At 57.7% G+C, this 113963-nt stretch carries 99 protein-coding genes, 3 tRNA genes, 4 pseudogenes and 2 riboswitches (1 of these 108 running past the window's edge); of the genes and pseudogenes, 47 read left to right on the forward strand and 59 right to left on the reverse strand.

The window, feature by feature from the left end; genetic code table 11:
- Window positions 1-106, forward strand: a pseudogene (locus HNR55_RS06830) (IS5/IS1182 family transposase); the annotation flags it as partial.
- 420 nt (window positions 107-526) lie between these two features.
- Here the strand turns inward: HNR55_RS06830 and HNR55_RS06835 are convergent.
- Window positions 527-760 (reverse strand): hypothetical protein, encoded by a 234-nt coding sequence (locus HNR55_RS06835; protein ID WP_166113249.1) that lies wholly within the window; start codon window positions 758-760, stop codon window positions 527-529.
- Window positions 761-1051: 291 nt separating this feature from the next.
- Here HNR55_RS06835 and HNR55_RS06840 point away from each other — a divergent pair, with 291 nt between their 5' ends.
- The gene (locus HNR55_RS06840) at window positions 1052-1486 is read left to right on the forward strand and encodes an acyl-CoA thioesterase (protein WP_306309677.1); all 435 of its coding nucleotides are present in this window, start codon (window positions 1052-1054) and stop codon (window positions 1484-1486) included.
- Between the two features lie 24 nt (window positions 1487-1510).
- Here the strand turns inward: HNR55_RS06840 and HNR55_RS06845 are convergent, their stop codons facing one another.
- Window positions 1511-3148, reverse strand: coding sequence for a carbohydrate porin (locus tag HNR55_RS06845; RefSeq protein WP_242005477.1), 1638 nt, complete (start codon window positions 3146-3148; stop codon window positions 1511-1513).
- A gap of 289 nt (window positions 3149-3437) precedes the next feature.
- Window positions 3438-5114, reverse strand: coding sequence for an alpha-keto acid decarboxylase family protein (locus tag HNR55_RS06850; protein ID WP_166113243.1), 1677 nt, complete (start codon window positions 5112-5114; stop codon window positions 3438-3440).
- A gap of 508 nt (window positions 5115-5622) precedes the next feature.
- Between HNR55_RS06850 and HNR55_RS06855 the strand changes: the two genes are divergently transcribed.
- Window positions 5623-8067 carry a membrane-bound PQQ-dependent dehydrogenase, glucose/quinate/shikimate family gene (locus HNR55_RS06855; RefSeq protein ID WP_166113240.1) on the forward strand — a complete coding sequence of 815 codons (2445 nt, stop codon included), beginning with the start codon at window positions 5623-5625 and terminating at the stop codon, window positions 8065-8067.
- Window positions 8068-8160: 93 nt separating this feature from the next.
- Here HNR55_RS06855 and arsC read toward each other — a convergent pair whose 3' ends face one another.
- On the reverse strand, window positions 8161-8511 hold the full coding sequence (arsC, locus tag HNR55_RS06860; RefSeq protein ID WP_166113237.1) for an arsenate reductase (glutaredoxin): 351 nt from the start codon (window positions 8509-8511) through the stop codon (window positions 8161-8163).
- A 35-nt stretch (window positions 8512-8546) separates the two neighbouring features.
- Between arsC and HNR55_RS06865 the strand changes: the two genes are divergently transcribed.
- Complete coding sequence (locus tag HNR55_RS06865; protein ID WP_166113234.1) at window positions 8547-10310, forward strand: SulP family inorganic anion transporter; 1764 nt, start codon at window positions 8547-8549, stop codon at window positions 10308-10310.
- Between the two features lie 96 nt (window positions 10311-10406).
- Here the strand turns inward: HNR55_RS06865 and HNR55_RS06870 are convergent, their stop codons facing one another.
- Window positions 10407-11174: a sulfite exporter TauE/SafE family protein gene (locus HNR55_RS06870; protein ID WP_166113325.1), complete on the reverse strand. Its 768-nt coding sequence runs from the start codon at window positions 11172-11174 to the stop codon at window positions 10407-10409.
- 57 nt (window positions 11175-11231) lie between these two features.
- Window positions 11232-12158, reverse strand: a complete 927-nt coding sequence (locus HNR55_RS06875; RefSeq protein WP_166113231.1) for an MBL fold metallo-hydrolase — start codon at window positions 12156-12158, stop codon at window positions 11232-11234.
- A 106-nt stretch (window positions 12159-12264) separates the two neighbouring features.
- Between HNR55_RS06875 and HNR55_RS06880 the strand changes: the two genes are divergently transcribed.
- The 3 genes from HNR55_RS06880 to HNR55_RS06890 are packed head-to-tail and all read left to right on the forward strand — an operon-like array spanning window position 12265 to window position 13937.
- Window positions 12265-12924, forward strand: coding sequence for a peroxiredoxin (locus tag HNR55_RS06880; protein WP_166113228.1), 660 nt, complete (start codon window positions 12265-12267; stop codon window positions 12922-12924).
- Window positions 12921-13346 carry an ArsR/SmtB family transcription factor gene (locus HNR55_RS06885; RefSeq protein ID WP_166113225.1) on the forward strand — a complete coding sequence of 142 codons (426 nt, stop codon included), beginning with the start codon at window positions 12921-12923 and terminating at the stop codon, window positions 13344-13346. The genes HNR55_RS06880 and HNR55_RS06885 overlap by 4 nt, the downstream gene beginning before the upstream one ends.
- 27 nt (window positions 13347-13373) lie before the next feature.
- Window positions 13374-13937: a DNA-3-methyladenine glycosylase I gene (locus HNR55_RS06890; protein ID WP_166113222.1), complete on the forward strand. Its 564-nt coding sequence runs from the start codon at window positions 13374-13376 to the stop codon at window positions 13935-13937.
- Here the strand turns inward: HNR55_RS06890 and HNR55_RS16905 are convergent.
- The 4 genes and pseudogenes from HNR55_RS16905 to HNR55_RS06905 all read right to left on the reverse strand — a co-directional run bounded on the left by HNR55_RS16905 (window position 13910) and on the right by HNR55_RS06905 (window position 18619).
- The gene (locus tag HNR55_RS16905) at window positions 13910-15412 is read right to left on the reverse strand and encodes a TolC family protein (RefSeq protein ID WP_242005476.1); all 1503 of its coding nucleotides are present in this window, start codon (window positions 15410-15412) and stop codon (window positions 13910-13912) included. The genes HNR55_RS06890 and HNR55_RS16905 overlap by 28 nt on opposite strands.
- A gap of 455 nt (window positions 15413-15867) precedes the next feature.
- Window positions 15868-17367, reverse strand: a pseudogene (locus tag HNR55_RS06895) (FUSC family protein); the annotation flags it as partial.
- Window positions 17294-18343 carry a multidrug transporter subunit MdtN gene (gene mdtN, locus HNR55_RS06900; protein WP_166113219.1) on the reverse strand — a complete coding sequence of 350 codons (1050 nt, stop codon included), beginning with the start codon at window positions 18341-18343 and terminating at the stop codon, window positions 17294-17296. The gene mdtN and the pseudogene HNR55_RS06895, both read right to left, overlap by 74 nt.
- 3 nt (window positions 18344-18346) lie before the next feature.
- The gene (locus HNR55_RS06905; RefSeq protein WP_166113216.1) at window positions 18347-18619 is read right to left on the reverse strand and encodes a YtcA family lipoprotein; all 273 of its coding nucleotides are present in this window, start codon (window positions 18617-18619) and stop codon (window positions 18347-18349) included.
- A gap of 138 nt (window positions 18620-18757) precedes the next feature.
- On the opposite strand from HNR55_RS06905, the pseudogene HNR55_RS17180 reads away from it, so the two are divergent.
- A pseudogene (locus HNR55_RS17180) lies at window positions 18758-19201 on the forward strand (HIT family protein); the annotation flags it as partial.
- Between the two features lie 15 nt (window positions 19202-19216).
- Window positions 19217-19576: an ArsC family reductase gene (locus HNR55_RS06915; RefSeq protein ID WP_166113319.1), complete on the forward strand. Its 360-nt coding sequence runs from the start codon at window positions 19217-19219 to the stop codon at window positions 19574-19576.
- A gap of 56 nt (window positions 19577-19632) precedes the next feature.
- Here HNR55_RS06915 and bfr read toward each other — a convergent pair whose 3' ends face one another.
- The 3 genes from bfr to HNR55_RS06930 all read right to left on the reverse strand — a co-directional run bounded on the left by bfr (window position 19633) and on the right by HNR55_RS06930 (window position 23240).
- Window positions 19633-20121, reverse strand: a complete 489-nt coding sequence (bfr, locus tag HNR55_RS06920; RefSeq protein ID WP_415453874.1) for a bacterioferritin — start codon at window positions 20119-20121, stop codon at window positions 19633-19635.
- Window positions 20122-20283: 162 nt separating this feature from the next.
- Window positions 20284-21282, reverse strand: a complete 999-nt coding sequence (locus HNR55_RS06925) for an Lnb N-terminal periplasmic domain-containing protein (RefSeq protein WP_166113210.1) — start codon at window positions 21280-21282, stop codon at window positions 20284-20286.
- Window positions 21283-21284: 2 nt separating this feature from the next.
- Window positions 21285-23240 (reverse strand): esterase/lipase family protein, encoded by a 1956-nt coding sequence (locus HNR55_RS06930; RefSeq protein ID WP_166113207.1) that lies wholly within the window; start codon window positions 23238-23240, stop codon window positions 21285-21287.
- A gap of 59 nt (window positions 23241-23299) precedes the next feature.
- On the opposite strand from HNR55_RS06930, the gene HNR55_RS06935 reads away from it, so the two are divergent.
- The 6 genes and pseudogenes from HNR55_RS06935 (at window position 23300) to HNR55_RS06960 (ending at window position 30138) form a co-directional block, all read left to right on the forward strand.
- Entirely contained in the window at window positions 23300-23911 is a 612-nt protein-coding gene (locus HNR55_RS06935) for a histidine phosphatase family protein (protein WP_166113204.1), read from the forward strand.
- Between the two features lie 48 nt (window positions 23912-23959).
- Window positions 23960-24168, forward strand: a riboswitch (cobalamin riboswitch).
- A gap of 37 nt (window positions 24169-24205) precedes the next feature.
- The gene (locus HNR55_RS06940) at window positions 24206-24646 is read left to right on the forward strand and encodes a hypothetical protein (protein WP_166113201.1); all 441 of its coding nucleotides are present in this window, start codon (window positions 24206-24208) and stop codon (window positions 24644-24646) included.
- 149 nt (window positions 24647-24795) lie between these two features.
- Window positions 24796-25440, forward strand: a complete 645-nt coding sequence (locus HNR55_RS06945) for a LysE family translocator (protein WP_166113198.1) — start codon at window positions 24796-24798, stop codon at window positions 25438-25440.
- 687 nt (window positions 25441-26127) lie between these two features.
- The gene (locus HNR55_RS06950) at window positions 26128-27150 is read left to right on the forward strand and encodes a lysylphosphatidylglycerol synthase transmembrane domain-containing protein (RefSeq protein ID WP_166113194.1); all 1023 of its coding nucleotides are present in this window, start codon (window positions 26128-26130) and stop codon (window positions 27148-27150) included.
- A 1-nt stretch (window position 27151) separates the two neighbouring features.
- A pseudogene (locus HNR55_RS06955) lies at window positions 27152-28465 on the forward strand (NAD(P)/FAD-dependent oxidoreductase).
- A 17-nt stretch (window positions 28466-28482) separates the two neighbouring features.
- Window positions 28483-30138, forward strand: coding sequence for a hypothetical protein (locus tag HNR55_RS06960; protein WP_166113192.1), 1656 nt, complete (start codon window positions 28483-28485; stop codon window positions 30136-30138).
- Between the two features lie 33 nt (window positions 30139-30171).
- On the opposite strand, the gene HNR55_RS06965 is transcribed toward HNR55_RS06960, so the two are convergent.
- The gene (locus tag HNR55_RS06965) at window positions 30172-31227 is read right to left on the reverse strand and encodes a family 43 glycosylhydrolase (protein ID WP_166113189.1); all 1056 of its coding nucleotides are present in this window, start codon (window positions 31225-31227) and stop codon (window positions 30172-30174) included.
- A 529-nt stretch (window positions 31228-31756) separates the two neighbouring features.
- On the opposite strand from HNR55_RS06965, the gene HNR55_RS06970 reads away from it, so the two are divergent.
- Window positions 31757-34204, forward strand: coding sequence for a TonB-dependent receptor (locus tag HNR55_RS06970; protein WP_166113186.1), 2448 nt, complete (start codon window positions 31757-31759; stop codon window positions 34202-34204).
- A 10-nt stretch (window positions 34205-34214) separates the two neighbouring features.
- Window positions 34215-35327 (forward strand): glycerophosphodiester phosphodiesterase, encoded by a 1113-nt coding sequence (locus HNR55_RS06975; RefSeq protein WP_166113184.1) that lies wholly within the window; start codon window positions 34215-34217, stop codon window positions 35325-35327.
- Between the two features lie 628 nt (window positions 35328-35955).
- Here HNR55_RS06975 and HNR55_RS06980 read toward each other — a convergent pair.
- The 8 genes from HNR55_RS06980 to HNR55_RS07015 form a co-directional block, all read right to left on the reverse strand.
- Window positions 35956-36031, reverse strand: a tRNA-Glu gene (locus tag HNR55_RS06980).
- Window positions 36032-36177: 146 nt separating this feature from the next.
- Complete coding sequence (locus HNR55_RS06985; protein WP_166113181.1) at window positions 36178-36609, reverse strand: DUF1489 family protein; 432 nt, start codon at window positions 36607-36609, stop codon at window positions 36178-36180.
- A gap of 45 nt (window positions 36610-36654) precedes the next feature.
- Entirely contained in the window at window positions 36655-37809 is a 1155-nt protein-coding gene (gene hemW, locus HNR55_RS06990) for a radical SAM family heme chaperone HemW (protein WP_166113178.1), read from the reverse strand.
- A 4-nt stretch (window positions 37810-37813) separates the two neighbouring features.
- Entirely contained in the window at window positions 37814-39805 is a 1992-nt protein-coding gene (locus HNR55_RS06995) for a potassium transporter Kup (RefSeq protein ID WP_184382625.1), read from the reverse strand.
- Between the two features lie 121 nt (window positions 39806-39926).
- Window positions 39927-40625, reverse strand: coding sequence for a YggS family pyridoxal phosphate-dependent enzyme (locus HNR55_RS07000; protein WP_166113175.1), 699 nt, complete (start codon window positions 40623-40625; stop codon window positions 39927-39929).
- A gap of 63 nt (window positions 40626-40688) precedes the next feature.
- Entirely contained in the window at window positions 40689-41714 is a 1026-nt protein-coding gene (locus HNR55_RS07005; RefSeq protein ID WP_166113172.1) for an NAD(P)H-quinone oxidoreductase, read from the reverse strand.
- Window positions 41715-41835: 121 nt separating this feature from the next.
- Window positions 41836-43605, reverse strand: coding sequence for a chloride channel protein (locus HNR55_RS07010; protein WP_166113169.1), 1770 nt, complete (start codon window positions 43603-43605; stop codon window positions 41836-41838).
- A gap of 89 nt (window positions 43606-43694) precedes the next feature.
- Window positions 43695-44687 (reverse strand): ABC transporter substrate-binding protein, encoded by a 993-nt coding sequence (locus HNR55_RS07015; protein WP_166113314.1) that lies wholly within the window; start codon window positions 44685-44687, stop codon window positions 43695-43697.
- A gap of 150 nt (window positions 44688-44837) precedes the next feature.
- On the opposite strand from HNR55_RS07015, the gene HNR55_RS07020 reads away from it, so the two are divergent.
- The gene (locus HNR55_RS07020; protein WP_184382627.1) at window positions 44838-45062 is read left to right on the forward strand and encodes a hypothetical protein; all 225 of its coding nucleotides are present in this window, start codon (window positions 44838-44840) and stop codon (window positions 45060-45062) included.
- Between the two features lie 48 nt (window positions 45063-45110).
- Here HNR55_RS07020 and HNR55_RS07025 read toward each other — a convergent pair whose 3' ends face one another.
- From HNR55_RS07025 to tkt, 8 genes are all read right to left on the reverse strand, one after another.
- Window positions 45111-45296 carry a hypothetical protein gene (locus tag HNR55_RS07025; RefSeq protein WP_242005474.1) on the reverse strand — a complete coding sequence of 62 codons (186 nt, stop codon included), beginning with the start codon at window positions 45294-45296 and terminating at the stop codon, window positions 45111-45113.
- Between the two features lie 55 nt (window positions 45297-45351).
- Window positions 45352-45930, reverse strand: coding sequence for a gluconokinase (locus HNR55_RS07030; protein ID WP_166113163.1), 579 nt, complete (start codon window positions 45928-45930; stop codon window positions 45352-45354).
- Window positions 45921-46646 (reverse strand): ribose-5-phosphate isomerase RpiA, encoded by a 726-nt coding sequence (gene rpiA, locus HNR55_RS07035; protein ID WP_166113160.1) that lies wholly within the window; start codon window positions 46644-46646, stop codon window positions 45921-45923. The genes HNR55_RS07030 and rpiA overlap by 10 nt, the downstream gene beginning before the upstream one ends.
- A gap of 17 nt (window positions 46647-46663) precedes the next feature.
- Window positions 46664-47413 (reverse strand): 6-phosphogluconolactonase, encoded by a 750-nt coding sequence (pgl, locus tag HNR55_RS07040; protein WP_166113308.1) that lies wholly within the window; start codon window positions 47411-47413, stop codon window positions 46664-46666.
- A 17-nt stretch (window positions 47414-47430) separates the two neighbouring features.
- Window positions 47431-48339: an HAD family hydrolase gene (locus tag HNR55_RS07045; RefSeq protein WP_166113157.1), complete on the reverse strand. Its 909-nt coding sequence runs from the start codon at window positions 48337-48339 to the stop codon at window positions 47431-47433.
- Window positions 48340-48392: 53 nt separating this feature from the next.
- Window positions 48393-49391 carry a phosphogluconate dehydrogenase (NAD(+)-dependent, decarboxylating) gene (gene gnd / locus HNR55_RS07050; protein ID WP_166113154.1) on the reverse strand — a complete coding sequence of 333 codons (999 nt, stop codon included), beginning with the start codon at window positions 49389-49391 and terminating at the stop codon, window positions 48393-48395.
- Between the two features lie 25 nt (window positions 49392-49416).
- A complete protein-coding gene (locus HNR55_RS07055) occupies window positions 49417-52272 on the reverse strand; it encodes a bifunctional transaldolase/phosoglucose isomerase (protein WP_166113151.1) in 2856 nt (951 codons plus the stop codon).
- An 87-nt stretch (window positions 52273-52359) separates the two neighbouring features.
- Entirely contained in the window at window positions 52360-54462 is a 2103-nt protein-coding gene (tkt, locus tag HNR55_RS07060; RefSeq protein WP_166113148.1) for a transketolase, read from the reverse strand.
- Between the two features lie 344 nt (window positions 54463-54806).
- On the opposite strand from tkt, the gene HNR55_RS07065 reads away from it, so the two are divergent.
- The 5 genes from HNR55_RS07065 to HNR55_RS07085 all read left to right on the forward strand — a co-directional run bounded on the left by HNR55_RS07065 (window position 54807) and on the right by HNR55_RS07085 (window position 59968).
- A complete protein-coding gene (locus HNR55_RS07065) occupies window positions 54807-55379 on the forward strand; it encodes an ankyrin repeat domain-containing protein (RefSeq protein WP_166113145.1) in 573 nt (190 codons plus the stop codon).
- Between the two features lie 116 nt (window positions 55380-55495).
- Window positions 55496-56563 (forward strand): histidinol-phosphate transaminase, encoded by a 1068-nt coding sequence (gene hisC / locus HNR55_RS07070; protein ID WP_166113142.1) that lies wholly within the window; start codon window positions 55496-55498, stop codon window positions 56561-56563.
- A gap of 160 nt (window positions 56564-56723) precedes the next feature.
- The gene (locus HNR55_RS07075; protein ID WP_166113138.1) at window positions 56724-56999 is read left to right on the forward strand and encodes a hypothetical protein; all 276 of its coding nucleotides are present in this window, start codon (window positions 56724-56726) and stop codon (window positions 56997-56999) included.
- A 151-nt stretch (window positions 57000-57150) separates the two neighbouring features.
- Window positions 57151-58209 (forward strand): transporter, encoded by a 1059-nt coding sequence (locus HNR55_RS07080; RefSeq protein WP_242005473.1) that lies wholly within the window; start codon window positions 57151-57153, stop codon window positions 58207-58209.
- 334 nt (window positions 58210-58543) lie between these two features.
- Window positions 58544-59968, forward strand: a complete 1425-nt coding sequence (locus HNR55_RS07085) for a transglycosylase SLT domain-containing protein (RefSeq protein WP_373318149.1) — start codon at window positions 58544-58546, stop codon at window positions 59966-59968.
- 79 nt (window positions 59969-60047) lie between these two features.
- Here the strand turns inward: HNR55_RS07085 and HNR55_RS07090 are convergent, their stop codons facing one another.
- The 4 genes from HNR55_RS07090 to lgt are packed head-to-tail and all read right to left on the reverse strand — an operon-like array spanning window position 60048 to window position 63704.
- Complete coding sequence (locus HNR55_RS07090) at window positions 60048-61022, reverse strand: hypothetical protein (protein ID WP_166113135.1); 975 nt, start codon at window positions 61020-61022, stop codon at window positions 60048-60050.
- A complete protein-coding gene (gene pgeF, locus HNR55_RS07095) occupies window positions 61019-61822 on the reverse strand; it encodes a peptidoglycan editing factor PgeF (RefSeq protein ID WP_166113132.1) in 804 nt (267 codons plus the stop codon). Before pgeF ends, HNR55_RS07090 begins: the two co-directional genes overlap by 4 nt.
- Window positions 61819-62847, reverse strand: a complete 1029-nt coding sequence (locus HNR55_RS07100; RefSeq protein ID WP_166113129.1) for a class I SAM-dependent methyltransferase — start codon at window positions 62845-62847, stop codon at window positions 61819-61821. Before HNR55_RS07100 ends, pgeF begins: the two co-directional genes overlap by 4 nt.
- Window positions 62848-62855: 8 nt before the next feature.
- Entirely contained in the window at window positions 62856-63704 is an 849-nt protein-coding gene (gene lgt, locus HNR55_RS07105; protein ID WP_166113126.1) for a prolipoprotein diacylglyceryl transferase, read from the reverse strand.
- A gap of 257 nt (window positions 63705-63961) precedes the next feature.
- On the opposite strand from lgt, the gene HNR55_RS07110 reads away from it, so the two are divergent.
- Window positions 63962-64258, forward strand: coding sequence for a putative quinol monooxygenase (locus HNR55_RS07110; protein ID WP_166113123.1), 297 nt, complete (start codon window positions 63962-63964; stop codon window positions 64256-64258).
- A gap of 64 nt (window positions 64259-64322) precedes the next feature.
- On the opposite strand, the gene HNR55_RS07115 is transcribed toward HNR55_RS07110, so the two are convergent.
- On the reverse strand, window positions 64323-65918 hold the full coding sequence (locus HNR55_RS07115; protein WP_166113121.1) for an L-lactate permease: 1596 nt from the start codon (window positions 65916-65918) through the stop codon (window positions 64323-64325).
- A 221-nt stretch (window positions 65919-66139) separates the two neighbouring features.
- Between HNR55_RS07115 and HNR55_RS07120 the strand changes: the two genes are divergently transcribed.
- Both HNR55_RS07120 and HNR55_RS07125 read left to right on the forward strand, forming a co-directional pair.
- Window positions 66140-67477: a PQQ-dependent sugar dehydrogenase gene (locus HNR55_RS07120; RefSeq protein WP_166113118.1), complete on the forward strand. Its 1338-nt coding sequence runs from the start codon at window positions 66140-66142 to the stop codon at window positions 67475-67477.
- A 149-nt stretch (window positions 67478-67626) separates the two neighbouring features.
- The gene (locus HNR55_RS07125; protein WP_166113115.1) at window positions 67627-68811 is read left to right on the forward strand and encodes a lipase family protein; all 1185 of its coding nucleotides are present in this window, start codon (window positions 67627-67629) and stop codon (window positions 68809-68811) included.
- A gap of 232 nt (window positions 68812-69043) precedes the next feature.
- Here the strand turns inward: HNR55_RS07125 and HNR55_RS07130 are convergent.
- Together HNR55_RS07130 and HNR55_RS07135 are read right to left on the reverse strand one after the other, a co-directional pair.
- A tRNA-Arg gene (locus HNR55_RS07130) sits at window positions 69044-69120 on the reverse strand.
- Window positions 69121-69191: 71 nt separating this feature from the next.
- Window positions 69192-69629: a hypothetical protein gene (locus HNR55_RS07135; protein WP_166113112.1), complete on the reverse strand. Its 438-nt coding sequence runs from the start codon at window positions 69627-69629 to the stop codon at window positions 69192-69194.
- A 228-nt stretch (window positions 69630-69857) separates the two neighbouring features.
- Here HNR55_RS07135 and guaA point away from each other — a divergent pair, with 228 nt between their 5' ends.
- The gene (guaA, locus tag HNR55_RS07140; protein WP_166113110.1) at window positions 69858-71456 is read left to right on the forward strand and encodes a glutamine-hydrolyzing GMP synthase; all 1599 of its coding nucleotides are present in this window, start codon (window positions 69858-69860) and stop codon (window positions 71454-71456) included.
- 177 nt (window positions 71457-71633) lie between these two features.
- Here the strand turns inward: guaA and HNR55_RS07145 are convergent, their stop codons facing one another.
- From HNR55_RS07145 to mtnA, 6 genes are all read right to left on the reverse strand, one after another.
- Window positions 71634-72383 carry a class I SAM-dependent methyltransferase gene (locus HNR55_RS07145; protein ID WP_166113108.1) on the reverse strand — a complete coding sequence of 250 codons (750 nt, stop codon included), beginning with the start codon at window positions 72381-72383 and terminating at the stop codon, window positions 71634-71636.
- A gap of 6 nt (window positions 72384-72389) precedes the next feature.
- The gene (locus HNR55_RS07150; protein WP_166113106.1) at window positions 72390-72608 is read right to left on the reverse strand and encodes a hypothetical protein; all 219 of its coding nucleotides are present in this window, start codon (window positions 72606-72608) and stop codon (window positions 72390-72392) included.
- A gap of 129 nt (window positions 72609-72737) precedes the next feature.
- Window positions 72738-73781 (reverse strand): cysteine synthase A, encoded by a 1044-nt coding sequence (locus HNR55_RS07155; RefSeq protein ID WP_166113084.1) that lies wholly within the window; start codon window positions 73779-73781, stop codon window positions 72738-72740.
- Window positions 73782-73853: 72 nt separating this feature from the next.
- The gene (locus tag HNR55_RS07160) at window positions 73854-74744 is read right to left on the reverse strand and encodes a DUF2272 domain-containing protein (protein ID WP_166113082.1); all 891 of its coding nucleotides are present in this window, start codon (window positions 74742-74744) and stop codon (window positions 73854-73856) included.
- A 156-nt stretch (window positions 74745-74900) separates the two neighbouring features.
- Complete coding sequence (locus HNR55_RS07165; protein WP_166113080.1) at window positions 74901-75398, reverse strand: aminoacyl-tRNA deacylase; 498 nt, start codon at window positions 75396-75398, stop codon at window positions 74901-74903.
- A gap of 32 nt (window positions 75399-75430) precedes the next feature.
- Complete coding sequence (gene mtnA / locus HNR55_RS07170) at window positions 75431-76528, reverse strand: S-methyl-5-thioribose-1-phosphate isomerase (protein ID WP_166113077.1); 1098 nt, start codon at window positions 76526-76528, stop codon at window positions 75431-75433.
- Window positions 76529-76851: 323 nt separating this feature from the next.
- On the opposite strand from mtnA, the gene HNR55_RS07175 reads away from it, so the two are divergent.
- The gene (locus tag HNR55_RS07175) at window positions 76852-77559 is read left to right on the forward strand and encodes a histone (RefSeq protein WP_166113074.1); all 708 of its coding nucleotides are present in this window, start codon (window positions 76852-76854) and stop codon (window positions 77557-77559) included.
- 157 nt (window positions 77560-77716) lie between these two features.
- On the opposite strand, the gene HNR55_RS07180 is transcribed toward HNR55_RS07175, so the two are convergent.
- The 3 genes from HNR55_RS07180 to HNR55_RS07190 are packed head-to-tail and all read right to left on the reverse strand — an operon-like array spanning window position 77717 to window position 79890.
- Window positions 77717-78760 (reverse strand): asparaginase, encoded by a 1044-nt coding sequence (locus tag HNR55_RS07180; protein ID WP_166113071.1) that lies wholly within the window; start codon window positions 78758-78760, stop codon window positions 77717-77719.
- A 27-nt stretch (window positions 78761-78787) separates the two neighbouring features.
- Complete coding sequence (locus HNR55_RS07185; RefSeq protein ID WP_242005472.1) at window positions 78788-79309, reverse strand: hypothetical protein; 522 nt, start codon at window positions 79307-79309, stop codon at window positions 78788-78790.
- Complete coding sequence (locus tag HNR55_RS07190) at window positions 79309-79890, reverse strand: Fur family transcriptional regulator (protein WP_166113068.1); 582 nt, start codon at window positions 79888-79890, stop codon at window positions 79309-79311. Before HNR55_RS07190 ends, HNR55_RS07185 begins: the two co-directional genes overlap by 1 nt.
- 123 nt (window positions 79891-80013) lie before the next feature.
- On the opposite strand from HNR55_RS07190, the gene HNR55_RS07195 reads away from it, so the two are divergent.
- Genes HNR55_RS07195 through HNR55_RS07205 form a run of 3 tightly spaced genes read left to right on the forward strand, consistent with a single transcriptional unit; the run spans window position 80014 to window position 82522 of the window.
- A complete protein-coding gene (locus HNR55_RS07195; RefSeq protein WP_166113065.1) occupies window positions 80014-80925 on the forward strand; it encodes a metal ABC transporter solute-binding protein, Zn/Mn family in 912 nt (303 codons plus the stop codon).
- A complete protein-coding gene (locus tag HNR55_RS07200) occupies window positions 80922-81728 on the forward strand; it encodes a metal ABC transporter ATP-binding protein (protein WP_166113062.1) in 807 nt (268 codons plus the stop codon). Before HNR55_RS07195 ends, HNR55_RS07200 begins: the two co-directional genes overlap by 4 nt.
- The gene (locus HNR55_RS07205; protein ID WP_166113059.1) at window positions 81728-82522 is read left to right on the forward strand and encodes a metal ABC transporter permease; all 795 of its coding nucleotides are present in this window, start codon (window positions 81728-81730) and stop codon (window positions 82520-82522) included. The genes HNR55_RS07200 and HNR55_RS07205 overlap by 1 nt, the downstream gene beginning before the upstream one ends.
- 34 nt (window positions 82523-82556) lie before the next feature.
- Here HNR55_RS07205 and HNR55_RS16910 read toward each other — a convergent pair whose 3' ends face one another.
- Both HNR55_RS16910 and HNR55_RS07210 read right to left on the reverse strand, forming a co-directional pair.
- The gene (locus HNR55_RS16910; protein WP_260400870.1) at window positions 82557-82688 is read right to left on the reverse strand and encodes a hypothetical protein; all 132 of its coding nucleotides are present in this window, start codon (window positions 82686-82688) and stop codon (window positions 82557-82559) included.
- Between the two features lie 49 nt (window positions 82689-82737).
- On the reverse strand, window positions 82738-83232 hold the full coding sequence (locus HNR55_RS07210; protein ID WP_166113056.1) for a flavin reductase: 495 nt from the start codon (window positions 83230-83232) through the stop codon (window positions 82738-82740).
- A 62-nt stretch (window positions 83233-83294) separates the two neighbouring features.
- Here HNR55_RS07210 and HNR55_RS07215 point away from each other — a divergent pair, with 62 nt between their 5' ends.
- Window positions 83295-84314, forward strand: a complete 1020-nt coding sequence (locus tag HNR55_RS07215; RefSeq protein WP_166113053.1) for an enoyl-CoA hydratase/isomerase family protein — start codon at window positions 83295-83297, stop codon at window positions 84312-84314.
- 102 nt (window positions 84315-84416) lie between these two features.
- On the opposite strand, the gene HNR55_RS07220 is transcribed toward HNR55_RS07215, so the two are convergent.
- From HNR55_RS07220 to HNR55_RS07230, 3 genes are all read right to left on the reverse strand, one after another.
- A complete protein-coding gene (locus tag HNR55_RS07220) occupies window positions 84417-85016 on the reverse strand; it encodes an acetate uptake transporter (RefSeq protein WP_166113050.1) in 600 nt (199 codons plus the stop codon).
- A gap of 190 nt (window positions 85017-85206) precedes the next feature.
- Entirely contained in the window at window positions 85207-87417 is a 2211-nt protein-coding gene (locus HNR55_RS07225; protein WP_166113296.1) for an FUSC family protein, read from the reverse strand.
- A 25-nt stretch (window positions 87418-87442) separates the two neighbouring features.
- Window positions 87443-87916, reverse strand: a complete 474-nt coding sequence (locus HNR55_RS07230) for a MarR family winged helix-turn-helix transcriptional regulator (protein ID WP_166113293.1) — start codon at window positions 87914-87916, stop codon at window positions 87443-87445.
- A 194-nt stretch (window positions 87917-88110) separates the two neighbouring features.
- A riboswitch (cobalamin riboswitch) is annotated at window positions 88111-88342 on the forward strand.
- A gap of 175 nt (window positions 88343-88517) precedes the next feature.
- Here HNR55_RS07230 and HNR55_RS07235 point away from each other — a divergent pair.
- The 7 genes from HNR55_RS07235 to HNR55_RS07265 all read left to right on the forward strand — a co-directional run bounded on the left by HNR55_RS07235 (window position 88518) and on the right by HNR55_RS07265 (window position 97727).
- Complete coding sequence (locus HNR55_RS07235) at window positions 88518-88958, forward strand: DUF1636 family protein (protein ID WP_166113047.1); 441 nt, start codon at window positions 88518-88520, stop codon at window positions 88956-88958.
- Window positions 88955-90007 carry a cobalamin biosynthesis protein CobW gene (cobW, locus tag HNR55_RS07240; protein ID WP_166113044.1) on the forward strand — a complete coding sequence of 351 codons (1053 nt, stop codon included), beginning with the start codon at window positions 88955-88957 and terminating at the stop codon, window positions 90005-90007. The genes HNR55_RS07235 and cobW overlap by 4 nt, the downstream gene beginning before the upstream one ends.
- A gap of 14 nt (window positions 90008-90021) precedes the next feature.
- Complete coding sequence (cobN, locus tag HNR55_RS07245; RefSeq protein WP_166113041.1) at window positions 90022-93462, forward strand: cobaltochelatase subunit CobN; 3441 nt, start codon at window positions 90022-90024, stop codon at window positions 93460-93462.
- A gap of 3 nt (window positions 93463-93465) precedes the next feature.
- Window positions 93466-94815, forward strand: coding sequence for a cobyrinate a,c-diamide synthase (locus HNR55_RS07250; RefSeq protein ID WP_184382631.1), 1350 nt, complete (start codon window positions 93466-93468; stop codon window positions 94813-94815).
- 121 nt (window positions 94816-94936) lie between these two features.
- Window positions 94937-95515 carry a histidine phosphatase family protein gene (locus HNR55_RS07255; RefSeq protein WP_086646197.1) on the forward strand — a complete coding sequence of 193 codons (579 nt, stop codon included), beginning with the start codon at window positions 94937-94939 and terminating at the stop codon, window positions 95513-95515.
- Between the two features lie 44 nt (window positions 95516-95559).
- Window positions 95560-96186 carry a cob(I)yrinic acid a,c-diamide adenosyltransferase gene (gene cobO, locus HNR55_RS07260; protein ID WP_166113038.1) on the forward strand — a complete coding sequence of 209 codons (627 nt, stop codon included), beginning with the start codon at window positions 95560-95562 and terminating at the stop codon, window positions 96184-96186.
- A gap of 14 nt (window positions 96187-96200) precedes the next feature.
- On the forward strand, window positions 96201-97727 hold the full coding sequence (locus tag HNR55_RS07265; RefSeq protein WP_166113287.1) for a cobyric acid synthase: 1527 nt from the start codon (window positions 96201-96203) through the stop codon (window positions 97725-97727).
- Window positions 97728-97760: 33 nt separating this feature from the next.
- Here HNR55_RS07265 and bluB read toward each other — a convergent pair whose 3' ends face one another.
- Together bluB and cbiB are read right to left on the reverse strand one after the other, a co-directional pair.
- Entirely contained in the window at window positions 97761-98399 is a 639-nt protein-coding gene (gene bluB / locus HNR55_RS07270) for a 5,6-dimethylbenzimidazole synthase (RefSeq protein ID WP_166113036.1), read from the reverse strand.
- The gene (gene cbiB / locus HNR55_RS07275) at window positions 98396-99385 is read right to left on the reverse strand and encodes an adenosylcobinamide-phosphate synthase CbiB (protein ID WP_166113284.1); all 990 of its coding nucleotides are present in this window, start codon (window positions 99383-99385) and stop codon (window positions 98396-98398) included. Before cbiB ends, bluB begins: the two co-directional genes overlap by 4 nt.
- 49 nt (window positions 99386-99434) lie before the next feature.
- Here cbiB and cobD point away from each other — a divergent pair, with 49 nt between their 5' ends.
- Both cobD and HNR55_RS07285 read left to right on the forward strand, forming a co-directional pair.
- Window positions 99435-100514 (forward strand): threonine-phosphate decarboxylase CobD, encoded by a 1080-nt coding sequence (gene cobD, locus HNR55_RS07280; RefSeq protein WP_242005470.1) that lies wholly within the window; start codon window positions 99435-99437, stop codon window positions 100512-100514.
- A 156-nt stretch (window positions 100515-100670) separates the two neighbouring features.
- Window positions 100671-100931 (forward strand): hypothetical protein, encoded by a 261-nt coding sequence (locus tag HNR55_RS07285; protein WP_166113033.1) that lies wholly within the window; start codon window positions 100671-100673, stop codon window positions 100929-100931.
- 67 nt (window positions 100932-100998) lie between these two features.
- Here the strand turns inward: HNR55_RS07285 and HNR55_RS07290 are convergent, their stop codons facing one another.
- Window positions 100999-101829, reverse strand: coding sequence for an adenosylcobinamide-GDP ribazoletransferase (locus tag HNR55_RS07290; RefSeq protein ID WP_166113030.1), 831 nt, complete (start codon window positions 101827-101829; stop codon window positions 100999-101001).
- A complete protein-coding gene (cobT, locus tag HNR55_RS07295) occupies window positions 101826-102875 on the reverse strand; it encodes a nicotinate-nucleotide--dimethylbenzimidazole phosphoribosyltransferase (RefSeq protein WP_166113027.1) in 1050 nt (349 codons plus the stop codon). The genes HNR55_RS07290 and cobT overlap by 4 nt, the downstream gene beginning before the upstream one ends.
- A gap of 60 nt (window positions 102876-102935) precedes the next feature.
- Here cobT and cobU point away from each other — a divergent pair, with 60 nt between their 5' ends.
- Window positions 102936-103496 (forward strand): bifunctional adenosylcobinamide kinase/adenosylcobinamide-phosphate guanylyltransferase, encoded by a 561-nt coding sequence (cobU, locus tag HNR55_RS07300; RefSeq protein ID WP_166113278.1) that lies wholly within the window; start codon window positions 102936-102938, stop codon window positions 103494-103496.
- Between the two features lie 219 nt (window positions 103497-103715).
- Window positions 103716-105170 carry an NAD-dependent succinate-semialdehyde dehydrogenase gene (locus tag HNR55_RS07305; protein WP_166113024.1) on the forward strand — a complete coding sequence of 485 codons (1455 nt, stop codon included), beginning with the start codon at window positions 103716-103718 and terminating at the stop codon, window positions 105168-105170.
- Window positions 105171-105259: 89 nt separating this feature from the next.
- Here HNR55_RS07305 and HNR55_RS07310 read toward each other — a convergent pair whose 3' ends face one another.
- Both HNR55_RS07310 and HNR55_RS07315 read right to left on the reverse strand, forming a co-directional pair.
- Window positions 105260-107380, reverse strand: a complete 2121-nt coding sequence (locus HNR55_RS07310) for a TonB-dependent receptor plug domain-containing protein (RefSeq protein ID WP_242005481.1) — start codon at window positions 107378-107380, stop codon at window positions 105260-105262.
- Window positions 107381-107525: 145 nt separating this feature from the next.
- A complete protein-coding gene (locus HNR55_RS07315; RefSeq protein WP_253545656.1) occupies window positions 107526-108044 on the reverse strand; it encodes a DUF2946 domain-containing protein in 519 nt (172 codons plus the stop codon).
- A 98-nt stretch (window positions 108045-108142) separates the two neighbouring features.
- Here HNR55_RS07315 and HNR55_RS17185 point away from each other — a divergent pair, with 98 nt between their 5' ends.
- Complete coding sequence (locus HNR55_RS17185; protein ID WP_166113018.1) at window positions 108143-109048, forward strand: energy transducer TonB; 906 nt, start codon at window positions 108143-108145, stop codon at window positions 109046-109048.
- Between the two features lie 51 nt (window positions 109049-109099).
- Window positions 109100-109175: transfer RNA gene (locus HNR55_RS07325), tRNA-Glu, on the forward strand.
- An 887-nt stretch (window positions 109176-110062) separates the two neighbouring features.
- Here HNR55_RS07325 and HNR55_RS07330 read toward each other — a convergent pair.
- Together HNR55_RS07330 and HNR55_RS07335 are read right to left on the reverse strand one after the other, a co-directional pair.
- Complete coding sequence (locus HNR55_RS07330) at window positions 110063-110848, reverse strand: SDR family oxidoreductase (RefSeq protein ID WP_166113015.1); 786 nt, start codon at window positions 110846-110848, stop codon at window positions 110063-110065.
- Window positions 110826-111308, reverse strand: coding sequence for a dihydroneopterin aldolase (locus tag HNR55_RS07335; protein WP_166113012.1), 483 nt, complete (start codon window positions 111306-111308; stop codon window positions 110826-110828). Before HNR55_RS07335 ends, HNR55_RS07330 begins: the two co-directional genes overlap by 23 nt.
- Before the next feature lie 401 nt (window positions 111309-111709).
- On the opposite strand from HNR55_RS07335, the gene HNR55_RS07340 reads away from it, so the two are divergent.
- Window positions 111710-113179 (forward strand): mannose-1-phosphate guanylyltransferase/mannose-6-phosphate isomerase, encoded by a 1470-nt coding sequence (locus HNR55_RS07340; protein WP_166113009.1) that lies wholly within the window; start codon window positions 111710-111712, stop codon window positions 113177-113179.
- A 30-nt stretch (window positions 113180-113209) separates the two neighbouring features.
- Window positions 113210-113963, forward strand: partial view of an FAD-binding oxidoreductase gene (locus HNR55_RS07345; protein WP_166113006.1) — the 5' portion only. 671 nt of this gene lie beyond the right edge of the window; only the first 754 of its 1425 coding nucleotides appear in the window; its start codon is at window positions 113210-113212; the stop codon falls past the right edge of the window.

Here is a 113963-nt window from a genome sequence, read left to right on the forward strand (position 1 = left end):
CAATAAACTCAAGCAGTTTCGCGCTATCGCAACCCGCTACGATAAACTGAAATCGACCTTCCTCGCAGCCGTGCAGTTCGCCTCAATCATCATCCTGCTTAACTGACGACACGCCGTAGTACCTGTCAGGTTTCATGTCCTTTGTGCCGTGCCGGATCAGCCGCATGTCTGCTGTATGGGTAAGGAACAGGAACTGGCTGTTCGGTTCTCGGTGGTAAAGGCCTCTATTCTGACCACGCGTGTGACCGGGAGCATGAAACATGAGTTCAGAATTTTTTCACGGGGTCTGTTCTTCATCGTAACGTCGTAACGGAGGCCCGTGCCATGGAATCCTGATGGTGCCATAGCATGGCTTAGGGTCTTGGGTTGGAGCCTGTGTGAAGAAGGGGGCATAAAATACGGAAGAACATCCATGACCACACAAGGCGGCATAGTGCCAGAATGTCCTGCTCAAGTAATGATATTTTTAGAAAAAAGGGATAAAAAACTGTAAATCTGTATCTCCGATCAGGTTATGCAATGCAGTCTATGCGTAAAAAGCTCCAACGCCCCTCTCTTGCATGACAGATTCAATGGTTTTATCCAGAAATTTTTCATTGGCGTTAACACGGGCTTCTTTCAGGTTACTTGCGTAAACTTCGCCAGTGCCATTTGTTGCGATCTGAATCGCGTTGTTAGTATTGTTGTTCTTTGCTTGAAGTGTGGTGTTCCAGATAGTATTCTGTGCCTGGTCCGTAAAGGAAACTGCGTATTTGTACATTGTTATGCCTCCTTACTTTCTACCTGAGTATGAACGAATCTACAGATTCGTGTAAAATAATTTTCCTTCTGTGACTATGATATTGCAACGGTCAATATAACAAATGCGTGAGCAGTGTGGCTCTGGGGTCAATCCTGCTGTGCAGGTCCCCGTCAGTTCTGCCGTCCGGATTTTCACGTTTGCTACAGGCATGGGTGTCGCGCATAGATTCCACTGTATGTTTGGCCCGGAATGGAGAAACATGGAACTAACATTCAAGCCAAGGACCATGTGAAGGCAAAAGGGGCGATCGTGGGGAAGACTGAACCAAGTGACTGGGCAACGGATGCGCATCTGGCTGTGCGGGTTGTGGCCATGCGCAGGGATACAAATGCCGCGGGTGATATTTTTGGCGGCTGGGTTGCCTCACAGATGGATCTTGCCGCCAGCACTGCGGCGGAAGGGTTTGCCGGGTGCAAATGTGTAACCGTGGCTATTAACGGTATGGTGTTCCATCATCCCATGGCGGTGGGGGATGAACTGAATGTTTACACGCGCATCGTCAAGGTGGGGCGCACGTCCATTACCATCTGCGCAGAATCCGTGCGGCGTATCCGGCGGACAAATATTCGGCAGAAGGTCACGTCAGGAAATTTTGTATTTGTTGCTGTGGGTGAGGACGGACGGCCGCAGACCCTGGACAAGGAATGGCATTTGGCGGACCAGAAGGCGCCGCCTGAGAACTGACAGATCCTTCCCGCACAGGTGTGCTTACAGGTTGGCAATAACCTTAAGGCCCACCAGAGCCGCATCGGGAATGTGCGATGTTTCCCCCGGCCGGATCATGTATTCAAATTCCGGCTGGACGGTTACGCCGGGTATGGCGTCAATGGCGTAATATGCCTCAATCACATGGGAGTCCGTTTGTGGCCCCCGGACCTGCGCACCAAGCGACATGCCCGCATCCAGCGCATACATCTGCCCAAGTCGCTTGCGGTCGCTCACATGGTACCATGAATACAGGATGCCCAGCCTGTCCGTCAGGCGGGAGGGAATAAGCCCGTTAAAGGAGAAGCCACCATAGGCCTCGTCCGAAATGGTTGAAACATGGGGGGTGTTATGAATGTACCCTGCCATCAGGTAGCCGCCCGCCATCTGGTTGCGGCCCCCTATACGGTAGATCATCTGGTCGCCTTCAAACCAGAAAATATCCATGGGTGCGCTGCGTTCCCGGCCGGGCTGGCTGAATAGACCAGCGGGTTTGCTCCCCAGTTGGTCAGCGTAGCGCGATGTATCGTGGGCATAACCAAAAACATAGTGGCCGGGCAGGCGGTTGCGGGTCAGGAAGGGCTGCCAGGTAAATTCTATGGGCAGCATCATGCCTGTTGTCTCCTCACTCCCCCAGGACCACCCGCTGGGATTCCCGTTGAGGGGGGAGACCTGATACGCTCCGAGTTGTAGCATGGTGTCCCGCGTGGGGCGGAAGCGCACGCGCGCGCCCCATGTGGCCTTGGGGTAAACGGAAAAACCGGGGTCCAGCTTTAACGCCACGGGAGCCGAGCAGGTGACCATGAAAGAGCAGAGGAGTGGAGATGTCGCAAAAACATGCGTGAGCGACATGCGGCCAAAGGTCATGTCCATACGGTTGTTGAGAAACTGCTTTTCTGCGTACAGATCAACCAGATGGGCTACAACATGCCCTGACAGGCCGTAAACCTCAATGAGATTAACATAATATTCGCCCACCATATCGTGCGAGACTTCGCGGCCAGCACGGTTCATGAGCAGCGTATGCACTGACCAGCCTTCCAGCCCGGCCATTTTGCCCAGATCAAAATTCATCTGCACTGTCAGTTCATGCACGTAGTCCATGCCGCGTTTGATGCCGCCATTGATATTGCCCATGGCCTCCCCCTTGTAGGTAAAGGAAAAGGCAAACCCCTTCTGCTGCAACCGGGTGCGGAAAGGCATAATCTGGGGCACAAGGTGGCTGCTGCCTGCTGTGGGCACGTAGTAGGGGTCTTCCATGTCCGTGCGGCGCTGGGCGTCCACCTCGGAGGGTAAGAGCCATGAGGGCCCTTCATGCAGGCTCAGGGGCTCAAGGGTCATGATATGGTGCGGCTTTGTGGCGCCGTAATCATTCACGCTGGGAATGTCCATTGTTGCAAGACCCGGCCAGGGGGCCACGGGCACACCGCTGGGGGGCAGGGGGGAGTTGAGTGGGCGTTGCAGCACATGGGGGTCGGGCAGGAGGGATTGCTCATCGCTCTGGCGCATGGCGTGCTCAACCAGTTCCGTGGAGTTGGCAGGAGCGGAGGGAGCCGTCTGCGCCTGTGCTGGCGTAGCGTGGCAAAAGGTCGCAAAGCCCCACGTGGCCAGAGCCAGTAGTCCTGATGATTTTATGGTCATATAGTGTTTTTCTAATATATTTTCATGCAAGGATTTTTTGGGAAAACATAGTCAAAAAAACATGTTTTCCAATTTAATCTTGCCAGTTGCGTGGTGCGGAACATGCCGCGGCCAGTAATCCTTTTAAGGTCTGGTGGAACTGGGCTTTGCGTAACATGGTTTTTTAAAAAACTTATTATAAGATAACGTGATTTGAATAACGTATCGGTGAGTGCTGCGGGTGTAGGCATAAAAAAACGCCCCGGACCTGCATCCGGGGCGTTTCCTGAATGGAAAATCAGGCTGTCTGTTATGAAACGTGCGGCTTGCGGGCATTGGCGGAGGCAACACGCTTGCCCCACTGGACCAGCATATCCGTGCAGTCCGTGCGTTCGATCTGGCATTCAATAATGGTTGGGCCACGGTGGTTGGCCTGTGCCTTTTTAATGGCGTCTGCCAGTTCTGCGCCGGTTGTAACCGTCATGCCAAGGCCATGGCCTTCGCCAGCGTTGAACACGTTCATCAGACCGGCGTAATCCCAGTTCTTGATGTAGTTGTACGGGCCATCATGAATGGCAATTTCAATGACGTAACCACGGTTGTTTACAAGGAAGATAATAACCGACAGCTCGTACCGTACCATCTGGGCGACTTCCTGCGCGGTGAGCTGGAAGGAGCCATCCCCCACCATAACAATGTGTTCGCGTTCCTGCGAGCCCATGGCGTTGCCAAAGGAGGAGGGCACGGACCAGCCGATATGGCCCCACTGCATTTCTGTTTCCACGCGGGCATGGCGCGGCAGATGCATGCGCATGGCGTTGAACCAGGAATCCCCCGTTTCCGCCACCAGTGTGGTTTTGGATGTGAGCATGCCGTTGATCTGACGGGTCATTTCGTCATTTGTCAGGCGTGCATCCGGGGCGGCGGGCGCAATTTTGGTGGGCGTGTATTGGGTGTCACGCGCGCTGGCTGGGCGATGGGGAGCTTTTTTGGCCAGAGCGGTCAGGAATTCACGCAGGGTAAAGCCTTCAAAGGTCTGCCCGCCAACGGTTACGCGGTTGGGGTCGGCCACCAGCACGTTCTCGCCCTTGGGCCATGCGGTCCAGCCAACGGTGGAGTAATCATTGAACACGGGGGCAATGCACAGCACGGCATCGGCTTTTTCCACCAGTTCCTGCGCGCCGGGGGCGGAGACTTCGCCCCAGTACAGGCCACGGAAACTGGCGTGATCTTCGGGGAACAGCCCTTTGGCGGCGGCCATAATGGTTACGGCGCAGCCAATACGGTCTGCCAGTGCTTCTGTTTCGCTCAGTGCATGGGCGGAGCGGGCTTTGGTGCCAACCAGCATGACGGCGCGCTCGGATTTTTCCAGCAGGGCGACTGCTGCATCGACGGCGGCGTTCAGGCTTGTGGTGTCGGGGGTCAGTTCTGCCAGCAGGGACGTAACCGGGCCGGGACGCGCACATTCCGCGGAGGAGACGTTGCAGGCAATTTCCAGATACGCCGGTTTACGCTCACGCAGGGCCGTGCGGATGACATGGTCGATCTTGGCCGGGGCGGAGGCTGCGTCCGTAATGCTTTCGGCTGCACAGGTTACGTGGCGCACCATTTCAAGCTGGTAGCCGTAATCCGTGTTGCCCAGCGTGTGGTGCAGCACATGGCCGCTGCCGTAGTCATTGCTGTTGGGGGAGCCTGAGATCAGGATAACGGGCAGGTTTTCCGCATAGGCGCCGCCAATGGCGTTCATGGCGGAAATGGCGCCAACGCTAAAGGTCACAACGGCTGCGGCGGCCCCATGCGCGCGGGCGTAGCCTTCTGCGCTAAAGCCGCAGTTCAGTTCGTTACAGCAGTAGATCTGCTGCATGTCCTTGTTGAGCAGGAGCTGGTCGAGAAGGACCAGATTGTAATCCCCGGCGACCGCGAAATGATGTTTCAGACCAATCTGTGCCAGACGGTCGGCCAGATACATTCCAACTGTATAGGTCATGGTAGAGGCGAATTCCTTAAAAAATGGTCCTGCGTGCAGGGGCGTTACGTCCAGTTAAACGCGCGATGCCGGGGGAATGTCCAATATATGAAGCTGCCATAACCCATATGTTTTCAGTATGCCTTGAGGGCGTCATGAAAGCATTTTAACGTGAGAATTTTGGAATAATTATGATAATTCAAAGGCTTAAGTGATGTGCAAGGATTACGCATGTGCGGTTCCTGAGACTGAACGGGCTTTATGCGCTGCCGGGGTGCTCCGTGTTTCACCTCAACGTGATACAGGGCGGATTTATACCGTGTCATGCCCCTGAAAAGCCGCATCGTATTCTTGTTGATGGCAATGCGTGATTTGTAAAATACGAAATTATTATTGACAGCATCCAAGGTCATGGAACACAGACCACCGTCTTTGCTCAGGAATGGCAGGGTGTGGTCTGGCCAGGGTGGTTGTGCCGGGTTTGCACTCATGTGGTCTTTGGGAACTGAGGGAATTGGGAGAATAAGGAATGGATGAACCATTCAAAACTGAACGCCGGATAACAGGGGCCGATATATACCGGGTTCTCTTTGCACTGCTGAGTGCCGGGGTGGGGCTTGTTCTGGCTTATGGTGGCGGGCAGTTGCTGGTCCTTGGTGGCTCGGCGTACTACCTGCTGGCGGGGTTGTCCTATATGGGGCTGGCGGCCCTGTTTTTCCTGCGCAGACGCAGTGCGCTGCCAGCATCCATTGCTGTGTTTGCGGCCACATGCCTGTGGGCTTTTTACGATGCACCGCAGATTGGCTACTGGGAGTTGCTGCCCCGTCTGGTTGTGCCCGCCATACTGTTGACCCTTGGCCTGTGGCTGGCAGCCCTTTTCCCCACCGTTCGGGCGGATGCGCGGCGGTGGAGTGCATGGGGCGGTCTCGCCGTTATGGCGGGTTTGGTGGGCACGCTGGTTCTGGCGTTTTTCCCGCATGGAACACTGAGCAACCCTGACGCGCTGAGTGATGCCGCCAAGGTGGCGCAGGCTGGTGCGCCAGACGCTCCGCAGGACTGGGAGTTCTATGGCCGGAGCGCTGGCGGTACACGTTTTGCGCCGTACAGCCAGATTACTCCTGCCAATGTAAACCAGCTTAAGGTTGCGTGGGTGTACCGCACCGGCCGCCGCGTAAGCGGGAGCGCTTTTGGCACGGATGAAAACACGCCCCAGCAGATCGGGAATGTGCTGTATTCCTGCACACCAGAAAACCTGATTACCGCCATAGATGCCGATACCGGGCAGAAAATCTGGAAGTTCAACCCCAATGCCGTCACGGCCGAGCATGTAAGCTGCCGCGGTGTCGGGTATTACGACATGGATGCAGATACCAGTCTGACACAGGAGCAGAAGGCCAGCTACACTGCCCCAGACTGCCGCCAGCGTATTCTGGTATCCTCCGTTGATGCACGCCTGTTCGCACTGGATGCCCATAGCGGTGCAGTGTGTGCGGGCTTTGGCAATGCGGGGTTTGTGGACCTTAAAAAGCAGATGGGTCCAACCGAAAACAGCAGGCGCTACCACCCCACAGCCGCTCCCGTTGTTATGGGGCATCTGGTGGTTGTGGGCGGCTGGGTGCGTGACATCATGCCCGGTGAACCCTCAGGCGTTGTGCGGGCGTTTGATGTGCGCGATGGCTCCCTTGCCTGGGCGTGGGATGTGGGTAACCCTGATAATACGCAGGCCCCGGCACCCGATCAGACCTACACGCTGTCCACCCCCAATGTCTGGACGGTGCCGACATACGACAAGGAACTCAACCTTGTTTACCTGCCAACCGGCAACGGCCCGCCTGATTACTGGGGTGGGGACCGGAGTGCTGCCAATGGCCGCTTCGGGGCTGCTGTTGTGGCCGTGGATGCCGCTACGGGGCAGACGCGCTGGGTCTCGCAACTGATACACCATGATGTGTGGGATTATGACCTGCCCTCACAGCCGGTGCTGTATGATGTGACCAATGCACAGGGTGAGAAAATCCCCTCCCTGATCCAGACCACCAAGACCGGGCATATTTTTGTGCTCGACCGGCGCACAGGCAAGCCTGTGACCGAAGTGGTGGAAACGCCGGTTGCCACAACTCCCGCGGCGCAGGGCGAACATCTTTCCCCCACCCAGCCGTTTTCTGTTGGCATGCCCACCATTGGTGCGGACCCGCTGAGCGAGAGCGCCATGTGGGGGGTGAGCACGTTTGACCAGCTTTATTGCCGGATCATGTTCAAAAGTTCGGTTTATACCGGGCCATTTACCCCACCGGGCGAAAAACCGTACATCGAATGGCCCAGCCTGCTGGGTGGAATGAACTGGGGCGGTATTTCGGTGGATGAAAACAGCGGGCTCATGTTTGTCAATGACATGCGCATGCCGCTGCGGATGTCCTTGGTCACGCGGGAGAATGCCCGCAGGTTCAAGGTCTCCACAGACGAGGTGCCGGGATTCATGGGCACTATCCGCCCTCAGCTGGCCGGACCATATGGCGGCGTTAAAATTGATGTTCTGCAATCCCCGCTGGCTGTGCCGTGCAACACACCGCCTTTTGGCACCATGACAGCCATAGACCTGCACACCAAAAAAATTGTCTGGCAGGTGCCCATGGGTACGGTGGAAGACCTTGGACCGCTGGGCATGAAAACCCATCTGCCAGTGCCAATTGGCATGCCTACGCTGGGTGGCCCGACTTCCACCGCCTCTGGTCTGGTCTTTTTTGCCGGAACACAGGACTACTACCTGCGCGCCCTGAACTCCCGGACCGGGCAGGAAGTGTGGAAGCAGCGCCTGCCCGTGGGGGCTGTGGCCGCACCGCTTATTTACCGCTCTCCTAAAACCGGGCGGGAATATGTGGTTATTTCCGCAGGTGGGGCCAGCCACTCACCAGATGTAGGGGATTACATTATCGCCTACGCCCTGCCCGAAGGTGCAGGTTCCACAACGCATTAACCCTATGTGTTAGGCAGTAAGGGGCCTGTCTGGTTTACCATAAGCCGGACAGACCCCTTTTTTATGCGCTCTCATGCCGGGGCATGTGCGTGGTTATGGCAGCAGTTCCTGCACTACACTGGCCGGGCGGCAGGCTTTTGCCCCTTTGGGTGTTACCACAACAGGACGGTTGAGCAGGGTGGGGTGCTGGGCAATGGCATCCAGAATCTGGGCGTCTGTGACTTCGGGTCTGTCCAGACCAAGCTCTGCACAGAGTTTTTCTTTTGTACGCAAAAGGTCGCGTGCTCCAAGCGTGTCCTGGCGTGCAAGATCCTCAAGCTGATCACGGCTGAGGGGTGTTTTAAGGTAAAGCACCACCTCGGGCTCTATGCCCGCATTGCGCACAAGTTCCAGCACGGAGCGGGACGTGCCGCACGACGGATTGTGGTAAACTGTTACAGTCATGTTACATGCCTCTTTTACAAAGGTGCGATTGTTGCATGTTCTGCAAGGCTGGCAAGAGCCGATCCAACCCGGAGCAGGCCAGCAGGGAACGCAGGGTAGGGCAGGGGGGCTGTGTGCGTACATTAACCGGCTGGTGGCAAAAACCGTTCTCTGTCGGCAAAAATGTGTGGGCAGGGATGTCTCTGGCATCCATGAACATTCCGCAGGTGCTGGGTTATGCGCGGATTGCGGGTATGCCTCCTGTTACCGGGCTGTACACGGTGTTGTTCCCGCTGGTGGCTTTTGCGCTTTTTGGTTCATCCCGCCATCTGGTGGTTGCGGCAGATTCCGCCACGGCTGCTATTTTTTCCAGTGCCCTGTCGGAAATGGAGCCAGTGGGCAGTGCGGCCTATATCCATCTGGTCAGTGCGGTTGCCTTGCTTAATGCAGGGTTTCTGCTGGTGGCTCGTTTATGCAGGCTGGGTTTTCTGGCGGATTTTCTGTCCCGCACTGTCTTGGTTGGCTTTTTGGCCGGTGTGGGTGTGCAGGTCAGTATAAGCATGCTGTATGATATGGCGGGACTGGATGTCAGCTCGCACAATACCGTAGTGCAATTTGTGGGTTTTGTGCGAGCTGGTGCGCATATGCACCCGCTTTCGGTCGGTATTTCCTGCATGGCCTGTGCGATCCTGCTGTATGGTGCGCGCTTTTTTCCCGGTCGACCCGTGGCGCTGGGGGTGGTGCTGGGGGCGCTGGGGCTAAGCTGGCTGTTGGGGCTGGCGCAGTATGGCGTAACGGTTCTGGGGCCCATGCAGGGTGGTTTGCCGCACTTTGCTGTGCCTGTGGTTTCCTGGCAGCAGCTTCTGGCGTTGCTGCCAGTGTCAGCGTCATGCGTTTTTGTTATTATCGCGCAAAGTGCGGCAACATCCCATGCCTTTGCTTACCGGCTGCATGAAACCGTTAATGCCAATGCGGATATTATGGGCCTGTGCGCAGCCAATGCCGCAGCCGGGCTAAGTGGCACCTTTACGGTTAATGGCAGCCCGACCCAGACCGCCATGGCAGTGCAGGCCGGGGGCACCAGCCAGAGGGCCCAGCTTGTGTTTGCCGCTGTTACGCTGTGTGTGCTGCTGTTTTTTACCGGACCACTCCAGTATCTGCCTCGCTGTATTCTGGGCTCGGTTGTGTTCTGTGTTGCTGTGGGCATGATTGATACTGCTGCCCTGAACCATATCCGGCAGGAAAGTCCCGGAGAGTTCCGGCTCGCGCTGGTGACCATGGCGACAGTGGTCAGTATTGGCGTGGAACAGGGCATTTTCATTGCGATTGCCCTTTCGCTGTTCCGGCATGTGCGACACAGCTACCGGCCCCATACGATGGTGCTCAAGCCAGACCCTGCAACGCAGATGCTTGAGGCGGTTCCCGTTCGCGCAGGGGAGCAGACCGCACCGGGACTTGTGGTGTATCGGTTTTGCGCTGATCTGTTCTACGCGAACTGTTCACTTTTTGCAGAGGATATTGAGCTGCTCCTTGCGGGTGCGCCAACACCTGTGCGGTGCATTGTGGTTGATTGCAGCGCTATTACAGACATTGACTACTCCGCGGCCAGTGTTGTGCGTGATGTGCTGCTCCGCCTGCATACGCGGGGTGTGCGGGTTATTTTTGGTCGGGTTGCTTCCTATGCACTGGTCGACATGGAGCGGCACCATATTGTGAGTGCTCTGGGGGAGGGCAATGTTTATGCCCAGCTTCATCAGGCCATGGCCAGCGCGGAGCAAACGGTGGCGCAGCAGCTTCACCGGCCTCAGGCCCGACCTTAATCAGGCGGGTCGCGTTTTGCACGGGCTGCGTGGGCGAGCAGGTCGTGTTACCAGACATGCAGTGCAGGACTGCCGGGATGTCAGGGATGTTCGGCCCTAGAACTGGCGGATGCTCTGCCAGATCATATAGGCCGCGACTATAAAAATCAGACAGGCAAACACTGTGGTCAGCCTGCCCGTGGAGCCTGCCAGAGCATGGGATGTTTTAGTGCCGATGCTGCTGCCGAGGGCTCCACCCAGAATAAAAAGACCGGCCAGCTGCCAGTCCACATAGCCGGAAAGCATGTAACTGAGGGTGGTGCTAAACCCGAATGCCGCTACAGCCACAAGTGATGTGCCAACTGCGTTAAGGATAGGCATGCTGGTGGAGGCCATAAGGCCCGGCACAATCAAAAAGCCGCCGCCAATGCCAAAAAAACCGGAAAGCATACCCGTGCCAAACCCGCAGGCCATAACCTTGGGGGCATTTTCCCTGTTGCACCCGGCACCCGGGCAGCCGGTATTGTTACGGCCACGGATCATGAGCACGCCAACTCCGACCATGAGCAGGGCAAACAGGAACAGCAGGTGTTTACCATCCACCGCCTTGCCCAGAGATGCGCCCAGAAAAGCCCCCCCCACGCCGCAGAGGGCAAAAATACCCGCACACCGCCATTTTACGGTTTTATTGCGCGCATGATGGGCCAGTCCAACCAGCGCGTTGATGGAAACAGACAGGGCGCTGGTGCCTATGGCGACATGCGCATTGGGCACGCCAACCAGATAGACCATCAGCGGTACGGCCAGAATGGACCCGCCCCCTCCGACCAGTCCAAGGGTGAACCCCACGGTTGCGCCTGAAACAATTTCCAGCGCGATATGCATAAGGTGGGGTGCTAACATGGGGTCTCCAGAGTACGCGTGGTCGGGGTGGCAGGGGGCTTACAGGCGGTTTACGGGGATTTTGATATAGCTGACCCCATTGTCTTCCGGCTCAGGCATATGTCCCCCACGGATGTTGACCTGCACGGAGGGCATGATCAGGTTGGGCAGGTCCAGCGTGGCGTCCCGCTTGGTGCGCATGGCCACAAAGGCTTCCTCGTCCACGCCATCATGCACATGAATGTTGTGCTCGCGTTCGGCTCCCACGGTTGTTTCCCATGCAAAGGTATCGCGTCCGGGGGCCTTGTAGTCATGGCACAGGAACAGGCGTGTCTGGGTGGGCAGGGTCAGCAGGCGGCGGATGGAGCGGTACAGCATGCGGGCATCCCCACCGGGGAAGTCGGCCCGGGCGGTGCCGTAATCGGGCATGAACAGCGTGTCTCCAATAAAGGCGGCATCCCCGATGATAAAGGCCATATCCGCAGGCGTGTGGCCGGGAACATGCAGGACGATACAGTCCAGATTGCCGAGCTTGAACTGCTCTCCATCCTTGAACAGGTGGTTGAACTGGGAGCCATCACGCGCAAATTCTGTACCGGCATTGAAGATTGTGCCAAACACTTCCTGCACCCGCACAATATCAGCCCCGATGCCCAGCTTGCCGCCAAGTTGCTCCTGCAACCAGGGGGCGGCGGAAAGGTGGTCGGCATGGGCGTGTGTTTCAAGTTGCCAGACGACATGCAGGTCCTGCGCCCTGACGTAATCCACAATCTGCTGGGCGAAGGTGTAATTGGTGCGGCCGGATGCGGCGTTATAATTCAGAACGCTGTCAATGACCGCGGCCTCTTTTGTCGCGGGGTCATGCACAACATGGCTGGCGGTAAAGGTCGCCGGATCAAAAAAACTCTGCACCACGGGGCGGGTCTGGGGATGACGGAGTGTCATCAGAATCTGGGCCGTAGCTGTTGTGATGGCGGTATCCGACATGGGAGACTCCAATTATTTATAACTTACTGTAACATTGTATATTTTATTTCACTAAATATGAAACCATCTTGCGTCAAGGTCGGGATTTCGCGTAAAGGAAACTGCCATGAACGATCGCATAGCAGACATCTGTCCTTTGGTGCCTCACTCATCGTCCCTGAAGATCGGAGACGAAGCACCTGATTTTACAGCCCGGACCACGCAGGGTGATTTTACGCTCAGCAGTTTGCGCGGGCGATGGGTCATTCTGTTTTCGCATCCTGCGGACTTTACGCCCGTTTGCACCAGCGAATTTATTGCCATGGCGCGGGCCGTTCCCCAGTTTGATGAGATGGACTGCGCGCTGGTCGGCCTGTCGGTAGATAGCCTGCCCGCCCATCTGGCATGGCTGGAAGCCATACGCATGCGTTTTGATGTCACAGTTACCTTCCCTGTGATCGAAGACCCTTCGCTCGCCATTGCACGTGCCTACGGTATGCTTGATCTGGATGCGCGCAATAGTGCGACCGTGCGGGCGGCGTATTTTATTGACCCACACGGCATTGTGCGTGTGATCACCTGGTACCCTGCAACAGTTGGCCGCTCCGTGGCCGAAATGCTGCGTGTGCTGCGTGCCCTGCAACGGGTTGAGCGGGGGGATGTCATGACACCTGAAGGCTGGACGCCAGGGGCGGATGTGGTGCTTCCCACAGGCCAGACACACGAAGATGTCATGGAGGCAGGGCCAGACTGGTTCATGAACATGAGTAAGGATGCCGAGGCATGAGTGCACTGGGTGTAGAAGAAGCGCGGCAGCTTGTGGAGCGTATGAAGCTGTTTGCCCAGCCGCAACGGCTGATGATTCTGGATGCGCTGCTTGAACATAGCTCCCTCGCGGTCGGGGAGTTGGAATCCTTCACCGGCATAGGCCAGCCTACGCTCAGCCAGCAGCTTGGCGCCTTGCGCCGGGCTGAAATCGTGGTGCCAAGGCGCGAATCCCGCACGATTCATTACAGCCTCGCCAGTGAGGAGGAATCCCTGCGTGTGCGTGCCCTGATCGGACTACTGCGTGGAGACCGTGCTGCTCTGCCTGCCCTGCGGGCTGTATCCGAACGGTATGCCGCGTCCCGCCGCACCACAGCCCAGCGGGAAGCGGAGGGTGGGGCGCAGTTTGCCATGATCCGACCGACTGATGTTCCGCGTTCGTAAAACGGGTAGGGGGTGAGCGGTTCTGGCATGCTGGTGCGGTGTCAGTGGGCCGGGTCCAATGCTGTGCTTCGTGCCTATCACGATCAGGAATGGGGACGCCCCGTAACAGATAGCCGCGCTTTATGGGAAGCGCTGGTGCTGGAAACCTTTCAGGCCGGGTTGTCGTGGAATACCGTTTTACAAAAGCGCACGAATTTCCGGCAGGCTTTTTGTGGATTTGAACCGGGCAGGGTCGCTGCTTTTACACAGGATGATCAGGCACGGCTTATGGGGGATGCGGGTATTATTCGCTCCCGTGCTAAAATTGCCGCGACTGTAGCTAATGCGCAGGCATGGCTTGCCATGCAGGAGCGCGGGGAAGATTTTGCCCAGTTCGCATGGAGCATGGTGCGCGCGGCACAGGCCCATGAGCGCGGGAGCGGGCTGGAGCCGCACTCCCCTTTGTCCGTAACTGTTGCAAAAGCCCTTAAGCATAAAGGGTTCCGTTTTGTGGGCCCTACAACCGCGCAGGCATGGATGCAGGCGGTTGGTATGCTGGATGGGCACGAGGCCACGTGTTTTTGTTACCGGGCAGGTTCATCCGCCCCCTGATCTGGCACATTGCCAATGGCCCCGGTTGCAAAGCCAAGACTGGCAGCCGCGATAAGAGCGGCATAATAGGCGTCCGACCGGGCCAGTTGGGCATCCAGCAACCCGCTTTGGGCGAGCGTTGCGGGGGTTATGGACCCAACACCACTGCGGTAGGCTGCAAAGGCGGCGTCAAAACTGGTCTGGGCTGCGGCTTCCAGTCTGCTGGCGGCCCGGTAAGCGCTCAGCCCTGTGTGCAGGCCGTTTTCTGCCGCTACAATCTGTTTGACTGAGTCGTCCAGAGTCTGCTCCAGCGTAACCTGTGTGCTGTCTGCCCGGTTCTGGGCCTGCTTCATGACGGCAGCCCGCATCCCGCCATCAAAAATAGGGACCGAAATCCCTCCCAGCACAAGGCTGCTGAAGTTATTGGAGGACAGGTTAAGGGTTGGTGATGAATCCGCGCCTGCTCCCGGCACGGAGGAAAGTGCCAGATGCCCGGTTGTATAGGCCACGTTGCCTGTAACAAAAACTTTTGGCAGAAACTCGGCTTTTGCCGCCGTTACATTGCTGCGCGCGGCTTTGGCCGCGGCGTAGGCCGCCAGCACATCCGGACGTTGGGAAACGGCCGTGCGGATCATGTCATTTGTCATACGCATGTCGTCAATGTTGAGTGCGCGCCCCGCCACGTCCTGTGTGCGGAGTTGGGTTGAAGGGGCAATGCCCATGGATGTCATGAGTTCCAGATACGTATTTTCAATCCCGTTCTGGGCCTGAACCAGACGGAGTTCGGCCTGTGCGGTCATCTGCTGGGTCTGGGCGACATCCACAATCGTCCCTTGCCCCTGATGCAGACGTGCTTCTGCTGCGGCCTGAACGCTGCGGGCATTGCGGAGTGCCTGCTCTACCAGTCTGGCGCGGGCTACGGCTGCGGCATGCGTGTAAAAGGCCAGTGTAACACCGTAAATGACCTTCTGGTGGGCAGCGGTAAACAGCACGTTGCTGGCGAGTTGTAACTGGGAGGCCGCATCAATCATGGCTTCGCGCTTGCCAAAGTCAAACAGCAGCCATTCCATGTTCAGCGTCTGCACCTCACCATGCCCGTTATTCTGGGTGCGGGGAGTGTTGGTGTTATTGATAATGCTGCCAGCCAGCCCGCCATTTTCCAGATTAAAGGCATTGTTGTCATGTCGGGTGCCATACCCGCCAACAATGGAGGCCGTAAGATGTGGCACGTAGGCGGTGCGGGCAATTCCCACTGCCAGAGCGGCATCCCGCGCGGCGTTCCAGGCCCGGCGCGTGCTCGGGTTGGAGGACTGGGCAATATCAATGAGTTCGGGCAGCGTATAGATGTGTGTGGTGTCGATGCTGCTCTCTGCGGGCCGGGGTTCCAGGGCGTGGTTTGCAGGCAGCACGTAGCCGGGGGGCAGTTTAAGCCCGGAGCGGCCAGCCTTGCCGGGCAGGAGTTCCCCATTGGCGGCAATGTTGGGCTGCCATGGCATGTCTGGCCGGGCGGGAGCGCTCTCCAGCGCTTGTGTGGCGCAGCCTGCAAGGCCGAGTAGAAGGCAGGGTAGGCCACGCAGGACCGGGGGCGGGGCGCGGTGTCTGATGTCAGGGCCTGTTCCATGTCCTGGATGTGTTGCTGAGCGGCCTGTCGTCGGGAGGGGATGAGCCCGTTTTCGGCCACAATGGCGGCTTGCCGTGTTAAAATGGCGTAAGTGTGCAGGAGTGGCATGCGCGCGCGCATGTGTGCAGGCTCGGCTTCGGCCAGTTCCAGAGTACGCTCCGCGCTGAACAGGTTTTCCTGAACTGTGGCGGCCAGCCGGGTCTGTTCTGTGGGGTCGGTTATGGTGATCTGTTTTTTTAAAACATCAAGCAGAGTGCGAAAATGCCGGGCAATGGGAGCGTATGCGCTGGAAGGCCAGAAAGTGACAAAAACGGCGTAGGTTATAAAATTGCCAAGCAGGATACCGATAATACGGTCGCGCGCGGTGGTCATGTCTGTTGTGGGGCCATATCCTTTAAGGTCGCTCAGAAAAAAGGCAAGGCCAATCTGGAAACCTGCATAGGCTATGCGCTCATCTCCATTTTTGACCCAGGAGGCAAAAAGGGACACGACAAAAATCAGAAGTAGAAAAGCCGCAATATTATAAAGATGGGGCATGACAAAAATAATGGAGGCAATGCCAATGGCACCCCCGACCAGTGCTCCGCTAATACGCAGCCGCAGTTTTGTTGTCATTTCTCCCACGGTTGGCAGGGCGACAATAAAACAGGTGATGATGCAGGTGTGGATGCCCGGCCAGTTGAGGATGGTGAAGATAAAGTAGCTGATCATCACAGCTGCTGTACCCTTGACCGCAAAACGCACATGTTCGGGGTTGCTGAAGGCATCTGGGGTAAAAAATCCCGATTTTGGCTCGAGTGATGGTACGGTCTGCGCGGAGGGGGAGGGCGGGTCGGTAAAGCCATGCAGCACATTGGCCAACTGGGCCAGAGCGGGCGCATGATCTGGTGCGTTCAGGTGGGGAATATCCTGCGGATAGCCGTTATGCGAAAAAATTTCCGCCATATCACGCAGGGTTTGTGAAAATTCCATATTTTCTAGCTGTTTTTCTCCATCCCGGAAGGCCGCGTGGGCCAGTGCAAGGGCCGCAACGCTGGAGTAGGCGGACTGTTCCAGATGGGCAAGCGGGTCCTTGTGCAGGACTTTTTCCAGCTTCGCCATTTTCAGCAGTCTGAGCATGCCGCCAGCCCCCTCGCGCAATGTGGCGCGGGCGTAGTCCAGATGGTCGCTGTCGGGCTGTTCGAGCAATGTGGCGCACAGGCGCAGGCGCGCGGCAATCTCACGCATCATCAGTGTCGCGGGGGAGGGGCAGATCAGTGGGCCGCACACAATCATCACCGCGCCGGGAACCAGAATGAACAGATCTGCATAAAGCAGGGCGCGGGTTGCAATTTCCCCAATCGGGACCAGATCGGCAACAACCAGGGCAAACACGACAATCAGCCCCAGAAGATAGGCAACAGGCTTGAGCTTGCTGGCCGAACCCAGAAAAAAGAAGCAGAAAGACAGCAGCATGATCGCCACGACCTGACCAAACGGATGGTCCAGTGTCAGATGGATCAGCACAAAAAGCAGCGCCAGAATGGCCACGATCAAAAGGTTGACCGCAACACCCGCCAGCATGTTGGTCGTGCGGTCCTTTTGCCAGAGAGCCATGGTGCACAGGGCGGGCACGGCCACATCGGGGATCTGCCAGATCTCACCGATCAGCACGACCATGGTGCAGGCAGCGGCCATGCGCAGGCTATGGCTGCCACGACCCGGCAGGGGCGCGCGGATCAGCCACCATATCCGGGCCAGAGTGCTTTTGCCTGTATCAGTCGCAGGCTGCGCCATGGCGTATTTCCACTGTGGCTGTGGCTCCAAGCCGTAGCAGTTGCGGGTTGGCATGCTCCAGCCTGATCCGGACAGGAAAGCGCTGGGCTACATGCACCCAGTCCATCTCCCGCGGGACAAAGGGCAAAGCGCGGCTCAGACCCGCAGAATCAGCGGATAACACTCCCCAGCCAATGCTTTCCACATGGCCGCGTATGGGGGTGGTTCTGTTGATCATGGAGTAAACCGTGGCGCAGTCGCCCGGGTGAATGGCGTGGAGCGTGCCTTCACGCATGTTGGCGGTAACAAACCAGCCGTCATTGGCGATGAGCGTAAACAGCACCTGCGAGGGTATCAGAACTTCCCCCGGAATAACCCGCAGGCTGGTAACATAACCATCTGCGGGGGCCGTAACGGTGGTCTGGCGCAGGGCGTAACGGGCTTGGGCCAGCGTGGCCTCGGCCACTTGCCGGGCCGCAATGGAGCTGTTCAGGTCCCCAACAGCAACCTGTGCCGCTGTGGCCTGCTGGTGGCTCTGGTCCAGTGTAATACCCGAATCATGCAGGGCGACCTGAGCCTGATCATATTGCTGCCACGGAATATAGGATTTGCTGGCAAGCGGGCGCAGGCGCTCTACGGTGCGGGCGGCAAGGTCGTGGTTGGTCTTGGCCCGGAGAGCCTGATTTCTGGCAATGTCGGCATTGGCGGCTTCTACCGCAACCAGACGCTGCTGCTGCTCCACTCCGGCCTGTGTCAGCGCCAGCCCGGCTGTGGCCTGTTGCACGGCCAGAGTATAGGGTTCGGGGTCCAGTTGATAAAGCACATCCCCTTTTTTGACCGACTGGTTGACATGCACATTCAAAGCCTGCAACCGCCCGCCAACTGTGGAGGCAATATGCACCAGCTCGGCATCCACCGTTCCGCTATCGGTGGAGGGGTAGGATTCATCCTGCCCCAGAACGTAGTAGCCAAGGGCAGAGGCCGCCGCAATGCAGAGCACAGCCACGGCAAGACCAATGGGATTGCGGTTGGAAAGGGATATTTTTTTCATGCGTTACGGCCCAAATGCCAAAAGCCAGAACAGCAGGCCCGTTATGGTGCCAAGCGAGACATAGGTGAACAGCCGCAGGCGGAGCAGGGCGTCGATATCCGTGGCAAGGAACAGCACGCGCAAACCTACCGCCACCAGAATGCCCAGAAGGCCACAGAGCATCCAACTGGGGAAGTAGGCTCCAGCCAGTGGAAAAGACGGTGCGCCCGCAATCTTGCACCCTGCCAGAGGCAGAAGCAGAACAGGTATGGCGCGCTGAAGGGAACGGTAGCGCATGATTATGGCATTAGGACGTGAACATGCTTTTACTGTCAAGAAAATGCAGTCATTATGAGTATTTATGTGTCATTTCTTGGGTAAGAGATTAAGTGTTGACATGATATTAACCTACTCTCAGAGGGCAGAGGTAAAGTAATGACGCAGAATGTCATACAGCAGCGCGTGGAACTTGCACGCAAGGGCGCCTACCCCAAGGTTATTGGCCGTATGGCGTCTGGCTGGCTGGTGGTGGCCGATACACAACCGGTGGCAGGATACTGCATTTTGCTGGCAGACCCCGCCGTGCCCAGTGTGAATGACCTGCAAGGCCAGCAGCGGCTGGACTATCTGCAGGATGTTGTGCGGGTAGGGGATGCGTTGCTTGAGGTTACGGGGGCTGCGCGGATCAATTACGAAACATGGTGTAATCAGGCGCCATCGCTGCACACCCATATTGTGCCACGCTATGCAACGGAACCGCAGGCCCAGCGATTACTGCCTCTCTGTGTGGCGTATGATATTGCGCAGGCGCGACCGTTCGATCTGGCAGAGGATGCGGCATTCATGCAAAAAATGCGCAACGTTTTGGGGATTGGTCCCGTAGAGGAGAATGCAATGTCTGGCGGATTGACATTATATGGCATTAAAAATTGCGATACCGTGCGCAAGGCCCGCAACTGGCTGGAAGAGCACGATGTTGCGTATGTTTTCCATGATTTCAAACTGGCAGGCGTTACCGCGCAGCAACTGGAGGCGTGGGCCGCTCAGGTCGGGTGGGAAAAACTGCTGAACAAGGCGGGCACAACGTTCAGAAAGCTGCCTGATGGGGATAAGGCCGATTTGACAGAAAAGCGCGCCATAGCCCTTATGGCCGTCCATCCGACACTGATCAAACGCCCGGTGCTTGAAACACAGCAGGGTTTGCAGGTGGGCTTTAAGCCGGAGCTCTACGCTGCGGCGTTGGGTAAAAGCTAGGCAGGTAAAAGCAGACTGCCGCCCGGCCTATTATAAGCCGGGCGGCAGGGCAATTTTTATTCCTGCTCAGGAGCGGAAGCGGAGTTGAGCTGGATGTAGCGTTCAATACCGATCTGCTTGATCAGGTCGAACTGGCGGTCAATGAAGTCTTCATGTTCTTCTTCATTGGATAGGATCTTCAGCAGCAGGTCGCGGGATACGAAGTCACGCACGCTTTCGCAATACGCAATGCCTTCGCGCAGATCGCTCATGGCCTTTTCTTCCAGCTTCATGTCGCATTCAAGGATTTCCTTGACGTCCTGACCGATCAGAATCGTGTTCAGGCGCTGCACGTTGGGCAGGCCGCCCAGATACAGAATGCGTTCGATCAGCCAGTCGGCGTGACGCATTTCCTCAATGGATTCTTCGTATTCTTTTTTGCCCAGCAGGGTCACGCCCCAATGGCGCAGGGTGCGGGCATGCAGAAAATACTGGTTGATGGCGGTCAGCTCATTGGTGAGCTGGATGTTCAGGTGTTCAATAACTTTAGGGTCTTTGACCATGATGATTTACTCTCGATCACAAAGGAACTGGAACAAAGCATATTATAAGAGATAGCGTGCCGCAAACAAAAAAATGTGAAAAATCAAATTGTTTTGGAAAAATAATTATCACTTGCAATAGATTTTCATCTAAATGCGAGTGATACGCACATATTTCCGTTACTTTTATTTATTCTCAAGTGCGAGTGGAAGAGATTTCCGTATTTCATTAGAGTAATTCGCATCTGGCACGGCATTTGCGGGGCGCATTATTCGGCTGAGGTTATGGAGCGTTGCAAAATCATAATGTGTGTTCAGCAATCCCAGATCGTAGGCGAGGGAGGCCGTGTACCCGCTCAACAGTACTCGCCAGTCCAGCCTGTAACGGGTCCGGGCGTTGGCGCGGGCCAGAATCTCGGTCGTGCAGTTGTCCATAAGCGTGTTGTACCACCGTGGGGTGGTGGTGAGTTTGTGTATTTCCGTCAGGTAGTTTTTAAAAACGGTTTCTCGGGTCTGGGCAGAGAGTTCCAGCCGGTAAAGATACACACGCTCCTTGCGGATATCCGTGCGCACACCAATCAGGTCACGTTCATCGGCGGTAACGTAGGTCAGTTCATAGTGATGGAAAAAACCGGCGATGGTGGAATAGGAAAACTTTTTCTGGCGGCGTGTTTCAATGGAAACAGCAAGGTGGCGGCCATCATCAAACCCGAAGGACAGGAACACATGGGCAATACTTTCTCCCGCCCAGTAGGATGTTATCAGGTCTATGGTGGCAAGGTGGTCCAGATCAAAATCCGCGTTGTAATAGTGTGGGGTATAATCGGTTTCGGTTTTATAGGTAAAATTCCGGATGTTGCGCACATGGACCATGCGGCCATCCTGTATGGCATCGGCCAGCACGGCATATTCCCCGGCCCATTCCCGGTTATTGCTGGGACGGTTGGTGCAGAACCATATGGTAAAACACGCACAAAGCCCGCAGAGGGCTGCAATACGGCGCACGGGCTGGCGGATGCAGGATGTTGCTCCAAAAAGCAGCCCGCACAGGCTGGTTGCTCCAAGGCGCAGCAGATCGGGTTCAAGTGTGGAATAATAAAAGGCCGCACAGGCATAAGCCGCAAAAATCAGGGTTATGGCGGTTAGTTTCCATGGTCTTTTGTGGCGGCTGCGGTGTTTGCGCATGATTAGGGTTTTGCCCATGTGGTGGGGATGACATAATCCCCACCAATACGCATGATATTGATGTGGTTTATATCTCCCTTGACGTGCAGGTCAGGTATTGTAGCAGCCAGTTGTTGCAGCAGAATACGGCGTACTTCAGCAATTGTAATAGGGTTGGCCTGTGTGGAATGGCCCGAATTGCGCACAACCAGTTCGCTCTGCACCCGTGGGTCATGCGCGCTGGCGTAAGCCACGACACCATCATCCGCATTATCCAGCGCTCCATTGCCCAGTACGGGAATAATGGAGTGGCTCTGCACATCAGGAGCAACAGGAACAGTGGCCAGAGCCTGTATGAATGCGCTGCGGGGGGACATGCCATAAACGCTGCCAAAGCGGCTTGGGCTCATATCCACTTTGAGCGCGCCAGCATTACCCTTCAGAACCTGCTGGGTTACTTCCGTAATGGTTGCGGGAAAGGTGACCATGCGCCCGATAAGATGGGCAATGGAAAAGTCTGCCAGGTAACTGCCATGTTGTGGCGTGGAAATAAACACAACACTTCTGACTTCGGGCATGGGAGTGGGAAAAAGAGCCTGTTGCAGAAACTGCCGGACATCGGGCGAAAGATGGAGGCTGGAAAGCGCGCGGTGGGTCAGCCCGTTCCACAGGGTATCATGCGGGTCAATCGCCAGCATTTTTGCCAGAAGCCCACCCTGGCTGTGTCCGATCAGGGTAATCTGTCCCAGTGCCGGGTCTGCCTGCGTGCCGCCAAGGTCATGGATGGTGCGGTTCAGCGCATCGCGGAGTTGCAGGGCGGAATAGGGGATGGGATTGCCCGTGGCGTAGGAGAAAAACCAGAATTCATAATGCGCGCGTATCTGCGGGTCTTCGAGCAGGTCATTGACCATATCCGCCCAGCGTCCGGGGCTGGAGGCCGTGCCATGCACCAGCACAACGGGCATATGACCATACTGGTGGGGTTCTATGGCAATAAGCTGCGCGCGTTTGTTAAAGAGATTGCCATCCAGAAAACCCTTGTATTCCACAGACCAGTCAACCGCATTGCTCAGGCTGATCGCGCGGGAGGCGGTCTGGTCATATTGCAGGGGGATAACGCCGTCTGTGGTGGGCAGGCTGCTTGTTGCGTCAATGGTTGCCAGTGTCAGGCGCGCATCAATATGGTTTGTAAAAATCTGCTCGCGTGGATTGGGAATTTCCAGAAGAAGGTTGACGGGAATACGCAGCTTGTCGGTAATGGAAAAGGAAATCTGGCTATTGGCTGGAGGGTGGGGCACTGCTGACAGAGGTACTCCTAGCCCCGCTCTGCGATAGATGTTTTTTATTCCATGCACCGAGAGGCGCGCCGTGGGGCGGAAGTCGGTCAGCGTATAGCCGTACCATTCCGTCTGCTCGGGGGTGGTGGAAAGGTCCAGCGTGCCAAAGGGCAGCGTCCAGCGTTGTGGTGCCACCTCCACAGGGCTGCCCAGAGCTTCGGTCAGGCCAAACATGTAAAGATCACACGCCTGACGGAAATGCACGTCATACGGGTTGGGTTTTGCGTTCTCCGGCCCGTTGGGGTTCAGGTAGGCGTACGCATACAGGGCTGCCGCCATAAAGGCCGCACGGTCCGTGTGCTGGCGGGCCAGCAGGTAATTCAGCTCCGCAAGGGCAAAAAGCTGGTCCTGTAGATCGGGGGTGTAAAACTGTGCCTGTGTGCTGGCGCGCAGGATGGCCAAAGCCTGTTCCGGATTTTTCTTCCATCTGGTTAACAGGTTCTGGCGTTCAAGCACAATACGGGTGGTATTGCTCAGTTTCTGCCCGCTCAGTGTGCTCTGGCTGCGTTCCTTGTAACTGTCCGTCAGGCTCAGGCGCTGCACCGTAACGGGGGCTGCACAGCCTGAAACAGCCAGACAGACAGCCACCCACGCAAAACGGGAAGACAGAGTGCTGGATAAAGTGCTGGAAAAGGCGGGCATCCGATTCTCGGTTTAAAATCGCGGTAAAATAATGCCTGATGGTGTAGGGTGTCAGCGCCATGCTGGCAAATCCTGCACAGTCGTGGCCCAGTGCTGGAAAGGTTGGTCGGTTGAAGCTGCTTTGCTGTGCGTCTGCGCTGCCCGGTGTTGTGCGCAAGGGCGTGCTGCCCGATGGGGCTGAACGGGTTGCGCATGGTTATACCCCTCAAACCGCCGCAGCTTATTTGCCGTCCATGAACCAGTTAACGGTATTCTGCGCCCCCGATGTGGCCGTGCCGGATGGGCAAGGACATATCCTGCGGCCACAGGATGCCCTGCGGGACAGGGATTACGGTACGTGGGCGGGCACAGCCCTGCAAGCTCTGGACCTCGTGCAGCAACACGCCTTTTTAACCGATGATATTTTTGCCCCACCGGAGGGCGAGAGCTTTGTCGCAGCTTACCACAGAACGGCCCTTTGGCTGGACGGTATAAGCCGGACCCTGCCCGCAGCCGTGGTGCTGGCGCGGCCCGCCGTGGTGCGCAACCTGTTGCTGAAGGTCCTGTACCAAGGGGAGGGTGCAGTGGGCCTGTCCCATGCAGTCCGGGTGGATGTGCCGCCTCTGAGCTACAGCCTGATAAGCTGCCATGCGGGCCAGTGGCGCTTGGGTATGCTGGGGGTTCCGGCATAGAGGGGGCCTGTTTTTTTGCTCGCGGTGGAGGACGCATGCCGCTATAGCCTGCCCCTGTTGGTCGAAGGTTCCGCGCGAGCGGATGAAAAGGGAACACCGTACGCTTCATCAGAAGTCAGTCGGAGACTGTACCCGCAACTGTAGGCAGTAGCTTCCATCCGTTGCCCCGGCAGGGGTGGCCACTGGTGCATAACCGGGAAGGTAGGGTGTGTGGCGTATCTGCAAGTCAGGAGACCTGCCTTCGTCTTGCAAACCATGCCACCGGGCGGGACTGACCGGGGGCTGAGAAGTCTTATGTCACGCTATTTACCGCCGGGTTCTTATCCGCATGTTCCCTCGTGCTCCGCCTCTATTGCGAGTGGGGGGGAAAGTCTGCACCCTTTGCTGCGGCATCTGCTGCGTGTCGCCCCGGACCGGACCGAGGTTCTGGCTCTGTTCGGAGAGGCCCCGCAACTGGCTGAAGAAGCCGCCTTGCAGCAGGCCGGAGGGCAGATGCTTGAGATGTTTATGCCTGACGAGCCCTTATCTTACCGCGCGAGAGGCCAGCGGCTTGAGGTCCTCTTTCGCAGGATGCTGGAGCATGCGTTAAGTCTGGCCATAAACGCCCGTTGCGCACTGGGGCAGGCAGAAGAAGCCGAAAGACCCGCAACCCATGCCATGCTCATAGCCTATGTTGCCGCCCAACAGGTTGTTGGTGCGCGCCGCATGGCCATGGATTTGTATAACGGCAGATAGCGTTAGAGTGATCGCAGGCATTTTTTTGCCTATTGGCTTGGACTTTTTCTGGCTTTTGTTCTTTTTTAGCGCCCGGCACGCGTCACCCTACGGCGGATATGGCCCCTATGGTGGTGTGTGTTGTCCGATATACGATACAGGAACTGGTCATGCCCCATGTTTTTTTGCCTTTACTGAGCTTTGCTGCCGCATGGGGTGTTCTGGTGCTGACACCAGGGACAGAAACCGCTCTTGTCATTCGTCTGGGCATGAACGTGAGCTGCAAGGCAGCTCTGGGGGCTGCGTTGGGTACCGGTACGGGGCTAGCCATATGGGGGATGGGTACGGCGTTTGGTGTGAGCGCGCTGGTTGCGGCCTCTCCTACAGTATATTTAATGCTTGAATGGGCCGGGGCATTTTATCTGGCTTATCTGGGTATGCGTCTGCTGATGCCATCCGCTGGAAAGCACGATCAGGCGGTGGCGGAAGTTCAGGCGCGTTCTGTTGGCGGCATGGGGACTGGTTACCAGCGTGGACTGTTGACTACATGCCTTAACCCACTGGTTGGTGTGTTTGATCTGACGGCCTTTTCACAGTTTATTCCCGCAGGTGTGCATCGGGTCAGCTATTCTCTTCTGTTGGCAGGGGTGCAGGTGGTTATGGCTGTTGCCTGGTATGCGCTTCTGGCCTGTCTGGCGTTTTCGCTCGGTCGTGTCCTGTCCACCCCCAGAGTGGTGCGCGCACTGGACATGCTTACAGCGGGAGTATTCTTCTTTTTTGCGTTCAGGCTTGTCATGAGTGGTATACCGTCCTGAGTAAGGGGGGGGTGATACTGGCGGGAGTGCGGGTTTCAGCTACAGCAGGACGACAGAATATTGTCGCAGTCTTCTCGAATCCGAACAGGCTTAGACAAGACATAAATTACATTTATTTCCGTGTATGTTGGTGTTATTCATCATTTAATAAATAATATGATAAATACAGAGTTTATATTGAATTATTATATTGCACTATTTAATGAACAGTGAAAATCTTTATGGTATCGTATATTAAAATATTGTTCTTTAACGGCATCATGCACAAGATTTCCCAAGAATAAGAAACTTTGGTGAAAATAGCTCTGGCAGTTTTAGGCCCCGCCACGTGCATAACGCAGAACGGGTGGAGTGGACGTGATGGTAGTGTGACAGGCGTATTTGGGCACTTACCCATCGGCTCCCTGTTGATTGACACCCCGGAGGGGGGCGTCTACATACGGGCGGCGGAGAAATGCGAGGTGCGTTTCTGCAGGAGCATTCCGAAACAGGGTCATCCTGCATGACGGGTGTGTCGTAACAGACTCTCTGCTGGAGTTGTTTGCAGGTAGTCTGGGTATGGAAATGTATCATAATATGTGATGGATTTATAGAAAATCTGTTAAAAGACGTAATGTCTGCGGCTGGTGGGGAATAAAACTCAGAGCCATGGTGAAGAGAGTTTTATATTTGGTCAGGCATGAGCAGATGTTTTACAAAAATAGTATCAAGGTAATTTTTGGGATTATTGCATCAGTATTTTTTGTTTACATGGTATTGCGTTCCGTTTCTTTTGAGAGCCTGATTCAGGCGCTCCGTAATACACAGATTTCATGGTTATTTGTTGGTCTATTGTGTCTGTTGGGCGCTTATTTGCTTCGTATAAAACGCTCACAAACCATGCTGGCGTCGGTCAACCCGACCATGACCTTTGCAAGAAGCGCCATTCCATACATGATTTCCATCGCAGCCAATAACGTCCTGCCTTTGCGAGCGGGGGACGCCCTGAGAGCCATTAACTTCTCATCATGGCTGCGTGTGCCAACCGCCAGTATTCTTGCTGTTATGCTGGTGGAACGGCTTATGGATTTTCTGGTGATCATATCGTCTTTCGGGGTGGCGCTGTTTCTCTTTCATCCCCGTAGCGACACGGGTGATATCGTGCTGCATTTCAGTTCTACCATGCTTTTGCTGGGGGCTGTCGGCGTTGTGGTTCTTCTGGTGTTTCCTGCTGTTCTCCGACTTCCCGTAATGTGGCTGCTCAGTTTTCTGTCACGATTTGTGCCGTCGTTCGTAAAGAAGATACGGCCACATGTTGATAAGATGTTTCATACCCTGACAGTTATGGCGCATCGTCCGCGTATGGCTCTGTTGTTCGGTTATACGGGGCTTTCCTGGCTGCTGGAGGCATGTACATTCTATGCCGTGGCGCGTTCCATTCCAGCTGTCACCAATCCTGCTGCGGCGTGGCTGGCCATGCCGGTTGGAACGCTGGCGACCATATTGCCTTCAAGCCCGGGTTACGTGGGTACATTTCATTATTTTGTGATTGTCGCAACCCGTGCTTTGGGAAATTCGGCTGCATCTTCAACTGCCTTTGCGGTTCTCATACATCTTGTCCTGTGGCTGCCTATCACAGTCTGTGGTATGGCGTGTTTTTTCTACTGGATATTTGAACGACACAAGACCGCATCCATTGTTTCTGAAAATTCCATAGATCGAGTATCCTGAAATGTCCCAGCGTCTTTCTTCCTTTACTGTTGTCGGTGGTGGTTTTGCCGGACTGAGTGCTGCCTATGATCTTGTACGGGCCGGTCATCAGGTCACTGTTCTGGAAGCCGAAGAAACGGTAGGGGGACTTGCCGGTTCCTTTCAGACCGATGGAGAAAGACTGGATCGCTTCTACCATCACTGGTTTACAAATGATCTGGACGTCATGGGGCTGATTCAGGACACGTGATTGACCAATGATGTTGTGGTACAGCCTACAAATACTGGCGTTTATTATTCTGGTCATTTTTTCAGACTGTCCACGCCATTTGACCTTCTCAGATTTACGGCGTTACCGTTTATTGATCGCATCCGTCTTGGATTGCTGACATTGCGCGCACGGCATGTGAAGGACTGGAAAAGTCTGGAGCATGAGACGGCGGCAGACTGGCTGCGCAGGCTTGGTGGAGACACAGTTTTCCGTGTCGTATGGGAGCCGCTTCTGATCGGTAAGTTTGGCCCCTATGCGGAAAAGGTTTCTGCTGTCTGGTTCTGGAACAAGCTGAAACTGCGTGGCGGTAGCCGTGGCAAGGGTGGGGAAGAGCGTCTGGCCTACATGAAGGGCAGTTTTGCGCGACTGGCCGAAGCGACAGCGGCGGGTATTGAGAGTGCAGGTGGCAAGGTTGTCTGTCGCGCTCCTGTGACCCGGATATCTCCGCTGGAAAATGGTCGGTGGCAGGTTTGTGGGCCGTGGGGTGAGGTTGAGAGTGACAAGGTCATTGTTACAACGGCGCTTCCTCTTGTGGCGGATATGGTCGAAAGCTGGGCCACGCCAGAATATCTTTCCGGTTTGCGGCGGATCAACTATCTGGCCAATGTCTGTCTTGTACTGCAACTGGACAGGTCACTTTCCTCAACTTACTGGCTCAACGTCAATGACCCCAGCTTTCCGTTTGTGGGGGTTATCGAACATACCAATTTTGAATCTGCTTCCAGTTATGGTGGCAATCATATTGTCTATCTGTCAAAATATCTGCCGCATACGGATGCGCTGTACAAGATGAGTGCTAAGGAAATACTTGATTTTTCCATGCCGTATCTTCAGAAAATGTTTCCGGCTTTCAGTTCGTCGTGGATACGTCATTATGATGTCTGGAAAGCACGCTGGTCACAGCCTGTGGTGGAAAAGGAGTATTCAGCGCTCATACCACCTCAGGATGGCCCGCGTCCGGGTTTTTACCTGTGTTCCATGGCGCAGATTTACCCAGAAGACAGAGGAACAAATTATGCTATTCGCGAGGGACGCAGGCTTGCTGCCCGTCTGATCAATACCTGACCTTGTAATGGTGCGCTATGTTAACTGTTTTTTTGAGGGAAGGGCGTGTTTTTTATCAAAAAATGACAGAGCCTTCCGTGCTATATGGTCTTGCGGTTGTTTTGATCACCATAAGCGCCTTTATGGCACGGACCCATAACTGGGATCTGGAGCATGAAATATATTTTGGCTCACGTCTGCTGCATGGCGAACTGATCTGGACGAGCGAGTTTCACGACAAGCTTCCTTTTGTACCATTTCTGTTTGCTCTGCCTGCCTATTTCAAAAGTATTAATGTCTTCCTTGTCTTTTCAATTTTTTGCGTTGTCGTATCGTCTTTTTTTATAAAATCGGTTCTGTCGGGAGTGTTCTCGAATTCTTTTCCATCTGGTGTGTTTTATTTTTGTTCTGCGATTTATATTTTCCTGATTTATTGGTCGTACGATTCATTCCTGACCATAAACTGCATAGCAGTGAGTTTTTATACCATATCATTTCTTATGATGGTCAAAGATAACGTTCTTGATCATCAGGCCAGAACGGTACATCCGGTTCCTCTTTTCTGGGGGAGCATGCTGGGTGCGATGGCCATATCCATCCGCCCGTATTATCTGCCAGTTCTTGCGGTGTCTCTTGTTCTGTTGGTCGTTACCGGCATTGGTATTAAAAATGAAAAGTTATCTGAGCATTCTATCAGGGCGGTCAAAAAAATAGGCCTTTGGGGTGTGGCAATCGCTGCATGGGGTTTTGTTGTCAATTTTTTACCATATGTTGTTACGGGTCAGATTTCAGCCTTTACTGATGGTCTTGCCATGTTAGCTTCGCCTATTAATCCGATGTCTGGGCCAAAATCATTTTTTAAGGCCATGAAAAAAATACCAGACATTTTTTTCTGGATTTCCTGGCTTTTAATGGCTGCCTTTATGGTTTTCGATATCATCAAAAACAAAGAAAACCGTGGAAAGATAGAAGTAAAAATATTTTTCATATCATTTTTATCTGGTATGGCCTGTGTCGCCATAATCATGACCCAGCATTACTGGGAGCATTATATACAGCTTTTTATAGGAAATTTCTGTATCTGTCTTCTTGCATTCCTGGGGCATGCTCAGGTTTGCAAAGGATTCAGTAAGCTGCCTTCTCAGGATCGCGGCTCTTTTGATGGGAGATTTTTTTCATATGCGTTTATAATATTTGTAGTGTTCCTTTTTATAAATACTACAAGCAAGATCATAATTGATAACAGCGCGGCATATGTTGAGTCCCATAAATCTGAAAACATAACAGACAACTGGATTGCTTCCAGAGATGACTGGCGGGAGGAAGTGTTTCTGGCCTATCTGGAAAAGAACTATCCTACAAAAAGGCCAGATTTTCTGTTTCCTGATGATATGAAGGCACATTGGATGCTGGATGAACCACGGCATCATTTTCTACACGCGGCCAATACCAAGCATGTTTTTCTGGGGTGGTGGGAGAAGGTGCGCTTCCGGAGCGCCCATTTCTATGTTGTCAGTGACAGTGCTCAGTATTGCACGCTGTTAAAGGAGCATGGTCCGGAACTCGTGGCTATGGAGCCTGACGACTACCCTGCGGACTGCCTGATGAAAGATACTTCTTTCTACAGGGAAGACGCGGTTCTGAAACGGGGGAACAGGGAACTTCTGGTCTTCAGGCGCATTGCCCAGCCATGATCATCTTCAGTCAGGATGGCTGAAGATGAGAGCTTACTGTGTTTCTGGAAAGCCCAATGACAGGCCAGCATGTGTCGCCATGCCAATTTGCTCGACATGTCTGCGCCGTGCATTGAAAAACATGACCCAGCCTGTTTCTGTCATGACCGCAGCAGGTTTGTAGATGGCATCCCGGTCCCATTGGAAAAAATTCAGTCGACCGGGAGGGGAAAGTATTGGATTGTCAGGATGACGTTCCCAGTTGTCAATGCCGTTGCGTGATCGTGCAAGGCAGACTGATGCATGATGGATATCGGCAAACCCTATATAAAACATATAGTACCAATCATGAACATGATGAACGTTACAGGCCGTCACCTTGGCCCGTTCCCATGCGTGGGACGGTACGGATGTAAAAATCGGGTTGGGGAGCTTTGTCCAGTTCCTGCCATCAATGCTGGTTGCGAGACCTATACCATCAGGTTCGTACTGTTCTCCCGCTGAATAATAGAGGCGAAAGGTGCCGGTCTGTTCATCCAGAATGATATCCGGACACATGACGGCATTTTTTTCCCAGGAAAACTCTGGCCACAGAACGGGATCAGACTGGGTTCGTGACCATGTTATGCCATCGGAACTGGTTGCATGGTAAATACTGGACCCGGAGACAGACTGCCCTGTGAAATACATGACGTACTGTCCGTTATGGCGGAGTACGGAACAGCGATTGACTTCAATCTGACCTTTCTGGGACGGATCGGTTGTCAGAACGACCCTTGGCGTGGACCAGACCATGCCATCACGACTTTCGCAATATGCGATGGCCTGCTTGGGTCGCCAGGAAAACCACATGCGGAATAGACCATCATCCAGAATGACATACGGGTCGAAACAGCTACCATAAGCGTTGCCGATTACAGGGTTGCCGGAAAAGAATTTCCACTGTGACTGTGCCTGCCCTTGAGAACACCCTCCTAGCGGAATGATGGGGGCTCCAGCCAGTATTCCAAGAAGTTTTCTTTTTGTAATCACGCTCGTCTGCCAGATCAGCCATTCTGTGAATGTATTGTTTTCCTGTGTGTAAACAGTGTTGGAAAACGGCAGAACCATATGATGTCATGGCATGAGATACAACAGGAATATGACGGGGGATTTTCCTGTCGCTTGATGGCGTGACAGGCGTGATGATCTTGTCTGTCTGCATCATCTCCTGCACCTGCGGTATGCTCCGACTGTACCGGCGAAGGATCGAAGAGCCGCTTGCCGGGGCAACTGGTGCCAGTATGTCGGTTTCCATCCAGTCCATGAAGTCTGGGAGTCCGGGGGCGATATCATGCATCGTCGGTCTTCAGGTTCACTGTCGTATCCGAACCTGATCAAAAAAACCGGCGATCGCTATCTCTGTAGCCCATCCTCTGCATCTGTTGAGCAAACAACCATAATCACTTACGTACCAGTTTCTGCATCATTGGTTAAGTGCGTGAGTTGCAGTGCTTTATTCAGTTTAATGTAATAAAAACTCTGATCTTGGTCCGGATGGGGCGCACAATTTCACAATAAAACTGTCACACACGTGTTCAGAAAATTCTCTTAAGAACACCGTCCAAGAAGCAACTGAGTTCAGGATGGTTTTATTTCCATGCGTCTTTTACCTGTGTCGCGTCGGGCTGCTCTGTGGCTCTTCTGCTCCCCTCTGGCATTCTCCACTGGCTATGCGGCAACGGTTTCCAAGAACCAGAGCACGTCAAAAGCTGCTCAAACTGGCGCAACGGCACACGCACAGGCTGCTGATGCGCCTGTAGTAATGCACCCGCGGCACTCCAAGGGCGCGGGCGTCGCTCATGCGACGGAAGCCGAGCAGATTATCGCTACTGGTCGCCACAGCCGGTCTGAGCAGACGGTTGGGCATGCCCAGATGCAGCGCACTTTGCCGGGGATCAACCCCATCAAGTCCCTGCAAATTCTGCCGGGTGTTGTGTTCAATGACGCAGACCCATGGGGGAATAACGAACAGAATTCGTCACTCTTCATTCATGGCTTTGCAAAAAACCAGCTTGGTTACACGCTGGATGGTGTTCCGTTGGGGGATCAGGATTACGGCAATTATAATGGCCTTTCCCCCCAGCGCGCTGCAATCAGTGAGAATATCGCTTCCGCCTCCGTTGCCACCGGGGCAGGGGCTCTGGGCACGGCTTCGACCAGTAATCTTGGCGGAACCTTGCAGTTTACCACACAGGACCCGCTGCACCATGCAGGCGGCCAGTTGGATCAGACCTTTGGGAGCTGGTCTACCTTCCGCACCTTTGCCCGTATCGACACAGGAGATTTCGGTAACGGAAACTCGGCTTATGTCTCATGGGGGCGTCAGGATGCACGGGCATGGGATTTCGCCGGACATCAGGGGGGTAATCAGGTAAACGCAAAATTTGTGCATGAAGACGAAAAGAACAAAATCAGCGTGTTCTTCGACTGGTCTCAGAAAGTAGAGCCGAACGAAGATGGTATCGTGATGCCCAATGGCGGTTCCCTGTACGTTCGTCCTTTCATGTATCCCAACTTTTCTGAAGCCGTAAATTACTATAAAAATTCTGCAGATTATACTAACGCAGGTCTGAATTACCGGAATTATTATTCCGCCGCCCAGCGTGAAGATTATCTGATGTATACAAAATGGTCCCATGATTTCAGCAAAGATCTGAAATGGGATACACAGATCTACTATCATCATGATCTGGGTGAAGGGGTTGTGGCTGGTCCCATTACGGCGGCGGGTCTGCCAACCCTGTTCTCAGCCTACTTCCCCAATCAGAGTTCCTCTGAGCTTTCCAGCGTATTTGGTGGTTCAGGCATGGCCACCCGTACTACGGAATACTGGGATAACCGCGGCGGGATCACGACTGGCCTGCACTATCATGTCGGCCATCATAATATTGAACTGGGTGGCTGGTACGAGCGCAACAACAATACTCAGGCTCGCCGGTGGTATGCGCTTGACGTTAACAACCCTACCACCCCGTATGAACGGCAGCAGAATGCGCTCATTAACCAGTATACCAACAATTTCTATACCAACACCTGGACCACGCACCTGCAGGATACCTGGCAGGTAAGCAAGAATTTCGCGCTGAATGCCGGGTTCAAGTCCGAACTGGTCTATACCAACGGTACGCTGCCGGTGGCGGCTCTGCCGGGATCCCTTTCTCCCAAGACAGCGATTACCGTCCCGGGGGGTACCATTGCTTCTGTAAAGCCGTTCCTGCCAGCTTTTGGTGCGTTGTGGAACATTACAAGTCATGAGCAGTGGTTTGCCAACATTCAGGAAAACATGCGCTCATTTGAAGCCGCAGGCTATGGCAACGCTACTCCGTGGGGTGTGACCAGCCAGCAGGCATTTGATGACTTCCGTAAGCATGGCAAGCCGGAAACCTCATGGACGTACGAAACAGGCTTCCGCACAAACCGGCATCTGGATGCCGGACCGTTGACCAACATCAGCGGTCAGCTTGAATACTATCACGTGCATTTTTCAAACCGCCTGCTGGCCGTTGCAACAACGCAGACACTCTCTTCCATTATCGGGAGTGCAACAACGTTGACCAACGTGGGGTCTGTCTCCACCGACGGGATGGACTTCTCCTTCACTGCGCAGTTTGGCCCGCATTTTTCTTTTTATAATGCGTTATCGTACAATAAATCAGTTTATAACGATAATTATATGAATGGTGCCACGGCTGTGTATACCGCCGGTAAAAACGTGGCTGGTGTTCCGGACTGGACGGAAAAGTTTGTGGCGTCCACCCGTTGGGGTAATTTTGACGCGCAGTTTATTGGTGATGTGGTGGGCAAGCGTTATACAACTTTCACCAATGATCTGCATGCCAGCGCTTATGCGCTGTTCAGTCTGAATGCCGGTTATGACATTACGGGTATTCCGCGCATCCGGTCCCTGCGTGTTCAGGGAAATATTACCAACCTGACAAATGAAAAAGGCTGGTCTACGCTCAACACCAATAACGCTTCTGGCCAGTACACGGCGTTTCCTATTGCGCCACGGATGTACTTCCTGACGTTAAGCGCAACATTCTAAGGTAGTTCTGATGCAGCGTTATTCCCGGCGTTCTGTTTTGATCGGTTCCTGCGCCGCAGCGGTGTGCATGGGGAGGCGGCAGGTTAAGGCTGCTCCGTCCCTTGCGCCGCGCCCACTGGTGTTTGCTCACCGTGGAGCATCGGCCCTTCGGCCAGAACATACCTTGGCGTCATACGCCAAGGCCATTGCCGATGGTGCTGACTATATTGAGCCTGATCTGGTGATGACCAAGGATGGTGTGATGGTCTGCCGCCATGAAAGCAACATCGCCGAGACGACGGACGTGGCCCTGAGGCCAGAATTTGCCGACCGCAGACGTACGACCATCATTGACGGGAAGACGACGACAGGCTGGTTTACCACTGACTTCACTCTGGCGGAACTCAAAACCCTGCGGGCGAAGGAACGTCTTGGCAGGCTGCGTGTGCATAACACGCGCTATGATGGGCATTTTGCCATTCCTACCTTTGAGGAAATGATTGATTTTGTGGCCGCTGAATCCGCAGCATGCGGACGGGTTCTGGGACTGATTCCAGAAATCAAGCATTCCACCTATTTTCATACGTTGGGGTTTGATCCCGAAGCGCTCTTCCTGCGCATTCTTGTCGCCAATGAGTATACGCGCACGGCCCCGCTGGAAATACAGTCCTTCGAAACCGGTAATCTCCAACGCATAGGTGCGGATATACGTGCCATTAACCCGCAGGCCCGGCTGATGCTCCTGATGGGGGAGCGCACGGACGTACCACCTGATCTTGCGGCAAAAGGACAGAAAACCACCTTTGGTGATCTGATGACGCCAACTGGCCTGAAGGCTGTGCGGCGTTATGCGGATGTGATTGGTCCGTCCTTGACGGATCTTATTCCGCGTGATGCGCAAGGTGCGTGGCTTGAGCCTTCTACGTTAGTGGATGATGCCCATTCGGCAGGTCTGCTGGTCCATGCTTATACCTGCCGTCCGGAAAACTACTTCCTGCCTCGCCAGTTACGCAATGCGGATGGAGATGGTGCACGCAATGTGGCTGGGTCCGTTGCGGAAATTCGTCGTTATCTGGATATGGGACTGGATGGTTTCTTTACCGATGACCCGGCAATTGGCCAGATGGCCGTGAAACAGCTTTGAGAATACGAACCACCATCTCATGATGCAGTTTCAGAAACTGTGCGGCCTCAAAGGCATCGACTGCCAGATCGGCTGGAACTGCTTCCTCATCCTGATCGTCCGGTTCGAGAGTGCACCCAGAACCACTTTTTCAATTTTACCTTGCCAATCGCCCATGGTGTCGATCTTGGTCAGTGTAAGAGATTGTAGCAGCATCAGTTCAAAAAAGGATGAGGAAGTCTCAAGAGGTTTGGCTTTTTGAAGACCAATTCCTGCGCCTTGTCCACAACGGCAGTGGAGACTGTCGTAAGCGGGACTGAGGATGTTATCATAACCAGTTGGAAATAGGCTTGAGCGTTTCAGGCGCTCTCTTTGTCTGAGTTCAATCCAGATACTCTTGAACGCTGAAGCGGGCCTGAGAGGCTTTGCTCATGCGACGATTCTGTCACTGGTTTTGAGGGGGCAAAGACGCAGATTAGCGAAGGCTGTCAGATTCAGCAGGAACACGTATTCTGAGATACCAGATATGGCATCATGGAATCTTGTAGGATGTAAGGAAAATTTACGCCCTTTATGTAACACAGACCTGTTACATACTAGGGAAAGGCATGTTTGATTTCCATAGGAAAATCAATGCCTTACAAAGCTATGGTATCCCGTACGGGATTCGAACCCGTGTTGCCGCCGTGAAAGGGCAGTGTCCTAGGCCTCTAGACGAACGGGACAGAGGCGTTGTTGAGCCGCTGTTTAGAGTGGAATGTACGGAGCGTCAAGCAACGAAATGACATTTGTGCATTTTTTTTTGAACGAGGGGCCAATACTCTGGCATCTCTCCATATGGGGTACTCTTCCATGCCGGGTCGGGACTGTTTTACAACCCAAGCAGGGCCAGTTCCTTTTGCAGGGCGGGGGGAAGATCGTCGTGCCGCGCGTTGCTGCTCAGGTCGGGTGGTGCGTCAGCCGGGTTCAGATACCGCCAGCCCTGAAAAGGGCGCAGGGCGCGGGCTTCCACCCGGATGATGGTGGGGTCGATAAAAAGCAATGTGCCATTTGTACCATCGGCCCGTGTTTCGGGCTGAATGTCCACAAGGCGCTGGCGGCACAGGATAAGCCCCGCAATAACCCGGTAAAGTGAGCCACCCTGAAGCAGTGCAGCCGCCTGTCTGGGAAAAGTCCGTGTATGCACAACAGGCAGCATCGTGCCGCTGCCGGGGTGGCGGCGCTGGTTGGCGGGCAAACGCTGGCGCTCCGCCAGTTCATCCAGCGAGGCAACACCAACAACAAGTTTGATCAGGTTTATCATGTCCCTCACATGGTGGTGGTCAGGTATGGAACACCCTTGCCGGAGTTAGAGCACAAGAGCTGCCAGAAGGGCCTCAAGCCGCAGCCTGCCTTCTGCTGTGGCGCGGAGTGTCTGGTCGTCGCGTATCAGGTAGCCTTCGTGCAGCGCCTGCGCCAGAATGGTCTGATCCACGGCGTTGTCCAGCGTCATGCCGGTGCGGGCTGCAAAACGGGCCAGATGAATACCCTCATGCACACGCAGGCCCATCAGCAGCATTTCCTGCGCACGGTCATGGGGCGTGAGGTCTTCTTCCGATGTCTGGCCGGTGCCTGTGTGTTCCACCCGTTCGGCCCAGGGTTCGGGCGCGCGGTGGCGGCGTGTGGCCTTGAGCGCACTGCCAAAGCTCAGGCGGCCATGTGCTCCCGGCCCAATGCCCAGATAATCCCCATACCGCCAGTAGGTCAGGTTGTGCTGGCTCTCGCTGCCGGGGCGCGCGTAGTTGGAAACTTCATACGCCGCCATGCCGTGGGCCTGTGTGAGTTCGGCCGTGGTTTCGTACAGGGCGGCGGCTGTATCACTGTCGGGCAGGGTGAACGCGCCTTGGCGGTAGAGGGCTTCAAACCGCGTGCCGGGCTCGATTGTGAGCTGGTAGAGGGAGAGGTGGTCATCCGCCAGTTGCAGGGCCGTGGCCAGTTCCTGCCGCCATGCGGCAATGCTCTGCTCTGGCCGGGCGTAGATCAGGTCAAATGTCAGGCGGGGGAACAGGCTGCGTGCTGTCTCCAGCGCCGCGCGGGCCTGTGCCGCGGAATGTTCCCGGCCCAGAAAGGCAAGAGCCCGGTCCTCCAGCGCCTGAATGCCAAGGGAGACACGGTTGACACCTGCCTGACGGAACTGGTGTAGCCGCCCGGCTTCCACGCTGGTCGGGTTGGCTTCCAGCGTGATCTCCATGTCCGGAGCCGCGTCAAACAGGGTGCGGGCATCTTCTATCAGGGCTGCCACGGTTTCTGGCGCCATGAGCGAGGGTGTGCCGCCGCCAAAGAAGATGGATGTCAGCTTCCGGCGGCCCAGCCGTGCGGCGTCGTGTGCCAGTTCGGCCCGGAGTGCCTTGGCAAACCGGGCCTGCGGAATATGCTCGCGTACATGGGAGTTGAAGTCACAGTACGGGCATTTGGCCAGACAGAACGGCCAGTGGATGTAAAGGGCGAGTGGTTCGTGCTGCACGCGCTCAGATGGCTACCTTTACGCCCAGTTCCACCACGCGGTCGGGCGGAATACGGAAGAACTCCATGCTCGAAGTCGAGTTACGCAGCATGAACAGGAAGATGGACATCCGCCACCGCGACATGCGTGGCACCGAGGAGCGTGTGACCAGTTCGCGCGATGTGAAGTACGAGGCCTGAAGGGCGTCAAAGTCCACACCATTGGCTTTGAGCTCTTCCAGCGCGCGGGGGATGTTGGGCATTTCCATAAAGCCGTAGCGCAGGATGACCCGGTACACATCCGGTGCCAGTTCTTCCACCGTGACGCGGTGGCCGCGCTCGGCTTCCGGCTGGTCAAGGTTCTGCACGGTTACAAACAGCACGTGGTCATGCAGGATCTTGTTGTGGCGCATGTTATGCAGCAGGCAGGGCGGCACAAAGTCGGGCGTGCTGGTCATGAACACGGCCATGCCCGGTACGCGGATAATGGTGCGTGACTGGGGCAGGCGGGCAATAAAGGAGCCCATGGGCAGGCTGTCCTGCCGCTGGCGGGCAATAATAAGACCGCGGCCCTTTTTCCATGTCGTCATCATCAGTGTCAGCACGCAGCCGAGCATTACGGGCACCCACCCGCCATCGGGGATTTTGAGCGCATTGGCGGTAAAGAACGTGCCATCAAGCAGCAAAAAGCCGCCAAACACCATGCCAACCTGCCATGCAGGCCAGTTGAAGTGCTTGCGAAAGACCGCAATGGCCAGAATGGAGGTGCAGATAAACGTGCCCGTAACCGCAATGCCGTAGGCCGAGGCCAGAGCATCGGAACTGCGGAAGGCCAGCACCAGCAGCACGGCACCCACAGCAAGGAAGCGGTTGAAGTCGGGCAGGTAGATCTGGCCTTCCTCTTCCGCATTGGTGTGGGTAATGCGCAGGCGCGGCATGTAACCGAGCTGAATAAGCTGGCGGCAGAGCGAGAACCCGCCCGAAATCCCGGCCTGACTGGCAATAACCGTTGCCAGTGTGGACAGCACCACCATTGGTCCCTGCATCCAGTGCGGGCATAGCAGGAAGAACGGGTTAGCCAGTGCCTTGGGGTCTGCAATAACCAGTGCGGCCTGCCCAAAATAGTTCAGCACCAGCATGGGCAGCACAAAAAACAGCCATGCGTAGCGGATGGGAGCGCGGCCAAAATGCCCCATATCCGCATACAGCGCCTCTGCCCCGGTTACGCACAGCACGACCGCGCCAAGGGCCAGAAAGGAGAGTTTGCCGTGGTAAAACACGAACTCCAGCGCATAGGTGGGGGAGAGGGAGAGCAGAATATGCGGGTGGTGCATGATCTCGATCACACCGAGCGTACCCAGTGTGCCAAACCAGAGCAGCATCACCGGGCCGAATATGGTGCCTACCCGGCCCGTACCTACCCATTGCACGCTAAACAGGCTGATAATGACCAGTATGGCAACCGGGATAACCACCTCGTGCGCTGCGGGAATACTGACTTCCACCCCTTCGATGGCTGAAAGCACGGAAATGGCGGGGGTAATAATGCCATCCCCAAAAAACAGGCAGGTGCCAATAATCCCGACCATGCCAAGCACCAGCCGCGTTCGCGCACTGGTGGTCACGCGCTGGGCCAGGGACATGATCGCCAGAATACCGCCCTCGCCATTATGGTCTGCCCGCATGATGAGCAGCACATATTTAACGGTCACGATCAGGATCAGGGTCCAGAAGATAAGGCTGGCAACCCCCATGATTTCCCACGGTTCCACCTTGTGGTGGTCAGAAATGACCTCCACCGTGGACCGAAAGGCGTAAAGCGGGCTTGTGCCAATATCACCATAAACAACACCCAGCACGCTCAGCAGGGCAGCAAAGCCTACGGGAGCCATGGCATGTTGCGGTTGATCCGCGTCGAACTCGGCAATCCGCCGTGGTTCTGGTGCTCCGGTAGTCTGGTGCGTCTCGCCCGGAGCTGGGGCGGAACCTGTGGGCGTTGTACTGTCGGCGTCGGTCATGGCATTTCTGGCTCCGCGTCAGGGGCAGAAGAAGAAAAAAGACATTCTAGGATGCCCTGCATAAAGTGCGCAGAGTGCCAGAGGCAAGGCATACCGGCTACCATTATTGAGAATGGGCCGTTCAGGCTAGTGTCGGGCGTGGACCAAATATGGCGCTGCCAACCCGTACAAGGGTGGCGCCATGTGCAATGGCCTGCTCAAAATCAGCCGACATGCCCATGGACAGCACAGGCAGGCCATGGGTCTGGGCCATACTGCGCAGGAGCTGAAAATGCGGGACCGGATTCTGCTCTGCGGGAGGAATGCACATCAACCCCCGCAGGGATGGGCCAAACTGCTTCTGGCACAGGCGGATAAACGCATCGGCCTCTTCTTTTGGCACACCAAATTTCTGGGGTTCATCACCTGTGTTGACCTCCACCAGCAGGTCGGGCAGCCGACCCTGCGCATCCGCTGCGCGGGCAATGGCATCGACCAGTGCTGGGCGGTCGAGGCTTTCAATCATATCGGCAATGCGGACCGCATCCCGCGCCTTGTTGGTCTGTAGCCCTCCAATCAGATGCAGCCGCAGGTCGGGGTTGGCGGCACGCAGGGGCGGGAACTTGACTGCGGCCTCCTGCACCCGGTTTTCACCAAACACGCACTGCCCTGCGGCAAGAGCCTCCTGCACACTTTGCAGAGGGTGAAATTTGGAGACGGCCACCAGAGTCACCTCAGCCGGATCGCGCCCGGCGGCAAGGGCTGCGGCGTGCATGCTGCGGCGCACGGCGCAAAGCCGGTCGGCAATGCTGGACGTGGCGGAAGGGAGAGACGTATCCATGGGGCCCCGGAACTGCTTGCAAAATGGAAAGGCAGGGTCGCCCCTGCTCTTGTATCTTTCCTTTTAAGCGGGGGAGACCGTTAAGACAATTTTGCCAATGTGGTTCCCTTCCTCCAGCGCCTTATGCGCCTGATCGGCCTGCGCAAGCGGGAAGGTGGCGTGGATAAGTGGTTTTATGCTCCCCCGGTCCAGCAGGGGCCATACCCGCTCATGCAGTTCGCGGGCAATGCGGGCCTTGTTGGCGCTGTCTCTGGGGCGCAGGCTGCTACCCGTTACGATCAGGCGGCGGGTCATAATCCGGGCCAGATCGGCCTGTTCCGCCTTGGCTCCTCCCTGAAGGGAAATAATGACCAGCCTGCCATCAAGCGCGAGGGATTTGAGGTTGCGGTTGAAGTACGCGCCGCCAATCATGTCCAGAATAATGTTCACGCCCTGATCGTGGGTCAGTTCGCGAATACGGGTTAAAAAATCTTCTGTGCGGTAGTTAATGGCAGTGGCCCCCAGCTCCGTGCACAGGGCGCATTTTTCATCTGTGCCAGCGGTTGCAAAAGCCTGCCCGCCAAAGGCTTTGACAAGCTGAATGGCCGTTGTACCAATACCACTGGTGCCGCCATGGATCAGCACCCGTGCACCGGGCTCGGGTATGGTCGGCATGAACAGGTTGGACCAGACGGTAAAATAGGTTTCTGGCAGTGCGGCGGCCTGCACGGCATTAAAACCCTTGGGCCATGGCAGGCACTGGCCTGCGGGCACAAGGCAGTACTGCGCATAACCGCCGCCATTGGTTAAGGCGCATACACGGCTGCCGGGGGCGGGCATGGGGGTGCCCTCCTGTGGCAGGCCACAGGCCACCACTTCCCCTGCTATTTCCAGCCCAAGCCGGGGGCAGGCTCCGGGCGGAGGGGGGTAAAGCCCCTTGCGCTGCATAAGGTCGGGGCGGTTAACGCCTGCGGCCATGACGCGCACCAGCACTTCCCCCCGGCCGGGTTGGGGAACCTGCAGGGTTTCAAGGTGCAAAACGTCTGGCTCTCCGGGTTCGGTAAAGCAGATTGCTTGCATGGAGGACGGAACAACAGGTGCAGCAGGCATGGGACACCGCCGGTTTTTGATAACAATCAGACCCTGTTATTATGGGGGGTAGCCGTGCGGGGCAAAAGGGGCTGGGCGATCACGTCCGTGCTACGTGGCGCGGAGGCGGGTGGTTGCCGGGTTATTTGCCGTGTTTTTCCCCTGCCAGTTCGCGGCGGGTGCGTTCGAGTTCTTCCGCGTAACGGCGCAGGACGTAACGCTCGCTGAGAATACCCAGCACATGGCCCTCCCTGTCTGTTACGGCCAGCGCCGGGCGGGTTGTGCGCTCAAAGGCGGCGACGGCATGCCCGATTGAAAAATCGGGGGAAAGCACCTCCCCGTCATGCTCCACCAGAGCGGAAAGGGGCTGGTCGGGGGCAATGGTAATGGACTGGATCAGGTTGCTTTCCAGCAGTCCGGCGTAATGGTTCTGGTCATTGTGCAGCACGATATAGCGGGGCATGCGCCCGGCAAAGTTTGTGCGGGCTGTAGCAACGGTTGTGTCTGCGGCCAGCGTATCCAGCTCCGTGCGCATCATGCGGCCTACGGTTAAGGTGCGCATCCACCCCACATCTACGCCGGAGCGGATATTTTCCCCCCGCAGGTGGAAGCGCCATGTGGCGAAGGAGTAGCCAAAAATGCGTTTGACCGTAAAGGAGGCGACAAGGGCAGTCAGGGCTACGGCGGCGGTCAGGTTGGCGCTGTGGGTAGTTTCCAGCGTGAGCAGGATCATGGTCAGCGGTCCGCCAATAATGGCGGTGGCCAGCGCGCACATGCCCGCAATCATGCACAGTCCCAAGGAGAGGTCCATAACGGGGGCGACCACACTGGCAAAAGCGGCTCCGGTCAGCACCCCCAGATAAAGCGAGGCAAAAAACAGCCCCCCCCTGAACCCCGACCCGATTGAGAGGGTAGAAGCTGCCGCCTTGAGCAGCAAAAGCCCCATTGCCGCCCAGAGCAGGGGGGGGCTGACCAGTCCCGCCCGCATGGCAATATGGCCTGAGGATAGAACGGTGGGGGATATAATGGCTAGACCGCCGACCAGCAGCCCCCCCACCATGGGCCGCAGCCACAGGGGCTTGATGCACACCGCAAAAATCTGTTCCGCGTAGGCGGCACTTTTCATGAGGGCAACGCCGATCAGGGCGGAAATACCCCCCAGCACCGCCAGAAGGGGGTAGGCTAGTGCTGGAATATCCTGCGGAATGGTCATGGTAATGGCGGGGAGTGTTTCCCCCGTCAGGTGCACAACGGCCAGCGCACACAGGGAGGCGCAGGCGACCGGGGCCAGCAGGGGAAAAGCGTAGGAACCTATAATGAGTTCAAACGCGTAAAACGCTCCCGCCAACGGAGCATCAAAAGCGCCGCCAATGGCCCCGGCCGCGCCACACCCTACAAGCAGGCGCACATCGGCCCGGTGCATGCGCAGGTTGCGCCCGATGCGCGAGCCAAAGGCCGCGCCAATCTGGGTAAATCCGGCTTCCAGCCCAAGAGAAATACCACAGCCGTTGGAAAGAATGGTCTGCCCCGTTACAATCAGGCTGTCCCGCAGGGACATGCGCCCCCCATGCAGGGCATTGGCCTCGATCGGGTCAACCGGTCTGTGGCGGTTGTGGCGTTGCAGGATGTAATGCCAAAGGCCCAGCAGCAGGCCGCCTATGGCTGGTACCAGCAGGGCGCGCCAGGGAGCCACATGCTCCAGCCCGGACAGGCGCTTGTAGCCGGGGGCAAGCAGATTATGGGCGAGCAGGGTGGTAAAGGTGATCAGGCTTACGGCCAGTCCTGCCAGCACGCCGGTTATGGCGGCCAGAACAAGCAGCCAGAGCGAATCAGTGCGTACCAGTGCCCGCAGGGCCGCAAGCCACCGGGCTGGCGTCTTATGGGAGCGCAGGTGTTCCAGCAACGCTGTCATGCTGCATGGCATAACAGCATGGGGGCAGGGCGTCCAATAAGATGTATGCGTGGCATACCGCTGATGGGGCAGTCTGCTTTTATGCTGGCTTATGGGGCGGGGGGCTGGGCTGCCAGAATGCGCGAAATATCATCCTCGCTCAGATGATAGCGGAAGAAGATATTGTAAAAATTGCGCAGTGCGGTCCGTATATCCAGATCTGCGAACAAGGCTGGGTGGAGTTTTTTTGCAACCCACTGGACCTGTAGGAGAACCTCGCAGCCGTAGCGGTCCCATGCAAACACCCCTTTGGGGTTAGTCCACCATTTTTGCTGCTGGAACGCGTTGAGCGTACGCAGGGGGGAAGATTCGGGCAGTTCTCCGGCAGAAGGGTCCACAATAACCACATCGGGGTTCCAGACGGCTATCTGCTCAAAGCTGACAGGCCGGTGATTGCCAGCAATTTTTGCGGCATTGACGCCCCCGGCAGCCTGAATCCAGGCATCAATCAGGGTTTTTTGCCCATCAATCTGAAGGGGAGAAAACCGGGCAATATGGAGCACGCGTGGGCGCTCGGTCACAGGCACCTGTGCCGTGCGGAACTTGAGCAGTTCCAGTACGCGCTCCATTTCCTGACGGTAACGCTTGGCGGTATTATGGGCTTCCTGCGTGCCAATGGCTTCGGCGCTCATGTCCAGCGAACTCAGCAGGTCCGGCATGGTCATGTATTCGGCGGCAAGGGTTGGCATGCCTGCGCGCCTGAGTTCTTCCGCCTTGGCTTTGGTGGGTACGAATGTCAGGCCAATCTTGTTGGCCAGCAGGTATTCCGCGCTGGCCGTATCGGGTTTGATACCCATATGCGCCATGTACAGAACGGGAGAAATTTTAAAAAGCCAGGGATTGTCGCCCGAATTTTCCGCCGTGACCCGTATGCGCGGTGCCGCACCCAGCATGACGCTTATTTCGTTATGGGCAAACCACAGGTCGGCAATGGGGGGGGCGCCATCCTTGATCTCGACCGTTGCGCCACTCATATCTGTTACAAGGCGGGCCTGTGCGTGCAGGGGAGCACACAAAGCAAGGCTTGCAGCCATGGCTGCCATAATACGCGGCAGGCTGAAATATCTGGGGCGGTGGAAGGTCATGCGCTTATCCTAATTTCAGATATGTTAAAATATGGACAGACGGCTTGCAAGCCACATCGGCGGGGGAGGCAAAAGCCCCGCAACTACACCAGCAGGAGGCGGCGGATCGTGCGCAGACATCGTGTTATGGTGGGGAACAGGGTTCTGTATTACGCAGCGCAGTTATCGCACGCGCAGCGTTTTGCCTGTGCCCGGCAGGCGGAGGGCATACAGGCCTATGTTGTACCTGACCCAACGCCCCAGCGCACCCGCACAGCACGTATAAATCCCCTGACCGGCAAACCTTATAATAAACCCCAGACTGACGGACAGGCGGCAAAACGGAAAGCCTGAACTTTATGGCTCATGTCATGCGCGGATGGCGGCCCATGGGTTTTAACGTCAGACCGTAACCGTGCGGTTCCGGCGCCAGCTCTCTTCCAGTGCATCGGCCGGGTCGGGGTGAAGGTCACTCCATGCGCCATCCTGGCCGGGGGCATGGGCCAGTGCCCGCCACTGGGCTTCCCCCGCCTGCCGTTCCACCACCACATGCCACGATGGGGGAATGCGGCCTAACAGGCGTTCCATTTTTTGGCCTGAAGTGAGTGGTTTGGCGTAGTTATGCCCCATAACTGGCGGTCTTTCAGTGTTTGCTGGCTTTGAGCAGGCCCATGATCTCGGCAATGGTTTCTGCTGGCTGGTGCAGGGTCAGCAAGGACCATGCAGCCTCGTCCGGGTGTGGGGGTTCGAGTGTTTCCAACTGGTTGGGCAGTTGCCCGGGAGGCATAAAGTGGCCTGTGCGTGTGCTGAGGCGTGTGTGCAAAGTCCCTTCATCTGCATGCAGATAAACAAACTGCACAGCCAGCCCCTGTGCACTCAGCATGGTGCGATACGCACGCTTGAGTGCCGAGCATGCCAGAATACCACCGGTATTGTGTTCCGCGCAGGATTTGAGCCACGCGTGGCACCGCTCCAGCCATGCTTTGCGGTCTGTGTCAGTCAGGGGAATACCATCGCGCATTTTGGCAATGCTGGTGGTCTCGTGCAGGGTGTCTGCATCCAGCCATGGCCAGCCCAGCTCGTTATGCAGGCCTTCGGCAATGGTGGTTTTACCAGACCCACAGACCCCCATGACAACAATAAGGCGTTTGCCAATACCATGTGCCGCAGGCTGGGCGGGCAGAACATGCCCAGGGGGAAAAGCTGAACTGTTCAAAGACATGTCTGGCTCCCTTGCGGTGTGATGACCCGGATACCTTCCGGGCCTGCGGTAATGGTCTGGGTGGCCATGTGCAGGAACAGCCCATGCTCTACCACGCCAACGATGCCATACAGGGCGAGGCTCAGGTCTTCGGGCTCCATAATGGCCGGAAAAACACAATCCATGATCAGGTTTTTTTCATCCGTGAGGAAAAAAGACCCATCGCGCATGCGGCGCGGTGTAACCTGTGCCCCCAAAAGCCCCAGCTTACGTGCGGCATTTTCCCATCCAAAAGGAATGACTTCTACAGGCAGGGGGCAGCGCGTGCCTAAGTGGTCCACGTATTTGCTGGCATCAGCCACTACCACAAACTGGGCTGCTGCGGCGGCCACAATTTTTTCCCACAGAAGTGCCCCGCCCAGCCCTTTGATCAGGTTCAGGGTTCTGGGTTCAATTTCATCCGCGCCATCTATGGCCAGATCAAGCTCGGGCTGCTGGCCAAAGGTGGTCAGGGGAATACCCTCTTCGCGCGCCTGCTTTTCAGTCACGATGGATGTGGGAATGGCGGTAATCCGCAGCCCTTCCTCGCGTATGCGGCGGCCAAGTTCGGCAACCACAAATTTGGCGGTGGAGCCGGTGCCAAGGCCCACGGCCATACCGCTTTGCACCAGAGATGCGGCTTTTACGGCGGATTGCTGCTTAAAAGCTGCTGCGGGGTCGGGTGTGGTGGTTGTCATCTGTCTGTTTGTCCTTGTTATTCTTGGCCCGATGGGGCTGCGGCCTGGTCTGTAAACCATATCAGTTCGCCTTGCGCCGTAACCGCGCTGGCCGGGCATGCGGGGTCCTGCGCACGAATGCGGGCCAGAATATCCCGTTTGGCGGCGCCTTCCACCAAAAAAACCACATGCTGGCTGGAATGAATGGCAGGGTAGGTCAGCGTCAGGCGGGTATGGGGTGCCGTGGGGGGCACGCAGCTTGCAACCCATGCGCTACGGTTGTCGAGCACAGGCTGGCCGGGAAAAAGCGAGGCCGTGTGCCCGTCCGTGCCTATGCCCAGAAGCTGCACATCAAAAAATGGCCGCTCTGGTGAAAAATCCTGTTCTCCGTAAAGGTTTTTCAGGGTCTGTTCGTACGCTCCAGCAGCTTCTTCGGCCAGCCCGTGGTCTGGCATGGGAAAAATATTGGAGGCAAGAATAGGGGCTTTTGAAAAAAGCAGACGCTGCATCATGCCAAAATTGCTGTCGGCATGGTCATGGGGCACAAAGCGGTCATCCCCGATAAAAAACTGCATGTTATGCCACGGAAAGCGCGCAACATAGGGTGCGCTGGCCATAAGGGCATACAGATGCTGGGGGGTGGAACCGCCGCTGAGCGCCAGCCGGAACGGTGCTGTGTCAGCTTTGGCAAGGCTGCGTTCGAGCAGCCAGTCCGCCAGTCCGGTTATCAGTGCCTCCCGGTGGGGAAAAACATGCATGGTTCCAGTGGCGGTGGTCTGTCCGGGCATCATGGGGTCTTTCATGCTCATGGAGGGGGGGCAGCATTTGCAGGGGCGGGAGCATAATGCGGGGCGGGGGCCGTATGGCAACGGGGCAGCACAAACTCCGTTATCGCGCGGGCCCAGCCCTCCTGCGTGTTGGGGGTGGTTATGCAATGCGCATAGGCCTGCACATCTGGCGTGGACTGGCCCATTGCAATGGCGAGCCCGGCAATGGCCAGCATGGGAATGTCGTTGTTCATATCCCCGATACAGGCAACTTCGCCCACACTTATGCCGTAGTCAGCGGCCAGTTGGCGCACGGCATATCCTTTGTTGGCGTGCAGGGGGGTAATATCCAAAAACCATTTGCTGCAGAGGGCAACACTGGCCCGTCCTGCCAGTTTGCGGCCTATATGGACTTCCTGCTCCTGTAGCATGGCGTGGTCTGCCGTGGAGCCGGTAACCTTGCCAATATCATGCACACAGGCGCGCAGGTCGCCCACTTGTGTTGGTGTGCTTTGCACGGTCTGGCTTTCTGCCAGCACAAGAGGGTTCCGAGCATCGCGTACAAGCCACTCATGCCCACGGAACAGCCACGGATCCACCTGCGGGGCAGTCAGCAGGTTCAGGGCTTCCTGCACGGTTTGTGGGGCGAGTGAGAGGCTGGAGCGGATGGTCCGGTCGGGGTTGAACAGGGTGCCGCCATTAAGCGCGCCGTAAGGGGTGCTGACCCTTAACTGCGCAAAATACATTTCCATCCCACCGGGGGGGCGGCTGCTGACAAGGCAGAGAGGCACACCCGCAAGCTGCAATGCCTGCGCTGCCGCCATGCTTTGGGGGGTAATCTGCTTGTCCGGTGTGAGCAGCGTGCCATCCATGTCGGAAACAACAAGGCGGATCTGGCGGGCAGGGGGGCGTTCGGGGCCATGTCTGTTCTGCCCAAAGCCTGCCATTGTGTTCTTCCCCCAATGCCCCGGCCCGTATAAGGGCCGGGGGTAAAAGGCGTTTAGCCTTTGCTTTCTACGTGGCCGCCAAAGCCGAAGCGCATGGCGGACAGGATTTTTTCTGCAAATGTATTGTCACTGCGTGAACGAAAGCGCGTAAACAGGGCAGCCGTCATGACCGGCACGGGCACGGCTTCTTCAATCGCGGCTTCAATGGTCCAGCGGCCTTCGCCCGAATCGCTGACTTCCCCACTGAATTTGGAAAGCTCGCCATTATTGGCAAGGGCCTGTGCCGTCAGGTCCAGCAGCCAGGAGGACACCACGCTACCCCGGCGCCAGACTTCGGCAATATCGGCCATGTTAAGCGAGAACCGTTCGTCCTCGGCCAGAAGCGGGGAGTCCTTGCGGTACATAACGTCAAAGCCTTCGGCAAAGGCCTGCATCATGCCGTATTCAATGCCGTTATGGACCATTTTGACAAAATGACCCGAACCCGCCGGACCACAATACAGGTACCCCTGCTCGGCCCGCGGGTCCAGCCCTTCGCGGTCACGCTCGGGGGTGCGGGGGATGTCCCCCATGCCCGGAGCAAGTGCTGCCAGAATGGGGTCAATATGGTCAGCGGCTTCTCTGGCGCCGCCGTACATCATGCAGTAGCCCCGATCCAGCCCCCACACGCCGCCGGATGTGCCAATATCAAGGTAATCAATCCCTTTTTCGGCCAGCACCCTGGCGCGGCGGATATCGTCCTTGTAGTAGGTGTTGCCCCCATCAATAACGATGTCGCCCCGGCCCATCAGCCCGGCAAGGGACATAACGGTTTCTTCCGTAATGTCGCCAGCGGGGAGCATGGACCATACAATTTTTCTGGGGCCACGTAGCTGCGCAACAACATCGGCCAGACTGCTTGCCCCTGCTGCGCGGCCGGGTTCTGCCCGTGCCACGGTTTTTTCCACCGCTGCGGCGTCCCGGTCGTACACAACAACGTCGTGCCCAAAGCGTGTCAGGCGGACGGCAATGTTGCCTCCCATCCTGCCCAGCCCAACAATGCCTATCTGCATGATCTCTCTCCGCTTTCAGTCTTTATTACAGGGCGTCATGCAGGGCGGAGGCCAGTGCTGCAAGCCCTTCCTTGAGATTGCCACGGATATGCACGCGCAGGGCGCGGCGTTTGCGCTCGCTCAGCACGTCAAAATCACCACGGGCCTGTGCGGCCTTGACCACGCCAAACGTGTAGCTGGTGCCGGGCACGGGCAGGTCGCGCGCATTGTCTGCCGTAATCTGGAGGAACACCCCCGTATTGGGGCCACCTTTATAAGCCTGCCCTGTGGAGTGGAGGAAGCGCGGCCCAAAACCTGTTGAGGTGGCAATGGTTTTGGCGTCACGCACATGCAGGCGGATGTGCTGGAGCCATTCTGTCGTTTCGCGGTTACGCTCGATAAAGGCGAGCAGGGCCACGTAGTCACCCGGTTTTACGCGGTCAAAATGGGCCTTGAGAACACCACAGGCGCTCTCGGCCTTTACGGCAGCGGCGTTGGTGGGGTCCGTATAAAAGGCTAGAGGCCCAAATTCGGCAAACGGAGCCTGCGCAGGCAGCGCGCCGGTCTGTTCGTAAGCTGCGGTCAGCTTGCGCGTTTCGATTTTTGTGGATTCCACATCGGGCTGGTCAAACGGGTCTATGCCCAGAAAAGCCCCGGCAACAGCGGTTGCCACCTCCCAGCGGAAGAACTCCTGCGCAATCTGGCGCTTGTTGTGCAAGGTGATGGTCAGCACCGGCTGCCCGGCTTCGATCAGGGTTGCAATGGCTTCATCCTGCTCATGCCGGTGTTCGGGGGCCAGACGCAGGTAAACAAACAGCCGGTCGTGGCCATAGCGGCTGGGACCACCCAGGGTTTCGTTATCAACCGGAATAATGCCCTTGCCGTGCTTGCCGGTGGATTCCGCCACCAGCTGTTCCAGCCATGCACCAAAGCTTGCAATCTGGGGTGTGGCAATAATGCTCAGCTTGTCACGGCCCAGTGCCTGAGCGGCAACGCCCATAAGTGTGCCAAGCTGCACACCGGGGTTGAACGCGGGTGGCACGCTGGCATCGCACAGGCGTACGCCACGCAGGGCATCTTCCAAAAACAGGCGGATGGGCACACCGGCGGCAGCCGCTGGCACAAGCCCGAAGTTGGAGAGAATGGAATAGCGCCCGCCAATTTTGGGGTCACCTGCAAAAACCTTCCAGAACCCTTCCTGCCGGGCCAGTGCCTCCAGTTTGGAGCCGGGGTCTGTAATGGCTACAAAATGCGCGCCCGCTTTATCCTTGAGGGCGCGCTTGGCCAGATCCTGAAAATAGGACAGCATAATATTGGGCTCAAGCGTGCTGCCGGATTTGGAGGCAACAATAAACAGCGTGTGCTCGGGGTCTATCTTGCGCTCAAAGGCCGCAACCTGCTGCGGGTCCGTGCTGTCCAGCACATACAGGTGGCCAAAGCCTTCGTGCTTGCCAAAGGTCATGGCCAGCACTTCCGGCCCCATGCTGGAGCCGCCCATGCCCATCAGCAGCACCTGCTTGAAACCGCGCGCCTTGACCTCGGCCTGAAACGCTTCCAGCTCGTCCACATGGGCCAGCCGTTCGTCCACAACATCCAGCCAGTTCAGCCAGCCTGCTTCGGAGTTGCCGGTCCAGACGGAGGCATCCTTACGCCACAGCCGGCGGATGGTGCCATCCTTGCGCCATGCTTCCAGCCCCGTATCCAGCGCCGTCTGCAGGTCGGCTGGCAGGTTGGTTCTGGACGTGGTCAGCTTGTTGCCCATCAGGGCGATCTGTTTGGCAGCAACGGAACCAAGGAGGGCGTCAAACGCATCTTCAAATGCGCTCACACCTTCATTGAGCAGCGTAGCGGTTACGCCATCCAGGTCAAGGCCAAGGCGCTCGGCCTCTTCCATCACCTTGCGGGCTTCAGCCACGCCCTGTGTCAGGCTTTCGCTGACCGTGCCGTGGTCGCGGAAGGCATCCATGGTGGCAGGGGGCAGGGTGTTGACTGTCTGCGGGCCGATCAGCGTGTCCACGTACAGCACATCGCTATAGGCCTTGTCCTTGGTGCCGGTGGAGGCCCATAGCAGGCGCTGAGTCTGTGCCCCGGCCTCTTCCAGCGCTTTCCAGCGCGGGGTCTGCATGATGTTCTGCCAGTAGGCATAGGCCATTTTGGCGTTGGCAATGGCTACCTTGCCGCGCAGGCTTTTAAGGTGCTCTGCGTCCTTGTCCGCTGCTTTGGTCCGCTGGTCTATGGTGGCGTCAATCTTGCCATCAATCCGGCTGACAAAGAACGAGGCCACAGAGGCCACACGGGACAGATCCCCCCCGCGGGCTTTGAGGTCTTCCAGCCCGCTCAGCCATGCTTCCACTACATCCGCATAGGCTGCGAGTGAGAAAATGAGCGTGACGTTAACGTTAATCCCTGCGGCAATGCTCTGGCGGATGGCCGGAATGCTCTGCGGTGTTGCAGGGATTTTGATCATCAGGTTCGGGGCGTTTACATCTGCCCACAGTCGTTTTGCTTCATGCGCGGTCCCGGCCTCGTCCCGCGCCAGATAGGGGGACACTTCAAGGCTTACAAACCCGTCGCGGCCTTTGGTCTGCTCGTAAACAGGGGCCAGAACATGGGCTGCGGCCTGAATGTCGGCTACGGCAAGCCGCTCGTACAGAGCGCCGGGGGAGAGTGTTTCATGTGCCAGAATATCGCGTATCTGCGGGTCATATTCCGTGCCTTCTCCCATGGCTTTCTGGAAAATGGCCGGGTTGGAGGTTACGCCGCGTATGTCGCCACTGTGCACCAGCTTGGCCAGCGAGCCGTCTTCCACAAAGGAGCGGCGGATAAAGTCCAGCCAAGGGGACTGATGGACCGTGGCCAGGGCCTGTAATGGGTTGCTGCCTGTTGGCACAGAGGCGGTCATACGTGCATATCCTTATCCTGCCCGGCTGCTGTTTGGCAGGAGCCGGGCTTTAGTCCTGTAACCGTTACGCCAGAGGGGCTGTCTGGTTCAGCCTGCCTGTTTGCGGGCGGCGTTGACAACAGCGTCCACCGTAAAGCCGAAGTGCCTGAGCAGCTGGCTTGCCGGGCCAGATGCGCCAAAGCCGTTCATGGCAATAATGGTGCCGGTGGGGCCAGCGTAACGGTCCCACCCAATTGGGGAGCCCGCTTCTACCACCACGCGCCCCGTAACGGCGGAAGGTAGAACGCTTTCGCGGTAAGATTGTGGCTGCGCTTCAAACAGCTCCCAGCTTGGCATGGAAACCACGCGGGCAGGCACACCCTGAGCACTCAGGGTTTCATACGCTTCGACCGCCAGCGAAAGTTCACTGCCTGTTGCAATCAGGATCACCCGGGGGGTCTGTTCGCTGCTGGCCAGCACGTAAGCGCCTTTAGCCAGACCCGAGGCAGGGGCATAGCGTGTGCGGTCCAGTGTCGGCAGGTCCTGACGGCTCAGGGCCAGTGCCGCAGGGCCGGAGCGGTTGGCAATAAGGTAGCGCCATGCCTCGGCAACCTCGTTGGCATCTGCCGGGCGCAGGGTGGTCAGGCCGGGGGTCGCACGCAGTTGCACCAGTTGTTCAATCGGCTGGTGGGTTGGTCCATCCTCGCCCACGCCAATGGAATCGTGGGTGAAAATATAGGTCACCGGCAGCCCCATAAGGGCGGACAGGCGGATAGGGGCCTTCATGTAGTCCGAAAAGATCAGGAACCCCGCACCATATGGGCGCAGGCCATACAGGGCCATGCCATTTACAATGGCACCCATGGCGTGTTCACGCACACCAAAATGGAAGTTGCGGCCAGCATAGCTGCCACCCCATCTGGCGGGCTGAAAACTCTCCTGCCCCTTGAGCAGCGTTTTGGTGGAGGGGGCCAGATCGGCCGAACCACCCAGCAGCCACGGCAGGCGGCCTGCAACGGCGTTCAGCACTTCGCCCGAGCTGGCGCGTGAGGCAATGCCCTTGGCGTCTGCCGGGTAAAGCGGAATATCCGCATCCCAGCCTTCGGGCAGGGTACCGCTGAAAATGGCGTCCAGTTCGCCCGCTTTTTCCGGATGGGCGGTGCGGTAGTCCGCAAACAGTTTTTCCCATGCCGTGCGTGCGGCCAGCCCGCGTGCGCCAAGCCCTGCGCGCATGTGCGGCAGAACGGCATCGGGCACGGCAAAGCTGCTGTCTTCGGGCCAGTTGAGGAACTTTTTGGTTTCGCGCACTTCTTCCGCACCCAACGGCTCACCATGGGCGGATGCCTTGCCAGCCTTATGCGGAGCACCCCATGCAATAACCGAGTGCGCAATAATCAGGGTTGGTTTGCTGGTCTGGGCGCGGGACTGGGCCAGAAGTTCTGCAAAAGCGGCTGTGTCGTTGGCGTCCTTGAGCTCAAGCACCTGCCAGCCATAGGCGGCAAAGCGTTCGGCTACGTTTTCGGTAAACGCGACATCGGTCGAGCCTTCGATGGAAATCCGGTTGGAATCATAGATCCATGTCAGGTTGCCCAGTTCCAGATGCGCAGCAAGGGAGGCGGCCTCGCTGGATACGCCTTCCATCATGTCTCCATCCCCGCACAGGGTGTACACATGGTGGTCGAACAGCGTAAAGCCGGGCATGTTGTAGCGCGCGGCCAGCCATTTTTCGGCAATGGCCATGCCTACGGAATTGCCACAGCCTGCACCTAGTGGCCCTGTTGTGGTTTCCACCCCCGTTGTGTGGCCGTATTCGGGGTGGCCCGGAGTTTTGGAACCAAACTGGCGGAACTGGCGGAGGTCTTCCACGCTCAGGGCGGGTTCGTTCGTAACCTTGCCGTTGGTGACCTGCCGGATGCCTACAACATGAATAAGCGCGTAAAGCAGCATGGAGGCATGGCCGATGGACAGCACAAAGCGGTCACGGTTGGGCCAGAGCGGGGCTGTGGGGTCGTAATTCAGGGTGTTCTGCCACAGGGTGTAGGCAATGGGGGCCATGGACATGGCGGCCCCGGGGTGCCCGGAATTGGCGTTCTGCACGGCATCCATCACCAGAGTGCGGATGGTGTTGATGCACAGCGTATCGGGGCTGTTCACTCTACCGGCTTCTGCCCCGGCAGGTGCACGCAGGGGGGTAGAAAAAGAAACGCGCATAGCGGGCCTGTCCTCCAGCTGGGCTTTAGTGCCAAAGCCCGCAAATATAGGGTTGGAGCCTGCGCACGAGGCCCCATTAAAAAACGTTTTTGCACAATTCCACGGTTCTGCATTTTTCGGCAAGAGACGAGCTTGCCGGGAGCGGAACCCTTGCGGAGTTATCCAGTTCAACCCATTATATCAAAAGAGTTGTTGTTCTGCCATGTTCCCCGTCCGCCATATGCCAACAAGTTGCTTTGCGGTGGGTGGGTAATGTGACAAAATGGAACGCTCATGCAATCAGGTGCATGAGTGCGTAGGGCGTTGCCCTGAACAGGATAAACCGTTTTTTCCGGAGGTCAGCCATGACAGAAGAGTCTACACGGACACAGTCCGGGCAGGCCCCCGCCAATCCGGCAGCCGGAGAAGGCGGGCAGGCTTTTACGCGCGAGCAGGTGGAAGCCCTGTTCATTAACGCTGCCAGAGAAGGAGATGCGGACCTGCTGGCCCGCTTCCTTGAAGCGGGCATGGACCCGAATCTCAGGATGGAAAAAGGGTACACCCCCCTTATTCTGGCGGCTTATAATGGGCACGGGGACGCCGTGCGCGTGCTGCTGGACCGTGGTGCGGACCCGAACCTGAAGGATGAAAAAGGTTCCACTGCCCTTTCGGGTGTGGCGTTTAAAGGGGATGTTGCCTTGGTGAACATGCTGCTTGCAGCCGGTGCCGAGGTGGATGCCGCCAATGCCGTAGGGCGTACGCCGCTTATGTTTGCTGTCATGTTCGGGCGGGATGATGTCGCCCGTGTGCTGCTTGGGGCGCGGGCCAATGTGCTGCTGCGTGATGGGGAGGGGCTGAATGCTCTGGACCTGGCCCAGCGGCAGGGCAATGGTGCATTGTTGCAGGACCTGAAAAAAGCGGTAGGCGTTTCCGCCTGAGCCTGACGCAGGGGCACCGCTGCAAAGCTGTGCCGCGCCTGATTTTTTGATCGAGCTTTTTTGAGCAACGGCCTGCCAGCGCAGGCCGTTCAACTTATGTGCATGGAATGATCGGAATGAGCCGTTTCTGGAGCCCTCTTGTTCACACCCTTACGCCTTACGTGCCAGGTGAGCAGCCCAAAATTGCCAATCTGATCAAGCTGAACACCAATGAATCGCCCTATGGCCCATCCCCCCGTGCGCTGGAGGCCATAAAGGCCGCCACCAATGATACCCTGCGCCTTTACCCCGATCCGGAAGCCTTGGCATTGCGCACGGCGCTGGGCCAGCGTGTGGGGCTGGGCGCGGACCATGTGTTTGTTGGCAATGGCTCGGACGAGGTGCTGGCCCACGCTTTTCAGGCTCTGTTTGCACACGGGGACCCTCTGCTCTTCCCCGATGTCAGCTATAGTTTTTACAAGGTTTACTGCGGGCTGTACAAACTGCCTTACCGCACGGTGCCATTGCGTGCGGATATGGGCATTGCGGTGGAGGATTACACCGGCCCATGCAGTGGCGTGGTGATTGCCAACCCCAATGCGCCAACGGGTATTGCTCTGGGGCTGGACGCCGTACGCAAGCTGCTGGACATGCACCCCGAGCGGGTGGTGCTGGTCGATGAAGCCTATGTGGATTTTGGCGCGCAGAGCGCGGTAACACTGGTCCGTGATTACCCTAACCTGCTGGTTGTGCAGACCTTCTCCAAATCCCGTGCACTGGCTGGCGCACGGGTGGGCTTTGCCTTTGGGCAGCCTGATCTGATTGAGGCACTGGTACGGGTCAAGGACAGTTTTAACTCGTATCCGCTGGACCGTCTGGCGCAGGCCGGGGCTCTGGCCTCTGTCGAGGATGAGGACTGGTTTGCCAAAAGCGTGCAGCGGGTTGTGGACAGCCGCACGCTGCTGAGTGATGGACTGCGCGACCTTGGTTTTGAAGTCTTGCCCTCCATGGCAAACTTTGTTTACACTCGGCATCCTGATCGTGATGCAGGAGAACTCGCGGCGCAGTTGAGAGCCCGGGCCATTCTTGTCCGCCACCTCAAGGGTGAACGCACAATGGCGTGGTTGCGCATTACGGTGGGAACGCAAGAGCAGTGTCAGGCCTTGCTTGATGTGTTGCGCGACAGTGTTCTTCGCAATTCGTAAAAACTGTCTGGTCATTTGTCCAGCCGTTACGATCCTGGTCGGGGCAGTGCCGTGCGCTGTGCGCGGCAGGAGTGGCAAGGCCGGTCAGGTATTAAATTTTTAAGACATAAACCGTGCCGCGATCCCGCCGTACGGTCTTGATTTGATGGAGGGTCTGTTCATGCGCGCTTTTCGCGGCCAGATGTCTGATAACCAGCCAATCCGGCGCTCTCTGCCGGAAAAACAGAAGCAACTGCGTGACCTGAAGGAAACGCTGGCTGCCATGAAGTCCCACACCTCTCCTGCACTCAAGGAGAGTGTGCGTAAACGCATTGCCCAGCTTGAGGCTGAGCTTACGGCGGCTCCCGTTCTTAAATCCAACCGCCCCAGTGGTGCCGCCCGGCCCCGGCAGGAGCGGGGGAATGCGCCGCGTCGGCCAACAATACGATCTCTTTAAATAACGGGCCAGACAGGGGAGAGGTGGTTGACCTCTCCCCTTTTTTTGTGGCTTGTGCGTGTTGTGGCGTCTTCATTACCGCAAGATCAGGTGGTTGCGGTGCATTGGAAAAATACCCCCATAACAGATTGGCAGAGCAGGGAGATCGGAATTGGCTGGAACCACCTTGTCTCAACTGACCGATCTGCTTTCTGAAGGGGGGACCCTGCTGCGTGATGGTCTGGTCTGGGCCATTTACTGCCGCCCCGGTCATGAGCCGCAGGAACTTGAGCGCGATGTGGTGGTTCACCGCCTGACAACCGGGAACTTTCCCCCCGAGTTTGCCGAGGGCGCAGGGTGGGCGTGGTTTCATTTTGATATTGTCCACACCATGTCTCGCCACCAGATCGAGACCATTCCCTCCCTGCCCGAAGAGGTGCGGCAGGTTCTGACCAATCTTGAGCGCAGCACCCGGCTGGAAAACGAGGGGGATATAGTTTTTGGCGCACTCCCCGCGTTTGATGATACGTCTACCGATGATGATCGGAACGTCAGCACATGGCGGTTCTCTCTTGAGCCTGATCTGCTGCTTACCACCCGCCGCCACCCTATTCCCGCCCTTGGGGTTGTGTTTCATGAACTCAAGCGCGGGCTGGTGCCACGCTCCCCCGCCAAGGTGGTGGACCGTGCCCTGCTGGAATTTGCCGATACGTTGCGGCGTGACTTTGCCCGGCTGGATGACCAGCTTGACCGGGCGGAAGATGTGCTGCTGATGCTCGACCGTGATACGGATCTGGGCCGTATGAGCGCCCTGCTGGGTATGGTGCGCCGCCGCTCCACGGAACTGAGGCGGGTGCTGGCGCCCGTTGACCGTATTTTCCGTGATGAAGAGCTGGAACTGCCCGAATGGGCCGAGGATGATCTGAAGGACCGCTCGCACCGGCAGGTTCATGCCGCGCTCGATGACCTTCTGGCCCTTCAGGACCGGGCCCGTTCCTTGCAGGATGAGCTGACATCCAATCAGGCGGAAGAAACCAACCGACGGCTGTATATTTTGACCGTGGGCACCATCCTTATGCTCCCGGCAACGCTGGTCACCGGCTTTTTTGGCATGAATACGGGCGGCATGTTCCTGACCGACGGTCGCTGGGGCACGGTGGATGCCGGTGGACTGTGTTTTCTGATCATGATGGGAACATGGTTTTTACTCAAGTTCATCCGCTTTTTGTAAAAGCCGCCTGTGGCATGTATCGGCAGGACCACAAGCATCAGAAGGGTTGCATGTGGGTGCGTGTGCCATAAAATAAGCCAAGTTGAGGAGCATGGTCGTCGGCTGGGATTTTGGTATTATCTGGCCAGCTCATGAGTAAAATAGCCATGTCCGTGTTGTTTGCGCATAGTCAAGCCGGTTCTGCCGCAGGGCGCGTGAATGTCGGTGGAGCGTTTTCTTGCATGTGGGGTATGGCCCGTATAAACACATGGGCGTATTTTCTGGTCCGGACATGCGGGAGTAGGCATGGAACCGGCCGGATTTCCTGTGCCACGGCAAGGATGGATAAAACAGCATGACAGGCAGACAGCCCTTTTTCAGGATGCAAGACTGTTGTGCCCCCCGTCATACCCCCAGCAGGTTTGGGCGTGGTATCAGGGGTGTGCTTGCTCTGGGGCTGCTGGCCGTGCTGGCCGCTTGCGCTGGCCAACCGGGCGGAAGTGATACGGATGTTCCCATAGCGCAGGAAGCCGAGTTCTACCGTGCCCATGCCCGGTCCTACTATGCGCCTCCCGGTCCGGCGGAAGACCCGTGGGGCCCTTATATCCGCGAAGCGTCCAAACGTTTTGATGTGCCCGAGGAATGGGTGCGCGCCGTTATCCAGCAGGAATCCGGCGGCAAGCTGTTCCATGACGGCCAGCTCGTGACATCCGGCCCCGGTGCCATGGGTCTGATGCAGCTTATGCCCCCAACCTATGATGAAATGCGCGCCGCGTATAATCTGGGTGGGGATGCCTACGAACCGCATGATAACATCATGGCGGGGACTGCGTATTTGCGGCAGTTGTATGATGTTTACGGCTCTCCCGGCTTTCTGGCCGCATATAATGCGGGCCCCGGACGTCTGGAAGATTTTATAACCCGCAATCGTACCCTCCCGCGTGAGACGCGGAATTATGTGGCCTCTATCGGGCGGCGTATTGTGGGCATTTCACCAGTCAATCGCTCGCAGGCCGACATGCAGGTAGCGAGCCATGATTCGTTTACGCAAAGGGCGATTGGCAGTGGCGCTGGCCGGAATGCAGGTGGCATGAGTGCTGTGCAGGCCGCCTGGTCGGGCAGGCAGCAGGGGGGTATGCAGCCCGTACAGGTGGCGGACGCCATTGGGGATGATACTGCCGATAGTACCAGCGCCCCCTCGGCTACCTATGGGCAGGACTGGCACCCTGTTTCACGTAAAACAAAAGTGGACGGGCTGACGGAAAGCCCGTCGGATGTGCGGGCCATATGGGCCAAACGGCTGGGAGCAACCGCGCAGACCCTCCCTGGCACACCGGTACAGGTTGCTCAGGCGGAGGAAACGGAAGCGGATGATGCCGCATATATTCCCGCACCTCTGACCGAATCGGGGGAGTCTGACGCAGAACCTGCCCGGGTCGTCGTGGCGGGCGGGCGGAAGGGGGGGAGTTTACGCCTGTTCCCCAGCGCGCATGCGGAACCGGCTCCGCTGCTGAGCAGAAAAGTGCGGGGGGTGGATACCAGAAACTGGTCCATTCAGGTTGGTGCTTTTGGTTCCGCAGCTCTGGCGCAGCAGGCATCGGGGCGGGCGCAGCACCAGAATACGTCTCTCTCTGGTGCGCGGGTGCAGATTGCTGTGGTGCAGGCAAAAACGGGGCGGTTGTACCGTGCCCGCCTGACCAACCTGTCGCAAACCGACGCAGTAGGGGCCTGCCGCAAACTGAGCGGGTGTGTTGTGATCTCGCCTGAATCACACCTCTAGGCAGATCGCTTGCGGCTTCCCGCCTGCGCAGATTTGCGCGCGGGGAGGCACTATGTCAGCCGGGGTTACAGCGCTTGGGTCAACCCGCCGGAGCGGATGGGGGGGAAGGGATTGCCGGGGCCGGTTTGGATGTGCCGGGGGCAGCAAGAGGGGCATTGTCCCGACCGGAATAACGGTCAATAATCTGTTTTGTGGCTGCGGCGGCTTCCTGCGCTGCTGCTACGGCGACATCCCCCCAATACTGGTCGAGCGAATGGGCATCTATGTCATGCAGTTGTGTGGCTGCCCCGGCTTCCTTGCCGTTTGCATCCACAACATGCCAGACAATTTCGATGTGTTCCTGAGGGTGCCCTGTAGTGCCAGCCGGGCCGGGCGAGAGCTTTACGGTGGTGTTTACAATAAAGTCGGCATTTCTGGCCGAATTCTGGATTGTATCTTCACTATCCCAGAATGAGGCGACAAAGGCTTGCGCCAGTGATGTGTTGCCATCGCCCGGAGCGCCGGTAACACCTGTAAAATACACACGCGCGGCCCGGTGCTTAAGGCTGTGCGGGTCCTTGTCCATATCATCAGCCTGAATACCCGTCAGGACCGCGGCAATACGGCTGGCCGCATCCTGCGCAACCAGCGTGAAGAATGATCCATCCCCCGCAGACCATTGCTCTACAGGAACCGGCTGACCCTCCTGTGTGGCGCGAACCGTATTTTTGGGGGTCATGACTGTATAAATGGGTACAATCTGCCCGTTGCGCAGCTCAGCCTTCATGTTTAGCCACCAGTCCCCCTTGCGTGTGGGCTGGGCAATGGCCGGGATGGTCTGCTGGAGGAGTGCCTGTGCGACATCCTTGGCCCATAGGCTGGCATTGGCGTCGGAGAGCAGGGCATTGGGTGGGGGCGTGGGGACATCCAGCCGCGCAGGGGGGGCATTGGCAGCCAGTCCCGGCCCGTTTTTGCCTGAATGTGCAAAGGGGTGTGGCACATCAAGGCAGCCGCCCAGCAACAGCAGGGCGGAACAGGAAAAGGCTAGGCGTAAAGGCTGCTGGCGGCGTTTCATCCGTTGCGGGTTCCCGTGGCGATAACAGAAATCTGGTGTCCAATGGGGCCGCCCCCAGCCAGCGTGCGCCGTCTGTGGCTGAAAAAACGTGTCTCGTCACTCAGTGTATCCACCCCCAGAGCGGCGACATGCCTGAGCCCTGCACGTTGCAGGCGAAAGACACACCATCCGGCCAGATCAAACTGGTAATGGCCTGCCTGTTTGCCGGGAGCAAAAAAACGGGCAGCCTGTTTGTCAGCACTTGTAATGGCGGTGTGCATGTCCTCGGCTGTTTCGTAGCTTTCCTGCGCAATGCAGGGGCCAACCACGGCGCGTATATCTTCCCGCACGGCGCCAAGGGGGAGCATGGCCTCTATTGTTGCTTCCAGCACACCACTTAATGCACCGCGCCAGCCTGCATGGGCCGCACCAACAACGGTACCCTGCGCAGTGCTGAACAGGACCGGGGCACAGTCTGCCGTAATCACCCCTATGGCCAGTGCGGGGTTGCTGGTTACCAGTGCATCTGCCGCAGCGCCGGTGCCCGCAGGCCATGGGCTGGTGGCGGTGATAACGACTGGGCCATGCACCTGTGTTACACCCAGCAGGCAGTCTGCCTGCACACCCATATGGCTGGCAACAAGCTGGCGGTTACGCGCCAGATTTTCTGCACTGTCGCCTGATCGGGTGGAGCAGTTCAGGCTGGCATACGGGCCACTGGACACACCGCCCTCACGGGTGAAAAAGCCATGCCGGGCTTGCCCCAGCAAGGGGCTGGTCAGGGGTGCCAGACCAGTGGGGGCGGTGGAGGAGCAGCTCATGCAACCGGACCTTTCGTAAAGCCGGGAGGCGTAGGCAGGGAGGGGCTGGCCAGCGCCATGACCTTGAACAGATGCCCCATTTTATCTGGTGCGACCAGCCGGTTTGCGGCCGAGCGCAGCATGGCTGCATCCTGTGGTGCGGCGTTGCGTGCCAGTTGCTCGGTGCGTTCCATAATGCCCAGATGCTGCAAAAAATCACCCTGGTTTTCGGTCCCATAAGTGGCTGCCTCGCCTTCGCGGGCTACGGCAAGCAGGGCTGTAAAATCGACATGGGTGGTCAGGTCTGCCTCACCTTCCTCCGCCTGTAGCGGATGGGTCGGGCGGGCATGGCGCAGGGCCTGAAGCGAATCCCCGGTGGAGCTTGTGTTGTGCCCATAGTCAATAAACAGCGCCACACCGGGGGAATGGGTAAACCTGTGGGCAAGGCCACGCACAATGTGCTGGGCCTGTTCGCAGACTTCCACAACCGTGTTGGGTTCGAGCACACGGCTGTCCGGCAGGGTGGGTGGGGGGCAGGCGATCAGTTCCAGCGTTTTGTTGGCCACATAATGCTCATGCCAGCCCGTGCTGGTCTGGATGAACTGCCGCACGGGCAGGGCGTCCAGAAACTCGTTGGCCAGCAGGATCATGGAGCCTGCGGGGATGTCCTCGACGTGTTTGTGCCATACGGGCTGGGTATAAGGCTGCAGTATTTCTGCCTGGACCTGCCGCAGACGGGGGGATATTTCGACCAGATGCACACTGAGCGCCTGCGCCATGGCAGGGGCTTGGCAGGTGATCACACGCAGGGCATCGGCCATGAGCGTACCCCGCCCCGGGCCAGCTTCGGCCAGAATGATCTTGGCGGGGCTGCCCATGCCTTGCCACACCGTAATGGCCCACGCACCCAGAAGTTCGCCAAAAACCTGAGAAATTTCTGGCGCGGTAATAAAGTCCGACAGGAACGGTGTCTCGGCGTAATACTCGGCGTTTACCCGCGCCATAAAGTGGTCAAGTCGCTCTGCGTGGTAGATGTGTGGTGCCATAGGTCCGTTCAGTTTTTTTCAGCAGGTTGATCTTGCGGGTCGGGCAGGCCAGCGTAAACGGGCTGGCGGCGGGCGTACAGCATCAGGCCAATGCCTGCGACCAGCATGGGCAGGCAGAGCAGTTGCCCCATGGTAATGCCGCCGGGCAGGTAGCCAAGAAAGGAATCCGGCTCGCGAAAAAACTCGCAAAAGGAGCGTGCACAGCCATATCCTGCCAGAAACATGCCCGCCAGAAAACCGGGATGTTCCCGCACCGACTGGCGGCGGGAGGCGGTGAACAGGATTAAAAACAGCAAAAGCCCTTCGGTCAGGGATTCATAAAGCTGGGAAGGATGGCGCGGGATTGGCCCCCCGGTAGGGAAAATCATGGCCCATGGCAGGCTTGCCGGGGCCTCGCGACCCCAGAGTTCCCCGTTAATGAAGTTGGCCAGACGCCCCAGCCCCAGCCCGATGGGTACAGCCACGGTCACGCGGTCTGCAAAAGCCAGAAAGTTCAGCTTATAGCGCCAGGTAAACAGCACCATGGCGGTAATGACCCCGAGCGCTCCCCCATGGAAGGACATGCCTCCGTGCCACACTTCCAGTATGGAGAGCGGATGACTAAGGTAATAGCTGGGCTGGTAGAACAGTACGTAACCAAGTCGCCCCCCTACAAGCACGCCAATGGTCACCCATGTTAGAAAATCGTCCGCCAGTTCGGTTGTGCCAGCACGCGGGCGCAGGGCCAGCAGTTTACGCAGCAGCATGATGCCCAGCACAATGCCCAGAATATAGGACAGCGCATACCAGCGAATGGCCAATGGCCCGAAATGCACCAGCACCGGGTCGAACTGTGGAAACATCAGAACAGGAAGCATGGAAAGGTCAATCCGGTGCGTGAGGGGCCAGAGATCGGGGTGGTCTGCGCTCAGGCGGGCCAGAGCAGCAACCGGCCCACCAGAGGGTAGGGCTTAGGCGGGACTATAAAGGGCGTGCCTGCTCCCTCCAAGCCAGCAAATGCGTGGCAACGCACATGAACGTGCAAAAACTGGGCAATAAGCCGGTAGTCAGGGGAGTCTCAGTTTTCTATCATGCCCGGTATTATCCCTTTTTGAGAAGACAGAAGGTTTTACCCATGAGCGATGAAATTACGGTCGTTGCCATTCTCAAGACCAAAGCGGGTTGTGAGGATGCTGTTGCAAAAGCCATGGCGGCCTGTGTGCCCGCGTCCCGCGCGGAGGCCACAAACCGCCAGTATGTGCCTAACCGGGATCTGGATGACCCGCAGACACTGATTTTTATTGAACGCTGGGCCAGCAGGCAGGCTCTGGCCGACCATATGGAAACACCGCACTTCAAACAACTGGCCGCCGCGCTGGAAGGGCTGCTTGAAACCCCCTTGCAGGTGCATATCCTGCAACCAATAGCCTGAAGCGAGTAATCAGTAGCCTGAAGGGCCAGCGCTCCCCTTGGTAGTAGGGGCGCTGGCGGAGTGGCTAACGCAGGACAAACTGCTGGATAACCACCAGCACACCGATGCAGAAGGTCAGGAACAGGCTGTGCTTGAATGTGCGGGCCAGCACAGCACCTTCCTGCCCTTTGAGTGAGGTTACGGATACACCGGTAGTAATGTTCTGGGGTGAGATCATCTTGCCCATGACCCCGCCAGAGGAATTGGCCGAGGCAAACAGAACAGGGTCAAGCGAGAGCTGGTGTGCGGCAGCAACCTGAAGGTTGCCAAAGAGCGCATTGCCCGATGTGTCGCTTCCGGTCAGGAAGACGGCCACCCAGCCCAGAAAGACCGAAACAAGCGGGAAGAACATGCCGGTGGAAGACACCGCATAGCCCAGCGTGTAGGTCATGCCCGAATAGTTCATCAAAAACGCCAGACCAATGGTCAGTGCTACGGTTACAACCGCAAGCCATGCCTGTCGTACGGTTGTGGCAATGGCCGCGCCAAACTGGCGCAACGTGGTGCGGGTGAGCAGGGCGCTCAGAATGGCGGCAACCAGAATGGCCGTGCCCGTGCCAAGGGGTTCAAACTTCCAGACCGCGGCATAAACGGATTTGTACAGCGATATGAAGACAGCATTGTCCAGCCCCGGCCAGTGTACGGGCAGCGCGCCAATGCGGGCAATGTGCAGCGCGTCCCATGCAATGACCACGGCAATCACCGTAACCCATGGAATCCAGCCCTGCCAGAGCGGCACGGGGGCTGCGTTGGCAGGTTTTTCCGCATTGATCTGGCTGAGGTCTATGGCGTACGCGGGGTCAGGCGCAGGCTGCCAGAAGCGCAGGAACACAATGCTGGCTACAAGAGACACGCTGGAAGACAGTACGTTGCTCAGGCTGTACAGCCCCGCGCCGGAAATGACGAGCAGGGTCAGGGCAAAGCTTCCACCGGCGACAAGCAGAATGGGCCATGTCTGCCGTATGGAGCGCCACCCACCGTAAAGCGCCATAACATAAAACGGAATAAGGCAGGCAAAGGGGGTCAGCTGGCGGCCAATGGTCGCACCAAGCACATCTGGCGGCAGCCCGGTAATGGAGCCCAGCACGGTTACGGGAATCCCCAGCCCCCCAAAGGCCACGGGCGCTGAGTTGAAGATGAGCACATAGGTCAGCGCGTCCAGTGCGGGAAAACCCAGCATGATCAGCAACGCACTTGTAATGGCAACAGGTGTGCCAAACCCGGCAACCCCTTCCAGCGCTGCGCTGAAGCAGAAGCCAAGCACGATCAGGATAATACGGCGGTCATTAGGGACATGCCGGATAATCCAGCCCCTGAACGCGTCAAACCGTCCATTATGGACGGCAACGTTAAACAGAAGCAGGGCGCACAGCGCGATCCACATGACCGGCAGCAGCGAGAAAACCATACCATTGGTTATGCTGGCCACGGCCAGTGCAGGGGGCAGGCCCCACAGGCCAATGGCAATAACCAACCCTACGACCAGCCCTCCAAGGGAGGACTGCCAGGCAGGGCGGCGCAAAACCCCCATAAGAAACAGGGTAACAAGAATGGGGCAGGCTGCAACAATAAAGGAAAGCAGCAGGCTGTGACCCACAGGAGCAAGAGGCTGTATGAACATGATTGTTCTCAAACAAGGCGTTGTATCTCTCTCGTGATGGAGAGAGCGTTTGAAGTAACACGTGCTCCTGTGTGAAGATGCAATAAAATTTCGTGTTATATCATGCAGGGTGTTCCTGTGAGCCGCCTGCCAGTGCGGTTTCTGCCGTGCAAACCTGTGCCCACATGCTGCGTTCGGGTTATCATGGATTATGTGTTGTGCGCTGTACGGAGGGCGGATTTATGGGGTCGCGAAGAATATGGGTGGCGGGTGGCGCGCTGGTTGTGTTGGCTGCGGTGGTTGGGGGTGGCGTGCAGTATTCCCGCACGGAGCGGGCAAGGCTGGCTGTTGAACAGGGCATGGGTCCTGCCCCTGTGCTGCCTGCTCCCGCGCCCCGGCTCTTGCCTACGGTCAACATTGCCAACCCCATTGGCTGGCGGAAAGGAGAACATCCGACTCCCGCCCCCGGGCTTGGTGTTACGGCTTTTGCCACGGGGCTGGACCATCCGCGCTGGCTCTATGTCCTGCCCAATGGGGATGTGCTGGTCGCCCAGAGCAACTCTCCGGGCACGGATATCCAGACAGTCAAGAACCGTATTGCCAGCCTTATCATGGGGGCTGTTGGCGCGGGGGAACCCAGCCCCAACAGGATTATGCTCCTGCGTGATGAAAAAGGGCAGGGGACAGCAACACTACAAACGGTTCTGCTGGACCATCTTTACTCCCCTTTTGGCATGGCGCTGGTCGGGAATGACCTTTACGTGGCTAACGCCAATGCCATTGTAAAATTCCCCTACCATCCGGGGGATACGCATATTACGGCCGAGCCTGTAAAAGTGACTGATCTGCCAGCAGGGTATAACCACCACTGGACCAAGAACATTCTGGCCAGTCCGGACGGGCGGTTTTTATACGTGACCGTCGGCTCCAACAGTAATGTGGCCGAACACGGCATGGCGGTGGAGGAAGGCCGCGCGCGGATTGACAGGCTTGACCTGCAAACCGGAAAGCTGGAGCCATACGCAACAGGTTTGCGCAACCCGAATGGCATGGGGTGGGAGCCCAAAACCGGTGCCTTATGGGTGGCAGTCAATGAACGTGATGAAATTGGCAGTGACCTTGTGCCGGATTACATGACATCTGTGCAGGAGGGAGGGTTTTACGGCTGGCCCTATAGTTATTACGGTCAGCATGTGGATGTGCGGGTGAACCCACCACGCCCCGATCTGGTCGCCACCGCACTGGTGCCCGATTATGCACTCGGCCCGCATACCGCATCCCTCGGCCTGACATTTACAGAGACCGCCCGGCTGTTGCCCGCAGCCATGCGTCAGGGTGTTATTATCGGGCAGCACGGGTCGTGGAACCGGAGGCCCAAAAGTGGTTACAGGGTCATTTATATTCCCTTTAACGCGGGCAAACCCGATGGCGCGGCGCAGGAGGTGCTGACAGGCTTTCTCACCCCCGATCAGGATCATGTGCGTGGGCGGCCTGTGGGCGTGGCCATTGACCAGAATGGCGCACTCCTTGTTGCTGATGATGTAGGGAATACCATCTGGCGCGTGACCGAAGCCCCCTGAGCCGGTCTGCAACGGAAGTGTTGGGGTTTTTGCGCCCTTGCGTCCGGGGCGGGATAATGAAACTCTACAGGCATAAAATTGGCAGAGTGTTTGCATTTCTGCCGTTTTTTGCAATGTGGGGCGCGTAAGTCCCGTACAAGGGGTATTTCATGAAATCCGTACCACGTCTTGTTGCTGCTGCTTCCCTGCTTGCTCTGGCGGCGTGCCAGACGCCAGCACCGCAGGTTCCGGCCCCACCTGTGCCGGTTAGTGGTGCATTAACGCAGCACCAGCCACTTGCACCCGAGCTTGGGGTTGCGGGGAGTGGTCCGGCTTTTAGCATGAAGTATCTGTCCACCAACGGGGTGTCGGGCGTTGGGCTGGTGCCGGTTACGGGGGTTGTCATTTACCCTGCGGGCCCGGCCCCACAGGGGGGGTGGCCTATTGTGGCGTGGGCACACGGCACGGTGGGGGTTGCCAGAAGTTGCGCGCCCTCTCTCAACCCTCGCTCCGCGCGGGACCAGACATATCTGGGCGAATGGCTGCGTCGTGGGTTTGCCATTGTCGCGACCGATTATCAGGGCTTGGGGAGTGATGGCATACACCCTTACCTGAACGCCCGTGCGGAAGCGTACAGTGTGCTTGATGGGGTAAAGGCTGCACTGGCTGGTCTGCCTGACCTGAGCAACACGATCATGATCGTGGGGCAGTCTCAGGGGGCGGGAGCGGCTTTTGCCTCTGCGGCCTATGCCCCGGCGTACGCTCCGGCATTGCATGTGCGTGGGGTGGTGGCCACGGGTATTCCCTATATGTCGCCTGAAGTTATCAAGTTCGTCCTGCATGCCAAACCACAGAACAGTGCAAGCGGCATAGACCCGGTTGTCGCTTATGCCTTGCTGATGGGCGCCTCCGAGGCCGGGCTTAACCCCGCGTTCAATCCGGAGCAGGCTTTTACGCCGCGCGCCATGCCCGCATTCCATGCTGCATCGGAAATATGCGCCCGCCCGTTGATGGAGCGTATAAAAACCGAAGGGCTGACGCGGGCCAATGCGTTTGAACCGACCCTGCTACAAGCTATGGCGCCTGCGTTCAAAGGCATGCTGTTCCCCACGCTCAGGCTTGATGTGCCGCTGTTTGTCGGTATTGGCATGACAGACAGGGACGTGGCCCCTCAGGGACAGCTTATGCTGGTCAAGGATGCCTGCAAGGCGGGCACTGTTGTGCAGGCGCATCTGTATAAGGGGCAGGACCACTCTCAGGCTGTTCTGGCCTCCATGGCGGATTCCGCAGCCTTTACCACAGCAGTCATGAATGGCCAGCCTGTTCAGGCGGTGTGCAGGCCGGTTGCGCAATAAGGTTTTGTAAAACAGCAGGCAGAAACCGGAGCATTACGCAGTGTTCCGGTTCCTGTTGAATACCCGGACCTGTTTCAGGCAGCGTACGGGCTTTGCACAGTATTACGCTCTGGAGCCTGCTCGTTATCCTGAAGCCAGAATAAGGGCTGCCAGAATGAGTCGGAGTGCTCTGCAATGGGCAGAAACAGCAAAACTGCTTTCTACGGCAGGCATTTTTATTTTAGGGAAAGTGTGGTGCACCCGAAGAGACTCGAACTCCTAACCCCCAGATTCGTAGTCTGGTGCTCTATCCAGTTGAGCTACGGGTGCACTGTGAGGCGGTGTTTAGCCGAGCATCCTGACCTCGGCAACCCCTAAAAATGATATTTCTGATTTTTTTTCTAATTTCGGTTCAAAAAGTTATCCAGCGGGTGGTTCTCCGGGCGGCGGAGTATGATGTGCGCGCGGCAGGTAGGGGTGCCGTAAATGCCTTCAAACGTGTCGTCTATCGGATGGGCCTCAAAAACGATGGGTAGAGGCTGCTTGCGGGCATCGGTCAGGATAAGCTGGGCGTGGTAGTGCTGGCGCTCCTTGTTGGGGACACCATGCAGGACCAGATTGCCCATCTGGGGCACAAAAATCATGCGCGTGGGCTGGATCTGCATATAGGAGAGCCCTTCGGTTGGGCAGTCGAGACCTTTGTCCGCCACCAGAGTGCCTGTCCAGTCCCCATACGGATCATTGGCGGCGGAGGTTGCGGCCTGTGCGGGGCTAAAGGCTGCCAACCCCATGCCCAGCAGGACGGCGTATCCGCATAACTGCAAGTGTCTGGTGCTCATGTTCGGTGCTCTCCTGTGCTGTCAGCCTGAATCTGGGGTGATAAGCAGGTTGTGGCAAGCCCGGGCGGAAAACAGATTTGCTCGTTCTTCTGGCTTTTATAGGGTGACGAGCCCGCTGCATGGCTTTATATCCGCTGTCATACTTACTTGGTGGTGGGCCTTGAGCGTGTTTGTCGCCACAGCACAAGCAAAGCCAACCCTGACGCAGACCAGAAAGAACCATGACCCATGTCCGATGCCGCTCAGCCCGTTTCACCTGTTGTGCTGGATGAAGCCTTGCACCATGACCGTATTCTGATTCTGGATTTTGGCAGTCAGGTTACGCAGCTGATTGCCCGCCGTGTGCGTGAAAGCGGTGTGTATTGCGAAATCTGGCCTTTTACGACAGACGCTGAAAAAATACGTTCTTTTGCTCCGCGTGGCATTATCCTGTCCGGCGGCCCGGCCAGCGTAAATGGGCCCGATGCCCCCAGAATTCCGGATGTGGTGTTTGAGATGGCAGTGCCCGTTCTGGGTATCTGCTATGGTCAGCAGGCCATGTGCAAGCAGTTGGGCGGGGAAGTGGAAAGCGGGGAACACCGTGAGTTCGGCCGCGCCTTTGTTGATATTGTAGAAGATTGCGCCCTGTTCCGTGGGGCATGGGCACGCGGTGGGCGTGAGCAGGTCTGGATGAGCCATGGTGACCGGGTGGTTGCATTGCCACCGGGGTTCCGCACGGTGGCGGTCAGTCAGGGTGCGCCGTTTGCGGTGATCGCGGATGAAGGGCGTCGCCTTTACGGTGTGCAGTTCCACCCCGAGGTCGTGCACACGCCGCACGGTGCCGCACTGCTGGAAAACTTTACGCACAACGTGGCAGGCTGCTCTGGGTCATGGACCATGGCGGGTTTCCGCGAAATGGAAATTGCCCGTATCCGCGCTCAGGTAGGGACAGGCAAGGTAATCTGCGGCCTGTCCGGCGGTGTGGATTCCTCCGTTGCTGCCGTGCTGATCCACGAAGCCATTGGCGAACAGCTTACCTGCATTTTTGTCGATCACGGCATGCTGCGTGCAGGGGAGGCGGATGATGTTATCAAAACCTTCCGTGGCCAGTTCAACATCCAGCTTATTCATCGGGATGCGTCTGACATCTTCCTGAGCGCGCTCGATGGCGTGACAGACCCGGAAATCAAGCGCAAGACCATTGGCCGTTTGTTTGTGGAAGTGTTCGAGGAAGAAGCCACCAAACTCGGCGGCGCGCAGTTCCTTGCTCAGGGCACCCTCTACCCCGATGTGATCGAGAGCGTAAGCTTTACGGGTGGCCCGTCTGTCACCATCAAGTCCCACCATAACGTTGGTGGCCTGCCCGAACGCATGAACATGCAGCTGGTGGAGCCACTGCGTGAACTGTTCAAGGACGAAGTGCGCGATCTGGGGCGTGAGCTCGGGATTCCGGAAGTTATTGTCGGGCGGCATCCGTTCCCCGGTCCGGGGCTTGCCATTCGTATTCCCGGGAACATCACGCGTGAAAAACTGGATCTGCTGCGCAAGGTGGATACCGTTTTTCTGGAAGAAATCCGCGCGGCTGGTCTGTACGATGCCATCTGGCAGGCATTTGCCGTGCTTCTGCCCGTGCGCACCGTGGGCGTTATGGGGGATGGCCGCACGTATGATCAGGCCTGTGCCCTGCGTGCCGTAACCAGCACAGACGGCATGACGGCAGATGTCTACCCGTTTGACATGAGCTTCCTGACCAGAGTGGCCGGGCGGATTGTTAACGAGGTCCGCGGCATTAACCGCGTGACATACGATATCACCTCCAAACCCCCTGGCACGATTGAGTGGGAATAAGCGTTACACAGCCACTCTGGCAGGTAATCTTTCTGTAAGCGGCTGAGGTAGGGTTTTGCAATTTAGAACCAGGGCGCATCCATAAGGGTGTGCCCTGTTTTTTTTGCCAACAAAAGAGGTGTCGGGGTGAGTTTTGCACAAGGTTGAAAGGCCGGGCGTGCGTAAAAGCTCAAATCATCAGGGTTTGCGCAGGCAAATGAAGATGATGGAAAGTGAGAATGTTTTGGGGAGCCAGTCAAACGGGTTTGTATGAATCTGGTCGATCCGCATGTTGTGGCGGATGGTCTGTGCCAGCCAGCGCCAGTCAAACCCTTTGTGGCCCGTGCCGTGCGTTTCCACCTTATCCAGATTGAACAGTGCGGCATGCAGGGTTTCGGCCCATGTGTATTCCTTGTGCCGCATATAGCCGGTGAGCAGGGAGCCAATGTTCTTGACCAGAATAATCGGGCCGACTTCGTTAGGGACCGAGCACATAAAAGCCGCAGGCTGAGCAAGGGCTATCTGCTCTATAATGCGGACAACAAGATTTTCCGGAATGTGTTCCAGAGTTTCCAGTGCAAGAATAACATCGGTATTCTGGAATTCGTCATAGTGGTCGGCGATGGACCCCGTGATGATTTTAAAGTTCGGATGCTCCGAATACCTTGCCCGCGCAATGCCGCTTAACGTCTCATCCTGATCTATGCCGATATAGGTGATGTTGAAGCGGCTATTGAGGATATGGAACGCTTTGGCATGTGCACAGCCTATGTCCACCACCCGTAAGGTGCGGGATGGGGCTTGGGTGGACAGCTTGGTAAACAGCCGGATTAAATGCTTGTATCGGGTAGTATGCAGGTAAGAAACCAGCGGGTTGAAAGCCTGCTTCTTTTCATAACAGGTCAGGCCATCACTGCCGGGTGGTGTGGATGAAGTAGATTGTACCATAAAAATCTAGCTGTCATGCGATGGCGGGCGGTTGTGCCAATCTATGCAGACATCTGACAGCCACAACGTAAGTGCTGAAATAAAAAGCCAGAGAAGGCCGGGGAAGATGTTAAAATCCTGAATGACAACAATGCCGATACAAAACGCGGCAATGGAAATGGTCAGGGTGACAAGGCAGCAGAACACTGCAACAGGCCAGCTTCCGGGAAGACCGAGTTTTGTCATCAACATTTCACGCCAGAAACGGGGGCGTGCTCCTTGATAGGGGCCAGAAAACAGGCGTGATCCGGAGTTCTGGCAATGCCTGCCCAAAAAATTGACCGTAACGGGGTTTCTTTGGGCAGGGGCATAACCTTACTGATCCAGCCAGGGGGCGACCGGCAGATTTTTCTCGCGCAGGAAGGTCGGGTTGAACAGTTTGGATTCATACCGTGCGCCACCATCTGCTAGAATGGTCACAATTCTATGGCCCGGTCCAAGCCTGCGGGCGGTGCGTATGGCGGCCGCGACATTAATGCCAGAAGACCCGCCGACAGACAGCCCTTCTTCTCCCAGCAGGCTGTAAATCACGTCCAGTGCTTCAGGGTCGGGAATACGCTCTGCATCGTCAATGGGAGCGTCCTCAAGGTTGCCGGTCACGCGGGACTGGCCAATACCCTCGGTAATGGAAGACCCGGCTACGGACAGGTCGTTATTCTTGACCCAGCCATACAGGCCGGAGCCTTCGGGGTCTGCCAGTACGATCTGTGGGGCCTTTACGCCGTCGCGCCGGGCTGCATCATGCAGGCCAAGGGCTATGCCTGCCAGTGTGCCACCCGTGCCGCATGCGCAGGTAAAGGCATCCACCTTGCCACCCATCTGCTGCCAGATTTCCTGCGCCGTGGTGGCGCGGTGGCCCTCGCGGTTGGCGGTGTTGTCAAACTGGTTGGCCCAGACCCACCCGTTTTCTTCCGCCAGACGGCGGGAGACATGCACGTAGTTGCCCGGGTCGCGGTAGGGTTTGGCGGGCACAAGGCGCAGGTCCGCGCCAATCATGCGCAAAAAGCCGATTTTTTCGCGGCTTTGAGTTTCGGGCATGACGATCACGCATTTATAGCCGCGGGCATTGGCGACCAGAGTCAGGCCAATGCCGGTATTGCCCGCCGTGCCTTCCACCAGAGTGCCACCGGGCTTGAGCACGCCACGGCGTTCCGCATCGTCAATAATGGCAAGGGCCGCACGGTCCTTTACGGAGCCGCCGGGATTCATGAACTCCGCCTTGCCGTAAATCTGACAACCCGTTGCTTCAGATGCCTTGCGCAGAAGAATAAGAGGGGTTCCACCTACCGCACCGGGCATGTCGGGCGAGAGTGAAGTCCAGCCTGGATGGGTGGTGGAGGGCGCTGCGCTTTTGGTCATCTGTATACCCTGCTTGTTATGATCAGGTCGGTCGATCGGGGCTGGTCTGCGTAGGAGATAAACTCCTGTGGCCTACCGGCCTGCATCCGGTTCTTCTTGTGCATCATATAACACCTCCAAAACCGCACACCAAGGATAGCGTGGATCGTAGCTCTGACCGGCCGGGCTTGCCAGACGACCCTGTTCATCCGTTGGAACGTGGGTCAGGGCGACCGCATCGTCAATATTGCCGCCAATAACGCTGATCTGGCGGCCAAAGGGTGGCCCATTCTGGCCTGTGGCCACGACATAGCCGCAATGCGCAGGAAAACCGTAGGAAGTCGGCAGGCTCGCAAAGCGGATGCTCTGTCTGCCACGCCCACGGGCCACACAGATCAGGTCGCCCGCCTTGGGAGTATAGGCTGCGGGGTCGCGCGCGCGCAGGATGGGGGACAACCCCGATGCAGCGGCATTGATATAGGTGGAATGGTTGGGCGAATAGGGGAAGCGGTCATTCGCTCCGGCAATACGCATGACGTAGGAGATGAAGGCAGCCGACCATGCAAAAAAACCGTCATGCACAAAGTCCGTCAACTGGCCATCGGCATTGTGTTTGCCGGTCCATGAGGCTTCAGTCATGTTCGGGTCCATGCCGATCCACCAGTATTCGCCTACGCGCTGCCACAGGCCGGGCGCTCGCTCGGGTTTAATGGCGGCGACCTGTGGTTCGGGGCGCTGTTCGGGGTCATCATCATTAACCGGGCTGCCAAACAGGCGCCATTCGCGCATGGCAATGGCTACGACATCCTGCGGATTGAAAGGTTCAAAATTGCGCGTGGCAAAGTCCGGCACATGGCTGTTCACGCCATAGCTGCCTGATACGCGGCTACCACGGGAGGACGTACCGCCCCCCGAAGAGGGCTGGGAGGTGCAGGCCGCCAGACACAAAGGTGCCAGAAGGGCCACAGTCAGCTTGCGTGGCATCTTGTCTCCATACCAGAACAGAGCCTTGTTCGGGGCCGGACGGAGTGGTTCGACCGCCTTGCAGAACAAAGCCCTGTTGTAAGGAATAGGCGTCCTTTCTGGAGGGTGGAAGGGGGTTTATGCTCCTTTAACCCTCTCATGCGCTTTTTTGTCTGCTCAGGCCGGGGGTGTATCCACGGTAATGCTGGCAGTCCGGGCCTGCACGCAGCGTATGGCGTCTGCCGGGGCCAGTTCCACAATAAGGCCACGGCCACCACCGTTGATGTAGAGCCTGTCCAGTTTGAGAATGCTCTCGTCAAACACAACGGGCACTGTTGTGCGTGCGCCAAAAGGGCTGATTCCCCCAACTTGAAAACCCGTGAGTGCTTCAGCTTTTTCAGTACCAAGCATACGGGCGTTGCGACCGCCAAAAAGAGCGGCCACTTTTTTCAGGTCCATTTTCAGGTGAACCGGAATGGCGGTGCAGACAACCTGCTTTTTGTCGACTTCCACCATCAGGGTCTTAAAAACCTTTTGCTGGTCAATGCCTATGCCTGCCGCGGCATGCAGGCCGATCCTGCCCGGATCGGACACGTAATCATAATCATGCATGGTGTAGGGCACGGCATGGGCGGTCAGGAACAGGGTTGTCGGGGTTTGATCAGAGTTTGGCATAACAGACGTTTTTTCCAATGTGATCCAGGGTTCTAGCCTCGTTCGGGAAAAAGGGAGAGCAGGCCGTCGGGTGTGGCCGCGCAGCAGCCTTTTTCTGTTATCAGGCCGGTGACAAGGCGGGCCGGGGTGACGTCAAACGCGGGATTGGCGGCCTTGCTGCCGTCTGGAGTAATCTGCACCCGGCTGATCTGCCCGCTGTCATCCCGTCCATGGATATGGGTAATTTCGGCTTCCGAGCGTTCTTCAATAGGGATTTCACGCATGCCATCAGCCACGCGCCAGTCTATGGTAGTGGAGGGCAGGGCAACCCAGAACGGCACATTGTTGTCCCGTGCGGCCAGAGCTTTCAGGTAGGTGCCAATCTTGTTGGCGACATCGGCATTGCGGGTGACGCGGTCGGTGCCGACAATAACCATATCAACCAGCCCGTGCTGCATCAGGTGGCCACCAGCATTGTCTGCAATAACGGTGTGGGGCACACCGTGGCTGCCAAGCTCCCACGCCGTTAGAGCAGCACCCTGGTTGCGGGGGCGTGTTTCATCCACCCAGACATGTACGTTCAGTCCCTCGTCGTGCGCCATGTAAATGGGGGCGAGTGCCGTGCCCCAGTCCACTGTGGCAATCCAGCCAGCATTGCAATGTGTCAGAATGTTAATTCTGTCATTCTTGCCGCGTTGCGCAGCCAGTGTGCGCAGCAGTTCCAGACCATGCAGGCCAATGGCCTCATTCTGGGCTGCATCTTCATCACAGATGCGGCCTGCTTCGGCATAGGCTGCATCGGCCCGCTGTGAGGGGGGCAGGGGGCGGAGGTGGTTCAGCATTCTTTCAATCGCCCAGGCCAGATTTATGGCTGTGGGGCGGGTGGCGGCCAGCATGGCGGCCTGCTGTTCCAGTGCGGTGTCGGAACTGTCCGTGCGCAGGGCCAGAGCCAGACCATAGGCCGCAACCGCGCCAATAAGCGGGGCACCACGGACCTGCATGGTTTTAATGGCATGGGCAACCTGCCCGGGTGTGGTCAACTGGAGAATATCCAGTGCAAAAGGCAGGCGGGTCTGGTCAAAAATATGCACGGACCAGCCGTCTTTTTCATCAACCCAAACGCTGCGGTAAGGTGTGCCGTTAATTTTCATGACCAAGGTTCCTGATGGCGGGAGATAAAAATCGCTCGCTGATCATAGGGTTTCTTTGAGTGTGTGGGCAATATCCTCATGCTAGGACAGTTTTGCGAACATGTATAGAACATATGGTCTGCAATGGTTGAATCCAGGCAGTCTATTCTTGAAAAGCCGAGAGTATTTTTTTGCATTTCCAGTCATTTTTGTTATGTAGAGGGGGAAATGGGCGCGCTTTGCTGATACTGCGGAATGTGCCACGAACAGGTTTGTTTTTAATTTTTTAAAAGAATGTTTTCTCTTCTTGATCTTTTTGAAGAAGATGAAAAAGGAATGCTGGAATGAGTGAGACCAAAAAAGGCCGCAAGGCTGTTGCCGGTAAACGTGCCCCCGCCCGCGTCGCTGCTGTAACGACCCCAAAAAAACGCGCGCCGCGTGCAAAAGTGGAAGTGGTAGAAGAAATTTTTGAAGTGGAAGCCCCGGCTATCACTACGCGCAAGACACGGCAGAGCGCAACGCCCCGCAAAGCGGCCAAAGTAGAAAAAACGGTCAAGCCTGCAACAGCCGGAAAAACCAGCAAGGCCGCTGCCGCAGCAGCTCCGGTGGAAGCCGCGGCCAAACCGGCGCGCCGTGCAAAAACCGCAGCCGTAGCCGCTGTGGTGGAGGCTCCGGTCAAGGCGGTTCGTAAGGTAAAAGCAGCCAAGACTGCCGCCACCCGCGCAACACGCGCCCCGGTCGTTGCCGCGCCGGAAGTTGTGCAGCCTGCTCCCACCCGCGCGCGTAAGTCAGCCCGCAAGGCTGTGGTGGAAGCTCCGGTTCCTGCCAAGCCTGCTGCAAAGGCAACACGGAAGCGGGCTGAGAAGGCCGAAGCCGCAGAGAGTGCTAAGAACCTGTCTGCAGTTGAAAAACTGCGCGTTGTGCAGGAACGTCGCCGTCGCAAGCGTTATGAACGTCTGGCAGCCGAAGCCGCAGCGGATACGGAAAAAGCCGCACCCGTGCGCAAGCGCAAGGCCGCTGCGACACAGCGGCCCCGTGCCACAAAGGCATAAGAGTTAAGCAGCATTACGGTGCGGGCCTGACCCTGCAAAGGCTGGTCAGGCTCGCATTGTTTATACCGAGTTCTTGTTATTCTTACCGCACTGGGGTGTTTGGTAAGGTGTACAAAGCTCCATAATTCCGGATAGCCGTTTGGGTTATCCGGTTTTTTTATGCGTAGTCCTGTTCCAATGGGACGGGGGGCAGATAGGTCTGTGCCAGCAGGCTGGATGCTCGTAGTTCCCCTACGAGCTGACCATTCCAGTTTTTAAGCGGGCGGCGCATGAAATGTGTTAAAACAGGTGCGTTCTCTATGCGGGCAAAACGGGCAATCAGGGCTGCTGCCGCAGTTTCTGCCGCACGTGCGCCGCCATCACGGCATTTTATGGCCATGCCCAGCCCCTGTTCTGGCAGGGCCACAAGCATCACGCCTTCAGCCCCCATTTTTGTCAGGACTCTGGGGGCCAGTTCGGCCATGATCCGCGTGTCAAACTGCCTGCTGCCCGCGATCATGAACGGGTTCCGGGTTATGGCGTTGCGCAGGCGTTGTGCGGCCAGGGCCCGGTCGGGGGAAAGGCCAATGCCGCTGGCAAAGCGGGCATAACCCAGAGCCAGCGCAGACAGGGGGATAGCCCATGTGGGAATGGCGCATCCGTCCACCGCCCTGTTTGCCGTGGTGTGGGGTGCTCCGGTAACCTCCTGTAGTGTCTGGGCAACGGTTTGCATTACGCGGTGTTCAGGGCGGGTGTAGTGCGCCACATCCTGCCCGGTCGCGCAGGAGAGGCAGATAAAGCCCGCATGCTTGCCCGAACAGCAGTTATGGAGTGCGCAGGGTGCCTCCCCCGCCGCCGCCAGCGCGCGAGCGGCGGCTGTATCCAGCGGCCAGTGGGTGCCACATTCGAGCGCGCCGTAATCCAGCCCCGTGCGGGCCAGCATGTCTGTGGCAACAGCAATATGTTCAGGCTCGCCCTGATGGGAGGCGCAGGCCAGTGCCAGCGCTTTGTCTGGTAGGGCAAAGCGGTCTGCGGCACCCTCGGTCAGTAAAGGGAGTGCTTGCAACGCCTTGACCGTAGAGCGTGGAAAAACAGGTGTTGTGCAGTCCCCGGCGGAAAAAACGGTTTTGCCGTGCGCATCCACAACAATGGCAGCGCCATAATGGCTGGATTCCACAATGCCGTTGCGGGTTGTCTGAGCAAGAAGAACGTCATCTGTCATGAAACTGGGCCTGTTGATCAAGAATGTTTAATTGCCGCTGAGAAGGTAGCATGGTGTGGCAAATTCTGCCGTATGGTCTGGCTCCAGCTCCAGAGCTTGCGCGACAAGGGAACGTTTGAGTTTGAGCACAACAGGCATGTTATGTGCATCACATGCCGTGGTTTCTGCCGTTTTTGCCAGCCATGGGGGAATTCCGGCCCGTTCGGTCAGCATAAGGGGCGCGCGTCGGTTTAAGGGGAGGCCGGCGGCCATAAGGTGTTGCGCATGATCTTGCGAAACAACCATGTATAAAAAACAGTCTTCACCAGCAGGCGGGAGTTTTTCCGGCGCAGGTACAAGGCTCAGGCGGATTTCGTCGGGCAGGAAGTGCGAACGGGGGAGTGGGGGGAGGGGCAGGGCAAACAGGTCTGTCTGCTGCAATCCCGGTGTTTTGGAAACTGTTCTGGGTCTGGCTGTTTTTTTACCCACCTGAACGGGCTTGCGGGCCTTGCCGGAAGGCAGGGTTGGCAGGTCTGGCTGAACAGGGCCGGTTGGGGCGGGGTGTTCCATCAGTTGGGGGCTGGGGCAGGCCCCTTCTGGCCGCGTGAGGCGGGGGCGCAGTCTTCACATACCCCTTCCACTTCGACCGATGCGCTTTGCATGGTAAAGTTTTTTTTGCCACAAATGCTTTTCAGTACATCCAGAACGCGCGGAGCGTCGGCAATCTCGGTCACACCGCCACAGCTCCGGCAGATCAGGAACTGCGCGCTATGCAGGCAGTTCTCCGCTGGTCCATGAGAGTGGTCGTGGGGATGGTCCTGCTGGAGGTGGGTGCACGGCACAAAAGCCGACAGGCGTTCAATGCGGTGAATAAGACCATGTTCGAGCAGAAAATCGAGCGCGCGGTAAACGGTAGGGGGAGCAGGTTTGCGGCCCGATGTTTTGAGCTGTTCAAGCAGGTCGTAGGCGCCAACGGGCGTTGTGGCAGTCAGGATCAGGCCCAGAACATCGCGCCGTTGCGGGGTCATGCGTCCTCCCTGCCCGGCGCAGAGATGAGCGGCGTGCTCAAGCTGGCGCTGAATACGGTCCGAAAAACCGTAGCCGTTATCTGCTGGGGAGGAGGGTGGTGTTCTGGTCTGCATGTTCATCATCCGTTCTCTCTTGTTTCTAGCCTAAACGAGCCAGAAGAGGAAGGCCAGATATGCGTGATGAGGTGACGGATGATCAGAATTGATGTAATATTATTACATATCATTGGTTGAGGTGTCTGCGTCATGGTTCTTCGAGGTAAGAAAAAACAGAAATTCTGGTTGAAAACAGCCCTTTGTGCGTTGGGAGTGGTGAGTATTCTCGGGGGTGTGGCCGGTGGCGCGCAGGCCGCCAGAATGCCGCTGGTTGTGGCAGCGGAAAATACGTGGGGTGATATTGCCGCACAGATTGCAGCACCAGACATGCGGGTTGTGGCCATTTTGTCCTCCCCCACGGTGGACCCGCACGAATATCAGGCCACCCCGACCGATGCGCGCATGATTGCGGCGGCGGAACTGGTTGTGGCCAACGGCGCAGGGTACGATGCATGGGCCGACAAACTGGTTGCCGCCTCCGGCCTGTTGCCCGTGCGGTATGTTAAGGCCGATTCGTGGTCAGGCTGGCAGGAAGGGGGCAACCCGCATCTGTGGTTCAATATGGATGCGGTTAGCGCTTTTGTGCAGCATTTTGCCGAAGCCTGCGCCCAGATAGACCCCGACCACGCGGATGGATACGCAGGTCGGGCGCAAAAAATGCAGCTGATCATCAAGTCCATTCAGGCGCATGCCGCGTTGTTGAGGGAGCATGTCGCGGGCATGCATGTGGCTGCGACCGAACCGCTGTTTACCCCCCTTGCGGACCTGCTGGGTTTGCAGATGGACGAACAGGCCTACCAGCTTGCAATCATGAACGATGTGGAGCCAGCCCCATCCACCGTTGCAACGTTTGAGAGCGACCTGAAAGACAAGCGCCTGAAAATGCTGGTTTATAACCAGCAGGTGGAAGAACCATCCGTCCGGCAGCTGCTGGAACTGGCGCAGCAGTCCAATGTGCCCACCATGCCGCTGTCTGAAATGCTGCCACCGCGCAAGCACTGGCAGGTCTGGGTGCATGATATTCTTGCCCGTACAGGCCAGCTTCTGGGAGTGCAGCAGTGAGCGTTCCGGCTATCGAGGCCGGGCAGCTCAGTGTGTCATATGGCGGGCGGCGTGTGCTTGATCAGGTCAGCTTTGCCATTCCACCGGGTAGCTTTGTGGCTGTGCTGGGGGGGAATGGCGCTGGCAAAACCTCTCTTTTTCGCGCCATTCTGGGGCTTACCACGCCAGAGCAGGGCTATGTGCGTGTGGAAGGGCAGAGTTTTGGCAAGGGCCGCATGCCTGTGGGCTATATGCCGCAAATGCGGCGTATGGTTGCCGGGCAGCTTAATGGGTGGCACATGGTGGCCGCCGCCTTGCAGGGGCGCGTCTGGGGTCTGCCATGGTACTCGGCCAGCGCACAGGCGGAGGTAAACGCCGCGTTGGAGGCGGTGGACGCGCAGGATCTGGCCATGCGGCCGGTTATGTCTCTTTCCGGTGGGGAGCGGCAGCGGCTCTTGCTGGCGCAGGCCCTGCTGGACCAGCCGCGTATTCTGCTGCTGGATGAGCCTCTGGCAAGTCTGGACCCCGCCCGCATGCGCGAGACAACGCGCCGGATTTATGATCTGGCACGTGAGCGGGGGTTAACGGTCCTGTTTTCCACGCATGATATTAATCCGCTTATGGGGTTTATGGACCACGTTCTTTATCTGGCGCATGGCAAGGCGTTGTTGGGGAGTGTGGATGAGGTTATGACAACCCCGGCCCTGAGTGCGCTCTACGGTGCGCCGGTCGAGGTGGTGCGTGCAGACGGACGCCTGTTTGTGGTGGCCGACGGCGGGGCAGACACCCTGCATTGTTGTGACTGTGCGGAGCATACGCGCTGATGTTTGCCTACGAGTTTATGCGCACCGCGTTTGTGGCTGCTTTTCTGGCAGCTTTTGTCTGCGGCCCCGTAGGGTGGTTTCTGGTGCTGCGGGGGCAGAGCTTTGCCAGTCATGCGCTTTCGCATGTTGGCTTTGCCGGGGCTGGCGCTGCTTTGCTGTGGGGGCAACCTGCGCTGCTGGGGTTCGGGCTGAGTGCGGTTATCAGCGGTATGGGCATGGGTATGGCAAGCGACCGGGTGATCGGGCGGGATGTCATGATCGGGCTGGTGCTATCGCTCGCCATGGGTATCGGGGCCTTGTGCCTGCATTTTCTGACGCGCTCGGCCGGAGCCGCCACAGCTTTGCTGTTTGGCGATATTCTGGGTATTGCTCCGTCCAGCCTTTACTGGCTGGGTGCACTGGCCATTGGCTGTGTTGTGTGTCTTGGCGTTATGAGCAGGCCTTTACTGTTCGCCTCTCTCCAGCCCGATGTGGCCGAGGCCAAAGGCGTTAACCTGCGCCTGCTGGATGTGCTGTTTCTGGCTCTGGTGGGCATTGCCACGGCCATGTGCTCACAGATTACCGGGGTGCTGCTGGTTTTTACCCTTATGGTCGCCCCGGCTGCTGCCAGCCTGCGTCTGGGTTTTGGACCAATGCCGGGCATGGCTGTGGCATTTGCCCTTGCCCTGTTTGAAGCATGGGGCGGGCTGTGCCTGTCATGGCTGAGCGACTGCCCTGCATCCTTCTGGATTGCGTTGCTGGGGAGTGTGGTGTTTGCCGCAGCCAATGGAGTGGCCCATCTGCGCGGGCGCTAAAGCCGGGCAGATGGTGCCTGAGATACGGTAATTTTCAGGTGAGCAGCCAGTTCAGGCCCGTGCCCAGAACAACAGCGGCGGTCAGGGCCGCATACAGGGCCAGTACCATCTGGTTTTGTGTGGTGGGAAGGGCCAGAGCGCGGCTTTGGGAATGTTTACGGACCATCAGTTGTGCTCCTTATATAAACAGGGATGCAGCGCCCTTTGGGCCGCCGTTAACCCTGCCGACAAGGTAGAGAGTGGTAGCTGCGGTTAAAATAAACAAGTCCTTCCGCGCCAGCATGGCATAAAATACCCCGCACAATGCCAAAAAGAACACTATGCGTGCCCACTTCCACAATCTGGCTGATCTGGCAATCAAAGGATGCGGCGGCTTCGTGCAGGACGGGTGCCCCGGTGGCCAGTGTCTGCCAGTGGCCTGCGGCAAAGCGTTCGGCCATGGTGTTCGGGCTTGCAAAATGGTTGGACAGGTCCTGCTGGCTGGATGTGAGCACATTGACGCACATGGCCCCTTCCTCATAAAAGGCGGAGCGCGCGCGACTGTTGCGGTTCAGGCAGACCAGCAATGTAGGAGGCGTGTCGGTTACGGAGCAAACGGCAGATGCGGTAAATCCGACCGGGTTATCCAGTGTTCCTGTTGTCACAATATTCACAGCCGCACCCAGTCTGGCCATGGCTTCACGATAGGCACTGGTCTCCGGAGCCAACATCTGCTGTCCTCATTCCAACGGTTGATGGCTATGTGTTTGTGCATGAAACAAAGAGGAAAGCAATGATCAAGGACGTCCTTTCCGGCACGGCATGCGTGCGAACGGCCCGGCAGGGGCATCTGGGGAGCATCATACTGGATAAGCCCAGACGGCTGAATGCCGTTGATCTGGAGATGGCGACCGGCATTGAACGCGCTCTGGCCGCATGGCGGGATGACCCATCCGTGCATGTGGTGCTGATTGAAAGCAGTGCTCCGCGCGCGTTCTGCGCAGGCGGAGACCTCAAGGCCATACGCGATGTGTTGCTGGTGGACGGCCCGGACCATGCGTTTGAGCTGATGGACCGTGTTTACCAGACCATGTTGCACATCGCGCAGTATGCCAAACCCGTTGTGTCGTTCATGGATGGTATTGCCATGGGGGGAGGCGTGGGGCTGGGTGGTCATGCCCGCTACCGGGTTGTGACCGAGCGTTCCATTGTGTCCATGCCTGAGACATCCATAGGGCTTGTGCCTGATGCCGGTGGGTCGTGGCTGCTGTCGCGCGCTCCGGGTGGCGCGGGGTTGCGACTGGCGCTTACGGGTGGACGTATGAGTGGGGTAGAGGCCGTAGCCATGGGCTTTGCGGACCGTATGGTGCCTTCGGACAGTCTGGATAACCTGCGTGGTTTGCTGGCTCTGCGCCCGGTGGAAGATGTGTTCGGCCTTATTGGTCCATTGGAACTGCCCGCACAGGCCTGCACGCTGGAAGAATACGATCCTTCGGCCAGTCTGGAGCAGATTGTGCGTGGGCTGGAATGTTCGGACCAGAAGACTGCCCGGACGGATCTGGAGGATATTTCACGCGCCTGCCCAACGTCCATTTTTGCGGCATGGTATGGCTGGCAGCATGCGCGCAGGGCATCCTCGTTGCAGGAGGCTTTTGCCATTGAGAGGCGGCTGGTCCGTTACATGGTGGGCCGTACGGATTTTGTGGAAGGTGTGCGCGCGCGTCTGATTGACCGCGATAACGCCCCGCTCTGGCAACCTCCCATGCTGGCGGCGGTGGATGTGGCGGCACTGGAGGCCGTGCTGGCCAGCTAGGTACGGCATACAGCCCTTCTCGCCCTGTAAGGTCAGGGCAAGGAGGGCTGCAGGTGTTATTTTAAAAGCGTATTGTGTTTGAAGTTATGGGCCGTGGTGCGCTCAGGCCGTGGCGGGTTTATAAGGCCCAACAGGCAGGACCGGGCATTTGAACTGGGCTTCCAGAATTTCGGCCGCGGCCAGATACACGGCGGACAGGCCACATACCAGACCTTCATAACCAGCAATAACCGTAAGCCCCGGCTGGCCCAGCAGGTCGCCCAGCCCCAGCAGCGCAAACAGAATAACCAGTGTGCCAAAAATAATCTGATGCGCGCGCGTAGCCCGCAGCGTGCCCAAAAACAGGATAAAGGAGAACAGCCCCCAGAGGAGCAGGTAGCTGCCCACCAGCGCGGGGGAACTGGCAGGTACAATGCCCGTGTGCGGCATGGCGATCAGGGCGACCAGGGTCAGCCAGAACGCACCGTAGGAGATAAAGGCTGTCATGCCAAAGGTGTTGCCAGCGTCGTATTCCAGAATACCTGCGATAATCTGTGCAATACCGCCAAAAAGCAGGCCCATGGCCAGAATGGCGGAGCCCATGGGCACAAGGCCAGCATTGTGCAGGTTAAGTAGAATGGTGGTCATGCCAAACCCCATCAGACCAAGTGGGGCCGGGTTGGCCCGCAGGGGGGTATGGAGTGTAAGATCGGTTTGAGCCATGGTGTTTCTTCTTATGGAAATTAATGTAATGGCTCGTTTATAAGAGGTGTCTTCAGGTTAAGTTCCCATAAAAAATATATTAACAGCGTAAAAACTAATTTATTAAATGAAACTATAAAGTTCGTTGCTCTCTGAAATTTGTTTTTTACAGTATCGGGTTTATTCTCCCACAGGGCATCCAGTAAAAAATCTAGCGCGCAGCAGGGTGGACAGAAACCGGAATGGCAGGCCGCCCCAGGTCTTCCGCCAGTTGGATAGGGCCATGCACATGGAAAAAACCGGGAACCGAGAGAATGATATTGGCCGCCTGCTCAAGGCAGGACAGGGTTCGGTCTCGCGTCAGGGATAACCCGGCTTCCTGTGTTGGAATGGCGCGGATGGCCAGAGCAGCCTGCTTGAGCGCATTGGCTGTTTCTACCGGGTTATGGCGCAGTTGGGCAAAAGCGTTCAATGCGTTTGTCAGAGCGGTCTGGGCCTGAGGGTCCAGCGTTGCGTGGGCCGCATTCCATTTGAGCCGTACAATCAACCTGCCAAGGGAGAGCGAGGCAAAGGCTGCGTCCGTGTACCCCTGTCGGTCCAGACTGGTGGTCATGAAGGAAAGGCGCATCATCAGGCGCGAGATTTTTTGCAGTTGCAGCCCTTCCCACGCCACCCACGGTTCGGTGCGGCCATAAGGGGTGCGCGCCAGTTTCTGAATGCTGCGTGTCAGGGACGTGACCAGCCGCGCGGCATCCAGCCTGTGGTCTGCTGGCAGAATAACCTTGAAGACAATAGCCAGCAGGGCACAGGCGGCTATGATGCTCATCCAGTTGTTGGTCAGGGTCAGGTCATCATAAACAATCGGGTTATTGACTGAGAGCATCATGGTAAAAAACACGGCATATCCAAATGCGCCAATGCTGTACCGCGGATGGAACTGCAACCACACACCCGGCAGCAGGAACAGGCAGAGACTAAGCCAGAGTAACGGGTAGCCATCTATACGCGGCAGGGCCAGTGTGTGGCACAAAAACCCCATGGGCACGGCCAGCAGGGTGCCTGCCGCCATCATGGGGCTGGCCTTGGCCGCCGAGGGGGTGGTGGACAAAAGGCTGGACGCCGCAACGGTGTATATGATCAGCAGCGGGCCGGAACTCCAGTGCAGAACATACCATAACATACCGGCCAGCAGGGCAATAAAACTCCCGCGCACGCCATTACGCAGGGCTGTTGGCCATTCCAGATAAGGCTGGATGCTGGTCTGTGTGCGGTCGGGGTGCGGGCTGGTCAGGTCGTGCAGGGCAAGGTCCATCTGCACCAGTGCGTCCCGTGTGTTGTCCAGTGCGGCAAGGGTGGTGGTGCTCGTGGTCTGGCGGGCAAGCTGTTCCAGTGTTTTCAGTGCGTCATGCAGGCAGGTGGAGAGCGGGGCGGGGTTGGTCAGCCAGTGGGTGTTTTCGGTCAGTTCCAGAATCTCGCCCAGTGTCCGGGCAACCAGCAGGTGCACCGCGCGGGTTTCTTCCACCCCGGCGGAAAAAGTCAGCCAGTATGGGTGGTAGCTGACAATCAGCCCCGTCAGGCGGCTTAAGCACAGGCGCAGGTTACGCACGCGGTTTTGCATGTCCGGGTCATCGGCTGCGGCAAATTCTATGGCGGGGGTCAGGCCGGACATGTTGGCCAGAAGCTTGCTGCGACTGTCATAGATTGGCTGGCCGAGCCCACGAAAAATCGTGTTGGTGCTCTGGGTTTTCTGTTCCTGTTTTTCCAGCGTGCTGGTTACGGTGGCATCAAGTGCTTCGGGCGTTGTGCGCTCACTTTCAGCTTTATGAAATGTTCTGGCATGCAGAACAGTTTCCCTGAACGCCTGACCGAGTTTGTGCAGCACGGTGCTGGGTCTGCGCACGGAGGTGACCATGAACACGCAGGCCGTGACCAGAATGCCCGTTGCCACAACGGAAAGGCGGCTCATGGCGGATAGAAAAATGCCATCGGGGTCGGCAAAGGCGGGGGCTGCGATAATGACGATCGTATAGCCGGTCAGCACGGCCGCATAGGCACGGAAAAACCGTAAAAACGTGGCGACCATGCAGGCAAGGCCGACAAAAACGGATAGGGCCGCAAAGTAAAGAACGGGGGACTGCACAAAAACAGCCATAACTCCCACACTGATTGTGGCCCCGATCAGGGTGCCAATAAGACGCCACACACTTTTGGAGACCATGGCCCCAACCGTGGGGTTGGCGACGATCAGCACCGTTGTCGCCGCGCTGAGCGGGGACTGAAGCTGAAAAACAAAGGCCAGAAAAAGCGCAATACCAATGGAGAGGAACACACGCATGGTATAGCCCGCCGTGGCGGTAAAGCCATTCCAGCGGGCATCATCCGCAAAAACTGCGGGGGCAAAGCGCTGGTTGACCCAGTGCATGAACGATCCGGGCAGGGTGAGCAGGTCAGAGCGTGTGGGCATGGTGTGCTTCGAGCAAGGAGGAGAGGGTCTGTGTGAGGGTATCCGCCTGAGCCGGAGGGAGCGAGCATCGTATGGTCTGCTCGAGTTCGGCGGCAATCGTATGGAACAGCCTGCACTGTTCCCGCCCGGCCTCTGTCAGGAACAGGCGTTTTACGCGGCGGTCCTGAGCATCGGGTGTGCGGGTGATCAGCTTCTGTTTTTCCAGCAGGTCAAGAACACGTACCAGTGCGGAGCAGTCTATGGTCATGGTCTGGGCGAGGTCGCGCTGGGTCGCCCCTTCAGGCAGCATACACAGGTAGGCCATAGGGCGCATGACAGCAAGGGACATGCCATGCGGGCGCAGGGCCCGGTCCAGTTGTGTGCGCCAGAGCGTTGCCAGCCGCATGACCCGGAAGGTCAGCGCCATGCCGGGAAAATACGTTTCGTCCAGTGCTGGCATGTGGCGCGGCTCAGTCATGCGGTCCATTAAATTAGTGTCATTATAGTTGAGATAAAAAGTATATGGCAAAATAGGCCAGCCCACCCTGTGGGTCAATCATGTTCCGTGCTCCATGTTCCAGGGCAGGGTAGGGCTCTTCCGGCCTGTTCATGCTGCGCAGCCATGCTGGACCAGAGTGCGACATGCCTTGAATCGGCAGGGTTTTTGTGCACATCATGCCAATACTTGATGGTGCCCCTGACCGGGGTGAAAAGGGAAGACCGGTGCAAAGCCGTCGCTGCCCCCGCAACTGTAAGTACCCATCATGCTCCGCCCCGGCCCTGTTCGGGGTCGCCACTGGTCCTTTCGGGACTCGGGAAGGCAGCGGGGCAGTGCTTTGCGCCAGTTCATGGCTGGTGCAGGCAGGGTACAAGCCAGGAGACCTGCCATCACTCGTCTGTAAGGCTGTTCCTGCGGGAATGGTTGCGTTCTGGCGTTGTCTGCTGGCGGGGTGCCTGGCAGGCACGGATGCACTCGGTGGTGCGTTTTCTTTGCCATATGCGTGGCAGAGGGCTGGTTGTTACTGCCCCATGCCTGCCACAACCTCACGTTGTGGAACAATGGCCCGTTGGAAAGACGCATGACCGCCGAACACTCTTTGTCTATCCCTTCTGCGCATTCAGCACAGGCTGGGCCACCCGTGCTGCATGTCTGCGTTACGTGCAGGCGGGGAGGGCCTGCCATGGATTGCCCGCCGGGTGCGCAACTGCTCGAGCGCCTGCAGGTTCTGCTGGATGCGGAGCGTCTGGCCGGAGCTGCCCCTTCCGCCACGCTGCGCCCGGTGGCCTGTCTGGCAGCGTGTGACCGGGGGTGTACGGCGGCCATAGCCATGCCCGAGCGCTGGACATGGTTGCTGGGCCACCTCGGGCCGGAAAAAGCTGAGGATATTCTGGCTTATGCCCGCCTGTATGCGGCATCGGCCAAAGGGACTGTCATGCCATCGCGCCGCCCGGCAACGCTGGCCGATATGGTGCTGGGGCGTGTGCCCGCAACGCTTTATAACGAACAGGAAGAACCATGACTGCTGCCAAGACACGCGTGCCCGTAACCATTATCACCGGTTTTCTGGGCGCTGGTAAAACCACCCTGCTGCGGCACCTGCTCAGCCGGGCGCAGGGGCACCGCATTGCCGTGGTGGTGAATGAATTCGGCTCGCTCGGTATTGATGGCGAAATCCTGCGCGGCTGCGGGGTGGAGGGCTGCCGCGAGGAAGACATTGTCGAACTGACCAATGGCTGTCTGTGCTGCACTGTAGCGGATGACTTCCTGCCCACCATGGAAGCCCTGCTGGACCGGGCTGACCCACCCGAACATGTGGTGATCGAAACATCAGGGCTGGCTCTGCCCAAGCCCCTGCTCAAGGCGTTTGGCTGGCCCACGGTGCGTAACCGCATGACGGTAGATGGCGTTGTGGCCGTGGTGGATGCCCCCGCCGTAGCCGCCGGGCGCTTTGCGGATGACCCGCAGGCCGTGGAAGCACAGCGGGCCGAAGACCCCTCGCTGGATCACGACAACCCGCTGGCCGAGGTGTTTGAAGACCAGATCAACGCTGCCGATCTGGTGGTGCTGAACAAGACCGACCTGCTGGATGCAGCGCAACTGGCAACGGTGGAGCAGCATATTCGGGACAATGCCCCCCGCCCTGTGCAGATTGTGCGGGCAACGGAAGGCAGGGTAGACCCCGCCGTGCTGCTGGGTATTGGTGCTGCGGCCGAGAGCGACCTTGCTGCCCGCCCATCCCACCACGATGCGGAAGATGGCGAGCACGAGCATGATGATTTTGAAAGCTTTGTGGTAGCCGTACCCGAGCAGCACAGTGTGGATGAGTTCCTGACCACCTTGCAAAACACGGCTCGCAGCTTTGACGTGCTGCGTATGAAAGGCTTTGCAAGCGTTGCAGGCAAACCCATGCGTCTGGCCGTGCAGGGGGTGGGTAGCCGCTTCCGGCACGAATTCGACCGTCCCCTCGGTGCCGGGGAGGACCGTACGGGCCGCATTGTGGTCATCGGTCAGAAAGGGCTGAACGCTCCGGCCATTGCCACCGCTCTTGCGGGCCATCTGGCCGCGTAAGGGAGTTTACGGGCATGCACCTTCTGGTCCGCGAAAACCGGACACTGGATGAACAGGACACAGCCGAAGATCTGGGCCTGCCCGGTGCGGATATTGTTGTTCTGTCCTTTACAGAGAGCGATCTGCTGGGGCTGGGCCATGCGGCACAGCAGATGCGCGGGCAGGTGCAGGCCCGCTTACCATCCGTTCAGGTGACAAGTCTGGCCCGCCTGCGGCATCCCATGTCGATCGACCTGTATGTGGAAAATACCCTGCAGGGTGCCAGATGTGTGGTGGTGCGTCTGCTGGGTGGGCTGGATTACTGGCGTTACGGGGCGGAGGAACTGGCCGCGTGGGCGCGCGAACAGGCTGTGCCTGTCGTGTTTCTGCCCGGCCATACCGGGTGCGGTGGGGCCGGGCAGCCAGCGGGGGGGGCGGCGGATGATGCCCGTCTGGCCGAACTGTCCTACGGTGTGCAGGCCGCCCAACGGCAGCGCCTGAACGGCTTTTTCGCCCAAGGTGGGCCAGATAACATGGCTGCAGCCCTGCGGCTTATGTCAGCTCTTGCCGGATATGGGGAGGATGACGGCGCAAAGCCCGAGCCTTTGCCCACATGGGGTGTTTACCGTACATATCCGGCAGCCGGGGAGCAGGCGGTCTGTTCGGCGGTACTGGTTTTTTACCGAGCACACCTTCAGGCATCGGACATGGCGGGGGTGGAGCGTCTGGCCGAGGTGCTGGCTGGGCAGGGCTGCACCGTGGCGGTGCTGTTTGTGACATCCCTCAAGGACCACGGCGTTGCGCAGGGCGTTGCTGAGCATTTGCGCCGTACAAAGCCCGATGTGGTGTTGAATGCCACCTGTTTTTCCGCTCGTGGGGGGCTGGGGAGTTCCCCGCTGGATGCGGCGGCTGCGCCCGTGTTGCAGGTGCTCCAGCCGGGCTGCACGGAGGCTTTGTGGGCCAAAAGCGCGCGCGGGCTGGGGCGCTCGGACCTTGCTATGCAGGTTGTTCTGCCAGAACTTGATGGAACAATCGCTACATTTCCCATTTCCTTCCGTCAGGATGCGGCTCCGGGGTTGCCCGCCCAGCGTGTGGCGTATGATGCTGGCATTGCCATGGTGGCGGCGCGGGCCATGGCATGGGCGCGGTTGCGGCATACGCCTGTAGAGCAAAAACGGGTTGGTATTGTACTCTCCGACTACCCCGGCGCAGGGCTGGAGCAGGGCAGCGCGCATGTGGCTCATGCCGTTGGTCTGGATGGTTTTGCCAGCCTGCACAACATTATGGAGCATATGCAGCAGCAGGGGTACCAACTGGGGGAGCAGCCGGTGCCAGCCGCGCAGGAACTTGCTTGCCTTATGGTCCAGTCTCCCCCGCAGGCCGTTTTATCTCTGGCAGATTATAAAGCTTTAAGCGCGGAACTGCCGCCGGACTTCATGGCCACCATTGCGGACGCATGGGGCCCGCCAGAGCAGGATGCAGCGGTAAGGGATGGCGCATTCCACCTGCGTTACGTGGCTTTGGGTGCCATAACCCTTGCCGTGCAGCCCGACCGAGGAAAAACCGCAGAGCGTAAAGCCACTTATCACGACCCGGACCAGCCACCGTGCCACGCCTATGTGGCGTTTTACCTCTGGCTACGCCGCAGCCAAAAACTGGATGCACTGGTGCATCTGGGCACACACGGCACGCTGGAATGGCTGCCGGGCAAGGCCACGGCTCTTTCCCCGCTCTGCGCGCCTGCGGTGCTTACGGGGGATATGCCGGTCATTTATCCCTTTATTGTCAATAATCCGGGGGAGGCCGCTGCTGCCCGCAGGCGTCTGGGGGCCGTAACCATCGGGCATATGACGCCCCCGGTCATGCAGGCCAGCCTGTCGGGTGAAATGCAGGAACTCGAACGCCTGATTGATGAATATGCGGAGGCCGATGGGCTGGACCCCCGCCGTGGTGCCCTGCTGCGGGCGGATATTCTGGAACGTGCAACCCGTACGGGTGTTCTGGCCGAAAGTGGTGTCAGGCCCGGCGAGTTGGATGAGACAGAAGCACTGGCACGGCTGGATGCGTATCTGTGCGATGTCAAGGACCTGCAAATCCGTGACGGGTTGCATGTTTTTGGCAAAACAGCACCGCGCTGCATGGCTCTTGTGCAAACCATTGCACAGGCCTGTGCCCGGCAGGGGGACCAGACATTTGTGGCCGATGTTACGCAACGCATAAAGCAGTGCGGCACGGCGGAAATGCACGCCCTGCTGGCAGCTCTGGCAGGGCAGCCGGTGGCAGCTGGGCCCGCTGGCGCCCCCACGCGTGGGCGTATTGACGTGCTGCCAACCGGGCGCAACCTTTTTACTGTGGACCCGCGTGCCCTGCCAACACCGTCTGCCGTGGTGCTGGCGACCCGGATGGAGCAGGTCCTGCTGACCCGCCACCTGCAGGAACACGGTGAACCCCTGACCAGACTTGTTATGGATATGTGGGGCTCAGCCAGCCTGCGCACGGGGGGGGAGGATCTGGCTCTGGCCCTGCGCCTTATGGGGGTGGAGGTGCAGCGCACTGCCAGCACGGGCCATGTGTGCGGGTTTGAGGTCATTCCCCTCCCCGTGCTGGACCGGCCGAGGGTGGATGTCACGCTCCGTATTTCCGGCCTGTTCCGGGACGCCTTTGGCGAGCAGATTGCCCTGTTCGATCAGGCGGTCAGCGCAGTTGCTGCCCGGCGTGAACCTGATGACTGGAACCCCCTTGCAGCACAGGCCCGTGGGTTGGAAGGGCAGGCCCGTAAACGGGCTACCGCACGTATTTTTGGTGCCGCCACAGGAAGTTACGGTACCGGGGTGGAGGACCATCTGCTCCACGGCACATGGCATAACCGTGAAGAACTGGGGGCCGCATGGCTGGAAGGTTCCTCGTGGATGTATGGTGGCGGACGGGATGGCACGCGCGATCAGGCTGCCCTGTCCACCCTGCTGGGGCGGGCGGAAACCGTCCTGCACGTGCAGGACAATGCCGAAACCGACTTGCTGGAGAGCCCCGATATTGCCGCGCATGAAGGGGGGCTGGCCGCCGCCAGCCACATGGCGGGGGGCGCGCCTGCGGTTCTGCATGGAGATACCTCCCGCCCACAGTCCCCCCGCCTGCGCGGCACAGCAGATGAGGTTGCCCGCATTGTGCGGGGCCGTCTGGCCAACCCGCAATGGATAAAAGGCATGCAGCAGCACGGATATGCTGGTGCCGCCGAACTGGCGCGCGGGCTGGACGCGCTGCATGGTTTTGCCGCCACCATGCCCCAGCGCTTTGACCCGCAGTTTGATCTGGTGTTTGCCGCAACACTGGGGAATGCGGAATGTGATGATTTTTTGCGTCAGGCCAACCCCGCGGCAAGGGAGGCCATGCGCCAGCGCTTTAAAGAGGCCATGCGGCGTGGTCTGTGGCACCCACGCGGTAACAGCGTGGCCTGTGTGCTGGATGAGGGTGAATAACGCATGACAACACGGGCCATTATGGTCGCCGCCCCACGGTCTGGCGGGGGCAAGACAACGCTTACACTGGCCCTGCTGGCAGCGTTTGGCAGGCGGGGTTTGCGGGTTGGTGCGGTCAAAACTGGACCGGATTACATAGACCCGGCTTTTCATGCCGCCATTACGGGCCGTCCGGGCCTTAATCTGGATAGCTGGTGCATGCCCGATGCCCTGCTGGGCCGTGTTATGCAGGCCGCCTGTCAGGATGTGGATATTCTGGTCGTGGAATCGGCCATGGGGCTGTTTGATGGCTTATCCCTGCCCGACGGGCAGCGGGGAGCGCCGTCCGATATTGCAGCGCATTTTGGTATTCCTGTTCTGCTTGTGCTCGACATGTCGGGGCAGGGGCAGTCTGTGGGGCCAATCGCCAGGGGGTTTGCACAGTGGTCCCCCCATGTGCAGGTGAGCGGGGTTGTGCTTAACCGCGTGGCCTCTCCCCGGCATGAGCGGCTGGGGCGCGAGGCCGTGCAGGCCGCGCAGTTGCCCGTTTATGGCGCATTGATGCGGCAGATGGAGCAAACCCTGCCAGAGCGGCATCTGGGGCTTGTGCAGGCGCGTGAGCATGGGAACTTGGCTGGCTGGCTGTCCGATCTGGCAGACAAGGCCGAGCGTGAACTGGATCTGGATGGTATTCTGGCTTCTGCCCGGCCTTTGCAGGGCGGAGTGGGGGAGGATCTGCCCCCGACCGGCGTGCTGCCGCCACCGGGGCAGCGGATTGCCGTGGCGGATGATGCGGCTTTTTCCTTCCTGTATGGGCATCTGGCCCTGTTCTGGCGGCAGGCCGGTGCGGAGCTGGTGCCGTTTTCCCCTCTGGCGGATGAGGCTCCGGACCCATCCTGCACAGCCTGCTGGCTTCCCGGTGGTTACCCCGAACTCCATGCAGGTGTGCTGGCGGGGGCTGCCACCTTCCGTACCGGGTTGGCGCATTTTGCCCGCACACGGCCTGTGCACGGCGAATGTGGGGGCTTTATGGTGCTGGGGCAGGGGCTGGAAGATGCACAGGGCGTACGGCATGGCATGGCAGGTTTGCTTGGCCACAGCACGTCTTTTGCGCGACGCAAGTTGAATCTGGGCTACCGTGAGGCCACTCTTGTAGCCGATGGTGTTCTGGGTGCGCGTGGTGTGCGTTTGCGCGGGCATGAGTTCCATTATGCCACCGTGCTGGAGGAGGGGCAGGATGCCCCACTGGCCAGCCTGCGCTCTGGCATAGGTGAGGAACTGGGGATGTGTGGTGGCCAGCGTGGATTTGTGTCTGGCTCCTTTTTCCATGTGCTGGCCAGTGTGCCAGCGCCGATCACCATGTCTTGCGCCTGAATTAAGGGGGTGGTGGTACGCCCGGCTTGTCGGCAAAGTGTCTGGAGCAGGGCGGGGCCGGTTTGTCTGGCCCGTCTGGTCGGTGTGAACAACGGACAGAGATGAAAAGAGGAGACAGGCCATGCAGTCTTTTCCTGTATTGCTGGTAAGGCATGCTCCCGTGCTGCTGCCCGAAGGTGTCTGTTACGGCAGGCAGGATGTGGCGTTACGTCCGGGATGGGAAAAAATCGTGTCCGGGCTTTCTGTTCTGGCCAAGGGGGCGGTCTGCCGTGTGCTGTATAGTTCGCCAGCACAACGTTGCCGGGATATGGCGCAACGTCTGGCATTGGCAACCGGTATGGAACTGCGGGTGGACCCAAGGCTGGCCGAACTGGACTTTGGCCGCTGGGAAGGGCTGCGCTGGCAGGATATCGAGCGCAGGCAACTGGATGAATGGGCCAGGGACCCATCCAGCTTTGCCCCGCCGGAGGGGGAGAGCGGTCTGGCGCTCTGCCACCGTATTACCGACTTCTGGCAGGATATGCACCGTAAAGGGGAGGCCGCGTGTGTGCTTTCACACGGCGGGCCGCTGCGTATTCTCAGCGCACTGGCGGCGGGGGAGCAGCCGGAACTGCTGGCCCCTTCCATGCCGCAGGGCTTTGCCCGGTTGTTTATGGTGGAGCAGGCCGCTACCCGCCCGGCCCTGCACCCTGTTGGGTGAGCCGACCGTACACACGCATTGGACAGATAGAGAATACCAAAACCATGAGTAACGAGCAGCACAATACGCCAGAGCACGACGCCGAACGCCATAAGGAAAAAATGCGCAAACGCAAGGCAGTGCAGGATAAGGAGGTCGCCAGCAAAACCGGGGAAAAAGGCCTGCTGCTGGTTAATACAGGGCCGGGCAAGGGCAAGTCCACGGCAGCCTTTGGGCTTGCACTGCGCATGCTGGGCTATGACCGGCGCGTGGTGGTGGTGCAGTTTATCAAAGGGGCATGGCATACGGGTGAGCGCCGGGCACTCGAACGCTTTGGCGATCTGGTGGAATGGCACAGCATGGGCGAAGGGTTTACGTGGGAAACACAGGACCGCGCGCGGGATGTGGCGGCGTGCGAACGCGCATGGGCCGTGGCGGTGCAGGCACTGGCCCGGCCGGATGTTGCCCTTGTGGTGCTGGATGAACTGAATGTCGCCCTGCGCTACGAGTACCTGGATATAGAGCAGGTGCTGGCGGATATTAACGCCCGACCACAAAGCCAGCATGTTGTGGTAACGGGCCGTAACGCCAGACAGCCCATTCTGGACGCGGCTGATCTGGTCACGGAAATGACATTGGTCAAGCATCACTTCAAGGCCGGGATCAAGGCGCAGGAAGGCGTGGAGTTTTGAGCGCTCGCGTTCTTATGGTGCAGGGCACAGGCTCAAGCGTTGGCAAATCCACACTGGTTGCGGGGCTGGCGCGGGCTCTGGTGCGGCGGGGGCTGCGGGTATTGCCCTTTAAGCCACAGAACATGTCCAACAATGCCGCCGTTACACTGGATGGTGGAGAAATCGGGCGGGCACAGGCCCTACAGGCCCGAGCCTGTGGTGTGCCGCCCATGGCGGACATGAACCCGGTTTTGCTGAAACCACAGGGCGAGACCGGGTCGCAGCTTGTTGTGCGTGGCCAGCGGGTGGATACGGTGGAAGCCCGGCATTACCAGAGCCGCAAAGAGCAGCTTATGCCGCAGGTTCTGCAAAGTTTTAAAAATCTGGCGGCCGGTGCGGATATTGTTCTGGTGGAGGGAGCGGGGTCTGCCTCCGAAGTTAATCTGCGGCGGCACGATATTGCCAATATGGGCTTTGCCCGCGCCGTGCAGGCACCTGTTGTGCTGGTAGGGGATATTGACCGAGGCGGCGTGATTGCCAGCCTTGTGGGTACACAGGTTGTGTTGCAGCCAGAAGATGCAGAGCGGATCAAGGGGTTTGTGGTCAACCGTATGCGTGGGGACCCGACCCTGTTTGCCGATGGTATGCAGTTTGTTGCCCAAAAAACCGGCTGGCAGGCACTTGGGTTGGTACCTTACCTGCCTGATGTCCATGATCTGCCCGCCGAGGATGCCGCCGACCTCATGGATACCCTGCGGGCAAGGCGGTTGCAGGGCCGAGTGGGGGATACGCAACCAGAACCCCGCTTGCGCGTGGTTGTGCCCATATTACCCATGATTGCAAATTTTGATGACCTGGATCCACTCTGTGCCGAACCGGGGGTCGAGGTTATTCCTGTTATGGAAGGGGAGGCTCTGCCTCAGGCCGATATTATTCTGCTGCCCGGCTCCAAAGCTACTCTGGCGGATCTGGCGTGCCTGCGCGCGCGTGGCTGGGCCGAGCGTATTGTAGAACATGCGCAAAAAGGCGGTGTGGTTATGGGTATTTGCGGTGGCTACCAGATGCTGGGCCATAGCGTTGCCGACCCGCACGGCACGGAAGGCCCGCCCTGCACGGCGCAGGGGCTTGGGCTGTTACCCATCCACACTGTTCTGGGGGATGATAAAAAGCTTGAATACGGCAAGGGTTTTCTGGATCAAGGTGGTCAGCCTGTTGTAGGGTACGAAATGCATCTGGGGCACACTCACAGGCCGGAAGGCTTTACCCCTCTCCTGTGGCTGAACGGGCAGGCCGAAGGGTGCGTGTCGGGGAATGGCCGGGTCTGGGGAACATACCTGCATGGCGTGTTTACACACCGTGCGGCCCGGCTGGCCTTGCTCGAACGTGCTGCAGGTGCTGCGTTTGCACCAGAGGGAATATGGGCGCAGGCCGGGCAGACCCTGCCGGACACGCATGATGGTGTAGTGGATGCCGCACTGGACCATCTGGCCGATCATCTGGAACGGCATATGGATATAGACGCTCTTCTGGCACTGGCCAGTCCGCCGGTTTACGCTGCGTGATGGCAAAGGGGTGTATGCCCCGCACTGTACGGGCTAGCGGGCAATCCATTTGCGGCGTGCGGGGTTGCGCTGTTCCCAGCCACGGCGTTCCAGCTCGGGTGAGCTGGCAGGTTCCAGCGGATAGCCAACGCACAGATAGGCCAGAAACTGCCATTCCGGGTTAATGCCCAGCACCCTGTTGGCCTCTTTTGGGTCCAGAATGGAAACCCAGCCCACACCAATGCCCTGCGCGGTTGCTGCAAGCCAGAAGGTATGGATGGCCATAACGGCGGACCATGTGGTGGTCTGGGGCATGGTGCCCCGGCCCAGTCCGCGGCCTTGCGTAGGGTTGGTTTCACAAAAAACGGCAATATGGTGGGGGGCATCGTCCAGCCCGGCCAGTTTGAGCGATGCGTAACGCTGGGCGTCGTCCCCGCCCCGTCCAGCCAGTTCACGCGCATTGCTGTGAGCAAAGTTCTCGCGGATCGCATGGCGGCGGGTCGGGCTATCCACTTTTACAAAGCGCCACGGCTCGCTTAGCCCCACGGAGGGGGCAAGACAGGCGGTTTCCAGCAGGTGTGCCAGAGTACGGTCGGGGAGTGGGTCTGTCCGGAAATGGCGCACATCCCTCCGCCATGTAAAAAGCTGCTCAAGTTCGGCTGCAAAAGCGGGGGAAAAGGAGGGTGCGTTCATGCTCCTATCATGCCGCCAAGTGCAGCGCACAGCAACCCGGCAATAAGCACGCCGCATGCACGCCGGTACAGGCGCAGCCCACGCTCCAGATCAGCCACACCGGCCCCGGACGTACCGCTGCCAATCCATGGGTCTTTGGTCATTTTGCCGCCATAGGAGCGCGGGCCTGCCAGCAGGGTGTTCAGGGCTGCGGCCATGGCGGCTTCCGGCCAGCCTGCATTGGGGGAGCGGTGGCGGGGCGCGTCGCGCTTTATGGTCCGCCAGATATGGGGCCATTGCTGCCGTGGAGCGGCCAGCATCAGGCACAGCGCAGCCAGACGGGAGGCAGGCAGGTTGATCAGGTCATCCAGTTTGGCCGCAGCCATGCCAAAGGCTCTGTAACGGGGGTTAAGATGGCCGATCATGCTATCGGCCGTGTTGACACATTTGTAAAAAACCGCCCCCGGCAGGCCAAACAGGGCGGTCCAGAACAATGGGGCCACAATCCCGTCCGAAAAGTTTTCGGCCAGACTTTCCAATGCCGCGCGCACAACTGCGGCTTCATCCAGTGCACTGGTGTCGCGTCCTACAATCATGCTTACGGCGTTGCGGCCAGCAGACAGGCCATTGTGGCGCAGGGCTGTGCCCACAGCCTGCACATGTACCCATAGCGAGCGCTGCGCCACAAGCGTGCTGGCCAGCCCTGCCTGCACAAGCAGCATGACAGGGGCGGGCAAAAGAGTATAACCCATCCCAAGCAGGCCCGCCGTAAGGGTAACGGGTATGGCAATAATCAGGGCCAGTGCCACAAAACCCAGTAACCGCCGTGTGCGCTCGGATGTGTCCATCCTGTTCAGCACATGTTCGAGCCGGTCGATCAGCGCGCCAATCCACATAACGGGGTGGCCGATCATGTTCAGCAGGGGGGCCGGGTAACCCCAGGCGGCTTCCATGCCAGCGGCAAGGGCTGCCACTGGCAGGGTGATGGAGAGAGGGAAGAACAGCATGGGGGCGGGTATGAACACTAGGCTGGCACAAAAGATCACGGACGCTACCATGCAGCATGCAGCACCGCCTAACGGTTTGTCCTCCACAATGGATGCAGCAGAACTGCCGGTGCCCAGCCATGGCGGGCAGGTGCAGGCTGTCATGCGGCATTTTGTGGGTGCGCCGGAACCTTTTATAGATCTCTCCACAGGGATTAACCCTGTTGCATACCCGCTGGTCTGGCCAGACCCGAAAGCCCTGCAACGCCTGCCCGAAGAAGGGGAGGAGCAGGCTTTGCAACAGGTTGCCGCCCGTGCCTATGGCGTGTCAACGCCCGACATGGTGGTAACCGGAGCTGGCAGCCAGAGCCTTATAGCCCTGCTGCCCCGGTTGCTGGGGGCACGGAGGGCCTGCGTGCTGGGGCCAACCTATTCTGGCCACGGGCAGGCGTGGGAGCACAATGGTGTGCCATGGAGCGGCGTGGAGCACGTGCAGCAGATCCGCCAAGCCGCGCAACAGGCGGGAACGGCCTGTGTGATCTGTAACCCCAATAACCCCGATGGCCGCCTGCTGGACATGCAGGACCTTGCTGCTCTGGCGGAACAGTGCGCAAAGGCGGGGAACTGGCTTGTGGTGGATGAGGCCTTCGGGGATTTTGTTACCCATAGCGTGGCTTCCCTGCTGCCGCACCCGGCACTTGTGGTGCTGCGTTCGTTTGGCAAGAGCTACGGCCTGCCGGGTGTGCGGCTGGGCTTTTTGCTGGCGGCTCCCGCACTGGCACAAAAAGCGCGCTCCCTGATGGGTTCTTGGCCGGTCGGAGCCGTTGCCCTTGCCGCAGGTACGCAGGCACTGGCCGATACGCACTGGGTGCAGCAGGCGGCGGAAAAAGCCCGTCTGGCCCATGCAAGGCTGGTAGAGATGCTGCATGGTGCAGGCCTTGCGTGGCGGGGGCAGGCAACGCTGTTCACGCTGGTTGATACACCCCACGCCTATGGGTTGTGGGTGCATCTGTGCCGCCACGGCATTGTAACCCGCCGTTTTGCCGGGTGCTCCCATAGCCTGCGGATTGGCCTGCCCGCCAACGAGGCGGAATGGACCCGGCTGGCATGTGCGCTCAAAGCATGGCAGGTGGCCCGGCAGGGTGCGTAAAAAAGAGATGAACGGGGCGTGGAATGGTGGATTTTAGTGCCTTATGGCCGCAAAATCCTGCCTTGTCATATTTTCATCAAACTGTTTGTTACGCTTTCCTCTTCCCTTTTTTGCGGCATGGTTCATAGAAGGAAACAGGCAGAAAAGGATACCGCCATGCAAGACCAAGACGAAGTGATCGTAGGCTACCTCATCCAGCGTGAAGATGCGGAGGGCGAACTGTCCTTCTGGGAGCCACGGAACGAGTGGCAGGAAGACCCCAACGAAGGCAAGCTCTACGAAAAGGTGGAAGAAGCCGAAGCAGACGCCAAGGCCCTGCAGGAAGGGGACGACGCGACCATTACGGTAGAACTGGTCTTTGAAGCAGACGACGAAGACTGGGACGAAGACGAAGAAGAAGACGCCCACAAAGCCTGATAAGGCCCCTTGCGTGCCGCTTTAACAGGGCGGCACGCACATGCCGGGTGCTTGTATGCGGCAGGGCTTAGGCTAATGCCGCGTAAAAGCTCAGAAGCAGGCATTCCGCCACCACTGCGCAGCACCCCAGCACATCCCCTGTAAAACCACCAAGCAGACGTCTGGCGCATAATGCAACAAGTGCTGCTGTGGCGCATCCGATGCCCGCAGGTGCCGCCATAAGTACCAGAAAGGCCCACAGGTTCAGCCCTAAGTGGCCATATGCCAGAACGCTCAGGCAGGCCATGACCCCCACCGCCATAAAAGCCGCTCCCCAAAGGGAAGGAAGGGGAAGGGGGGAGAGCATGCGCGCCAGCCCGTTGGCACGGGCCGGGGGCACAAGGGCAGGCACCATCAGCATGGCCATTCTGGCAAGGCAGGCGGTGGTGGCGCATACTCCGATGCTCGCCCATACGGGGAGTGCCGCCAGAGCTGCTGTGCGTACAAGCAGGCTTAGCCCAAGGGCCATAACGCCGTAACTGCCCACATGGCTGTCCCTCATGATGGCCAGCCTGCGCTCTGGTGTGCTGCCACCACAGGCATCGGCCATATCTGCCAGTCCATCTTCATGCAGACCGCCTGTCAGGATGCTCTGGCAGGCAAGGGCCAGACCGGCGGCGGCAAGGGGGGGCACATGCACCATACGGAGTGCAGCCAGCACACTGCCAGTTAACGTCCCGATAAGGGTGGCAACAACCGGCCAGCACCAGATTGATCTGGCCAGTGGCCAGGGTTGGGTGCTGCTTCTATCCGCAGGTGGAGCCAGCCAGATGGAGGGCAGGCGTGTCAGCAGGCTCAGGCCGCATGCAAGGTCCAGCCTGCGTCTGTCCAGCCAGTCGCCGGGTTGAGCGGATGTCATGCCTTTTCAGAAACAGCAGCTTGGGCAAAGGTTGCCATGCCCGTATGGCATGCAACAGCCGCCCGCAGGATGGGAATGGCCAGTGCGGCGCCAGAGCCTTCGCCAAGGCGCAGGCCAAGCCCGCTTAGAATGGGCCGCATATGCAGGTGCCGGGCCAGTCGGGCGGTATGGCCTGTTTCGGTCGGGCAGTGGGAGAGGGCGGTATGGTCCAGCGCATTGGGGTGCAGGTGCGCCAGAGGTGCAACCGCTGCGGTGCAGACAAACCCATCGAGTATGACGGGAATATGCATCAGCCGGGCAGCAAGGGTAGCCCCCAGCGTTGCGGCCAGTTCGTACCCGCCCAGACGGCGTGCCACTTCCAGCGGGTGCGCCAGATGGGCAGCATGCTGCTGGAGTGCTGTGTCTATAACCCCGGCTTTATGTGCCGTGCCCGCGGCGTCCAGCCCGGTGCCCTGGCCAGCCCAGTCTGCACCGCTCTGGCGGGTCAGGGCTGCGCATAAGGCAGAGGCGGCGGTTGTGTTGCCTATGCCCATTTCACCCAGACAGAGCAGGTCGCATGTCCGGGGCACAGCGTTAAAACCGACCTGCACGGCGGCCAGAAAATCCTGCTCCGTCATGGCCGGGCTGGTGGTAAAATCCGCAGTGGGAGCGAGATTGTTAAGTGCTACTATAGCCAGTTCCGCCTGTGCCACGCGGGCAAGCTGGTTAATGGCGGCCCCTCCATGCTCAAAGTTCTGTACCATCTGGGCCGTGACCTCCACAGGCCAGGGCGAGACATGGTGCGCCATAACACCATGATTGCCTGCAAAAATGAGCACCTGCACGTGCTCCAGCCGGGGGGAGGCGCTGTGTTGCCATCCGCCTAGCCAGCGTGTCATCTCCTCCAGATGGCCAAGGCTGCCGGGTGGTTTGGTCAGTTCCACCTCCCTTTGCGCTATGGTCTGCTGTGCCTGCAGGCTGGGGGGGGGCAGGTCCGCGCACAGGGCCTCCAGCGCAGGCATGGAGGAAAACGGGCCGGACTGGGGAGAGGTGGAAGAAGAGGGCATAGTGGTAATTGTGTGCTGTTATGGAGGTTCACGCAAATGGAAACAGGGGCAGACGCGCGTATGCACAGTGTAAGGCTCAATCTCCATAATGGAGGTGCAGCAGGTAGCCTGCTTGTGCTGGGTGGCGCAAGATCAGGCAAAAGCCGCTTTGCCGAGAACGCCATAACAGCTTTGCCCGGCCCAAGAATATACCTGGCCACGGGCCGCGCATTTGATGATGAAATGCATGACCGCATTGCCCGACATAAGCGCGAGCGTGCCAGTGCAGGCTGGCAGACGGTGGAAGAAGCCCTGAATGTGGCCGATGTGCTCCAGCAGCACGCCAGCACCCCGGTTTTGCTGGACTGCCTGACCTTGTGGCTGACCAATCTTCTGCTCGACGGGCGGGAGGTGGAAGGCCCCACCACAGCTCTGCTTGCCAGTTTGCACACACGCACCGCTCCTACAGTGATGGTGGGGAACGAGGTCGGGCTGGGTATTGTGCCTCAAAGCCCGCTGGGGCGGCGCTTTAGGGACGAAGCCGGGCTTTTGCACCAGCGTCTGGCAGCCTGTGTGGGCAAGGTGGTGTTTGTGGCGGCAGGGCTGCCCATGGTGCTCAAGAACGAAAGCGCTTCTGCCTGAGCTACGGTAAGGGACAGATGGCGGGCTGAGGGTAAAACGTATTTTGCCCGGCTGCGTGTGGTCTGCCATTATGCTGCTGGCTTTTTTGCGGACGCCGCCACAGGGCGTAAAATGCAGCAGACCTCTTGCGCACTCGGGCGGAAGATGGTGAGTGACTGACGCTTGTGTGGGCATAACCGGGTTAGCACCATACCTGTTCATTTTGGCTGAGAGATGCATATGTCAGAGACACCAATCAACACCCAGCTTCTGATCGCAGGACAGTGGCAGGATGCGGCCGATGGCCGTACACTCCCCATTCTGGACCCTGCCAGTGGCGAGCTTATTGGCAAGGTTGCCCATGCCTCTGTTGCCGATCTGGATAAAACGGTGGCCGGTGCCGCTGTGGGTTATGATGCATGGCGCAACCTGAGCGCATGGGACCGTTACGCGATCATGCGCAAGGCTGCCGACCTGCTGCGTGAGCGTGCAGATGCCATTGGCCGGATCATGAGCCGCGAACAGGGCAAGCCTCTGGCTCAGGCCGTGATCGAAATTAATGCCGCCGCCGGTGTGATCGAATATTTTGGAGAAGAAGGCCGCCGCCTGAACGACGAACTGGTGCCCGCGCGCGTGCCAGATGTTGAACAGCGCGTGCTGCACCGCCCCATTGGTGTGGTGGCTGCCTTTACGCCGTGGAACTTCCCCATCAACCAGATTGCCCGCAAGCTGGGGGCAGCACTTGGGGCCGGGTGTGGCGTTATTGTTAAAGCTCCGGAGGATACCCCAGCCTCTCCGGCCGAGCTGATCCGCTGTTTTTGCGATGCGGGTATTCCCGCAGGGGCTGTGTCTCTGGTTTATGGCACGCCAGCGGAAATTTCGGAGTATCTGATCGCCCATCCGGTGGTGCGCAAGATTTCCTTTACCGGTTCTACCCCCGTGGGCAAGCATCTGGCCGCATTGGCCGGTGGGCAGATGAAGCCGGTGACCATGGAGCTGGGTGGCCATGGTCCGGTGATTGTCTGCCGGGATGCGGATCTGGACCAGGCGGCCGAGCGTGTGGCAGCTGCCAAGTTCCGTAACGCCGGGCAGGTGTGCATCGCCCCCACCCGCTTTTTGCTGCACAAGGACATTGCCGCCGCGTTTATTGAAAAGTTCAAGGCCCAGATGAGCGCGCTCAAAATTGGCCGTGGGCTGGACGCAGGCGTGACCATGGGGCCCGTTATTAACGAACGGCGCGTCAAGGCATTGACCGAACTGGTGGATGATGCCCGCGCCAAAGGGGCAGAGCTGTGGCAGCCCGATACCGCGCTGCCCAACAAGGGTTTTTTCTTCCCCCCGACGCTGGTGCTCAAGCCCACGCTGGAGATGCGGGTGATGCAGGAAGAGCCGTTTGGTCCAATTGCCATTATGGATGAGTTTTCCGAACTTGCAGACGCCATAAAGGAAGCCAACCGCCTGCCTTACGGTCTGGCAGCGTATGTGTACACTGGCTGTGAGCGGACAGAACGTCTGCTGGGTGAAAAGCTGGAAGCCGGTATGGTGGCCATTAACCACCACGGTATTGGCGTGCCGGAAGTGCCGTTTGGCGGCGTCAAGGATTCCGGTTACGGCACGGAGGGTGGCCCTGCTGCTCTGCGGGCGCATACGATCATCAAGCTGGTTTCCAGCCTGCATCGGCCATCTGCTTACTAAAAGCATTTGGTTTTATCATCGGGTTTAAAAAATGCCGTGCGCTGGTGGAGCGCACGGCATTTTTGTATGTAAAAAGACAGCCCAAAAAATCAGAAGGTGGCAGAAAGACTGACGTTGAACGAACGGCCCATGCCCGGCATGGGCATGCGTGTGCCATCATGCTTTAAGTCGTATGTCAGAATACCACCAAGAGGCATGTAGTAGGCCTGATTCAGCACGTTATCGATCCCTGCTGTCAGGGTCATCATTTTCCAGTTGTAGCTGCCGTTCAGGTTCAGCAGCGCATAGCCGGGGGTGCGGGGCTCGTTACGGAGTGAGTCCACGGTATCCTTGGCTTTGACAAAGTTCATTTCTGCCCGGCCTGTCCACGGGCCTACGGTTTCGTTCAGGCCCAGTGTGCCGTTCAGGGGCATCTGCTGGTACAGGCCGGTATGGGTGACCTTGTCCTGCCCGCGGACCCAGTTGATTACGCCGGTTATTTCCCCTTTGCCGTAACGGCTTGTATTCCACACCGTATAATGGCCGGAGGTGTTAATGCCGTACATCTGGGCATCATGGTTTTCAAAAATATACTGGTTACTGTTCGGGCTCAGGTTTTTGACAAAATTGACGTTAATGTAGTTGTGCACATAGGTGTAATAGGGCTGTACCTTCAGCTCCCACCTCTGGGCAGAGGTCGGGTCATGCCAGTCAAATGTCACGCTGGCCGTGTTCCCGATTTCGGATTTCAGGTTCAGGTTCCCGACATAGCCGTTGCCGTCACCAAACCAGCCGATCATTTTGGAAGACATGCCACCCTGCCCCCACGCATAGCGTTCATACAGGTTGGGGGCACGGGACTTGCGGGCGTAGCCTGCCTCTATGGTCAGGCTGTCTGTTGTCTTCCAGCGGGTCAGGGCGGTGACGTCAAAATTTACATCCGAACGTCCATGGCCGACATTGTTGAAGTTATCAGCAGCTTTTATATCCGCAGCACTCATCATACCGGTCCATGAATAGGGCGAAACATTGCCCGTATTCATCATGATCAGATCATTGCGCAGGCCAAGCAGGGTGGAGACGCGGGGGGTCCACTGAGCTTCCCATTCCGCAAAATGACCCAGCCGGTCCCTATGACCGTTATTGATGTTGTTGAAGGTGTTCGGCCCCATCATCATGCTGCCAACAAGGGGGGGCCACCAGTCCCGCAGGCCTTCATGGTCGAACGAACTGCCAAGGCGCAGTGTGTGCTGGCGGGCCAGAGGAATTGTGGCCTTGATGGAATAACCAGCCGAGCGCTGGTCATCATTCATGGGCATGCCTTTTGTGGTGGAGTGCCCGCCCTTGTCATCCAGCATGTTCATGACGTGGGTGACGCGCTGCCAGTGGCCACGGGCTTCCAGTGTGCCCCAGTTGAAGTCTCCTACATATTTGCCGTTTACGTAGGTGGAGCGGTTGTTGGTCATGTCCATATACTGGTTGGCAAACCCTTCCCGCGGGGCATCCTGCTGGCCAAAGGTCAGCACCAGCAGGTGGTTTTTCTTATGTACGCCAAGAGTTACGTCATGCGTGTAGCGCACGTATTCGGTCGAGCCGACCCTCCCTATGTCGCCGCCGCCGCTGTAGTCCTCCGACTGGTCGTAGGACGCATTGTAGCGCAGGCTGAAGGTGTCGTTGGCCACGGTCATGCTGCCTGCGGCGGAATAGCCGCCACCATTGCTGCGGTAGGTGCCGCGTGCGCGCCCGGTAAACAGGATTTTGCCGTGGCGGGCAAAGCGCGGGTCCGCGCGTTCCACATCAATGGTGCCGCCCAGACTGTCCCCCCCATTGCTGACTGATGTCAGCCCTGCAATGGCGGTTGCGGTCTCCACACTGTCGGGGTCGATGTAAGAGAGTGCGGGATTCATGTGGTTGGGGCATGCGGGGTTGATGCGCACGCCATCCACCACGGTTGCCACCCGGTCATCCGCCATGCCGTTGAGCACGGGCAGATTGGCCAGCCGCCCCCCGCCATAACTGCTGAAACCCGGCTGGTTACGGAAGAGCGATGCCGCATCCGGGCTGGAAAGACGGGACATGCGGGCCGAGCTCTGATCAACCTGTGACGCACTTAAAAGGTTATCGGCCAGAGCGGCATCTTCCTGCGCGGTGGAAATATCCACCCGTGGGAGGGTCACAACCGTTGCGGCCAAGCCGGGGCTTGCGGCGCAGGGGAGTGCGCACACAGCCATAAGCCACAGCCAGTTTCGCTGGCTGCGGGCAAAAAATGGATAGGACATAAACAGAAAAAACCCTGTTCAAAGCATACTGAGTTAAAGTCCCCAGCCAAGAGCACGGGCGCAAGCGCATGGATGCACCAAAGCGGGGAGCGAGGTTTCAGAAAGCCTGAAGCAGGGTAAGGGGTGGTCCGCGTGACGGGGGCAGGCCCAGAATGCAAATGGGCGGCGCCCGTGGGGCGGAGGCAGCGCTACCCCGGCGGATCCAGCGCAGGGCAGGGGCGGGCAGAAGCAGAAAAACAGCAGGAAGAGCCGCAAAAAACGCCAGCAAGGGGCAAAGCGGGCAGCTTGCCTCATCATGATGATGGGTGGGGTGCTGCTGCTGGTTTTTTTGCACACTGGCCACGCAGCGCATGTGGTGCATGCTGCCCCCGGGCATGGGGGCGCAGTGTGCCTGCGCACTGTGCGGTTGTACCGCGCGCGGGGCAATATCGATGCCTGTCAGCCGGATAAGTGTCGCACGGGGGAGTTCTTCTGGCAGGGAAAGCGACTGGAGTGCCATCAGCCCTAACAGACCCGTCAGCGTAACCATGACCAGCGGCCATAAGAGCAGCGCGCGAATGATGGGGTTGCGACGGAACATGAGGCGAATCAGAAGCTTTTCAACAATCAGAGACACACAGGCGCTTTGCCATGGTTATGCCATGTTTGCGCTTTTATGAACCACCCTGTCAAATCAAACAGGGCTATGCCATAATTCAGGGCGGAGGCAGCACCGTGAGCAGATGGCATACAGACAGACAGGAACGGGTTGAGCCTGACCACAAGGCCGCGCCATACGCGCCTGTGAGGTGTTCTGTTGGAGCGCTCAGGCAACGCGGGCTGGCGATCGGGCTGTCTGACGAGCACAGGCTTGTCTGGCTGGTGGCTTTTGCCGTGGCGGTTCTGGCGCATGTGGCCATGACCGTGTGGCTGATCATGACAGTCTCCCCCCAGACCGGCACGCAGCAGCCTGCTGCGGTTTCCATGCTGTTTGAAGCGCCCAGGGCTCCATTGCCAGAGGCCGAACAGGCACAGGCGGGGCAAACAGCCCCCACGCTCCAGAGCCAGCCTGCTCCGCTCATGGAAGATATGCCGGATATGGACTCGCAATCCCTGACACAGAGCGGAACGGAGGTTCTGCCCCCTTCCGTCAAGGCTGAGGTTGAGCATCTTCCTCCTGCATCTGCTGTGCCAAAAAAACTGCTTCAGTCCTCCCCTGTCATGCAACACGATAAAAGCGCACATGCAATTACCAAAACGCCGTCGGAGGTCGCGCATATGGGTGAAGGCAATACAACAGCCCACACCCATGCAAAAACGGATATGGCGGCAACGGGTGGGCACGCAGCGACACCGCCCAGCGCTGCTGCTGTCGGGCAGAAAGGGGGTTTTCAGCTCTCCTGCTCTGCCCCCGAATCACACTACCCCGTATCTGCCCGCCATTTGCATGAAGAGGGCGAGGCTGTGGCCGAAGTCAGTATCAACGCCAAGGGGCAGGTGATTGCCGCAAGGCTGGTGCAAAGCACGGGGTATGATGATCTGGATGATCAGGCGCTGCAAACCGTTAAAAATCTCCATTGCACACCTCCTGAATCCGCTGCGGTTACGGGCCGGATACCTGTTGGCTTCCACATTCAGTAATTAAGCTTGTGTCGGGGAAGATTTTACAGTAGGAGACTGGTCATTGCCTCTGTCCCGTTCGTCTAGAGGCCTAGGACACTGCCCTTTCACGGCGGCAACACGGGTTCGAATCCCGTACGGGATACCATAGGTCTGTAAGGTTCTGATTTTTCGATAAAAATCAGATTTACCTGTCCTTACAGTGTAACATGCATGTGTTACATAAAGGCCGCCTATTCTAGCTATACCCTACAGGGTTCGATGGTACCATATCTGGTATCTCAGATCACGTGTTCCTGCGGTTTTGGCACCCTTCGCTGGTCAGCATCGTGTGTGTTCCCACAAAACCAGTAATAGATACGATCGAAGAAGTAGAAGATCCCGGATAGGCTTCAGCGTTCAATGGTATCTGAATGGAACTCAGACTAAAAATCGGCAGAAAAGCTTCTGTCTGTTTCAACTGGGTAATCCCCGTTGAGGAGATGAAAGCTTTTGCGCATCAGGTGCATAATTTGATAGTTTTCCGCAGAGACCAGAGTCCTGCTCGGATCAGGGCGGGTAGCTTTATACCATCTCATCCATAATAGATGAAAATAGAATTACACAAACCCGCTTAAAATCAAAGGGGTTTTTGATCCTTATCTCTTTGTTTTTGTCATCGAGACCGGGGGAGGCGTTGCCATGACCCGGTGAGTTCTGGTTTGTGATGATATCTGCCTGGCAGTCATCTTTTTGTAACTTGGTATCAATGTAAGGATTGCAGGTTCATTTCTTTCATTCGACTGAGGCTGATGCATAATATAACCTGAAACGGATTGCATGGATGCCAGACAATGTTTCGGCCTGCACTGGCATGAAACACTCTTCTGTCTCCCGACTAAGAGTATCCGTGCCAGTGCTGAAAAAAGCTACCGGAAGCGTAATATAAAAGCATTGATCTGAAGATGGGCACAGGAAAGATCAATTTATTATAGTAATTTCCTTTATATGCCCCACTTCATTTTTCATGAGACCGAAATTTACAAAAACTGAAATTCAAATGACCGTTGTATCAAACGCCACGTCTCTTACGCGGTTGATAAGGCTTTCCCCCCCATCAAGGTAGATGACCTGCCCAACCATGGATGCGGCCGACAGAATTAAATTCAGGCATGCAGAAATTTCTTCCGGGGTGGAACTGCGGCCGAGAGGTGTGGCACGCCATGCGCGTTCAAAGCCTTCGTCTGTCTGCTTGCCACTTCTCAATGTCAGGCCGGGAGCAATGGCGTTGACCCGGATCTTGGATTTAAAGGCCATGGACAGAACCTGTGTCACGCACAGCAGTGCCGCCTTGCTGATCGTGTAGGAAAGAAAATCAGGATTAAGGCTTTTAACCTTGTGATCCAGAATATTCACGATGCAGCGGTCATCAATATTCCCCGGCGCACGCGCAAAATCCCTTGATAGGAAAAGTGGCGCCGTAAGGTTGGGTTCCATATGCTTGTCGAATGAATCGTAAGTCAGTGAGTCAATATTATCGTATTCAAAATTAGAAGCATTGTTAACAAGGACGTCTATGGCACCATAACGTTCGACAACTGCCGGAATAAGATTTTGAACATGTTCGCGATTATTGAAATCAGCGTGAACAGCAAAGCACTCGTAACCCATGGAGGTCAGAGAGTTTACAAGTTCAAGAGCTTCCTGTTCAGAGTGATTATACTGAATAGCAACTTTCCAGCCGTTCCGGGCAAGATCCTGCGAAAGAACAGCTCCGATGCGCTTTGCTCCTCCTGTTACAAGAGCAACCCGGGCATTGTTATTCTGATCGCGACTGGTCATAGTTTTTCCTGTTTACATTACCTTCGGGCAGTAGCTCAGAGCGCTCACCACAAATCTCAATACCAGCTCCGTCTGCTTCGTTAAAGATATCAAGTTTCGTGATGGAGATACGGATCGCATCCACTAATGGGTTTTCAAAACAAACCTCAACCAGTTCTCTGGCAAGGGTCTCCAGCAGGGGTGTGTGCGGTCGTTCTGGCCATTTGGTGATGGTGTTCCGAACCGGATCGTAATCAATGTAAAGGTCTTTGTCGTGTGCTTTTACGCCGATCAACCATGCAAACATTTCGACATTAACGCAAAGCCGTGTCGGTCTTTCTGGGTGAAGTTCCCATGGGTGCAAACCAACCTGCGCATTGACAACCACATTCCGTAAGACTGATTTGAGGTATGGTCTGGTACCTAAAGGTGATGCAGTATTAGGTGATGGCATGTTGTCCCTCATCATCTCACCAGACATCTTTTGTTGCTCACTAATAAAATATAAGATTTTTCAGTATAAAAAATTTCTCGGTCTCGGCAATGGGAATGTTTAAAAAGTGAGCCCCGAAATTTATTTGCATTATTATCTTTTTCTGAATCTCAGTCTTCTGGGGGGTACTGAGATCATATTGCAGTTTCGGGTTTTGATGTGTTGTTGATGTCAAAGTAAACGTATAAAGTTTTCTCATTTAGAAATTGTATTTAATAAATATAAATCGTAATAAATAATGAAATATCAGTAAAAATGTATTTTTTGTGCATGGGGCGAGGTAGTATTTTTTCTCGTTAAGGAAGAGCGTGAATGATTGTCATGGCCGTATGCCTGTATTACGGAAAGAAGGAGGGCTATAGCGCGCCGTAAGGCTTGGGGGTACGAGCATGGTTGGTGACAGGGACGGAACCGGTGATAGCCCGGAGCAGGAGGGCGCGCCCGATATTGTGCCGGTTATTCTGTCTGGTGGGGCTGGGAGCCGGTTGTGGCCCGTCTCCCGCGGGAGCTTTCCCAAGCAGTTCTGGTCCTTGCTAACCGACTTTACACTTTTGCAGGATACGGCTTTGCGGGGGCAGGCCAGGGGGGTGGCGGCCCCGGTTGTTGTCTGTAATGCCGAGCACCGCTTTGTTATTGCCGAGCAGCTTCGCGGTGTGGGTATCCACGATGCCCGGATTATTCTGGAGCCTGTCGGCCGTAATTCGGCCCCGGCCATTGCAGCCGCTGCATTTGTTGTGGCCGAACATAACCCCGATGCCGTGTTGTGGGTCATGGCCGCGGACGCGGCTATTCAGGATGTATACAAGCTGCATGTCGCTCTTGAACATGCCGTAGCGGCAGCCAGAGCAGGTTATGTTGTCACATTCGGCATGACCGCAACCCGGCCAGAAACAGGCTATGGGTATATTGAGCAGGGCGAAGCCCTTGCGGGCATGCCCGAAGTTTATGCCGTCACCCAGTTTGTGGAAAAACCGGACAAGGACAAGGCAGCCGCTTTTCTGGCACAGGGGGGATATTTGTGGAACTCGGGCATGTTTGTTGTCCGTGCCGCGACTTTTCTGGCCGAGATGCAGCGTTACGAACCCGACCTGTATGCCTGTGTTGAAGAGGCCGTGCAAAAGCGTAAGACAGATATGGATTTTGAAAGACTGGACCCGGACAGTTTTTCCCGCTCTCCCGATATTTCGGTTGATTATGCCGTGGCGGAACGTACGGACAGGGCGGCCGTTGTGCCGGGCAGTTTTGGCTGGTCGGATGTGGGGAGTTGGGACGCCTTGTGGGAACTGGGGCATAAGGATGCACAGGGCAACGTGATACATGGCAACGTGCTGCTAGAGGATGTGGCCCGGTCTTATGTGCGTACCGATGGATTGCTCACGGCTGTTCTGGGTGTGGATAATCTGGTGGTTGTGGCAACGCAGGATGCGGTTCTGGTTGCCAGTAAGGACCGGGCACAGGATGTTAAAACCCTTGTGCAGAACCTGAAAAAAAACAATATGCCCGAAGCGGACACGCATCGCCTGACCTATCGGCCATGGGGTCATTATGAAGCTCTGACAGCAGGGCATCGTTTTCAGGTCAAGAAAATCGTCGTCCAGCCGGGGCAGAAGCTCTCGTTACAAAAACATTATCACCGGGCTGAGCACTGGGTGGTTGTAGAAGGCACAGCCCTTGTCACACGTGGTGTGGAGCAGGTGATCGTGCGGGAGAACGAGAGCATCTATCTGCCACTGGGCAGTCTGCACAGGCTTGAAAATCCCGGCTGCATGCCTGTTACCCTGATCGAGGTTCAGTCCGGTTCGTATCTGGGTGAGGATGACATTGTGCGTTTTGATGATATCTATAGCCGGACTAAGTAGATTTTTTCAGTAAAGACTGGGGAAGAAAAAATGCCCAACGTTTCTTTTATTCCCCATGCAGCGGCGCGTGTTTCTGCTGTTTTGGCGCAATTGAAGGATTATCTGGGGGACAAGGTCTCCACCAACCAGTCCGTGTGTGAAGCGCACAGCCATGGCGAGGCGCTGGAACTGGCGCGCCTGCCCGCAGCGGTTGTGTTTGCCGAAACAACGGAAGATGTCTCGACCGTTCTGGCCTTATGCCACGAAGCCTATGTGCCTGTTGTGGCCTTTGGGGCGGGCACATCGGTGGAGGGGCATGTTACGCCGCCTGAACATGCCGTGAGCCTCGACCTGTCCAGAATGACCGGGATTCTGCAGGTGAATGCGGAGGACATGGACTGCCGCGTGCAGGCAGGTCTGACCCGGCAGGAGCTCAATATCCGTTTGCGTGACACGGGACTGTTCTTCCCCGTAGACCCGGGTGGTGAGGCCACGCTAGGGGGCATGTGCGCAACCCGTGCTTCGGGCACTGCGGCAGTACATTACGGCACAATGAAAGAAAATGTGCTTGGCCTGACAGTGGTTATGGCAAACGGAGAAGTCATAAAAACAGGTGGGCGGGTAAGAAAATCCTCTACCGGGTATGACCTGACTTCCCTGTTCATCGGGTCGGAAGGGACCTTGGGCGTTATTACGGAAGTCCAGTTGCGTCTGCACGGTATTCCCGAGCAGCTTTCGGCTGCGATCTGCCAGTTTGAAAATCTGGAAGATGCGGTGCGTACTGCGGTGGAAGTAATTCAGGCCG

The sequence above is a fragment of the Acetobacter lovaniensis genome, assembly GCF_014207635.1.
GTDB lineage: Bacteria > Pseudomonadota > Alphaproteobacteria > Acetobacterales > Acetobacteraceae > Acetobacter > Acetobacter lovaniensis.

Coding starts and splice junctions, on each gene's coding strand:
- HNR55_RS07340 (WP_166113009.1), top strand. CDS start 111,710: ATGGTTGGTGACAGGGACGGAACCGGTGATAGCCCGGAGCAGGAGGGC.
- HNR55_RS07015 (WP_166113314.1), bottom strand. CDS start 44,687: ATGGCAGCCATGGCTGCAAGCCTTGCTTTGTGTGCTCCCCTGCACGCA.
- HNR55_RS07045 (WP_166113157.1), bottom strand. CDS start 48,339: ATGGCAGGCTTTGGGCAGAACAGACATGGCCCCGAACGCCCCCCTGCC.
- HNR55_RS06855 (WP_166113240.1), top strand. CDS start 5,623: ATGGATGAACCATTCAAAACTGAACGCCGGATAACAGGGGCCGATATA.
- HNR55_RS07145 (WP_166113108.1), bottom strand. CDS start 72,383: ATGGTACAATCTACTTCATCCACACCACCCGGCAGTGATGGCCTGACC.
- HNR55_RS07180 (WP_166113071.1), bottom strand. CDS start 78,760: ATGACAGATGACGTTCTTCTTGCTCAGACAACCCGCAACGGCATTGTG.
- HNR55_RS07185 (WP_242005472.1), bottom strand. CDS start 79,309: ATGGAACACCCCGCCCCAACCGGCCCTGTTCAGCCAGACCTGCCAACC.
- HNR55_RS07030 (WP_166113163.1), bottom strand. CDS start 45,930: ATGTCTTTGAACAGTTCAGCTTTTCCCCCTGGGCATGTTCTGCCCGCC.
- bluB (WP_166113036.1), bottom strand. CDS start 98,399: ATGAACGCACCCTCCTTTTCCCCCGCTTTTGCAGCCGAACTTGAGCAG.
- HNR55_RS06950 (WP_166113194.1), top strand. CDS start 26,128: ATGTTTTACAAAAATAGTATCAAGGTAATTTTTGGGATTATTGCATCA.
- HNR55_RS06930 (WP_166113207.1), bottom strand. CDS start 23,240: ATGCCCGCCTTTTCCAGCACTTTATCCAGCACTCTGTCTTCCCGTTTT.
- HNR55_RS07210 (WP_166113056.1), bottom strand. CDS start 83,232: ATGTTGGCTCCGGAGACCAGTGCCTATCGTGAAGCCATGGCCAGACTG.
- HNR55_RS07290 (WP_166113030.1), bottom strand. CDS start 101,829: ATGACATCCGCTCAACCCGGCGACTGGCTGGACAGACGCAGGCTGGAC.
- HNR55_RS06995 (WP_184382625.1), bottom strand. CDS start 39,805: ATGACCGACGCCGACAGTACAACGCCCACAGGTTCCGCCCCAGCTCCG.
- HNR55_RS07195 (WP_166113065.1), top strand. CDS start 80,014: ATGGTTCTTCGAGGTAAGAAAAAACAGAAATTCTGGTTGAAAACAGCC.
- HNR55_RS06870 (WP_166113325.1), bottom strand. CDS start 11,174: ATGCATATCGCGCTGGAAATTGTTTCAGGCGCAACCGTGGGGTTCACC.
- HNR55_RS06880 (WP_166113228.1), top strand. CDS start 12,265: ATGAACGATCGCATAGCAGACATCTGTCCTTTGGTGCCTCACTCATCG.
- HNR55_RS07025 (WP_242005474.1), bottom strand. CDS start 45,296: ATGGAACGCCTGTTAGGCCGCATTCCCCCATCGTGGCATGTGGTGGTG.
- hisC (WP_166113142.1), top strand. CDS start 55,496: ATGAGCCGTTTCTGGAGCCCTCTTGTTCACACCCTTACGCCTTACGTG.
- pgeF (WP_166113132.1), bottom strand. CDS start 61,822: ATGAGCTGCTCCTCCACCGCCCCCACTGGTCTGGCACCCCTGACCAGC.
- HNR55_RS06965 (WP_166113189.1), bottom strand. CDS start 31,227: ATGGTTCTGCCGTTTTCCAACACTGTTTACACACAGGAAAACAATACA.
- HNR55_RS07190 (WP_166113068.1), bottom strand. CDS start 79,890: ATGATGAACATGCAGACCAGAACACCACCCTCCTCCCCAGCAGATAAC.
- mdtN (WP_166113219.1), bottom strand. CDS start 18,343: ATGAAAAAAATATCCCTTTCCAACCGCAATCCCATTGGTCTTGCCGTG.
- HNR55_RS07235 (WP_166113047.1), top strand. CDS start 88,518: ATGACCGCCGAACACTCTTTGTCTATCCCTTCTGCGCATTCAGCACAG.
- HNR55_RS06935 (WP_166113204.1), top strand. CDS start 23,300: ATGCTGGCAAATCCTGCACAGTCGTGGCCCAGTGCTGGAAAGGTTGGT.
- HNR55_RS07205 (WP_166113059.1), top strand. CDS start 81,728: ATGTTTGCCTACGAGTTTATGCGCACCGCGTTTGTGGCTGCTTTTCTG.
- HNR55_RS06875 (WP_166113231.1), bottom strand. CDS start 12,158: ATGTCGGATACCGCCATCACAACAGCTACGGCCCAGATTCTGATGACA.
- HNR55_RS07000 (WP_166113175.1), bottom strand. CDS start 40,625: ATGGATACGTCTCTCCCTTCCGCCACGTCCAGCATTGCCGACCGGCTT.
- cobT (WP_166113027.1), bottom strand. CDS start 102,875: ATGCCCTCTTCTTCCACCTCTCCCCAGTCCGGCCCGTTTTCCTCCATG.
- HNR55_RS06940 (WP_166113201.1), top strand. CDS start 24,206: ATGTCACGCTATTTACCGCCGGGTTCTTATCCGCATGTTCCCTCGTGC.
- HNR55_RS06850 (WP_166113243.1), bottom strand. CDS start 5,114: ATGACCTATACAGTTGGAATGTATCTGGCCGACCGTCTGGCACAGATT.
- arsC (WP_166113237.1), bottom strand. CDS start 8,511: ATGACTGTAACAGTTTACCACAATCCGTCGTGCGGCACGTCCCGCTCC.
- HNR55_RS07115 (WP_166113121.1), bottom strand. CDS start 65,918: ATGTTCATACAGCCTCTTGCTCCTGTGGGTCACAGCCTGCTGCTTTCC.
- lgt (WP_166113126.1), bottom strand. CDS start 63,704: ATGCTTCCTGTTCTGATGTTTCCACAGTTCGACCCGGTGCTGGTGCAT.
- HNR55_RS07175 (WP_166113074.1), top strand. CDS start 76,852: ATGAGTGAGACCAAAAAAGGCCGCAAGGCTGTTGCCGGTAAACGTGCC.
- rpiA (WP_166113160.1), bottom strand. CDS start 46,646: ATGACAACCACCACACCCGACCCCGCAGCAGCTTTTAAGCAGCAATCC.
- HNR55_RS06975 (WP_166113184.1), top strand. CDS start 34,215: ATGCAGCGTTATTCCCGGCGTTCTGTTTTGATCGGTTCCTGCGCCGCA.
- cbiB (WP_166113284.1), bottom strand. CDS start 99,385: ATGCTGTTCTTCCCTCTCTCCATCACCCTGCCAGTGGCAGCCCTTGCC.
- HNR55_RS06945 (WP_166113198.1), top strand. CDS start 24,796: ATGCCCCATGTTTTTTTGCCTTTACTGAGCTTTGCTGCCGCATGGGGT.
- cobO (WP_166113038.1), top strand. CDS start 95,560: ATGAGTAACGAGCAGCACAATACGCCAGAGCACGACGCCGAACGCCAT.
- HNR55_RS07160 (WP_166113082.1), bottom strand. CDS start 74,744: ATGCCACGCAAGCTGACTGTGGCCCTTCTGGCACCTTTGTGTCTGGCG.
- HNR55_RS06985 (WP_166113181.1), bottom strand. CDS start 36,609: ATGATAAACCTGATCAAACTTGTTGTTGGTGTTGCCTCGCTGGATGAA.
- HNR55_RS07285 (WP_166113033.1), top strand. CDS start 100,671: ATGCAAGACCAAGACGAAGTGATCGTAGGCTACCTCATCCAGCGTGAA.
- pgl (WP_166113308.1), bottom strand. CDS start 47,413: ATGCCCGGACAGACCACCGCCACTGGAACCATGCATGTTTTTCCCCAC.
- HNR55_RS06835 (WP_166113249.1), bottom strand. CDS start 760: ATGTACAAATACGCAGTTTCCTTTACGGACCAGGCACAGAATACTATC.
- HNR55_RS06865 (WP_166113234.1), top strand. CDS start 8,547: ATGTTCTGCAAGGCTGGCAAGAGCCGATCCAACCCGGAGCAGGCCAGC.
- HNR55_RS07065 (WP_166113145.1), top strand. CDS start 54,807: ATGACAGAAGAGTCTACACGGACACAGTCCGGGCAGGCCCCCGCCAAT.
- HNR55_RS07155 (WP_166113084.1), bottom strand. CDS start 73,781: ATGACCAAAAGCGCAGCGCCCTCCACCACCCATCCAGGCTGGACTTCA.
- HNR55_RS16905 (WP_242005476.1), bottom strand. CDS start 15,412: ATGCCATGGCAGCCCAACATTGCCGCCAATGGGGAACTCCTGCCCGGC.
- HNR55_RS07125 (WP_166113115.1), top strand. CDS start 67,627: ATGAAATCCGTACCACGTCTTGTTGCTGCTGCTTCCCTGCTTGCTCTG.
- HNR55_RS06905 (WP_166113216.1), bottom strand. CDS start 18,619: ATGCGCTACCGTTCCCTTCAGCGCGCCATACCTGTTCTGCTTCTGCCT.
- HNR55_RS07005 (WP_166113172.1), bottom strand. CDS start 41,714: ATGCCTGCTGCACCTGTTGTTCCGTCCTCCATGCAAGCAATCTGCTTT.
- tkt (WP_166113148.1), bottom strand. CDS start 54,462: ATGCGCGTTTCTTTTTCTACCCCCCTGCGTGCACCTGCCGGGGCAGAA.
- HNR55_RS07055 (WP_166113151.1), bottom strand. CDS start 52,272: ATGACCGCCTCTGTGCCAACAGGCAGCAACCCATTACAGGCCCTGGCC.
- HNR55_RS06890 (WP_166113222.1), top strand. CDS start 13,374: ATGCTGGTGCGGTGTCAGTGGGCCGGGTCCAATGCTGTGCTTCGTGCC.
- HNR55_RS07255 (WP_086646197.1), top strand. CDS start 94,937: ATGCAGTCTTTTCCTGTATTGCTGGTAAGGCATGCTCCCGTGCTGCTG.
- HNR55_RS06885 (WP_166113225.1), top strand. CDS start 12,921: ATGAGTGCACTGGGTGTAGAAGAAGCGCGGCAGCTTGTGGAGCGTATG.
- HNR55_RS07075 (WP_166113138.1), top strand. CDS start 56,724: ATGCGCGCTTTTCGCGGCCAGATGTCTGATAACCAGCCAATCCGGCGC.
- HNR55_RS07335 (WP_166113012.1), bottom strand. CDS start 111,308: ATGTCTGGTGAGATGATGAGGGACAACATGCCATCACCTAATACTGCA.
- HNR55_RS07110 (WP_166113123.1), top strand. CDS start 63,962: ATGAGCGATGAAATTACGGTCGTTGCCATTCTCAAGACCAAAGCGGGT.
- HNR55_RS07220 (WP_166113050.1), bottom strand. CDS start 85,016: ATGGCTCAAACCGATCTTACACTCCATACCCCCCTGCGGGCCAACCCG.
- HNR55_RS07010 (WP_166113169.1), bottom strand. CDS start 43,605: ATGACAGCGTTGCTGGAACACCTGCGCTCCCATAAGACGCCAGCCCGG.
- HNR55_RS07230 (WP_166113293.1), bottom strand. CDS start 87,916: ATGACTGAGCCGCGCCACATGCCAGCACTGGACGAAACGTATTTTCCC.
- HNR55_RS07120 (WP_166113118.1), top strand. CDS start 66,140: ATGGGGTCGCGAAGAATATGGGTGGCGGGTGGCGCGCTGGTTGTGTTG.
- HNR55_RS07305 (WP_166113024.1), top strand. CDS start 103,716: ATGTCAGAGACACCAATCAACACCCAGCTTCTGATCGCAGGACAGTGG.
- cobW (WP_166113044.1), top strand. CDS start 88,955: ATGACTGCTGCCAAGACACGCGTGCCCGTAACCATTATCACCGGTTTT.
- HNR55_RS07100 (WP_166113129.1), bottom strand. CDS start 62,847: ATGGCACCACACATCTACCACGCAGAGCGACTTGACCACTTTATGGCG.
- HNR55_RS07150 (WP_166113106.1), bottom strand. CDS start 72,608: ATGACAAAACTCGGTCTTCCCGGAAGCTGGCCTGTTGCAGTGTTCTGC.
- HNR55_RS07310 (WP_242005481.1), bottom strand. CDS start 107,380: ATGGCTGTGTGCGCACTCCCCTGCGCCGCAAGCCCCGGCTTGGCCGCA.
- HNR55_RS07250 (WP_184382631.1), top strand. CDS start 93,466: ATGACAACACGGGCCATTATGGTCGCCGCCCCACGGTCTGGCGGGGGC.
- HNR55_RS06845 (WP_242005477.1), bottom strand. CDS start 3,148: ATGACCATAAAATCATCAGGACTACTGGCTCTGGCCACGTGGGGCTTT.
- HNR55_RS07090 (WP_166113135.1), bottom strand. CDS start 61,022: ATGAAACGCCGCCAGCAGCCTTTACGCCTAGCCTTTTCCTGTTCCGCC.
- HNR55_RS07330 (WP_166113015.1), bottom strand. CDS start 110,848: ATGACCAGTCGCGATCAGAATAACAATGCCCGGGTTGCTCTTGTAACA.
- cobU (WP_166113278.1), top strand. CDS start 102,936: ATGCACAGTGTAAGGCTCAATCTCCATAATGGAGGTGCAGCAGGTAGC.
- HNR55_RS06925 (WP_166113210.1), bottom strand. CDS start 21,282: ATGCGCAAACACCGCAGCCGCCACAAAAGACCATGGAAACTAACCGCC.
- HNR55_RS07265 (WP_166113287.1), top strand. CDS start 96,201: ATGGTGCAGGGCACAGGCTCAAGCGTTGGCAAATCCACACTGGTTGCG.
- HNR55_RS07085 (WP_373318149.1), top strand. CDS start 58,544: ATGACAGGCAGACAGCCCTTTTTCAGGATGCAAGACTGTTGTGCCCCC.
- HNR55_RS16910 (WP_260400870.1), bottom strand. CDS start 82,688: ATGGTCCGTAAACATTCCCAAAGCCGCGCTCTGGCCCTTCCCACCACA.
- HNR55_RS07225 (WP_166113296.1), bottom strand. CDS start 87,417: ATGCACTGGGTCAACCAGCGCTTTGCCCCCGCAGTTTTTGCGGATGAT.
- cobN (WP_166113041.1), top strand. CDS start 90,022: ATGCACCTTCTGGTCCGCGAAAACCGGACACTGGATGAACAGGACACA.
- HNR55_RS06960 (WP_166113192.1), top strand. CDS start 28,483: ATGTTAACTGTTTTTTTGAGGGAAGGGCGTGTTTTTTATCAAAAAATG.
- cobD (WP_242005470.1), top strand. CDS start 99,435: ATGCAGCATGCAGCACCGCCTAACGGTTTGTCCTCCACAATGGATGCA.
- HNR55_RS07215 (WP_166113053.1), top strand. CDS start 83,295: ATGATCAAGGACGTCCTTTCCGGCACGGCATGCGTGCGAACGGCCCGG.
- HNR55_RS06970 (WP_166113186.1), top strand. CDS start 31,757: ATGCGTCTTTTACCTGTGTCGCGTCGGGCTGCTCTGTGGCTCTTCTGC.
- mtnA (WP_166113077.1), bottom strand. CDS start 76,528: ATGAAAATTAACGGCACACCTTACCGCAGCGTTTGGGTTGATGAAAAA.
- HNR55_RS07165 (WP_166113080.1), bottom strand. CDS start 75,398: ATGCCAAACTCTGATCAAACCCCGACAACCCTGTTCCTGACCGCCCAT.
- HNR55_RS06915 (WP_166113319.1), top strand. CDS start 19,217: ATGTCTGGCGGATTGACATTATATGGCATTAAAAATTGCGATACCGTG.
- HNR55_RS07135 (WP_166113112.1), bottom strand. CDS start 69,629: ATGAGCACCAGACACTTGCAGTTATGCGGATACGCCGTCCTGCTGGGC.
- gnd (WP_166113154.1), bottom strand. CDS start 49,391: ATGCAGATAGGCATTGTTGGGCTGGGCAGGATGGGAGGCAACATTGCC.
- guaA (WP_166113110.1), top strand. CDS start 69,858: ATGTCCGATGCCGCTCAGCCCGTTTCACCTGTTGTGCTGGATGAAGCC.